General features: G+C 62.6%; 91 protein-coding genes and 1 tRNA gene. 41 read left to right on the top strand and 51 right to left on the bottom strand.

Annotated features, from left to right (window positions below):
- Positions 1-386: 386 nt before the first annotated feature.
- Positions 387-2,342, top strand: a complete 1,956-nt coding sequence (locus tag HT585_RS30285; RefSeq protein WP_176356485.1) for a M23 family metallopeptidase — start codon at positions 387-389, stop codon at positions 2,340-2,342.
- Between the two features lie 115 nt (positions 2,343-2,457).
- Here the strand turns inward: HT585_RS30285 and clpB are convergent, their stop codons facing one another.
- Both clpB and HT585_RS30275 read right to left on the bottom strand, forming a co-directional pair.
- Positions 2,458-5,064 (bottom strand): ATP-dependent chaperone ClpB, encoded by a 2,607-nt coding sequence (gene clpB / locus HT585_RS30280; RefSeq protein WP_176356484.1) that lies wholly within the window; start codon positions 5,062-5,064, stop codon positions 2,458-2,460.
- Positions 5,065-5,366: 302 nt separating this feature from the next.
- Positions 5,367-6,374, bottom strand: a complete 1,008-nt coding sequence (locus HT585_RS30275; protein WP_176356483.1) for an NAD(P)-dependent oxidoreductase — start codon at positions 6,372-6,374, stop codon at positions 5,367-5,369.
- A 249-nt stretch (positions 6,375-6,623) separates the two neighbouring features.
- Between HT585_RS30275 and HT585_RS30270 the strand changes: the two genes are divergently transcribed.
- Positions 6,624-7,208, top strand: a complete 585-nt coding sequence (locus HT585_RS30270; RefSeq protein WP_176356482.1) for a TetR/AcrR family transcriptional regulator — start codon at positions 6,624-6,626, stop codon at positions 7,206-7,208.
- A 212-nt stretch (positions 7,209-7,420) separates the two neighbouring features.
- Here the strand turns inward: HT585_RS30270 and HT585_RS30265 are convergent, their stop codons facing one another.
- The 5 genes from HT585_RS30265 to HT585_RS30245 form a co-directional block, all read right to left on the bottom strand.
- A complete protein-coding gene (locus tag HT585_RS30265) occupies positions 7,421-8,107 on the bottom strand; it encodes a DUF4167 domain-containing protein (protein ID WP_176356481.1) in 687 nt (228 codons plus the stop codon).
- Between the two features lie 332 nt (positions 8,108-8,439).
- Positions 8,440-9,309 (bottom strand): peptide chain release factor N(5)-glutamine methyltransferase, encoded by an 870-nt coding sequence (gene prmC, locus HT585_RS30260; RefSeq protein WP_176356480.1) that lies wholly within the window; start codon positions 9,307-9,309, stop codon positions 8,440-8,442.
- A gap of 5 nt (positions 9,310-9,314) precedes the next feature.
- Positions 9,315-10,397, bottom strand: coding sequence for a peptide chain release factor 1 (gene prfA / locus HT585_RS30255; protein ID WP_176356479.1), 1,083 nt, complete (start codon positions 10,395-10,397; stop codon positions 9,315-9,317).
- A gap of 71 nt (positions 10,398-10,468) precedes the next feature.
- Entirely contained in the window at positions 10,469-12,736 is a 2,268-nt protein-coding gene (gene ptsP / locus HT585_RS30250; protein ID WP_077500968.1) for a phosphoenolpyruvate--protein phosphotransferase, read from the bottom strand.
- 90 nt (positions 12,737-12,826) lie between these two features.
- A complete protein-coding gene (locus tag HT585_RS30245; protein WP_112811748.1) occupies positions 12,827-14,101 on the bottom strand; it encodes an aspartate kinase in 1,275 nt (424 codons plus the stop codon).
- Between the two features lie 371 nt (positions 14,102-14,472).
- On the opposite strand from HT585_RS30245, the gene HT585_RS30240 reads away from it, so the two are divergent.
- The 4 genes from HT585_RS30240 to HT585_RS30225 all read left to right on the top strand — a co-directional run bounded on the left by HT585_RS30240 (position 14,473) and on the right by HT585_RS30225 (position 18,589).
- Entirely contained in the window at positions 14,473-15,252 is a 780-nt protein-coding gene (locus HT585_RS30240; RefSeq protein ID WP_176356490.1) for a hypothetical protein, read from the top strand.
- 31 nt (positions 15,253-15,283) lie between these two features.
- Positions 15,284-16,360 carry a linear amide C-N hydrolase gene (locus HT585_RS30235; protein ID WP_176356478.1) on the top strand — a complete coding sequence of 359 codons (1,077 nt, stop codon included), beginning with the start codon at positions 15,284-15,286 and terminating at the stop codon, positions 16,358-16,360.
- Between the two features lie 421 nt (positions 16,361-16,781).
- Positions 16,782-18,314, top strand: coding sequence for an ABC-F family ATP-binding cassette domain-containing protein (locus HT585_RS30230; RefSeq protein WP_176356477.1), 1,533 nt, complete (start codon positions 16,782-16,784; stop codon positions 18,312-18,314).
- Positions 18,315-18,379: 65 nt separating this feature from the next.
- Positions 18,380-18,589 carry a TOBE domain-containing protein gene (locus tag HT585_RS30225; RefSeq protein ID WP_176356476.1) on the top strand — a complete coding sequence of 70 codons (210 nt, stop codon included), beginning with the start codon at positions 18,380-18,382 and terminating at the stop codon, positions 18,587-18,589.
- Between the two features lie 4 nt (positions 18,590-18,593).
- On the opposite strand, the gene tsaA is transcribed toward HT585_RS30225, so the two are convergent.
- Genes tsaA through HT585_RS30205 form a run of 4 tightly spaced genes read right to left on the bottom strand, consistent with a single transcriptional unit; the run spans position 18,594 to position 21,968 of the window.
- Entirely contained in the window at positions 18,594-19,118 is a 525-nt protein-coding gene (gene tsaA, locus HT585_RS30220; protein WP_176356475.1) for a tRNA (N6-threonylcarbamoyladenosine(37)-N6)-methyltransferase TrmO, read from the bottom strand.
- Positions 19,119-19,132: 14 nt separating this feature from the next.
- Positions 19,133-19,909, bottom strand: a complete 777-nt coding sequence (locus HT585_RS30215; protein WP_176356474.1) for an ABC transporter ATP-binding protein — start codon at positions 19,907-19,909, stop codon at positions 19,133-19,135.
- Positions 19,906-20,934, bottom strand: coding sequence for a FecCD family ABC transporter permease (locus HT585_RS30210; RefSeq protein ID WP_176356473.1), 1,029 nt, complete (start codon positions 20,932-20,934; stop codon positions 19,906-19,908). The genes HT585_RS30215 and HT585_RS30210 overlap by 4 nt, the downstream gene beginning before the upstream one ends.
- On the bottom strand, positions 20,931-21,968 hold the full coding sequence (locus tag HT585_RS30205; RefSeq protein WP_176356472.1) for an iron ABC transporter substrate-binding protein: 1,038 nt from the start codon (positions 21,966-21,968) through the stop codon (positions 20,931-20,933). Before HT585_RS30205 ends, HT585_RS30210 begins: the two co-directional genes overlap by 4 nt.
- Before the next feature lie 338 nt (positions 21,969-22,306).
- On the opposite strand from HT585_RS30205, the gene HT585_RS30200 reads away from it, so the two are divergent.
- On the top strand, positions 22,307-23,035 hold the full coding sequence (locus HT585_RS30200; protein ID WP_176356471.1) for a class I SAM-dependent methyltransferase: 729 nt from the start codon (positions 22,307-22,309) through the stop codon (positions 23,033-23,035).
- Between the two features lie 45 nt (positions 23,036-23,080).
- On the opposite strand, the gene HT585_RS30195 is transcribed toward HT585_RS30200, so the two are convergent.
- Together HT585_RS30195 and HT585_RS30190 are read right to left on the bottom strand one after the other, a co-directional pair.
- Positions 23,081-23,605, bottom strand: a complete 525-nt coding sequence (locus tag HT585_RS30195; protein WP_176356470.1) for a sigma-70 family RNA polymerase sigma factor — start codon at positions 23,603-23,605, stop codon at positions 23,081-23,083.
- Between the two features lies 1 nt (position 23,606).
- On the bottom strand, positions 23,607-23,816 hold the full coding sequence (locus HT585_RS30190) for a YgaP family membrane protein (RefSeq protein ID WP_176356469.1): 210 nt from the start codon (positions 23,814-23,816) through the stop codon (positions 23,607-23,609).
- A 269-nt stretch (positions 23,817-24,085) separates the two neighbouring features.
- Here HT585_RS30190 and HT585_RS30185 point away from each other — a divergent pair, with 269 nt between their 5' ends.
- Entirely contained in the window at positions 24,086-24,634 is a 549-nt protein-coding gene (locus HT585_RS30185) for a dihydrofolate reductase family protein (protein ID WP_176356468.1), read from the top strand.
- A 138-nt stretch (positions 24,635-24,772) separates the two neighbouring features.
- Positions 24,773-25,519 (top strand): bifunctional 2-polyprenyl-6-hydroxyphenol methylase/3-demethylubiquinol 3-O-methyltransferase UbiG, encoded by a 747-nt coding sequence (ubiG, locus tag HT585_RS30180; protein WP_176356467.1) that lies wholly within the window; start codon positions 24,773-24,775, stop codon positions 25,517-25,519.
- Between the two features lie 100 nt (positions 25,520-25,619).
- On the opposite strand, the gene HT585_RS30175 is transcribed toward ubiG, so the two are convergent.
- From HT585_RS30175 to HT585_RS30155, 5 genes are all read right to left on the bottom strand, one after another.
- Positions 25,620-26,186 (bottom strand): GNAT family N-acetyltransferase, encoded by a 567-nt coding sequence (locus tag HT585_RS30175; RefSeq protein ID WP_176356466.1) that lies wholly within the window; start codon positions 26,184-26,186, stop codon positions 25,620-25,622.
- A 131-nt stretch (positions 26,187-26,317) separates the two neighbouring features.
- Positions 26,318-26,746: a DUF1178 family protein gene (locus tag HT585_RS30170; RefSeq protein ID WP_176356465.1), complete on the bottom strand. Its 429-nt coding sequence runs from the start codon at positions 26,744-26,746 to the stop codon at positions 26,318-26,320.
- Positions 26,743-27,600, bottom strand: a complete 858-nt coding sequence (locus HT585_RS30165) for a carbon-nitrogen hydrolase family protein (protein WP_176356464.1) — start codon at positions 27,598-27,600, stop codon at positions 26,743-26,745. Before HT585_RS30165 ends, HT585_RS30170 begins: the two co-directional genes overlap by 4 nt.
- 114 nt (positions 27,601-27,714) lie before the next feature.
- A complete protein-coding gene (grxC, locus tag HT585_RS30160; RefSeq protein ID WP_176356463.1) occupies positions 27,715-27,972 on the bottom strand; it encodes a glutaredoxin 3 in 258 nt (85 codons plus the stop codon).
- A gap of 47 nt (positions 27,973-28,019) precedes the next feature.
- Positions 28,020-28,865 carry a ComF family protein gene (locus tag HT585_RS30155; RefSeq protein ID WP_425513798.1) on the bottom strand — a complete coding sequence of 282 codons (846 nt, stop codon included), beginning with the start codon at positions 28,863-28,865 and terminating at the stop codon, positions 28,020-28,022.
- Between the two features lie 105 nt (positions 28,866-28,970).
- Here HT585_RS30155 and HT585_RS30150 point away from each other — a divergent pair, with 105 nt between their 5' ends.
- Entirely contained in the window at positions 28,971-29,849 is an 879-nt protein-coding gene (locus HT585_RS30150) for a methyltransferase domain-containing protein (RefSeq protein WP_176356489.1), read from the top strand.
- A gap of 19 nt (positions 29,850-29,868) precedes the next feature.
- Here HT585_RS30150 and HT585_RS30145 read toward each other — a convergent pair whose 3' ends face one another.
- The 6 genes from HT585_RS30145 to HT585_RS30120 all read right to left on the bottom strand — a co-directional run bounded on the left by HT585_RS30145 (position 29,869) and on the right by HT585_RS30120 (position 34,177).
- Complete coding sequence (locus HT585_RS30145) at positions 29,869-30,042, bottom strand: Flp family type IVb pilin (protein WP_176356461.1); 174 nt, start codon at positions 30,040-30,042, stop codon at positions 29,869-29,871.
- A 74-nt stretch (positions 30,043-30,116) separates the two neighbouring features.
- Positions 30,117-30,437 (bottom strand): hypothetical protein, encoded by a 321-nt coding sequence (locus HT585_RS30140; protein ID WP_077500981.1) that lies wholly within the window; start codon positions 30,435-30,437, stop codon positions 30,117-30,119.
- 181 nt (positions 30,438-30,618) lie between these two features.
- Complete coding sequence (gene mutT, locus HT585_RS30135; protein ID WP_176356460.1) at positions 30,619-31,032, bottom strand: 8-oxo-dGTP diphosphatase MutT; 414 nt, start codon at positions 31,030-31,032, stop codon at positions 30,619-30,621.
- Between the two features lie 3 nt (positions 31,033-31,035).
- Complete coding sequence (locus HT585_RS30130) at positions 31,036-31,854, bottom strand: GNAT family N-acetyltransferase (RefSeq protein ID WP_176356459.1); 819 nt, start codon at positions 31,852-31,854, stop codon at positions 31,036-31,038.
- A gap of 89 nt (positions 31,855-31,943) precedes the next feature.
- On the bottom strand, positions 31,944-33,185 hold the full coding sequence (gene argJ, locus HT585_RS30125; RefSeq protein WP_176356458.1) for a bifunctional glutamate N-acetyltransferase/amino-acid acetyltransferase ArgJ: 1,242 nt from the start codon (positions 33,183-33,185) through the stop codon (positions 31,944-31,946).
- Between the two features lie 134 nt (positions 33,186-33,319).
- Positions 33,320-34,177 carry a peptidylprolyl isomerase gene (locus HT585_RS30120; protein ID WP_176356457.1) on the bottom strand — a complete coding sequence of 286 codons (858 nt, stop codon included), beginning with the start codon at positions 34,175-34,177 and terminating at the stop codon, positions 33,320-33,322.
- Between the two features lie 245 nt (positions 34,178-34,422).
- On the opposite strand from HT585_RS30120, the gene secA reads away from it, so the two are divergent.
- From secA to HT585_RS30105, 3 genes are all read left to right on the top strand, one after another.
- Positions 34,423-37,137 (top strand): preprotein translocase subunit SecA, encoded by a 2,715-nt coding sequence (gene secA / locus HT585_RS30115; RefSeq protein ID WP_176356456.1) that lies wholly within the window; start codon positions 34,423-34,425, stop codon positions 37,135-37,137.
- A 288-nt stretch (positions 37,138-37,425) separates the two neighbouring features.
- Positions 37,426-38,820 (top strand): lipopolysaccharide biosynthesis protein, encoded by a 1,395-nt coding sequence (locus tag HT585_RS30110; protein WP_176356455.1) that lies wholly within the window; start codon positions 37,426-37,428, stop codon positions 38,818-38,820.
- On the top strand, positions 38,817-40,091 hold the full coding sequence (locus HT585_RS30105; RefSeq protein ID WP_176356454.1) for a GNAT family N-acetyltransferase: 1,275 nt from the start codon (positions 38,817-38,819) through the stop codon (positions 40,089-40,091). The genes HT585_RS30110 and HT585_RS30105 overlap by 4 nt, the downstream gene beginning before the upstream one ends.
- Before the next feature lie 9 nt (positions 40,092-40,100).
- On the opposite strand, the gene HT585_RS30100 is transcribed toward HT585_RS30105, so the two are convergent.
- From HT585_RS30100 to HT585_RS30080, 5 genes are all read right to left on the bottom strand, one after another.
- Entirely contained in the window at positions 40,101-41,747 is a 1,647-nt protein-coding gene (locus tag HT585_RS30100; RefSeq protein WP_176356453.1) for an AMP-binding protein, read from the bottom strand.
- Positions 41,748-41,881: 134 nt separating this feature from the next.
- Complete coding sequence (locus tag HT585_RS30095; RefSeq protein ID WP_176356452.1) at positions 41,882-42,469, bottom strand: TetR/AcrR family transcriptional regulator; 588 nt, start codon at positions 42,467-42,469, stop codon at positions 41,882-41,884.
- A gap of 6 nt (positions 42,470-42,475) precedes the next feature.
- The gene (locus HT585_RS30090; protein ID WP_246708010.1) at positions 42,476-42,784 is read right to left on the bottom strand and encodes a DUF3817 domain-containing protein; all 309 of its coding nucleotides are present in this window, start codon (positions 42,782-42,784) and stop codon (positions 42,476-42,478) included.
- Between the two features lie 8 nt (positions 42,785-42,792).
- Positions 42,793-43,230, bottom strand: coding sequence for a CopD family protein (locus HT585_RS30085; RefSeq protein WP_176356451.1), 438 nt, complete (start codon positions 43,228-43,230; stop codon positions 42,793-42,795).
- 186 nt (positions 43,231-43,416) lie between these two features.
- Positions 43,417-43,501 (bottom strand) — tRNA-Leu (locus tag HT585_RS30080).
- Positions 43,502-43,822: 321 nt separating this feature from the next.
- On the opposite strand from HT585_RS30080, the gene HT585_RS30075 reads away from it, so the two are divergent.
- Positions 43,823-44,332, top strand: coding sequence for a disulfide bond formation protein B (locus HT585_RS30075; protein ID WP_176356450.1), 510 nt, complete (start codon positions 43,823-43,825; stop codon positions 44,330-44,332).
- Between the two features lie 114 nt (positions 44,333-44,446).
- Here the strand turns inward: HT585_RS30075 and HT585_RS30070 are convergent, their stop codons facing one another.
- Both HT585_RS30070 and HT585_RS30065 read right to left on the bottom strand, forming a co-directional pair.
- The gene (locus tag HT585_RS30070) at positions 44,447-45,004 is read right to left on the bottom strand and encodes an HNH endonuclease (protein ID WP_077500992.1); all 558 of its coding nucleotides are present in this window, start codon (positions 45,002-45,004) and stop codon (positions 44,447-44,449) included.
- Between the two features lie 107 nt (positions 45,005-45,111).
- The gene (locus HT585_RS30065; protein WP_176356449.1) at positions 45,112-45,759 is read right to left on the bottom strand and encodes a DNA-3-methyladenine glycosylase family protein; all 648 of its coding nucleotides are present in this window, start codon (positions 45,757-45,759) and stop codon (positions 45,112-45,114) included.
- A gap of 54 nt (positions 45,760-45,813) precedes the next feature.
- On the opposite strand from HT585_RS30065, the gene gluQRS reads away from it, so the two are divergent.
- Positions 45,814-46,704, top strand: a complete 891-nt coding sequence (gluQRS, locus tag HT585_RS30060) for a tRNA glutamyl-Q(34) synthetase GluQRS (RefSeq protein WP_246708009.1) — start codon at positions 45,814-45,816, stop codon at positions 46,702-46,704.
- A 6-nt stretch (positions 46,705-46,710) separates the two neighbouring features.
- Here the strand turns inward: gluQRS and HT585_RS30055 are convergent, their stop codons facing one another.
- Entirely contained in the window at positions 46,711-47,592 is an 882-nt protein-coding gene (locus HT585_RS30055) for a YihY/virulence factor BrkB family protein (RefSeq protein ID WP_176356447.1), read from the bottom strand.
- Positions 47,593-47,774: 182 nt separating this feature from the next.
- Here HT585_RS30055 and HT585_RS30050 point away from each other — a divergent pair, with 182 nt between their 5' ends.
- The 7 genes from HT585_RS30050 to HT585_RS30020 all read left to right on the top strand — a co-directional run bounded on the left by HT585_RS30050 (position 47,775) and on the right by HT585_RS30020 (position 53,278).
- The gene (locus HT585_RS30050) at positions 47,775-48,608 is read left to right on the top strand and encodes an SDR family oxidoreductase (protein ID WP_176356446.1); all 834 of its coding nucleotides are present in this window, start codon (positions 47,775-47,777) and stop codon (positions 48,606-48,608) included.
- Positions 48,609-48,632: 24 nt separating this feature from the next.
- Positions 48,633-48,836, top strand: a complete 204-nt coding sequence (locus HT585_RS30045) for a twin transmembrane helix small protein (protein ID WP_176356445.1) — start codon at positions 48,633-48,635, stop codon at positions 48,834-48,836.
- A gap of 16 nt (positions 48,837-48,852) precedes the next feature.
- On the top strand, positions 48,853-49,431 hold the full coding sequence (locus tag HT585_RS30040; protein ID WP_176356444.1) for a cob(I)yrinic acid a,c-diamide adenosyltransferase: 579 nt from the start codon (positions 48,853-48,855) through the stop codon (positions 49,429-49,431).
- Between the two features lie 29 nt (positions 49,432-49,460).
- A complete protein-coding gene (locus HT585_RS30035; RefSeq protein ID WP_176356443.1) occupies positions 49,461-50,255 on the top strand; it encodes a rhomboid family intramembrane serine protease in 795 nt (264 codons plus the stop codon).
- 288 nt (positions 50,256-50,543) lie between these two features.
- The gene (locus HT585_RS30030; RefSeq protein ID WP_176356442.1) at positions 50,544-51,293 is read left to right on the top strand and encodes an electron transfer flavoprotein subunit beta/FixA family protein; all 750 of its coding nucleotides are present in this window, start codon (positions 50,544-50,546) and stop codon (positions 51,291-51,293) included.
- Between the two features lie 25 nt (positions 51,294-51,318).
- The gene (locus HT585_RS30025) at positions 51,319-52,248 is read left to right on the top strand and encodes an electron transfer flavoprotein subunit alpha/FixB family protein (RefSeq protein ID WP_176356441.1); all 930 of its coding nucleotides are present in this window, start codon (positions 51,319-51,321) and stop codon (positions 52,246-52,248) included.
- A 157-nt stretch (positions 52,249-52,405) separates the two neighbouring features.
- On the top strand, positions 52,406-53,278 hold the full coding sequence (locus tag HT585_RS30020) for a 3-hydroxybutyryl-CoA dehydrogenase (protein WP_176356440.1): 873 nt from the start codon (positions 52,406-52,408) through the stop codon (positions 53,276-53,278).
- Between the two features lie 77 nt (positions 53,279-53,355).
- Here HT585_RS30020 and tlpA read toward each other — a convergent pair whose 3' ends face one another.
- Positions 53,356-54,027 carry a thiol:disulfide interchange protein TlpA gene (gene tlpA, locus HT585_RS30015; RefSeq protein WP_176356439.1) on the bottom strand — a complete coding sequence of 224 codons (672 nt, stop codon included), beginning with the start codon at positions 54,025-54,027 and terminating at the stop codon, positions 53,356-53,358.
- A 26-nt stretch (positions 54,028-54,053) separates the two neighbouring features.
- On the opposite strand from tlpA, the gene argH reads away from it, so the two are divergent.
- The 4 genes from argH to HT585_RS29995 all read left to right on the top strand — a co-directional run bounded on the left by argH (position 54,054) and on the right by HT585_RS29995 (position 59,960).
- The gene (gene argH, locus HT585_RS30010; protein ID WP_176356438.1) at positions 54,054-55,457 is read left to right on the top strand and encodes an argininosuccinate lyase; all 1,404 of its coding nucleotides are present in this window, start codon (positions 54,054-54,056) and stop codon (positions 55,455-55,457) included.
- A gap of 150 nt (positions 55,458-55,607) precedes the next feature.
- Positions 55,608-55,802, top strand: coding sequence for an LPS translocon maturation chaperone LptM (gene lptM, locus HT585_RS30005; RefSeq protein ID WP_077501004.1), 195 nt, complete (start codon positions 55,608-55,610; stop codon positions 55,800-55,802).
- Positions 55,803-55,918: 116 nt separating this feature from the next.
- Entirely contained in the window at positions 55,919-57,187 is a 1,269-nt protein-coding gene (gene lysA / locus HT585_RS30000) for a diaminopimelate decarboxylase (RefSeq protein ID WP_176356437.1), read from the top strand.
- Between the two features lie 151 nt (positions 57,188-57,338).
- Positions 57,339-59,960, top strand: a complete 2,622-nt coding sequence (locus tag HT585_RS29995) for a TIGR02302 family protein (protein WP_176356436.1) — start codon at positions 57,339-57,341, stop codon at positions 59,958-59,960.
- Between the two features lie 146 nt (positions 59,961-60,106).
- Here HT585_RS29995 and HT585_RS29990 read toward each other — a convergent pair whose 3' ends face one another.
- From HT585_RS29990 to HT585_RS29980, 3 genes are all read right to left on the bottom strand, one after another.
- Positions 60,107-60,466, bottom strand: a complete 360-nt coding sequence (locus HT585_RS29990; protein WP_025424638.1) for a response regulator — start codon at positions 60,464-60,466, stop codon at positions 60,107-60,109.
- A 289-nt stretch (positions 60,467-60,755) separates the two neighbouring features.
- Entirely contained in the window at positions 60,756-61,301 is a 546-nt protein-coding gene (hpt, locus tag HT585_RS29985; protein ID WP_025424639.1) for a hypoxanthine phosphoribosyltransferase, read from the bottom strand.
- A gap of 63 nt (positions 61,302-61,364) precedes the next feature.
- Entirely contained in the window at positions 61,365-62,030 is a 666-nt protein-coding gene (locus HT585_RS29980) for a hypothetical protein (RefSeq protein ID WP_176356435.1), read from the bottom strand.
- A 296-nt stretch (positions 62,031-62,326) separates the two neighbouring features.
- Between HT585_RS29980 and ftsE the strand changes: the two genes are divergently transcribed.
- The 4 genes from ftsE to HT585_RS29960 all read left to right on the top strand — a co-directional run bounded on the left by ftsE (position 62,327) and on the right by HT585_RS29960 (position 65,718).
- The gene (gene ftsE / locus HT585_RS29975) at positions 62,327-62,986 is read left to right on the top strand and encodes a cell division ATP-binding protein FtsE (RefSeq protein ID WP_063934108.1); all 660 of its coding nucleotides are present in this window, start codon (positions 62,327-62,329) and stop codon (positions 62,984-62,986) included.
- Between the two features lie 73 nt (positions 62,987-63,059).
- On the top strand, positions 63,060-64,007 hold the full coding sequence (locus HT585_RS29970; protein WP_425513799.1) for a cell division protein FtsX: 948 nt from the start codon (positions 63,060-63,062) through the stop codon (positions 64,005-64,007).
- 96 nt (positions 64,008-64,103) lie between these two features.
- Positions 64,104-64,802, top strand: coding sequence for a YdcF family protein (locus HT585_RS29965; protein WP_176356487.1), 699 nt, complete (start codon positions 64,104-64,106; stop codon positions 64,800-64,802).
- A 124-nt stretch (positions 64,803-64,926) separates the two neighbouring features.
- The gene (locus HT585_RS29960; protein WP_176356433.1) at positions 64,927-65,718 is read left to right on the top strand and encodes a lysophospholipid acyltransferase family protein; all 792 of its coding nucleotides are present in this window, start codon (positions 64,927-64,929) and stop codon (positions 65,716-65,718) included.
- 21 nt (positions 65,719-65,739) lie between these two features.
- Here HT585_RS29960 and HT585_RS29955 read toward each other — a convergent pair whose 3' ends face one another.
- Complete coding sequence (locus tag HT585_RS29955) at positions 65,740-66,270, bottom strand: gamma-glutamylcyclotransferase (protein WP_176356432.1); 531 nt, start codon at positions 66,268-66,270, stop codon at positions 65,740-65,742.
- A gap of 195 nt (positions 66,271-66,465) precedes the next feature.
- On the opposite strand from HT585_RS29955, the gene HT585_RS29950 reads away from it, so the two are divergent.
- The gene (locus HT585_RS29950; RefSeq protein WP_176356431.1) at positions 66,466-67,479 is read left to right on the top strand and encodes a DUF2125 domain-containing protein; all 1,014 of its coding nucleotides are present in this window, start codon (positions 66,466-66,468) and stop codon (positions 67,477-67,479) included.
- A gap of 100 nt (positions 67,480-67,579) precedes the next feature.
- Here HT585_RS29950 and HT585_RS29945 read toward each other — a convergent pair whose 3' ends face one another.
- The 3 genes from HT585_RS29945 to HT585_RS29935 form a co-directional block, all read right to left on the bottom strand.
- Positions 67,580-68,506, bottom strand: coding sequence for a prephenate/arogenate dehydrogenase family protein (locus HT585_RS29945; protein ID WP_173423519.1), 927 nt, complete (start codon positions 68,504-68,506; stop codon positions 67,580-67,582).
- On the bottom strand, positions 68,503-69,609 hold the full coding sequence (gene hisC, locus HT585_RS29940; RefSeq protein WP_176356430.1) for a histidinol-phosphate transaminase: 1,107 nt from the start codon (positions 69,607-69,609) through the stop codon (positions 68,503-68,505). Before hisC ends, HT585_RS29945 begins: the two co-directional genes overlap by 4 nt.
- 91 nt (positions 69,610-69,700) lie before the next feature.
- Positions 69,701-70,465: a class I SAM-dependent methyltransferase gene (locus HT585_RS29935; protein WP_176356429.1), complete on the bottom strand. Its 765-nt coding sequence runs from the start codon at positions 70,463-70,465 to the stop codon at positions 69,701-69,703.
- 171 nt (positions 70,466-70,636) lie between these two features.
- Between HT585_RS29935 and gloB the strand changes: the two genes are divergently transcribed.
- Both gloB and HT585_RS29925 read left to right on the top strand, forming a co-directional pair.
- On the top strand, positions 70,637-71,407 hold the full coding sequence (gene gloB, locus HT585_RS29930; RefSeq protein ID WP_176356428.1) for a hydroxyacylglutathione hydrolase: 771 nt from the start codon (positions 70,637-70,639) through the stop codon (positions 71,405-71,407).
- Between the two features lie 2 nt (positions 71,408-71,409).
- Positions 71,410-71,850 (top strand): cupin domain-containing protein, encoded by a 441-nt coding sequence (locus HT585_RS29925; RefSeq protein WP_176356486.1) that lies wholly within the window; start codon positions 71,410-71,412, stop codon positions 71,848-71,850.
- Between the two features lie 119 nt (positions 71,851-71,969).
- Here the strand turns inward: HT585_RS29925 and yddG are convergent, their stop codons facing one another.
- On the bottom strand, positions 71,970-72,860 hold the full coding sequence (gene yddG, locus HT585_RS29920; RefSeq protein ID WP_176356427.1) for an aromatic amino acid exporter YddG: 891 nt from the start codon (positions 72,858-72,860) through the stop codon (positions 71,970-71,972).
- A 97-nt stretch (positions 72,861-72,957) separates the two neighbouring features.
- Entirely contained in the window at positions 72,958-73,734 is a 777-nt protein-coding gene (locus tag HT585_RS29915; protein WP_176356426.1) for a DUF3108 domain-containing protein, read from the bottom strand.
- A 390-nt stretch (positions 73,735-74,124) separates the two neighbouring features.
- On the opposite strand from HT585_RS29915, the gene rpmB reads away from it, so the two are divergent.
- Both rpmB and HT585_RS29905 read left to right on the top strand, forming a co-directional pair.
- Positions 74,125-74,421: a 50S ribosomal protein L28 gene (gene rpmB / locus HT585_RS29910; protein ID WP_112812067.1), complete on the top strand. Its 297-nt coding sequence runs from the start codon at positions 74,125-74,127 to the stop codon at positions 74,419-74,421.
- A 150-nt stretch (positions 74,422-74,571) separates the two neighbouring features.
- Positions 74,572-75,207, top strand: coding sequence for a VUT family protein (locus HT585_RS29905; RefSeq protein WP_176356425.1), 636 nt, complete (start codon positions 74,572-74,574; stop codon positions 75,205-75,207).
- A gap of 47 nt (positions 75,208-75,254) precedes the next feature.
- On the opposite strand, the gene HT585_RS29900 is transcribed toward HT585_RS29905, so the two are convergent.
- The 4 genes from HT585_RS29900 to HT585_RS29885 form a co-directional block, all read right to left on the bottom strand.
- The gene (locus HT585_RS29900; protein WP_176356424.1) at positions 75,255-76,247 is read right to left on the bottom strand and encodes an esterase-like activity of phytase family protein; all 993 of its coding nucleotides are present in this window, start codon (positions 76,245-76,247) and stop codon (positions 75,255-75,257) included.
- A gap of 108 nt (positions 76,248-76,355) precedes the next feature.
- The gene (gene cobT / locus HT585_RS29895) at positions 76,356-78,251 is read right to left on the bottom strand and encodes a cobaltochelatase subunit CobT (RefSeq protein ID WP_176356423.1); all 1,896 of its coding nucleotides are present in this window, start codon (positions 78,249-78,251) and stop codon (positions 76,356-76,358) included.
- Between the two features lie 103 nt (positions 78,252-78,354).
- Complete coding sequence (cobS, locus tag HT585_RS29890; protein ID WP_077501023.1) at positions 78,355-79,350, bottom strand: cobaltochelatase subunit CobS; 996 nt, start codon at positions 79,348-79,350, stop codon at positions 78,355-78,357.
- Positions 79,351-79,423: 73 nt separating this feature from the next.
- A complete protein-coding gene (locus tag HT585_RS29885) occupies positions 79,424-80,059 on the bottom strand; it encodes a J domain-containing protein (protein WP_176356422.1) in 636 nt (211 codons plus the stop codon).
- A 143-nt stretch (positions 80,060-80,202) separates the two neighbouring features.
- On the opposite strand from HT585_RS29885, the gene HT585_RS29880 reads away from it, so the two are divergent.
- Positions 80,203-80,484, top strand: a complete 282-nt coding sequence (locus HT585_RS29880; protein WP_176356421.1) for a BolA family protein — start codon at positions 80,203-80,205, stop codon at positions 80,482-80,484.
- Between the two features lie 3 nt (positions 80,485-80,487).
- Here the strand turns inward: HT585_RS29880 and HT585_RS29875 are convergent, their stop codons facing one another.
- Genes HT585_RS29875 through HT585_RS29865 form a run of 3 tightly spaced genes read right to left on the bottom strand, consistent with a single transcriptional unit; the run spans position 80,488 to position 83,508 of the window.
- Positions 80,488-81,795 carry an HlyC/CorC family transporter gene (locus tag HT585_RS29875; RefSeq protein ID WP_176356420.1) on the bottom strand — a complete coding sequence of 436 codons (1,308 nt, stop codon included), beginning with the start codon at positions 81,793-81,795 and terminating at the stop codon, positions 80,488-80,490.
- Entirely contained in the window at positions 81,792-82,925 is a 1,134-nt protein-coding gene (gene aroB, locus HT585_RS29870) for a 3-dehydroquinate synthase (RefSeq protein ID WP_176356419.1), read from the bottom strand. Before aroB ends, HT585_RS29875 begins: the two co-directional genes overlap by 4 nt.
- A complete protein-coding gene (locus HT585_RS29865; RefSeq protein ID WP_173423530.1) occupies positions 82,918-83,508 on the bottom strand; it encodes a shikimate kinase in 591 nt (196 codons plus the stop codon). The genes aroB and HT585_RS29865 overlap by 8 nt, the downstream gene beginning before the upstream one ends.
- Positions 83,509-83,749: 241 nt before the next feature.
- On the opposite strand from HT585_RS29865, the gene HT585_RS29860 reads away from it, so the two are divergent.
- The 5 genes from HT585_RS29860 (at position 83,750) to HT585_RS29840 (ending at position 87,770) form a co-directional block, all read left to right on the top strand.
- The gene (locus tag HT585_RS29860; protein WP_139353876.1) at positions 83,750-83,899 is read left to right on the top strand and encodes a hypothetical protein; all 150 of its coding nucleotides are present in this window, start codon (positions 83,750-83,752) and stop codon (positions 83,897-83,899) included.
- Entirely contained in the window at positions 83,896-84,858 is a 963-nt protein-coding gene (locus tag HT585_RS29855; RefSeq protein WP_176356418.1) for a site-specific tyrosine recombinase XerD, read from the top strand. Before HT585_RS29860 ends, HT585_RS29855 begins: the two co-directional genes overlap by 4 nt.
- 64 nt (positions 84,859-84,922) lie before the next feature.
- Positions 84,923-85,876, top strand: a complete 954-nt coding sequence (locus tag HT585_RS29850; RefSeq protein WP_173423532.1) for an acetyl-CoA carboxylase carboxyltransferase subunit alpha — start codon at positions 84,923-84,925, stop codon at positions 85,874-85,876.
- 212 nt (positions 85,877-86,088) lie between these two features.
- Entirely contained in the window at positions 86,089-87,534 is a 1,446-nt protein-coding gene (locus tag HT585_RS29845) for a L,D-transpeptidase family protein (RefSeq protein ID WP_176356417.1), read from the top strand.
- Entirely contained in the window at positions 87,534-87,770 is a 237-nt protein-coding gene (locus HT585_RS29840) for a sulfurtransferase TusA family protein (RefSeq protein ID WP_176354139.1), read from the top strand. The genes HT585_RS29845 and HT585_RS29840 overlap by 1 nt, the downstream gene beginning before the upstream one ends.
- 110 nt (positions 87,771-87,880) lie before the next feature.
- Here the strand turns inward: HT585_RS29840 and HT585_RS29835 are convergent, their stop codons facing one another.
- A complete protein-coding gene (locus HT585_RS29835) occupies positions 87,881-89,206 on the bottom strand; it encodes an HlyD family type I secretion periplasmic adaptor subunit (RefSeq protein ID WP_176356416.1) in 1,326 nt (441 codons plus the stop codon).
- A gap of 46 nt (positions 89,207-89,252) precedes the next feature.
- Positions 89,253-91,309, bottom strand: a 2,057-nt coding sequence (locus tag HT585_RS29830; RefSeq protein WP_176356415.1) for a calcium-binding protein, incomplete at its 5' end; no start/stop codon positions are given.

Raw genomic sequence — 91,309 nt, 5'->3', positions numbered from 1 at the left:
GCAGCGCCGCCGCCCTCGTCAGTGATCGGGCTTATAGACCCCACACCTCGAACACGTCAACAGGCAATTTCAAAAAAGATGACAGTTTTCTGACAAACCCCGCAAATGCGGGCTTTTTATCCCGAAAAAACTTTGGACCGCGCCCGATCGGCCTGTGGAGACACATTTTGGCCCTCACTTCTTCACAATCCGTCGCTCTAAGCGAGATTATCGGCGCGTCACGCGGGGGGCGCACGGGGTACGCGGGGGGCACGCATATACGCGTGTGCACTCCCCTCCCCTATACTCCCCATGGATTTGACTCCCGTGTGCGAAAGATGCACATCTTCGCGCAACGTATCGTCTGCAAGAATACGGCAAGAGAAATCAGGGGCCCCCAGCTCGGAATGATCACCGACAAGAAAATGGTCCGGTCGCTCGGCGACCAACCGCCGATCCTTGCGGACGGCCGGCGCGCGCCGGACAGGCGCGAGATTTCGTTGCGCTGGCTCTCCGGCACATTTCTGACCGGCATCACCTCCAGCCTGCTCATGGGCGTCGCTCTCTTCGCAGCGCTCGACGGCCGCCAGCAGCTGGCAATCCCGGCTGAAGCCTACGCGGCGCTCGACGCGTCGAACGGCGGCAACGCCCCGGTCACGGCCAAACGCGGCGACCGGATCCTTTCGCCCAACATCGTTGCCAAGCCGGCCGACAAGACCGTTATGGAAGTCTCGACGATGATCCATGACGGCGAGAAGGAAGTGGTGCGCAAGCAGCCCTTCGTTCACGTCAAGATGGCGCTTGCCGCCAACCACCAGGTTTCCGACAGCTATCCGGACTTCGATCCACTGGCGATCTTCTCCACCGACGACGCCGATGCCGAACCGCAGGTCGCGCGCACCGGCACGCTCTACGGCTCGAACGTCGATTCCGAGGTGGCGCTGAAGACGGTCGATTTCCCGATCAATGGCTCAAGCCTCACCTTCGACAGTTCGATGTCGCTCGACGAGGTCGAGGAAAACGTGCGCACCAACGGTTCGGTCCTGACCGAAGGCAGCACCCAGGTCGCTTCCCTCTTCTACGTCGACCCGCAGCGCTTCGCCTCCGACAGCGACGGCCTCGACCTTTTGCAGGGTCTGACGGCACGCATCGTCGAACAGAACAAGAGTGATGCTGCCTACGAGAGCATCAACGAACAGAGTACCGAATACGCCGACGATATCATTCCGGTGCGCCGCAAGACCGGCATCGCGACCGCCATGGTCAATGCCGGCTACGCCAAGGCGCAGGCCGAAGACGCCGCCTCCTATATCGGCGACGCGCTCGGCGCCAAGGAATTGAACGACGGCGACGTGCTGCGCATCGGTATCATCCAGAAGGGCGAAGAAGCCCGCATCGTTCGCGCCACCATCTATTCGCGCAACCGCCATGTGCTGACGATGGCCGTCGACGATGGTGGCCGCTTCGTTCCCGGCGCCGAACCGCCGAAGCTCGATGCGGTTGCGACCGCCTTCGACGACAACGGCACGCCGACGATCACCAGCACCCACGATCTGCCGCGCGTCTATGACGGTATCTACCGCGCGGCTCTCTCCTACGGCATGAACGCCGACATGGTCGGGCTCGTAGTCAAGCTGCTCGCCAGCAATGTCGACTTCCAGGCGCAGCTGAAGCCGACGGATTCGCTCGAAGCCTTCTTCTCGGTCACCGACGATCGCGGCATGGCGACGGCGGAGTCCGAGCTGCTCTACGTCAAGGCGAAGTTCGGCGACGCCGAAACGACCTTCTACCGCTTCCAGGATCCGGACGACAATTCGATCGACTACTTCAACAGCGAAGGCAAGAGCATCCGGCAGTTCCTGCTGCGCAACCCCGTACCGAACGGCCACTTCCGCTCCGGCTTCGGCATGCGCCGCCACCCGATCCTCGGCTTCTCGCGCATGCACACCGGCGTCGATTGGGCAGCCCCCCGCGGCACGCCGATTATCGCGGCCGGCAACGGCACGGTGGAGAAGGCCGGCTGGGATTCCGGCGGATACGGCAACCAGACGCTGATCCGCCATGCCAACGGCTATGTCTCGTCCTACAATCACCAGAGCGCGATCGCCAAGGCCGTCAAGGCCGGCGCGAAAGTGGTCCAGGGCCAGGTGATTGGCTGGGTCGGCACGACAGGTCTTTCGACCGGTCCGCACCTGCATTACGAGCTGATCGTCAACGGCAACAAGGTCGACCCGTTGCGCATTCGCCTGCCGGGCGGCAAGTCGCTTGGCGGCGACGCCATGGCGAAGTTCGAGAAGGAACGCGACCGCATCGACGAGCTGCTGAACAAGGACGGCAACGGCAGCGAAGTCGCCAGCAAGTAACCTGCGCGATCGCGCGGGCACCCCCTCCCCCGCAGCCCCTCACATCATCTTCCGTGCATGACGCAAAAGGCCGCCCCGAAGGGCGGCCTTTGTCCGTTGCTTGCATTTTTACAGTTTACGCGGCTTCCTTTTCAGCGCCGGCACCACGCTTGAAGTTCAGCCGGTCGGAGCCGGCCAGAACCTTGATGGTGGATCCGTCTGGGAACTCGCCCTGCAGGATCTTCTCGGCGAGCGGATCCTGAAGATACTTCTGGATCGCCCGCTTCAACGGCCGTGCCCCATAGGCCGGATCGTAGCCCTTTTCGGCCAGGAACGCCCTTGCGTCGTCCTCCAGCTCCAGCGAGATCTTGCGCTCGGACAACAGCTTGAGCAGCCTTGCCAGTTGGATATCGACGATCGCGCCCATTTCCGAGCGACGCAGCCTGTGGAACAGGATGATCTCGTCGACGCGGTTGAGGAACTCCGGCCGGAAGGCCGACTTGACGACATCCATCACCTGGTCGCGAACCACATCGCTGTCTTCATTTTCGCCGAGCCCGACCAGATACTCCGCGCCGAGGTTCGAGGTCATGATGATCATCGTGTTGCGGAAGTCGACGGTGCGGCCCTGACCATCGGTCAGGCGGCCGTCGTCGAGCACCTGCAAGAGCACGTTGAAGACATCCGGATGCGCCTTCTCGATTTCGTCGAACAGCACGACCTGATAGGGCCGGCGGCGGACGGATTCGGTCAGCGCGCCACCTTCCTCGTAGCCGACATAGCCCGGAGGGGCGCCGATCAGCCGGGCGACCGAGTGCTTCTCCATGTATTCCGACATGTCGACACGCAGAAGCGCGGTCTCGTCATCGAACAGGAAGCGGGCGAGCGCCTTGGTCAGTTCGGTCTTGCCCACCCCGGTAGGTCCAAGGAAGATGAACGAGCCGATCGGCCGGTTTGGATCCTGAAGGCCGGCACGGGCGCGACGAACGGCACGCGACACCGCCTGGACGGCATCGCCCTGGCCGACGACCCATTTCGCCAGTTCGTCTTCCATCCGGAGCAGCTTGTCACGCTCGCCTTCCAGCATCTTGTCAACCGGAATGCCGGTCCAACGCGACACGATATGGGCGATGTTGTCGGGGGTCACGACCTCCTGCACCATCGGATTGGCGTTGGCGTTCTCCTGGCTTTCGGCGTCGGCAAGCTCCCTCTCAAGCTTCGGGATGACACCGTAAGTCAACTCACCGGCGCGCTGGAACTCACCCTTGCGCTGGACGATCGCCAGTTCATTGCGGGCTTCTTCGAGCTGCTTCTTGAGGTCGGCGGCGCGGCCAAGCTTCTGCTTTTCCGACTGCCAACGGGCCGTCAGCGCCGAGGCCTGCTCTTCGAGCGAGACCACGTCGAGTTCGAGCTTTTCCAGCCGATCCTTCGACGACGTGTCGGTTTCCTTCTTCAGCGCTTCCCGCTCGATCTTCAGCTGCATGATGCGCCGGTCGAGTTCGTCGAGCTCTTCCGGCTTGGAATCCACCTGCATGCGCAGCCGCGACGCAGCCTCGTCCATCAGGTCGATCGCCTTGTCCGGCAGGAACCGGTCGGTGATATAGCGGTTGGAAAGCGTCGCGGCGGCCACCAGCGCGGAATCGGAGATCCGCACCTTGTGATGCTGCTCGTATTTTTCCTTGAGGCCACGCAGGATCGAGATCGTGTCCTCGACCGTCGGCTCCTCGACCATGACGGGCTGGAAGCGGCGGGCAAGGGCAGCGTCCTTTTCGACGTGCTTGCGGTATTCGTCGAGCGTGGTCGCGCCAACACAATGCAGTTCGCCGCGTGCCAGCGCAGGCTTCAGGAGGTTGGAGGCGTCCATCGCCCCTTCGGCCTTGCCGGCACCGACCAGCGTGTGCATTTCGTCGATGAACAGGATGATCTCGCCGTTTTCCGCCTGCACTTCGTTGAGCACGGCCTTCAGCCGCTCTTCGAACTCGCCGCGGAATTTCGCGCCTGCAATCAGTGCGCCCATATCGAGCGCCATCAGTTGCTTGTCCTTGAGGCTTTCCGGCACGTCGCCATTGACGATGCGCAGCGCAAGACCCTCGGCGATCGCCGTCTTGCCGACGCCGGGCTCACCGATCAGGACAGGATTGTTCTTGGTCCGGCGCGACAGCACCTGGATCGTGCGACGGATTTCGTCGTCACGGCCGATCACCGGGTCGAGCTTGCCTTCGCGCGCATCGGCGGTCAGGTCACGGGCATACTTCTTCAGGCTGTCGAAGCCTTGCTCGGCATTGGCGCTGTCGGCCGTGCGGCCCTTGCGAATGTCGTTGATGACCTGGTTGAGCTTGGTCGGCGTCACGCCGGCTTTCTTCAGGATGTCGGCGGTGGCGGCCGTGCTTTCGATCGCCAATGCCAAGAGCAGGCGTTCGACGGTCACGAAGCTGTCGCCGGCCTTCTTGGCTGCCTCTTCCGCGCTCGAAAAAACGCGTGCGAGCGGCTGCGACAGATAGACCGACCCGTTGCCACCGGAAACCTTCGGCAATTTTGCGAGCGCTGCATCATTGCCGGCGCGCGCTTCGCGCACATCGCCACCCGCCCGCTCGATCAGCGAGGCGGCCATGCCCTGGTCGTCATCGAGCAGGACTTTGAGCACATGCTCGGGCGTGAACTGCTGGTGTCCCTGCGCCAGCGCATAGGTCTGCGCCGATTGCAGAAAACCGCGCACGCGTTCGGAATATTTCTCGATATTCATACTTTACCTCCATAGCCCACCAGGCCCGTCACGCGGCACCCGCTGGTGTTTCAGGATCAGGCTCCCGCATTCGGCGAACCTGTCATTGGGCGTCGATCCACGCCTTGCGCGGGATCAACATGTCCGAACGGAATATGGGGCAGCGGTTTAGGAAATTAAAGAGCTGATTGCATGTCGCAAATAGGAAATCTTGTCAGCGACGAAAACGACCACGCAACTTTGCGATGCGTGGTCGTTTGCAAGTAGATGTCACGCGTTACCATGATGCGTCGAACGAACGCGCCTCGGTAGTGGCAGACGGATCAGCGATCGACGAACGACGTGCCGAACTCCTTCATCCGCGAGACATAGTATGCCGGCTCGATCAGGACCTCCGGCAGGTAGAGACCCGCCTTAGGCGGCTCGCCGCCGGCAAGGCCGAGCATGCGTTCGACCGCCAGCGCGACGCCGAGCGCCGTCAGCGGCGCCTGTCCCTCAGGATGCACGATCGCATGCCTGCGCGCGAGGCGGGATCCGTCTTTCGACTTGCCGTCGATTTCAAGCGCGATCTCCGTCGAGAACGGCTCGCCGCGACGGCGGCTGGCGGAAACGCTGTAAGCCAGATCCAGACGGATCTCCTTTGCACCTGTCTTGGCGGCCAGCGCCATGACGTCGAAGGGCGAATAGGCGGCAGCATCAAGCTCGACGCCATCGACACTGGTGTAGCGTGCACTCGCCTCCTGCCCGCTCACCCAATGCAGCTTGCCGTCCTTGACCGTGAGCGAGGCCGGCGCCGTGCCGGTGATGCGATTGTAGTCGGCAAGGGCCGCTGGCCCGCCCATATCCTCCTCGTCAAGCAGCACGCCGATGCGGATCGCGTCGACGGTTTCATACGACGAGAGCGCATCGAGCACTGGGAAGATCGCGGCGCCCGCAAGCCAATGGCTGGCGAGCAGGATCGGCGCCTTGTCCGGCGCATGAATGTACTGTGCGACCTCGGGACCGATCTCGAACGTTCCGCTGGAAACGCTGACATATGGGATTTGCTTGTTCTGCGCGTAGCGCATCGACGTCAGTCTCTCGTCCTTGACGAAGATCACGACGGCGCTGAATTCGGTATCGCCGACCAAACCAAGATCGTCACGGTCGAGATCGATCCGCACCCCGGTGGCCGTGCCAACCTCGCTGGCAACAGTTTGCGCCCGTGCCAGATCCCGACCGCCGATGGCCAGCGGCAGATCGGGGTACAGCCTGCGGATCGCCTTGGCCGCCAGCGACCCGACGACACCCGAACCGCCGATGATCAGCACGGGTGAGAACTTGCTCGACATGTTCATATCTCCTAGACGGGAAGGAGGCCGGCATTTTTGCCAACCTACTATCAGTAAGTTACTATTGGTAGATAAGTAGCGAATGTGCCGCGTCAAGGGATGTGGATATTTTATCGCCGGCAGCGCCGCGCGTCTTATCAGACGCGCAAAGGCCGCTGTAGCACTCTGAATTGCTGCCGTTTCTATCCTTGAACCGAATACGATTTCAGGAAACATGCGGCGGCATGAATGACCCGAGGAGAGCAGCCGATGCCAAAGACGGCGATCAGGAAACTTGCCAAGCCCGAGCGGCGTGCCCAGCTCCTTGAAACGTCCAAGGAGATCTTGCGGGAGTGCGGCGGCGATGCTCTTACGCTCGGTCATCTTGCCGAGCGCGCAGGCGTCAGCAAACCAATCGCCTACGAGCACTTCGGTACCCGCGAGGGGCTGCTGATCGCGCTTTCACGCGAGATCGAGACCCGCCATGCCGACAAGTTGAAGCGCGCGCTCGGCAATGCGCCAAATGACCTGTCGTCAGTGGCCGGCACCATCAGCGCTGTCTACATCGGCTGCGCCGTCGAGAATGGTTTGGAATGGCAGGCAATGGCAGGCGCGCTGCGTGGCAATGCCGAGATGGACCGAGTTCAGCAGGAACTTGCCGACGACTATGTCGCGCTCATCGGCGGCGCCGTCGCCCCCTTTTCCAATCTTTCCAAGGATGATCTGCGCCTGCGCTGCGCCGGCCTTGCCGGTGCTGCGGAAACGATTGCCCGCGAATTTGTCCGTGGCCGAGCGACCGAGGAGAATGCGGCAGCCACTCTAGCAGCCTTGATCGTCAACGGCATTGGCGCCTGATGGGCGGCACCTTGAAGCGGTCTTGGCGCGATCGACCGAGTGGCTCATATCAAAGCATCTTACCCGCCTTCAGTGGTGCCACCTGAAAGCTGGATGCTCCAGCTGGCTGCAGCCACCGCTCGATAATCCAGGCAACAAAAAACCCGGCCGCAAGGCGGACCGGGCTTTTGATGTCTGCTTTTCCCGGGCCGCATGCGCGGCCCTGCGAAGACTTACTCGGACGCGGCCAGTGCCGGCGTTTCCGGAGGCGCTTCGCCAGAAGCTTCGCCTTCGCCGGCAGCTTCATCCGTTGCACTGCGGCGCGGACGGCGCGGGCGCGGTGCGCTGCGGCGGCGCGAAGCCGCACGGCCGGAAGCCGCTGGCGTCTCTTCTTCCATGGCCACTTCGGCCGGCGTGCCTTCGATGACGGGCTGCGGGCCCGAACCGTCGATCACCGGCTGCTGTTCGACGACCACCACTGGAGCCGGAGCGGCTGCAACCTGGGCCGGCGCTTCGTCGGCGTAGCCCTGATCCAGATCGTCCTGATCCTGATCCTGGTCCTGGTCGTTGCCATCCTGTCCGCGGAAATCCTGGCGCTCTTCGCGCTGGAAGCGGTCCTGCATCTGGGCCTGTGCGGCTGCGATGATGCGGTTGTAATGCTCAGCATGCTGAAGATAGTTTTCAGCAATGACACGGTCGCCAGAGCTCTGCGCGTCACGAGCCAGTGCCGAGTACTTCTCGGCGATATGCTGCGCGGTACCGCGAATCTTCACGTCCGGACCCGAACTATCATAGGTCCGTGTCAGGGGATTGGATCCCTTGCGGTTATGATTGTTGTTATTTCCGTTGTTGTTATTGTTATTGTTATTATTGTTGTTATTCCGCCCGCGGCCGCGCTTGTTTTGCTGTCCTGGCCTCATAGTACATTCACCCGAATTCTCTTGATAATGATGATCATGTGGTTTCGTCTTCCGGCCGGATAAGTCCGCGCCCGACAGAGCGCGCGCCGGTGAGCCCGCACATTGGCGGCTTCGGCGCCGACTGGCGTCAAATTAACAGGTACCTGCACAAGGCACTGTTGAACCCTAGCAACTCTTTCTTGAGAGCAATCCCCGTGGCCAGGTCATACCGGAACGAATCTTAGGTCCATGACCATCTGCCCAGTGCGCGGGCAAACTAGCCCGCTTCCTCTGGGATTCCAAGCCCTTTCTTTGCGTCTGCAAGAAAGAAGATGCGCAAGTGCAGCATTTTTTCAACGGTCGAAGCTACGCCCGAAGATCAGCACCCGGTCGTTGCCGCCCAGATCCTTGGCTTCTTCGCGCAAACGGAAGTTCTCGGCATTAAACAATGCCGTAACCGCCTCTTTCTGATCGAAACCGATTTCCAAGCCTATCACGCCGTTTGTCTCAAGATGATGACCGGCCTGAAGGGCGATGGCACGATAGGCATCAAGCCCGTCGTCTCCGCCATCGAGCGCTGCGGCTGGATCGTGCAATCGCACTTCCGGCTCAAGCTCTGCCACCACACTGGACCGTATATAAGGCGGATTTGAGACGATGGCGTCGAACCGGCCCTCCACACGCTCGAACCAGTTGCTGCGCAAGGCCTCGAAGCGATCCGATAGCCCAAGCGCCTCGGCATTTGCGCTCGCCGTCGCCAACGCGTCCTGCGATATATCGGTGGCCGTGCCTCGCGCTTCAAGAACGCTGGATAGCAAGGCCAGGCAGATCGCCCCGGTGCCCGTGCCGAGATCGAGGAGCCGGCAGCTCCCCTTCGCCGCAACGGTTTGGCGCAGATAGGGGATCATGCGATCGACGAGGGTTTCCGTATCCGGCCGCGGCTCCAGTGTTTCCCGCGACAGTTTGAGCGGCAGCCCGAAGAACTCCCGCTCACCCAGAATGCGGTAAACCGGCTCGCGGGCAACGCGTCGCTCGACGGCCGCCCGCACCCTGACGGCATCGGCCTCAGAAACCGTATCCCGGCCGCGGGTCACGACATCGGCCAGCGAAAGCCCGAGCAGGCCCGAGACCAGATGGCGCGCGTCGAGCGCAGCATGCTCGATGCCGGCCGCCGTCAGGCGATCCCGGCTTTCCGACACGAGACGCGCGAGCGTGGCCGTCATCTCGGTCAGCCCCGCTGCTCGCCGAGGAGCGCCAGCTGGCTCGCCTGGTAGTCGGCCAGCAACGCATCGACCACCTCGTCGATCTCGCCCATCATCATCCGGTCGAGCTTGTAGAGCGTCAGGTTGATGCGGTGATCGGTAATGCGCCCCTGCGGAAAGTTGTAGGTGCGAATACGCTCGGAGCGGTCGCCCGATCCAACCTGGCTCTTGCGATCGGCCGAACGTTCGCTGTCTGCGCGCTGACGCTCCATGTCGTAGAGCCGGGACCGCAACACCTGCATCGCCTTGGCGCGGTTCTGGTGCTGCGACTTTTCGGAACTGGTGACGACGAGGCCAGTCGGGAGATGGGTGATACGCACTGCCGAGTCCGTCGTGTTGACGTGCTGTCCGCCGGCACCCGACGAGCGCATGGTATCGATGCGGATGTCTTCGGGGCGAACCTCGATGTCGATCTCCTCGGCTTCCGGCAGCACGGCGACGGTTGCGGCCGAGGTGTGAATGCGGCCGCTCGCCTCGGTCTCGGGCACACGCTGGACGCGGTGCACGCCGGATTCGAATTTCAGTCGGGCGAACACGCCGCGGCCGGAAACAGTCGCGATGATTTCCTTGAAACCGCCGGCTTCGCCTTCGCTCGATGACAGCACTTCGACCTTCCAGCCCTTTCCGGCCGCATAACGCTCGTACATCCGGAACAGGTCGCCGGCAAAGAGCGCCGCCTCGGAACCACCGGTTCCCGCGCGGATTTCGAGGATCGCACTCTTTTCGTCGGCAGCATCCTTCGGCAAGAGCAGGATCTGGATTTCCTGCTCCAGTTGCTCGATCGCCTCGATGACGTCGGGCTTTTCCATCTCGGCGAGGTCGCGCATATCCTTGTCGGTCGTCCTATCGGCCAACATGGCATTGATATCGGCAAGCTCGGCCGTCGCCTTTTCGTAGGCGCGGATCTTGGTCACGACCGGCTGCAGTTCGGAATATTCCGACGCCAGCTTCACATAGACGTCGGCTGCCGGTCCCGCCGACATGCGGGCCTCGATCTCGCCGAACCGTCGTTCCAGTTCGCGCATTTTCTCAATGGGAAGCTTTGCCAAGTGTCACTCCAAATGCACTTCGCCTCGCCCGAATCATAACCCGGACGAGGACAAAACCGCTTCAAATCTATCTAAACCGGGATGCCGTTTGCTGCAGCGAAATCGATGAGGATCTGGCGAACCGGCGTCTGGTCGCGCGTATCGTCAAGCGCCGCGTTCAGCACCTCACCGAGCTTGGTAGCATCGAGAGCCAGGAGCATCGCCTTGATCGGGCCGACCGCCGTCGGTGACATCGACACCGAGCGGTAGCCGAGACCGAGCAGCGCCATGGCCGACAACGGCTTGCTCGCCATCTCGCCGCACAGGGTCACCGGCGTCTGATGGCGCTCACCGCCGCGCACGATATCGCGCAGGATGCGGAGGAAAGGGCGGCCAAGCACGTCGAAACGGTCTGAGACGCGGGCATTGCCACGATCGACCGCCATGGCGAACTGGAACAGATCGTTCGAACCGACCGAGACGAAATCCACTTCGCTCATCAACTCGTCGAGCTGCCACAACAGCGCCGGCACTTCCAGCATTGCGCCGAACTGCAGCTTGCGCGGCAGCTGTTCGCCGAGCTTCGACTGGCGCTCGATTTCCTTTTGCAGGAGCTCGCGGGCTTCCTTCAGCTCCGAGACCTCGGTCACCATCGGCAGCATCAGCTTGAGTTCAAGGCCGGCCGCCGCGCGCAGCATGGCGCGCAGCTGGGTGCGCAACAGCCCGGGCCGGTCGAGCGAAAGGCGGATCGCCCGCCATCCGAGCGCCGGATTCTCCTCTTCCGCTGCGCGGAAATAGGGAACCACCTTGTCGCCGCCGATATCGAGCGTGCGGAAGGTCACCGGCTTGCCGCCGGTCTGCTTGAGCACGCTGCGATAGAAGGCTTCCTGCTCTTCCGCCTTCGGCATGGTCGAGGCGATCATGAACTGAAGTTCTGTGCGGAAGAGGCCGATACCCTCCGCGCCCGCCTCGTTCAGATGCGGCAGGTCGACCAGAAGGCCGGCATTCATCTGCAGCGTGATGCGCTTGCCGTCCTTGGTCAGCGGTTCGACATCCCGAAGCGCACGAAACTGCGCCTGACGACGGGCGCGGAAACGCACCTTTTCCTCATAGGCGCGCTGCAGGTCGGCCAGAGGCCGCAGGTGTACCTTGGCGTCATCGCCATCGATGATCACGGCATCGCGGTTTTCCGCAAGCGCCACGGCACCCGCCGCCTGGCCGACCACGGGAATACCCATGGCGCGGGCAACGATGACCACGTGGCTGGTGACGGCACCCTCTTCAAGGACAAGGCCGCGAACGTTTTCGCGCGGATAATCGAGAAGCTCGGCAGCCCCCATCGCACGGGCGACGACCACGGCATCGGTCGGGAAATCGCTCGCCGAGAGCTTGGCGCCATAGCCGGACAGCTGGCGCAACAGCCGGTTGGCGAGGTCGTCGAAATCGTGCATGCGCTCGCGCAGATAGGGATCCGTCAGCCGGATCATCCGCGCCTTGGTCTCGCTCTGCACCCGCTCGACGGCGGCTTCGGCCGTCAGGCCGTTGCGGATCGCCTCTTCCAGCTTCCGCACCCAGCCGCGGTCATGGGCAAACATGCGATAGGTCTCGAGCACCGCGCGGTGCTCGCCCTCCATCGACACTTCGCGCCGCGACAGCATGTCGTCGATCGAGATCCGCAGCGATCCGAGCGCCTCTGCAAGCCGCTGCAATTCCTGGTCCGTATCCTCGTTCAGAAGATTGGTGACGACGATCCTCGGCTCGTGCAGCACGACATAACCAAGGCCGATGCCTTCGCCATAGCTGTTGCCATCGATCGACACCGGACGCGACAGGTCGAGTTCGAGGCCTGGCTTGGTGATCTTCTTCAACTCGCCGGTTGCGACCATTTCGGCCAGAACCATGGCGGTCGTTTCCAGCGCCTCGACTTCGTCTTCCCGGTAGTTGCGCATCGCCTTGTTCTGCACGACGAGAACGCCGAGCGCACGGCCGGTGCGCAGGATCGGCACGCCGAGGAACGAGTGATAGATCTCTTCACCGGTTTCCGGCAGGTAGGTGAAGGCTGGGTGCGCCTGGGCGTCGGACAGGTTGAGCGGCCGCGCGGATGCCGCAATGGTGCCGACGAGGCCCTGCCCCATCTTCAATTGCGCCAAGTGGACGGCGGTCTTGTTCAGACCTTCGGTCGCGTAGAGTTCGAGCACCCCGTCGGAACGCAGCACATAGACCGAACACACTTCCGCGACCATGTTCTGTGCGATCTGGCGCACGATCCGGTCAAGGCGCTCCTGTGGCTCGAGCGGTTCCGCCATCAGTTCGCGCAACCGCTTGAGGAGAACGCGCGGACCTGCGGATAGGTCTCTCATCGCGTGGGGTCCCCCAAAAAAGAGTAGACGACGGCGGCGGAAGAATTCGCAGCCAAAACCGCTGCGAATCCCAAATCAGTCACCTGTCGACTAACTCTTATCGAGACCGTAAGCGGAATGCAAAGTGCGAACTGCCAATTCGGCATAGGGGCCGTCGATCAGGATCGAGATCTTGATTTCCGACGTGGTGATCGCCTTGATGTTGATGCCCTTGTCGGCGAGCGCGCGGAATGCCGATGCGGCAACGCCGGCATGGCTGCGCATGCCGATGCCGATGACCGAGACCTTGACGAGGCCAGCTTCCGACTGGATCACGTCGTAGCCGATCTTGTCCTTGTTGTCGCCGAGCACGCGCAGGGCCTTGTCGACATCGCCCGATGGAACGGTGAAGGTCATGTCGGTCTTCGAACCATCTTCCGAGATGTTCTGGACGATCATGTCGACATTGATATGGGCTTCAGCCAGAGGCCCGAAGATCGCCGCGGAAACGCCCGGCCGGTCGGAAAGACGGCGCAGCGAAATCTGGGCTTCATCCTTGGCATAGGCAATGCCGGTTACGACTTCCTGTTCCACGATTTCTTCCTCATCACAAATCAGCGTGCCGGGCGGATTGAGAAGGTCACCCATGCCCGGCGCATCGGGATCCTCGAAAGACGAGCGCACGAAGGTACGGACCTTGTGCACCATGGCAAGCTCGACAGAGCGCACCTGCAGCACCTTGGCGCCGAGCGATGCCATTTCCAGCATTTCCTCGAACGCGATCTTTTTCAGACGCCGCGCCTTCGGCTCGATGCGCGGGTCGGTCGTGTAGACGCCGTCGACGTCGGTGTAGATGTCGCAACGGTCGGCCTTGACGGCTGCGGCAATCGCAACAGCCGACGTGTCTGAGCCACCGCGACCGAGCGTCGCCAGGCGGTTGTCCGGGCCAAGCCCCTGGAAACCGGCGACCACGGCAACCTGGCCCTCGCCCATTCGGCGGATGATTTCGGCGCCCTCGATGTCGAGGATGCGCGCGGCGCCATGGGCGTTGTCGGTGCGGATCGGGATCTGCCAGCCCTGCCAGGAGCGCGCATTGATGCCCATCGACTGCAGCGCGATCGCGAGAAGTCCGGACGTCACCTGTTCGCCCGAAGCGACGATGGCGTCGTATTCGCGCGCATCGTAGAACGGCGCGTTGCTGCCGGCGACCTTGGGCATGTTCTGCACCCAGCCGACCAGTTCGTTGGTCTTGCCGGACATGGCGGAAACGACGACCGCAACCTCGTGGCCGGCGTCGACTTCACGTTTCACATGGCGGGCAACGTTGTGAATGCGGTCCAAATCAGCGACGGAAGTTCCGCCGAATTTCATCACGATGCGTGCCATTTCGCCTCTACCGGTACCGAATGTTTGCGCGTGAGCGCGTGACAGGAAAGCGCCCCCGTCGGCGCCCGACGGTCAAAAAGCTTGGGAGACTTCTCGGACATCGGCCAATCACCGCTTCGGGGAGCGGAAAGTCGCGGCGTCTCTTAGCGGATCGGGGGGCGGGGCGCAATGGCAAGAAGGCAGGAATAAGGCCAACGGAGCACGCAAGATCGACAGCGCGGGACGGTCGGTGTCCGATCGGTCGGTGCGCAATTGCCACTTGAAATTGCAGCGTCTGCAGCTAGGCTGCTCTCATCGTCGGAGAGGGTCCGCTGATGCAGCCATCGCTTAGCCATGCCGCCGCGCGACACACGCGCCGCTTCGTTCTCGCAATGCCGGTTTTTCTTGGCGCATCTGTCGTCGCGTCGGCCGCCGATTTCGACACGCAGCGCATGGCGCCGGAGCGTGATTGGACGGTGATCATCAGCCCTTATGTCTGGGCGGCGAGCCTGAAGGGAAGCGGCTCGCTTGCCGGCTTCGACACCGATGTCGACGTCCCCTTCTCCGATACTTTGGAGCATCTCGACCTCGCCGCGATGGGCAATATCGAGGTGACCAACGGTCAATGGGGCGTCTATTTCGACGGCCAGTATGTGCGCACCAGCCAGGATGAGCAGGTGCAAGCCCACGAGATCGGCCTCGATATCCGTATGACCTGGCTTGCAGCAGGTCTCTTCTACAAGGTCTACGAAGACGAGCTTGGCGGTGACACGGTGTTCGGCAAGCCCCGCACGTTTTCGATCGAGCCGACCGTCGGCCTGCGCTGGACGAAGCTTGAGGCGGACGTCTCCGCCTTCGGCCTCAACGCGACCAAGAGTGCCAACTGGACGGATCCGTTCGTTGGGGTCCGCTTCAACGGCGACCTCGACGAGCGCTGGAACCTCGTCGGCGAGGTCGATGTCGGCGGCTTTGACGTCGGTTCCAAGTTGAGCGTCAACGCCCAGACCTATCTCGGCTATAGAACCGAAATGCTCGGGCACCCCACAATCCTGCGAGGAGGCTATCGCATGCTCTATCAGGACTACGAGAACGACGACTTCACCGGGGCCAACACGTTCCGCTGGGATGTCAACGAGCACGGACCCGTGCTCGGTTTCTCGATGGTGTTTTAGACCGATCGCTATACGCACAAGGAGTGAAGCCATGACCATCAAGGCAATTCGCACCGCACGAACGCTGAGCACCACCCTCCTTGCGTCCTTGCTCGTCCTTGCCCAGGTGCCAGCAGAGGCATGTACGCGCCTCGTCTATCTCGGCCCCGATGATACGATCATCACCGCGCGCTCAATGGACTGGAAGAGCGATGTCGCGACCAATCTCTGGGTGCTGCCCCGTGGCATCAAGCGCAACGGTCAGACCGGCCCCAACTCCTTCGAATGGACGGCGAAATTTGGCAGTGTGGTCGCAACCGGATACGACGTTTCGACAACCGACGGCGTCAACGAAGCGGGCCTCAACGCCAACCTTCTCTGGCTGGTGGAATCCGAATATCCGAAACTGGACGACAACAGGCCGGGTCTGACGATCGCCGCCTGGGCACAGTATGTGCTCGACAGCTTTGCGACGGTGGAAGAGGCCGTGGCTGCGCTCGAAAAAGAGCCCTTCACCATCGTCACCGAAAACGTGCCTGGCGAAAACCGGCTGACGACGTTGCACCTGTCGATCTCCGACCGCAGCGGCGACAGCGCGATCGTCGAGTACATCGGCGGCAAACAGATCATCCACCATGACCGCAAATACCAGGTCATGACCAACTCGCCGACCTTCGACCAGCAACTCGCGCTCAACAGCTACTGGAAGCAGATCGGCGGCACCGTCATGCTACCGGGAACCAACCGCGCCGCCGACCGCTTCGCGCGAGCGTCCTTCTACGTCAACGCCATCCCGAAGGAAGAGGATGCCAACCGGGCGCTTGCCAGCGTCTTCAGCGTCATCCGCAACGTCTCTGTGCCCTATGGCCTCAACACGCCGGAAGAACCGAACATCTCCTCCACCCGCTGGCGGACGGTGGTCGATCACAAGCGTAAGCTCTATTTCTTCGAGTCTGCGCTGACCCCCAATACGTTCTGGGTCGATCTGAACAAGATCGACTTCTCGGAAGCAACCGGGAAGGTCATGAAGCTCGATCTCGGAGAAAACCAGGACCATACCTACTCGGGCGACGCGACCGGCGACTTCAAGCAGGCCGAACCGTTCAAGTTCCTCGGCGTGGATATGTAGGGGAGTTGCCGGCTTTGCGATTGGCCCGCGCTCCGGGTCGGCAGGCCCGACGCGTCCCCTTGAAAGCTGCTCGCGGCGGTGGTAAACACGCGCTGCAACTCGATTGTGAAAGGAGGGCTACGTTGTGATGACATTTTTCCGGCACCACCGCCAGCGTGGCCCCGTCAACGCCCTGCAAATGCGTTTGCAGGGCTGACCGGTACAATCGCTTCGCGTCTTCGCGAACCTTATCCCTGGTCTGCCCCAGTGTGGTGCGGCTGAAAACCGTTTCGGTTTGAAGGCCCGCGCCGTTTTCCATACCGAGCCGACGCGGCCCGAACATGGCACGATATCGTGCATCGGGCCCGACATTCCACCCAAACCGGCAGACGTTTGCCGCCCGTGGATGTCAGTCGTCGCTCGCGCAGTCCAGAGAACGAACATGGCCTTGATCAATATCCGCAACCTCGCCGTCACCCTCAGCACGGCGCTGTTTTCCAACCTCAACCTTTCGATCGCCGCCGGTGATCGGCTCGGCATCGTCGCGGCCAACGGGCGCGGCAAATCCACCCTGCTCCGGTCGATCGGCGGCAGCTTCGAGCCGACGACCGGTGAGATCACTCGCTCGCGCGGGCTGACCATTGGCCATGTCGAGCAGAATGTGCCGGCAGCGCTTTTGCCCTTGTCGTTCCACGATGCGGTGCTCTCAGCGCTGTCGAGCGAGCAGGCCGACAGCGAGAGCTGGCGCGTCGACATCGTGCTCGACCAGTTCGACGTGCCCGAAGCGCTTCGTCAGCGCACTGTCGCGGAGTTGAGCGGCGGCTGGCAACGGCTGGCGCTGCTCGCACGCGTCTGGGTGACCGATCCCGACGCGCTGCTTTTGGACGAGCCGACCAACCACCTCGACCTCGCCAAGATCGCAAGGCTCGAATCCTGGCTGAACGCTCTGCCGCGCGACGTGCCGGTCATGATAGCGAGCCACGACCGCGCCTTCCTCGACGCCACCACCAATCGCACGCTGTTCCTGCGCCCGGAGCAATCGCCGATTTTTGCCCTGCCCTATTCGCAGGCGCGGGCAGCGATCGATGAACTCGACGCTTCAGAGGAGCGGCGCTACCAGCGCGACATGAAGGTGGCGCAGCAATTGCGGCGTCAGGCGGCCAAGCTGAACAATATCGGCATCAACTCCGGCAGCGATCTTCTGACGGTGAAGACCAAGCAGCTGCGCCAGCGCGCCGACCGGTTGGAGGATGCGGCCAAGCCCGCCCATCAGGAGCGTTCGGCAGGTGCAATCCGGCTTGCCAATCGCGGCACGCACGCGAAGATCCTGGTGACGCTCGATGACGTCCAGGTGGAAACACCCGATGGCACCCCGCTTTTCCGCACCGGAAGACGCTGGATCTGCCAGGGCGACCGGATCGTCCTGCTCGGTGAAAATGGCGCCGGCAAGACACGGCTGGTCAACCTCATCCGTACCGCGATCGAAGAGCCGGCGCGGGCGCCCGAAACACTGAAAGTCACGCCTTCCCTCGTGCTCGGCTACAGCGACCAGGCGCTCGCGGGGCTTTCGGACAAGGAGACGCCGCTTGCTGCCCTTTCGCGCCGATTCTCGCTGAGCGACCCGAAAGTGCGCTCGCTGCTCGCCGGCGCCGGTGTCGGCATCGACATGCAGGACAAGCCGGTCGGCAGGCTCTCCGGTGGACAGAAGGCGCGTCTCGCGATGTTGGTGCTTCGTCTGCGCGAGCCCAACTTCTACCTTCTCGACGAGCCGACCAACCACCTCGACATCGAGGGCCAGGAGGCGCTGGAAGACGAGCTGATGAAAAACGAGGTCAGTTGCCTGCTGGTTTCTCACGACCGCAGCTTTGTGCGCAACGTCGGCGATCGGTTCTGGTTGATCGAAAGGCGGCGTCTGGTCGAGGTGGAAGACCCCGAGGATTTCTTCGCAGCGGCCGCGCAAGGCGACGGGAGCTGATCGACAAGGGGCGCGCGACAGTTGTCGCGCGCCGCCATTTGACGGGCGCGCCTTCGCCGACCCGAGTGACAATCCGCGCACGCAATCGTTTCAAGGGCAAGGTCGTCGATCTCGTCAAAGCGGTAACGGCCGCGCATGTGCGCATCGATCTCGGCGGCGGGGCCATCGTCACGGCCTCGATCACCAACGAGGCGGTCGATGAACTCGGCCTCAAGGTCGGCGGCGACGCCCATGCCGTCATCAAGGCGTCCGACGTGATGGTCGCGATCGACTAAGCGTTCATACCTTCTTGCAGTAATGGGCGGTGCCATTGTCGCCGGTCTCGAAGTCGCCCGGCTGCGGCGGCGCGATCGGCTTGAACAGCGTGCGGTCGGGCTTGAGGTCGATGAGCGGCGTGCCGTCGAGGCAATCGAGCCCGCGCACCAAGAGCACACTGCCTTCGACCGCTTCCAGCTGGACGATCGAGGTACCGATCGGGTTCGGCCGCACCGGCGAACGCAGCGCAAATGTGCCGTGGGTTTCGCCATTGTTGGCCGGACTTTGCAAGACGAGATCGCGGCGGGACCGGTCGAGCCAATAGAGGATCTCCAGCCGCTCGAAGCGCTCGACGCCCTTCAGCGCCTCGACCCAGGGCGCAAAGATCTCGATCCGGCAGATCGGCCCATCATGGCGTCCTTGGCGGGGGCAGCCGAGCCTTGAAACCCATGGCGTCGAAATGCGACCGATGAAGGTCAGGCCGGCATCGGTTGCCTCGGGCGGCGTGATCGAGACTTCGTTTTCTCGGATTTCATTTTCCCGAACCATTCGCATTCCTTCCGTCAGGTCTTGTTTCGTGGTGCGCAGAGGCGGGCGTTGCTGCCCGCAAGCATGCCGATCACCACATCGATGTCATAGAGCTGCTTCAGCGCTTCTGCCGTCAGCACGGCTTCGGGTAGTCCGAGTGCCGCGAGCCTCGATTGGAACACCAGAGCCACCCGGTCGGCCACCTGAAAGGCGTGGTCGGGATTGTGCGTGGACAGAACGATCGAAACGCCCTCGCCGGCAAGCTCGCGCACCCGGTCGAGCACCCGCATCTGGTGGCCGTAGTCGAGGCTCGCCGTCGGTTCGTCCATCACCAGGATCGACGGTTCCTGCGCCAGCGCTCGGGCGATCAGCGCGATCTGGCGTTCCCCGCCACTGATCTCGGTATAGGCGCGGCCTGCCAGATGGCCGATGCCGAGCCGCTCCAGAGTGGCGGCGGTGATGTCGCGGTCACGCCGGCCGGGGGTTGCAAACATGCCGACATGCGGCGCCCGGCCCATCAACACCAGATCTTCCACCGTGAAAGGAAATAGCGCCGCATGCGCCTGCGGCACATAGGCGATGCGCGATGCCCGCTCGCGGCCGGACCAAGAGCCGATTGGCTGGCCATCCAGCCGGATCGAGCCCGCCCTCAGCGGAACGAGACCGAGAAGGCTCTTGAACAGTGTCGTCTTGCCCACGCCGTTCGGGCCGAACAGCACCAGCACTTCGTTTTCCTCGAGCGTGAAGCTGATGTCCTGCCCGACGAGGCGACTGCCATAGCCGAAGGCGATCCGATCGATCTCGAGCCTCATTGCCAGCCCTTTCGCCCTGACGCGAGCAGCCAGAGGAAGAACGGTGCGCCAACCGTCGCTGTGAGGATGCCGAGCGGCACTTCGATCAGCGCAATGCTGCGCGCCAGCATATCGGCAACAAGCAAATAGGCGGCACCGAGGGCCATCGACACCGGCAAGAGCCGGACGAAATCCGGGCCGACGAGCAGCCGCGCCACATGGGGGATGACGAGACCGATCCAGCCGATGATGCCGGTGATCGAGACGGAAGCAGCGGTGATCAGCGTTGCCGCAAGCACCAGCACCACGCGCAACCGGCCGGTATCGATGCCGAGCGATCTCGCCTCTTCTTCGCCAAGCGTCATGACATTCATTCGCCAGCGCAGGAGAAAGAGCGGGATGATGCCGATGACAAGCGCCGGCAGGATGGAAACGATATCGCCAGATGTCACCGAGGCGAGGCTGCCGAGCAGCCAATAGGTGATTGCCGGCAACTGATCATAGGGATCGGCGAGGATCTTGATCAGCGATATGCCGGCACCGACAAGCGCCCCGACCGCTATGCCCGCCAGCACGAGGACGAGTATCGGATCGCGGTTGCGGATCGCTGCCGCAACCGCATAGACCGAGAGCACGGCAATCAGCCCGCCGGCAAAACTCATGAACTGGATGACGCCGACCGGCAGCGACAGGAAGATGCCGACCACTGCGCCAAAACTGGCGCCCGCGGAGACCCCGAGAATATCCGGCGAGACCAGCGGGTTGCGAAACAGGCCCTGATAGATGGCACCGGCCGCTGCAAGGGCCGCGCCGACGGCAAGCCCAGCGAGCACGCGCGGCAGGCGGATGTTCCAGAACACCGTTGCCACCGTCTCATCCGCCGGCGCACCGCTGAGCAATGCCCGGATCTGGCCAAGCAGATCCGACAGCCCGGCGTCGAACTTGCCGACGGTCATCGAGAGAGCAGCAAGCGACACCAAGCCGACGATCGCAAGCAGCCATCCCGGCCCGACCCATCCCCGCCTCAGAACCATTCGCTTTGTCATTGCGCTTCCGGCAGGGCACCCTTGAGCAGGGTCGCGAGTTCCGCATCATCAAGATCCACCTGGTAGAAGAGCTTGTAGAATTCGCGCGCCTCGGCTTTCAGGTCACCCTTGTAGATGTCACCGTAAAGCAGTGCCTCCAGCCAGCGGATACCGATCAGCCGGTTGATGCCGGGTGGCGAATCGAACCAGCCGAACGGCAGCGACGGTGGTATAAACACCTGCCCCTTTTCGACAGCCTGCACCTTGCTCCACACGGGATCTGCTGCAACCGCCGAGGCGAACTTGCGGCTCGCGGCAATGATCACTTCCGGGTTCCAAGCGAGCACCTGTTCTGGCGAAACCTGGGTGAGACTGCCTTTTCCGGAAGAGGCGGCCACATTGACGGCGCCGGCGGCCTCAAGAATTTCAAGATTGATCGATCCGGCAAGGCCGGTCTCCAGGCCATCCGGACCCCGTCCATAATAGACTCGCGGACGCTTGTCGGCTGGCACCGCCGCCATGGTCGCGCCAAGCTCACTCAGCGTCTCGTCGGCATAGTCTGCGAGCTTGCCAGCCCGCTCTTCAGCGCCGAGCATCACGCCGAGGCTGCGCAGGGTCTCCGCACTTTTGCCGAAGGAACCGTCGATCAGCACATAGGGAATTCCGGTCTGGCTCTGCACCTTGTCGGCAAGCGAGGCATAGGTCGCATCCACCGTGCCGACGTCGATGATGACATCCGGCTTGGCCGCAAGCACCGCCTCGATGTTCGCCGTCCCGCCCTTGCCGGTCAGTCGGCCATAGGTCGGCAGACCGCGCACCGCCTCCATCAGGTAGGGCTTTTCGTCCTCCTTCGGCTCGCGTACCCAACCGGCCAGTTTTTCCGGCGCGATGGCGTAGATCAGCACCGATGCCGGCGGACCGGCCGCCAGCACCTTGCCGATATGATCGGGAAGCTCGACCGTGCGCCCGGCCGCATCGGTGAAGGGTTTTGCCTCGATCGCAAGCGGCATGAGGGCGAGAAGGGCGCCGACGGCGCAGCCAAGATATCTGATCATGGTGAAGCCTCTGGATGGAGGTGCGGACGATGGTTCGGCGCGACTATGGCACAGCGTTATATCCGATGGAACATCTCGATTGACAACCCTCTCCGACGCCAAGCTCTTTGCACCGATGTGACCCTTGACTGGGAGATGCGATCGGGCGATATCCGACCCATGTGCGAACATGACGTCCATATCGTTGCGCGTTCGGCCGGCATCCCAACAGGCGGGATGCGGGGGCGATAGAGCACGCTGACGAAAGAGCGTTCGCGCACCTGCAGCCTCGCCGGAAACGGACGGGGTTCTTCTTTTGACGGGTGCGCCGTCCATCGGCATTTTTGATGGAGAATGAAATGGCACAGAATATCTACGACAAACCGGAATTTTTCGAAGGCTACAGCCAGCTCGGCCGATCCGTGCACGGCCTCGACGGCGCGGCAGAGTGGCCGGCGATCCGCGCCGCCCTGCCAGACCTGAAGGGCAAGCGCGTGGTCGATCTCGGCTGTGGCTTCGGCTGGTTTTCACGCTATGCCGGCGAGCAGGGGGCGGCCCGCGTCCTCGGGCTCGACCTGTCGGAAAACATGATCGCCCGCGCACGGCGCGATACGGTCGATCCAGCAATCGAATACGGCATCGCCGATCTCGACCAACTGACACTTGAAAACGGCGCCTTCGACGTCGCCTACAGCTCGCTCGCGTTTCACTATGTCGAGGATTTCGACCGGCTGGTCCGGGCGATCCACGATGCGCTCAAGCCCGGGTCGCACCTGGTCTTCACCATCGAGCACCCGATCTACATGGCATCGCTGAACCCTGGCTGGCAGGTTGGAGAAGACGGTCAGAAACGCTGGCCGGTGGACCACTATTCCGTCGAAGGCCGCCGCACCACGGATTGGCTGGCCAAGGGGGTGGTCAAATATCATCGCACCATCGGCACCACGCTCAACGCCTTGATGCGTGGCGGCTTTGCCATCCGACACGTCGAGGAATGGCACCCGACGGCGGCACAGATCGATTCCAATCCTGATCTTGCCGAAGAGATGGAGCGGCCGATGATCCTTCTCGTGGCCGCTCAACGATAGGTTGCTAGATCTGTCGCGCAGCGACGAGCACGTCGGCGACAAGCATCAGCCTGACAGCTGTTTGCGCATGAGCGCACGTGCCCGGTGAAGCCGCGCCTTGACCGCCTGCTGGGTCACCCCAAGACGGAGCGCGACCTCGCCAACGGTCAGCTCCTGCATATCGCTGAGCAGCACGACATCGCGGTAATGACCAGGTAGCGCCTCGATCGCCGCCGCCAGATCGAGACGCAAGTCCAACTCGGGTCGCGCGACAAGCGCGGCCTGGGCCTCCTTGTCCTCGACAGGGACTGAAATCGACGAGCGGCCCTTGCGCGCGAGCCGCAGGCATTCGCGCATGACGACCGTGAAGAGCCAGCTGGGCAAGGCGGCCAGTGAGCGGATCGCACTGACACGGCGAAAGAGTTGCCAAAGCACCTCCTGCGTTGCATCGTCCTCGTCGCTGGCACGGCAGCGCGATCGGGCATACCGACGAACATCCGGTTGTGTCACTTCGATCAGCCGAATGATCGCTTGACGGTTGCCGAGCCGCGCCTCTTCGAAAACCGTCTGCGATAGTCGTTTGCCTGTCACTTTATCCGCCGCGTTTCTTGCCAATGCCTGCCATTGCGCACATTGGGCAATAGCCAACAATGCCAGTGAGCGCAAAACTCACGCCCAACGCCGCTCCCGCTATTGCTAACTCCGTATCCAGCAATTGAATCGAGGCGGCTGCCGCCAAGATCCCAAGGGTAAGTCTGCCGATGCCCTGGGCTGTACCGATATTCTTGCGATAGAATGCCATTCCGTTGTCCTTTCAAGTTTCTCGATTTGCCTGCGTCGATAAGAGGCGGCGATACAGCGAAAGGATTCGCGACGGCGATCATTTTTTTCCTGACCCTATTGTTGGCCGCATCCCTGGCGGACCGGCACAGGCCAAGCGCAGCTAGTAGACCGGCATCACATTCGCCATCGAGATAAAACTACTTGCGTTTTGCAATCAGTTTCGAGATCATCTTTTCGTCAGTGCGGAAGGTCGCGACCGGCCGGCCAGCAAAAATGGGAGAGACGAGCATGCGCAAGGTCATCATGTGGGACATGGTCAGTGTCGACGGCTTCTTCGAGGCGCCCGGCCATGACATCAGCTGGTTCGTCTTCGAGGACGAACTTGCGGGCTATATCGACGAGACCCAGCGCGAAGGCGATACGCTGCTCTTCGGCCGGGTGACCTATGAGATGATGGCGTCCTATTGGCCAGAAGCGGAGGGCGATATCGCCACCTACATGAACGGCGCCGAGAAATACGTCTTCTCCCGGTCGCTGACGCGTGCTGACTGGCACAACACCACCCTCGTTGCCGGCGATGCGGTTGCCGAAGTCGAGCGACTGAAAGCGCTCGACGGCGGTAGCATCTTCATCTTCGGCAGCGCGGATTTTGCGGCGGTACTGGTGGAAAAGGGCCTCGTCGATGAATATCGCCTCGGCATCAACCCGGTGTTGCTTGGCAGCGGCGTTCCGCTCTTCAAACCCGTGCCGAAGCGCACCACTCTGAAACTCACCCATACGCGGGCGCTCAAGTCCGGTGTCGTCATCCTGCACTACCAGCCGCAGCCGGATGTTTGACCGAACGTCGCTCGGCTGGCGTGCCATTAGCCGAACCTGCGGCAGCCGCCTTGGATGCGCTGTTGTGGTCATGGCCCGCCTCTTGACATCCCTGCCCGATCGTCCGACTTCATCAGGCAGAATGAAGGAGACGGCAGCATGAGCGAGACAGCGCGCACGACGATCGACCAGAGCGAGGTAGACCGCTTTTCGGCCATGGCCGCCGAATGGTGGGATCCGACGGGAAAGTTCCGGCCGCTGCACAAGTTCAATCCGGTGCGCCTCACCTACATCCGCGACCGGGTTGCCGAGCATTTCGGTCGCGATCCGAAGAGCCCGCAGCCGCTAAAAGGCTTGCGCCTGCTCGATATCGGCTGCGGCGGCGGGCTGCTGTCGGAGCCGATGGCCCGCATGGGCGCCGATGTCGTCGGCGCCGACGCTTCCGAAAAGAACATCGGCATTGCCAAGACCCATGCGGCCGGCAGCGGCGTTGCGGTCGATTACCGTGCCGTAACGGCCGAAGCGCTTGCCGAAGCGGGCGAAAGCTTCGACATCGTGCTCAACATGGAAGTGGTCGAACATGTTGCCGACGTCGACTTCTTCATGACCACCTGCGCCCATATGGTTCGCCCCGGTGGCCTGATGTTCGTCGCCACAATCAACCGCACGATGAAGGCGGCGGCACTTGCGATCTTCGCTGCCGAAAACGTCCTGCGCTGGCTGCCGCGCGGGACCCATCAATACGAAAAGCTGGTGCGCCCCGAGGAACTGGAAAAGCCGCTTGTGGCAAGCGGCCTCGAAGTCACCGAGCGCACCGGCGTGTTCTTCAATCCACTGTCCAACCAATGGAATCTGTCGAAAGACATGGACGTCAACTACATGATCGTCGCCAAGCGGCCTCTTTGACCGCCAGGTCGTCGAACTCCAGAGGTCTGGGCTGAACATAAAAAAAGCCCTGCGGCGATGTCTTTCGCCGGAGGGCTTTGCAATTTGAACCGTAGTTGCCTCAGGAGGCCTTCGGCAGCGCCTGCCATTCGTGCCGCAGCAGGGCGTAGATGTATTCATCACCCCATTGACCGTTGAACAGGTCGTTCTGGATCAGATGCGCCTCGCGGCGCATGCCGAGACGCTCGACGACGCCAACAGAGCCGGCATTGAGCGGATCGAGGCGAGCAAAGATCCGATGGAAATTCAGTTTCGAGAAGCCGAGTTCGAGCGCAGCCCGCATCGCTTCTGTCGCATAGCCCTTGCCGGCAAATGCCGGGTTGAAGATATAGCCGGTTTCCGCCTGCCGCGCCGCCTTGCTGGCGAGTTTCAACAGGACCTCGCCGATCAGCGCACCATCCTCTTGCCGTTCGACGGCAAAGACCGCGACATCCCCATCCTCATCGAGACGCGGGTCGCTCGCCTTCGCAAACTTGGTGCGTGCGCCATCCTCATCCAGCGGATCGGCATAAAGATAGCGATAAACCTCCGGCAACCGATGATAGGCATGAAACCCGTCGAAATCGTCGGGCGCAAAATGCCGGATCGTCAGGCGGTCGGTGGAAAGCCGAAGGGTGGAAAGCTGCATTGCTGTCAAAATCCCTCATTGCAAAGACTGCAAATGGGAACCAAGAACCTGTTTTTAAAGAGCGTTTCCGAATTTGTGTAACGACCAGAGAGACGGCTGACGTGAGGAGGCACCCCGCCCCGCCCCGCCCTTTAGTTGACGTCGTCGGGCAACACGGGGAGTGGCGCGATCGCGATGCCCTCTTCGAGAAGCGCGACGGCCTCTTCGACAGTCGCCTTGCCGATAAGACCGCGTTCGTCCGTCTCGCCATAGTGGATCTTGCGGGCCTCTTCGGGAAAACGGTCGCCGACATCCTCGGCATTTTCGCGCACCGTTTTGACGAGTTCGCGGATCTTGGCGACGGTTTCCTTCTGCGCCTGATCCATGACCAGCGCCCGCGTCGCTTCCTTCTTTCGGGCGGTCGCCACCGAAGGGGCCATCAGTTGCTTGGCAACGGACGTGGAATTGCACATGGGGCAGGAAACGAGCTTGCGCTCCATCTGGCCGTCGAAGTCGTCGCTCGACGAGAACCAGCCTTCGAAAGCGTGGCCCTGATCGCAGGAAAGCGTATAGCGGATCAAGCGGCAACGCCTCCCTTGCCGGTCGGCAGGACGTGATCCAGCGCAAAGCTGCGGGCATTCCGGAGGTTCGGGATCTTGGCGCGGGCCGCATGCACGGCTGCAACGTCGATATCCGCGAGCACGATCCCTTCGCCGGCAGCACCGGCAGCGGCAAGCACCTTGCCCCAGGGGTCGACGATCATCGAATGGCCGAAGGTCTCACGCCCGTCCTCATGCACGCCGCCCTGTGCAGCCGCGATAACGAAGAAACCGTTCTCGATGGCGCGGGCGCGCAGCAGGATCTCCCAGTGCGCTTCGCCGGTCTGGCGGGTGAAGGCCGCCGGCACGGACATGACTTCGGCGCCAGCAACTGCCTGCTGGCGGAACAGCTCGGGAAAGCGGACGTCGTAGCAGATGGCAAAACCGAGCTTGCCGAAATCGAGATCGGCCAGGCGCGCCGTCGCGCCCGGCGTGTAGGCGGCGCTCTCGCGCCAGCTCTCGCCATTGTCGAGATCGACGTCGAACATGTGGATCTTGTCGTAGTCGCAGATCTTGTCGCCATCCGGGCCGAACAGGAAGCCGCGATTGGCGATCTTGCCGTCGGCAAGGGCGATGGCGGTCGAGCCGACATGCAGATGAATTCCAAGCTCGCCCGCAAGCTTTGCCGCTTCGCGCACGATGATATCGCTCGCCTCGTCCTTGAGCACGGCCCGCAGGCCGGCGCGGTCGCGCTGCAGAGCCCCGGTCATTTCCGGCGTCTGGACATAGGTCGCGCCATGACCTGCCGCCTCGCGCACCAACCGCGCCATCGTCTCGACATTTCTTGCCGGATCGACACCGGAACACATCTGGATGGCGGCAGCCTTGAAGGTCATTACAATCGGGCTCCTGCGAGCATTCCCGGGAAAGTCCGTACCGGCTTTCCATCAGGGAATTCTTGAAGTACGGCAATGGAGCGTTTCTGTCGCTCCATCCAAAGCGGGAAAGGTCTAGGCGGCCAGCATCTCGTCGAGTTTTCCGGCCCGCTCCAGCGCGTGCAGATCGTCGCAACCGCCGACATGGATGTCGTTGATGAAGATCTGCGGGAATGTGGTCCCGCCGTGCGATTTCTCGATCATCTTCTGGCGCACCTGCGGATCGTAAGTCGCATCGTGTTCGAGGAACGAGACGCCCTTGGTCTCCAGAAGCTTTTTGGCAGCCGAGCAATAGCCGCAGAACTGACGCGTATAAATAACGACCGAAACCATGTTTTCTAACCGCTCCTTCACCGGCAACGACGCCGGACTTTCATTCGTCATATAAGATCGGACATGGCTCTTGCAAAGGTTAAAACCGTGACGTGTCCGGCCCCTGCCCGCTTCAGCGCGCGGGCCGCGGCCGAGACGGTGGCGCCAGTCGTATATACGTCGTCCACGAGCACGATGCGTTTTCCGATGAGACCTCGCTTGCCGCTTTCGGCAACGGCAAAGGCGCCGCGAACATTGTCCACGCGTGCTTTGGCGCCAAGCCCGACCTGCTTGGTCGTGCGCCTGATGCGGCGAAGCGTGGACGGCAGATAGAGGCGTCCTGACAGCGCTGCCACGGCGCGGGCAAGCTCTGCTGCCTGGTTGTATTTGCGCCCCCAAAGCCGGAAGGCATGCAGTGGCACCGGGATGATGGCATCGGCGGAGGCGACCGCGCCGTCGCTCGCCCGGACCATCCATTCCGCCATCATGGGCGCGAGATCGGTCCGGTCACGATACTTCAATCCGTGCACGAGATCGCGTGCGATGCCGTCGTGGATGGCAACGGAGCGCAGACGGTCGAAGACCGGCGGATCGGCGATCGCCTCGGGTGATACCGTCCCCTCCCCATGATCATGGGCAAACGGCAGGCCGAGGATCTCGCAATAGGGCCGCTCGATAAGCTGAAGCGTCGACCAGCAGGGTGCACAGACGGCCCGATGGCGCCCCATCAGCCGGCCACAACCGCAACAGACGGGAGGATAGACGAGGTCGACGACATCGTTGCCGACCTGTCGCAGAAAGGCGAGGCCACCCGCCACTCCAAATTGCCGCTCTTCCCGGTTCATATGGTTGACTTTACCGTCGTGTGGGTTTCTTTGCAGGTCGCTGGAACACGCTGCAGCGCTGCGCGCCATTTCGGATGCGCTGATGTCGCCGCAGCACTTTGAATTTCGGCATGATTTCTCTTTGTGAATCGGTTCCGATCCGGGGAGGCCATCATGCTGCCGGAGCACAGTACCGTGGAAATCATCTTTGACCAGAGCCTCGTCGAGGCGCACCGCCGCCGGGCACTCAACAATGCCGACCCAAAGGCAGCCTTCCTCCTCGATATCGTCGCACAGGAACTGGCCGACCGTGTCAGCGTGGTCGAGCGCCAGTTCGACAAGGCGATGGAATTGCACGGCTACACCGGCGCAACCGCACTGCGCCTGCTGGAAACCGGCAAGGTCGGAACGGTCGAGCGGGTGGAAACGGACCCCGGTTTCGGCACGGCTGCCATGCCGGTTGCGATTTCGCCGCTCGAGCGCGTGCCCGCAGAGCCCGAGACGCTCAATCTTCTCGTCTCTCCCCTTTCTCTCCACCTGACCAACGACACGCCCGGCGCCTTCATCCAGGCGCGCCGGGCACTGAAGCCCGACGGATTGTTCCTGGCGGCGATCCCCGGCAATGGAACGCTGAACGAATTGCGCGAGGCGCTGCTTGCGGCAGAAGCCGAGCTGACCGGTGGCGCAAGTCCACGCGTCATTCCCTTTGCCGACGTTCGCGACATGGGCGCATTGCTGCAGCGGGCGGGCTTTGCCCTGCCGGTGGCAGACGCGGAAACCTATACGGTGCGTTACGATTCTCTCTTCGCGCTCATAAGAGACCTGCGAGCGATGGGCATGACCAGCCCGCTGGCAGCCCGCAGCCGGACACCCGTTTCCCGACGCTTCTTCCTGCGGGCCGCGGAAATCTACGCCGAGCGCTTTTCCGACCCGGACGGTCGCATCCGTGCGACCTTCTCGGTCGTCTATCTCTCAGGCTGGGCGCCGCACGAAAGCCAGCAGAAACCGCTGAAACCGGGCTCGGCCAAGCAGCGACTGTCGGAGGCGCTCGGGACGAAGGAACGACCGGTCTAAAGCGTCCGGCCGACCATCGTCAGCTCATGGCGTTCTGGAATGTCGTCGTCAGCAGTTCGAGGATGGCCGTAAGAGCTGTCTGTATCTGCTCCATCCCGAGAAGCAGGCTGACGGAAACGATCGCTGCGAGCAGACCGTACTCGATCGCGGTGGCCGCGCTTCTATCGCGAATAAGGCGCTTCAACGTGTTCATAGGTACCCAGCCCGGTTGGAACTCGCCTCCCGACCGGCAGACACGCAAGGAACCAGTCCGACGCGCCGCCCAGATCAGCAGCCACTTTTGCTGCCGTCGGCATCGATGATGCAGACAGCGCCCGGCATTTCCTGCAGCACACTGCGGCGCACAGTGTAGCGCTTGGTGGTGCCGTTAGAGGGAATAGAGCCGGTCGAAATATTGTCGTAGTCCATCGGCGTGTTCGCGAGCATTCGCTTGTCCGCCTTCGAAGACAGCATCGGTGTCAGGATAAGGGTCAGCGCAATCACGGCTGTTCCAAACAGCAGCGACAGATTGAGCACACCTGTCCGGCGGGACTGGCTCGTCACCATGTCCTTCTCCTGAACCGTCCTCCAGAAATCGTCGTCAACCATCCCAGCCTCACAAACGCATAAGATGCGGCGAACGGGAGCATCCTTCCCAAGCTTCGTCCTGCCACATTGCCCGAAACCGATACGCCGTTCGCTGAACGCCACGTATCGAAACTGAATTGCAGCTATCTTTGCGGGAGGGAGATAAACGATCGATTAATAATCGGCCGGTTTTTGGGTAGGTTCAGAGCAAATCCATCAGAAATGGGATGAGCGGCTCGTCGGCAGGAGGCATCGGATAGTCGCGCAGGGCCTTGGAACGCACCCATTTGATCGCCTGGCCTTCCCGCCCGATCGCCACACCTTCATAGCGACGGCAGACATAGAGCGGCATCAGCAGGTGGAAATCGTCATAGGTGTGGCTGGCGAAGGTCAGCGGCGCAAGGCAGGCGACCTTGGTCTGGATGCCGAGCTCTTCATCCAGTTCCCGGATCAGCGTTTCCTCCGGCGTCTCGCCGGGCTCGACCTTGCCACCGGGAAACTCCCAGAGGCCGGCCAGAGACTTGCCTTCAGGGCGCTGCGCCAGCAGGATGCGACCGTCGGAATCGACCAATGCGCAGGCGGCGACGAGAACGATCTTCTTTCCGGTGGCACCCATGCGTCAGGCCTTCGGCGTACGGTAGAGATAGTTGTAGACGTCCGAAAAGCCCGCACTGCGATAAAGCGCCAGCGCTGCCTCGTTGTCTGCCTCGACCTGCAGCCAGGCCTTCTTGGCGCCGCGCAGGCGGGCCCAGCGCAGCGACACGTCGAGCATGGCCTTGCCCAGCCCCTGCCGGCGGAAGTGCTCGTCGACGGCAAACAGCATGATGCCGGCAAGGTCGTTGTCCTGGACGACCAGCGATACCGCCGTGGGGCCGCTCTCCACATCCTCAAACAGGAACAGACCGCTTTCCGGCTTGATGGCGTTGATGATCTCGGCAAGTGCGGCCTTGGTTTTCGGGTCGTCCTTGCCGATGCGGATGCGCGCATCGACGAAGCGGCCGACATCCTTGATCGGCAGATGGTCGATACCTTCGCCGAAGTCACGCTCGGCGATGTCAGCCATCATCACGGTGCTGTGGGAAAAGGCAGTCCAGCCTTCGCCGTCCATGTGGGCGATCAGTTGCGGCGGCGTCAACGGCGTCTGGCGCACGGTCAGCGGCCGCCCGTAATCGGCAAAGCGCCTGGCGGCCTTTTCCAGCCGGACCGGGATGTCGCGGTAATCCGAGGGATCGAGCGGGTTGACAGAATTGAGACGCTTGGAATCGTGGCCGGCATTCAGCCGGATCAGCCAGCTGCCGTCATAGTGGACCGATGCTGCCGGCCAGGCGCGAAAACCGACTGCCTCAAGCCGCCGCACGCTCGGAAGATCAACCATCCGCTTGTCCTTGCCTCCAGCCGCGGCATCGCCTGCGCCGGGCTGAGTCTCGTTCGATGTCATCTGCTTACCCCCAACAGGCCAAACCCGGATACCGCCAATGCGAGCCGCTTTCGGCGCCGCGGGCCCCGACAAAACCGCTCACAATGGCGTCAACTCCTGTAGTCGCCGTTGATCTCCACATATTCCTTGGTGAGGTCGCAGGTAAAGACCGTCGCACGCCCCGAACCAAGCCCGATTTCGACGCGGATCGGGATATCCTGCGCCTTCATGACAGCCGTTGCGGCCGCTTCCGAATAGGTCGGATCCCGCTCGCCGTCGACGGCCACCCGCACGTCGCCGAACCAGATCGCCAGCCGGTCGCGCTCGGCCATTTCTCCGGCCTTGCCGACGGCCATGACCACGCGTCCCCAATTGGCGTCCTCGCCGGCAACCGCCGTCTTGACCAGCGGCGAATTGGCGATCGAAAGCGCAATGCGCTTGGCAGCCGCATCGTTTTCGGCACCTTCCACCGTAACGGCAACCATCTTGCGCGCACCCTCGCCGTCGCGAACGACCTGGAGTGCAAGATCGCGCAGCAGGTCGTTGAGCGCCGTGCGGAAGGCGTCGAGCTTCGCGTCGGACGCGTCCGTCACCCTCTGCTGGCCGTCGGCAGCGGCAGCACCGGTCGCAAACAGCATCAGCGTATCAGACGTCGAGGTGTCGCTGTCGACCGTGACCGAATTGAACGTCGGGCCGACGCCGGCCGAAAGCAGCGCCTGCAATGCCGCAGGCGCGATGTCGGCATCGGTAACGACGAACGAGAGCATGGTCGCCATGTCAGGCGCGATCATGCCGGCACCCTTGGCGATACCGTTGATCGTGACCTTGACGCCACCGATCTCGGCGCTGCGCGTGGCGACCTTCGGATAGGTGTCCGTCGTCATGATCGCCTTGGCGGCCTCAAACCAGAAAGCTTCCGTGCCGGCGGTGGCGAGATCGTCGAGCACGCCCGCAAACTTCGTCGCGTCCAGCGGTTCGCCGATGACGCCGGTCGAGGCAAGAAACACCTCGCTCTCGGCGCAACCGACGGCTTTCGCTGCCGATTTTGCAGTCAGTTCCGTCGCTTCGCGGCCCTTCTTGCCCGTGAAGGCATTGGCATTGCCGGAATTGACGACCACCGCACGCGCAACACCGCCGCCCAAGTTCTGGCGGCAGAAATCGACCGGCGCCGACGGGCACTTGGAGCGCGTGAACACGCCGGCAACGGCGGCAGGCTCGTCGAAAACCATCATCAGCACGTCGGTACGGTTCTTGTACTTGATGCCGGCCGCGGCCGTTGCCATGCGAACGCCGCGCAGGGCGGGCATGTCGACAAACGTTTTTGGAGCGAGCGGAGAGACGGAACCGGACATGGGAAACCTGCCTGAAGAACGTGGGATCAAGGTGAAGTTGCGACAAATGCCCGAACGGCTTTCAGCCGTCGGGCATCGACAAGAAACGTTGATCGACGAGCCCTGCCCTTGGACGGGGCCCGTCTGTCGAAAAATTACTTGGCTTCCTGCGCCTTGTTGGCCTCGTCATAGGCCTTCTTCAGAGCCGGATCGGAAATCTCGACACCGGCATCCTTCTTGGCAGCAGCAAGCAGCTCAACGTATTTGTCGCGCATGACAAGCTGACGAACCTGCGGCTCGACCTGCTCCAGTGCCGGCGGGGCCTGCGGGCGCTTGTCTTCGACCAGGATGACGTGGAAACCGAACTGCGTCTTCACCGGCGTCTTGGTGTAGGCGCCCTTGTCGAGCGTGAACACGACCGCTTCGAATTCCGGAACCATGCGGCCCTTGGTGAAGTAGCCGAGGTCGCCACCGTCGTCCTTGTTCGGGTCGGAGGACTTGGCCTTGGCCAGCTCGACGAAGCTCTTGCCGGCGTCGAGTTCCTTGATGATTTCCTTGGCTTCTTCCTCGGTCTTGACGAGGATATGGCGTGCCTTGACCTCTTCCTGCACCGGAACGGCGGCAATTTCCTTGTCGTAGCGCGCCTTCACCTCTTCCTTGGTGATAGCGTCGACGACGTGCTTCTTGAAGAAGGCGTTGTGCAGTTCGCGCTCGGTCAGGTAGGCGAGACGCTGCTTGAAGGCCGCGTCGTCCTGAAGGCCTTCCTTCTCGGCTGTCTTCGACAGAAGCTTGACGTCGATGACGGCCGAAAGTGCTGCTGCGCGCTTCTGCTCTTCCGGCATCTGCTGGAGCTGCGGATCGAGACCGCCAAGGGCGAGATTGAGCTCGGACTGGCGCACTTCCTCGCCACCGACCGTGGCGATGACCGGGTCCGCATCTTCGGCGCGCGCGACACCATGAACGGCGATCGCCGCAACCAGGGCCGCAGCGGCCAGGGTCTTCAACTTCGACATGCTCGTAACCTTTCACCTTTGGCCATCAACGCGATTGCGTCGGCCTCGTGGCGGCTGAACACCACCAGAATGTGGCGGTTCTGTAGCCGTCCGGCCACGCAAGTGCGTTGACATAATTCGACCCCCCTCTTATCTGTCACGCAACCTCGCGTCCAGAACAGTTTCCGGGCGTTTCACGGCATTGCGCGGTTTTGGACGGTGCGGCCAGTGGAACCCAAGGCAACAAAAAAGAAAGGACCATTCGTATGGTCAGTCTCGGCGGCCTAGCCCGCAAGTTGTTTGGCTCCTCCAACGATCGCCGTGTGCGTGGCTACAAGGCCAGGGTGGATGCCATCAACGCTCTTGAAGCCGATATGAAGGCTTTGTCGGATGAGGCACTCGCCGCCAAGACCGTGGAATTCCGCAAGGAGTTCGCAGACGGCAAGACGCTCGACGACCTGCTGGTGCCGGCCTTTGCCGTGGCTCGCGAGGCAGCCCGCCGCGTGCTTGGCCTGCGCCCCTTCGACGTCCAGCTGATCGGCGGCATGATCCTGCATGAGCGCGCCATCGCCGAAATGAAGACCGGTGAAGGCAAGACGCTCGTCGCGACCCTGCCGGTCTACCTCAATGCGCTTGCGAGCAAGGGCGTGCACGTCGTCACCGTCAACGACTACCTGGCACAGCGCGACGCCGCCACCATGAACCGCATCTACAGCTTCCTCGGGCTGACGACCGGCGTCATCGTTCATGGCCTGACGGACGACCAGCGCAAGGCCGCCTATGGCTGCGACATCACCTACGCGACCAACAACGAACTCGGCTTCGACTATCTGCGCGACAACATGAAGTATGAACGCGCGCAGATGGTTCAGCGCGGCCACTTCTTCGCCATCGTCGACGAAGTCGACTCGATCCTCGTCGACGAAGCGCGCACGCCGCTGATCATCTCCGGCCCGCTCGACGATCGCTCGGACCTCTACAACACGATCAACGAGTTCATTCCGATGCTTTCGCCGGAAGACTACGAGATCGACGAAAAGCAACGCTCGGCCAACTTCTCCGAAGAAGGCACCGAGAAGCTCGAAAACCTTCTGAGACAGGCAGACCTGCTCAAGGGTGAATCGCTCTACGACATCGAGAACGTCGCGATCGTCCACCATGTCAACAACGCGCTCAAGGCCCACAAGCTGTTCCAGCGCGACAAGGACTATATCGTGCGCAACGGCGAGATCGTCATTATCGACGAATTCACCGGCCGCATGATGCCGGGCCGCCGCTATTCCGAAGGCCAGCACCAGGCGCTCGAAGCCAAGGAAAAGGTGCAGATCCAGCCCGAGAACCAGACGCTCGCCTCGATCACCTTCCAGAACTATTTCCGCATGTATTCCAAGCTCGGCGGCATGACCGGCACGGCCTCCACCGAAGCGGAAGAATTCGGCAACATCTACGGCCTGGAAGTCATCGAGGTTCCGACCAACCTGCCGATCAAGCGTATCGACGAGGATGACGAGGTCTATCGTACGCAGGGCGAAAAGCTCAAAGCCATCATCGACGAGATCAAGTCGGCGCACGAGCGCGGCCAGCCGATGCTGGTGGGCACGACGTCGATCGAAAAGTCCGAGCAGCTGGCCGACCTCCTGAAGAAGTCGGGCTTCGACAACTTCCAGGTGCTGAACGCGCGTTACCACGAGCAGGAAGCCTTCATCGTTGCGCAGGCCGGCGTGCCGGGTGCCGTAACGATCGCCACCAACATGGCCGGTCGCGGCACCGACATCCAGCTCGGCGGCAACGTCGACATGCGCATCCAGCAGGAACTCTCGGAAGTCGAGCCCGGCCCTGAGCGCGACCAACGCGAACAGGCGATCCGCGCCGAAGTGCAACGGCTGAAGGAAAAGGCGCTGGCCGCCGGCGGACTTTACGTCCTCGCCACCGAACGCCACGAAAGCCGCCGTATCGACAACCAGCTGCGCGGCCGTTCCGGCCGTCAGGGCGACCCGGGCCGGTCCAAGTTCTACCTGTCGCTTCAGGACGACCTGATGCGCATCTTCGGCTCCGACCGCATGGACGGCATGCTGCAGAAGCTCGGCCTGAAGGAAGGCGAGTCGATCATCCACCCCTGGATCAACAAGGCACTCGAGCGTGCGCAGAAGAAGGTCGAAGCCCGCAACTTCGATATCCGCAAGAACCTTCTGAAGTACGACGACGTGCTCAACGACCAGCGCAAGGTGATCTTCGAGCAGCGCATCGAGCTCATGGATGCCGTCAGCGTCACCGAAACCGTGACCGACATGCGCACCGAAGTCATCGAGGACATCGTTTCCAAGCGTATCCCTGAGCGCGCCTATGCCGAGCAGTGGGACGTCGAGGGCCTAAAGGCCGACGTGCAGCAATACCTCAATCTCGACCTGCCGATCGTCGAATGGGCAGCCGAGGAAGGCATCGACGAGGCCGATATTCTCGAGCGCGTGACGGCTGCCACCGAAAGGGCCGTTGCCGATCGTGCCGAGCGTTTCGGACCGGAGATCATGCAGTATGTCGAGCGCTCGGTGATCCTGCAGACGCTCGACCATCTCTGGCGCGAACACATCGTCAACCTCGACCATCTGCGTTCGGTCATCGGTTTCCGTGGCTATGCGCAGCGCGATCCGTTGCAGGAATACAAGTCCGAAGCCTTCGAGCTGTTTCAGGCACTGCTCGGCAACCTGCGCCAGGCCGTGACGGCCCAGCTGATGCGCGTCGAACTGGTGCGCGAGGCAGCCGAGGCGCCGCAGCCGGTTCCGCCGATGATGGAAGGGCACCATATCGACCCGTTGACCGGCGAAGACGATTTTGGCGGCAGCTCCGGTTCGCTGCTGGCTGTCGCTCCGGAAAACCGCAACCCGGCCGATCCGTCGACCTGGGGCAAGGTCTCGCGCAACGAGGCCTGCCCATGCGGCTCCGGCAAGAAGTACAAACACTGCCACGGCATCTACGAAGCCTGATCTGAAAATGCCGCCTCCGGGCGGCATTTTTGTTTGCGGGGCGGGAAAGGCTAATGGCGCCTCGTCTCCCGAAGTAAACTAGGGCTGGCCGAATGACCTGGCGTCGGCCGCTCGCGATCCGGCGAGCCTCTTTTCGGCGCCGGACGGGGTCCATCCGCTCGGCTCCCTCCCCAAGGCAAACCCGCCGACTGAACCGTTTGTTAACGCTGATCTGGCACAAGCAAACCCTGTATTGCGTAATCTCAGGGTGTTCTCGTGTTCATGGCGGTGTGTCAAACAGCCGGACGAATGCTGCCGTCAGCGCTTCGTCACCGCTTGTCTCCGCTAGGGGGCATGCTGGTCGCCGCCCTGACCGAACCCGACCCCAAAAACACGGCACGGCGCATGGCGCTGGTCGCCTTCGCCATCCGCATCCTCAGCGCCGCAATCGCCTTCCTGTCCCAGATCATTCTCGCGCGCCTGATGGGCGAGTTCGAGTACGGCATCTTCGTCTTCGTCTGGGTGCTGGTGATCCTGTTCGGCAACCTGTCCTGCGTCGGCTTCCATTCGGCCGTGATCCGGTTCCTGCCGGAATACCAGGCAACAGCGGCGCTGGACGAAATTCGCGGCCTGACGACCACCGCGCGCATCTTTGCCCTCGTGTCGGCAAGCACGCTCGCTCTCGTCGGGTTTCTGAGCCTGTGGCTGTTTGCGGAACGGATCGAGGGTTACTACCTCGTGCCGCTTTATCTCGGCCTGTTCATTCTGCCGATGATCGCGCTCGGCGACGTGATGGACGGCACCGCCCGGGCCCATGGTTGGCCGCTTTCGGCCATGAGCCCGACCTTCATCATCCGCCCTCTGCTGGTGCTCGCCTTCATGGTGCTGGCAACGACGATGGGCGCGCCGCACACGGCGCGCACTGCCATGGCCGCTGCCATGGCCGCCGTCTATGCGACGACCATCAGCCAGTTCCTCGTACTCACCTGGCGGTTGCGTTCGCGCTACGTCCGAGGACCGCTGCGCATCGAAATGGGACGCTGGCTCACGGTCGCGGTGCCGATCTTCCTGATCGATGGCTTCGGATTCCTGCTGACCAATTCCGACGTCGTCATCGTCGGCTTCTACCTGAAGCCGGACGATGTCGCCGTCTACTTCGCTGCCGCCAAGACGATGGCGCTGGTGCACTTCGTCATGTTCTCCGTCAAGGCGGCGGCAGGTCCACGGATTGCCGGAGCCATGGCCGCAAACGACCGCAGGCAATTGGCCGAGATCGCCATCGAAAGCGCCCGCTGGGCGTTCTGGCCGTCGCTGATGCTCGGGGCAGTCGTCTTGGCGGCCGGCCCGATCCTGCTCTCGCTGTTCGGCCCTGCCTTCGTCGGCGGTTGGCCTTTGATGGCCATCCTGTTCGCCGGCATTATGGCCAAGGCCTTCATCGGGCCCGCCGAAATCCTGTTGACGATGGCGGGCCAGCAGACGCTCTGCGTCATCCTCTACGCTTGTGCTCTGGTGGCAAACCTCGCGCTTAACTTGAGCCTCATTCCTCTTTTCGGATTGATCGGTGCTGCATTTGCAACCGCCGGCGCTATGTTCGTCGAGGCAATGCTGCTTCATTTCGCCGTAAGGCGCACCTTCGGCTTCGCGCTGTTCGCTTTTGCAAGCGGGCGTTCGGACCATGACAACAACGGGGCGATCCATCCATGATCGGCAATACCACTCTTCCCGGTGACGCAGACGACCGAGCTGCCCGCATCCTTGGCGGGCTGGCGCCGATGGGCCATTCCCATCCCCAGGCCGAGCATATGCTTGCGGTCGGACGCCCGGGACGGCATCTCTCGATCTACCCGGCCAAGGCTGGCTATGAATTGCAGGGCGAACTCGACTTCCTGTCGAACCGTGCGCTGGAGCCGAATGTTTTCTTCACCGGCCGTTTCCTGGCACCGGCGATGCCCAGGCTCGAGGAACGCGTGATACGGCTCGCCATCATCAGGGACAACAACGAGCGCCGCAGCCGCATGCGCTTCCTGATGCCATTTTCGATCGAGAAGCCCGGCTTTTCGATCGGCGCACCGATTATCCGCGCCTGGTCCAATCCCTTCGGCCCGCTTGGCGTGCCGCTGCTCGATGCCGAGGATGCGGCCGAAACCATCGACAACCTGTTTGAAGCCCTGACCAATCCGTCGGCAAGCCTTCCCCCCGTTCTGGTGCTGCCGGATGTGCGTCTCAAGGGCAAGTTCGCGCAGCTGGCGCGTGCCGTCGCCATCGGCCGAAACCTGCCGCTGACAGTGACGGACACGTTCAGCCGGCCCATGCTCGAAAGCCTGCTCGATGGCCCGACCTATCTGAAGAAGGCGATCAGCCCGGCGCATTTCCGCGAATTGCGGCGGCAATGGAACCAGCTGGAAAAGCTCGGGAAACTCGCCTACTCCGTCGCGCGCCAGCCGAGCGAGATCCGCATTCGCATGGAAGAGTTCCTGGCGCTGGAAGCGTCCGGCTGGAAGGGCCGCGAGCGCAGCGCCATGGTGCTCGACCGCTTCCGCGCGGCCTTCGCGCGCGAGGCGATAACAAACCTCTCCGAAGCTGACAGCGTTCGTATCCACACACTCGACCTCGACGGCAAGGCGATCGCCTCCATGGTCGTGTTCCTGATGTCGGGCGAGGCGTATACGTGGAAGACGGCCTATAACGAGCACTATGCAAAGTACTCGCCTGGCAAGCTGCTTTTGGCCGAATTGACGGAATGGCATCTCGACGATGCCAACATCGCCCGCTCGGATTCCTGCGCCGTTCCCGATCACCCGATCATGAGCCGGTTCTGGCAGCAGCGGGAAGAAATGGGCACGCTGGTCATCGGCCTGCAGCAGACCCGCGACCGCGACGTTCGCCAGGTCGCAGCGCAATTGCACCTCTACCGCAACACCCGCAACATGGCGCGGATGCTGCGGGAAAAGATCAAGGCGCTCGCCGGGCGTTGACCATCCTCCTCAGGCGACCTTGTGCGGCGGTTCCGCTGCCGCCTGCTCACGCAGGAACCGGCGAATGACCTTGCCAGACGTCGTCAGAGGCAGACTGTCGACGAACGCGATTTCGCGGGGATATTCGTGCATCGACAGCCGCGTCTTCACCCAGTCGCGGATCGATTGTGCGGTTTCTTCGTCGCCAGCCACGCCGGGCCTCAGGACGACATAGGCCTTGACGATTTCCGTGCGCAGCGCGTCCGGCTTTCCGACGGCCGCGGCAAGCTGCACGTCCGGATGCCCGGCAAGGCAGTCCTCGATCTCTCCGGGTCCGATGCGATAGCCTGATGACGTGATCACGTCGTCATCGCGCCCGAAGAAGGTGAAGTAGCCTTCGCCATCCATCACCCCCTGGTCACCGGTCGTCATCCAGTCGCCGATAAACTTTGCGTCCGTCGCCTTCTGGTTTTTCCAGTAACCGAGAAACATCACGGGATCCGGTCTGCGGATCGCCACCTGGCCGACAGTTCCGGCCGGCAACTCCCGGCCATCACCATCGATGATCGCCACCCGGTGCCCCGGCGCCGCCTTGCCCATCGAGCCCGGCTTGACCACGCCGAGATCGGCGGCCGATGAAATGACGATGTTGCACTCCGTCTGGCCATAGAACTCGCTGACCTCGAGGCCAAGGGCTCCCCTGGCCCATTCGAAGGTTTCGCGCCCGAGCGCCTCGCCGGCCGAACCGATGGTTCTGAGATTGAGACGGTACCGCTCGCGCGGCCTGTCGACCGCCTTCATCAGCCGCAGCGCCGTCGGCGGAATGAAGGCGTTGCGCACGTTCATCTCTTCCAAAATCCGAAAGGCGGTGTGCGGGTCGAACTTCTGCGCCGGCGACGAAACCACGGGAACGCCAAGCAGCAGCGAGGGCAGCAGCGCGTTCAGCAAGCCGCCGGCCCAGGCCCAGTCGGCGGGCGTCCACATCCGGTCATCAGGCTGCGGCAGGAAATGGTGGTGAAACTGGAATCCCGGGAGATGGCCGAGCAGCACCCGATGGCCATGCAGCGCCCCCTTGGGCGGCCCTGTCGTTCCCGAAGTGTAGATCATCAATGCCGCATCGTCGGGCGTGGTGTCGGCGGCAACAAAGCCAACGGCATCGCCTGCCGCAAGGTCGGCGAAATCGAGCGTTCCTGGCGTGGGCTCAGCGCCGCTCAGCACGACCAGCGGCAGCCCCGGCAGCCGGTCGCGAATGGCCGCGACACGCTCGTGACCGAACGCATTGGTGACGATCGCCGCCGCACCGGCGTCGAGCAGGCGATACTCCAGCGCCTCGACCCCGAACAGCAGCGCAAGCGGCAGGGCGATCGCGCCCAGCTTGTAGATGGCGGCGTGTGCAATGGCAGTCTCGAACCCCTGCGGCAGCAGGATCGCCACCCGGTCTCCGGGCTTGATCCCCTGGCGTTCGAGCCCGCGCGCGAAAGCCGACGATTGCTGAGAGAAAGCGCCATATGTCAGCGCCTGATGGGCGCCATCCAGGCTGAAATGCTGAAGACAGATGCGCTCCGGCTCACGCGCGGCCCAGGCATCGCTGACGGCCACGCCGATGTTGAACCTCTTGGGGATCTGCCACTCAAACGCGCGGTAGAGTTCGTCGTAATTTTCGATTGTCGGTAACATGGCCCCGCCGCGACAGAATTCTGCTGCACTGCACCTAACATCTTCGTCGGCTTCAGTTCAATCGCCAGCGCGACACGGGCTGTCCACCGACAGGCTCGCGCTTCCTCGTTCGTCGCCTCCACGCATTGCTGCCATCAGCGCGGTGGCTCTTCGGCAAGCAGCGTTCTGACGTGACCCAGAATGCGCCTGAAACCACCGAACCCGCCGCCACCCCGGGCGATCAGCACCGCACCTTGCCATGCGGCCGTTACGATCGCTGCGCGCGCCGACGCTTGCGCCGGCGACCAGCCCATCTCCTCGAGATTGCGCGTCAGCAGCCGTTCGATGTCCGCAAGCAGTGCCGTCGCCAGGTCGCGCATGGGCAAGGTCGTCGCCAGCGGATCGGCCATCGTCTGCCCCACCGGGCAACCGATGATTTCACCTTGCGCTGCGTAGAACATCTCGATGCGGAAAAACACCTGCTCGATCCGCTGCAACGGCGTCAGTTCGGACGCCTCGAAGATCGGCAGCGTCTCCCTGCGGAATTGCGCCACAGCCTGCTCGAACAGCGCCTCGAACAGTGCAGCCTTGCTGGGGAAATGATGGGTGATCTTGCCGAGCGAAATCCCGAGCGCAGCAGTAATCTCCGAGAACGAGGAGGCCCCGTAACCGCGAACGAAAATCAGCCGCCCGGCGGCATCGAGGATTTCCTCGCGCGTACGAAGCCCCTTGTCATAGCCCATGATGACCTACCTCACAGAAGCGATCGATCGACGGAAGAACCAGAAGGTGCCGCCCGGAACAAAGCTGAACAGCATCGCCTTGAACGCCCAGCCGCGCGGCTGATCGCCCAAGGACAGCTCGTTGATGACGGCCCAGATGTAAGTGAGGAAGGCAAGACCGTGCACGGGGCCGAGCACGCGGGTCACTTCGCCGTAGCCCAGGCCATGCTTCAGCGGCACGCCGACGAAGACGAGGAGCAGCAAGGTCGTACCCTCTGCGATCGCCGCGATACGCAGCAGGCGCGAGATCTGTCGGTTGGTTTGGTGTTCGGACATGGCCATTCCTATTTGATGACGGCAATGGAAACGAGGGTGGCGGTGAGTATGAGGCCTGCGATTTGCAGCACACGGATGCGGATTGCGGAGACGGTTTCTCGGCGCAGAGAAGCGACCGTTGCGGCTATGGCGCCGTGAAGCGCCATCATCGCCACGACAAAGGCAAGCTTGGCCTGAAACCAACCCTCGCCAAGCAACTCGGGTCCGCGCAGGAAGAACAGCGTCGCGCCCAGCAGAAGCGTCGCCAACATCGCCGGATTGACCGCCAGACGCAGGCAGCGTTGCTCCACCTCGCTCAACACATCGGCGTCGCCTCCCCGCGCCAGCACCTGCCGATGGCTGGCAAGCTGAACGACCAGCAGACACTGGCCGCCAAGCCAGACAATCACTGAGACGACATGCGCCGCCTTGACCCAGAGATAATAGGGAACAATCAGATCGAGCATCGTCAAATCCAAAACAGAAAGATCATTCTGTTTGTTGCCGAAATCGAATCAGAAGTCACTGCGACAAATCGGCAGTGACTTGGGCGACGTGAGCGATGAGATGACACTGTGCACGAAACGCATGATCGGGGTTCCGTCGATGACGGGAAGCCATGCTGAGGCGTCGTGCGGGGAAAGCTTAAGTGGTGGTGCCCCATGCCGGGGTCGAACCAGCACTCCTTTCGGAACTCGATTTTGAGTCGAGCGCGTCTACCAATTCCGCCAATGGGGCTCAGGGATGTAAGATATCAGCGGCTGGGATTTACACGAAGGTTTTTGCCGCGGTCAACCATCATTTTCAACGAATGCACGCTGGGCAAAAATGTGCACCGGTTTTACGAATGTATCGAACAGGAGAGCAGGAACGCGCAGCACGGCAGGCGATCCCGGGACATCTCGGCGCGGTTTGGCCGCGACAATCACGAAAGCGTGCAAACGTGACGCATGGCAGGCGATTTACAGCGTGTGTCGTCGCACCTAAGAAGGCCTTATTCAGTTGCAATGCAGCATATGTGGCCACTGACCCCTATGCTTTTTTCCGCGTGAGGTACGCATGATCGACGCTTCCACCGCTTCCCGCCATCACCTCGTCATCGCCGTTCTCCTGACGCTCGGCATGGCGGTGACCGTTGGCGGAGCGCTCGGTTTCGAGCATATCGGCGGCTACATCCCCTGCGCGCTCTGCCTCTTGCAACGCGACCCCTATTACTACGGCATTCCGCTCGGCATTCTGGCCGTCATCACCAGCGCCTTGAAGCTGCCCGCCTGGACGACACGCACCCTGCTTCTGGCGATCGGCATCCTGATGCTCGTCGGCGCCGGGATGGGTGTCTATCACTCGGGCGCCGAATGGGGCTTCTGGGAAGGACCGTCGACCTGCGCCACCACGGCGCAAGGTGTGTCGTCCAATGTCGGCGATCTGCTGGGCGACCTTGATTCCAAGCACGGCCCGTCCTGCACGGAGGCAGCGCTACGCGTGCTCGGCCTCTCTTTTGCCGGTTGGAACGTGATCGCCAGCCTGATCTTCGCAGCGATCGCGCTCCGCGGCGCTGCCAAGGCCTGATCCGCGAGGCTGACACGAAGCGGCCGGAAGCGGGCGCGCGTGACCACAGGTCACGCGGCTAGACTCAGCCCCTCATGATGACCTGACGATCCGGAAAGCGATGACCCGCAAACCTCAGGGCTGCAGTTCGACATCCCAGTAGAGATAGTCCATCCAGCTTTCATGCAGGTGGTTCGGCGGGAAAAGCCGGCCGTTGTTGTGCAGGTCCTGCACCGTCGGCTGGTAAGGCTTCTGGTGTGGGAACATGCCGGCCTGCTTCGGCAGCTTGCTGCCCTTGCGCAGATTGCAAGGCGAGCAGGCCGCAACGACGTTGTCCCAGGTCGTCTGGCCGCCATGCGCGCGGGGCACCACGTGATCGAAGGTCAGATCGTCGGGCGTGCCGCAATACTGGCATTCGAACTTGTCGCGCAGGAAGACGTTGAACCGGGTGAACGCCGGGTGACGCGACGGCTGCACGTAGCTTTTCAGGCAAACCACGCTCGGCAACCGCATCGAGAAGCTGGGCGAAGAGACCGAGTGCTCGTATTCCGCAAGGATAATCACACGGTCAAGGAAGACCGCCTTGATCGCGTCCTGCCAGGACCAGAGCGACAAGGGGTAATAACTCAGCGGCCGATAGTCAGCGTTCAAGACGAGCGCCGGTAAGGCCTGCGGTGAGACTGCAATCGTCAAGCGTATTCTCCTGATCGATTCGGCATCTGCACCTTCTATATTAGGCCCGTTGCAACAGGATTGTGAAGCAGGAAAGAAAAAAGCGAACCTTGGATTCGCTTTTTCCTTCAAGGTGTCACAGGAACAGCATCCCGGCGCATTTCCTGCGCGTAGTAGGCCCAGAACAGACGCGCCGCGACGCTGCGCCAAGGGGCCCAGGATGCTGCCAGCGAATCGATCTCGCGGGCGGTCGGGCGCAGCTCCAGGCCGAGCCCGTGGCCGATGGCGTTCTGCAGCGCGACGTCGCCGGATGGAAAGACGTCCGGATGCCCGGCGCAGAACAGAAGATAGACCTCCGCCGTCCACCGACCGACGCCCTTGATCGTCGTCAGCTCGCGGATCGCGTCGAGCGCGTCGACATTGCAGATCGCGTCGAGGTCGATGTCGCCGGCAACGACCGCCTGCGCCACCCGCCGCAGCGCATCGGCCTTGGCTCGGGAAAGCCCGATTGCGCGGCAATCCTCGTCGCTGAGCGAGAGCGCGGCGGGCGCGGTGATCTCGCCGAGCGAGGCTTCCATGCGATTCCAGATCGCCGCGGCGCTCGCCTTCGACACCATCTGCGATACGATGATGCTGGCGAGACCACGGTAGCCGGGGTCGGTTCGCCTGAGCGGTACTGGCCCGGCCCTGGCCACGACATGTTCGAGACGGGCGTCGAGCATCACCAGGCCGGCAAGCCCCGCCTCGATATCCTCATGTGTCCGGATGATCCGCATGGCGCCTCCAAAAAGCGGATGATTTTTATACCGCTTCCATGTCAAAGGGAAACGATGGCAGACACGTCATCCGCACAACCCGTTTTCCGTTTTGCACCGAGCCCGAACGGACTTTTGCATCTTGGCCACGCGCTGTCGGCGATGCTCAACCACGATATGGCGCAAGCGGCGAGCGGACGGTTCCTGTTGCGCATCGAGGATATCGACCGGACACGCTGCCGCCCCGAATTCGAAACGGCAATCTTCGACGATCTCGCCTGGCTTGGGCTTGAGTGGGAACAGCCGGCGCGTCGGCAATCGGACCACCTCGATCTCTACGCATCCGCGCTGAAGCGGCTTGATGACATGGGCCTCGTCTACCCCTCGGTGATGTCGCGCGGCGAGATCAAGGCCGCGGTTGCCGAGGCCGAAACCAAAGGCCGCACTTGGCCGCGCGATCCGGATGGCGCGCCGCTCTACCCAGGTAGCGAGCGCGATCTGGGGCACGACGCGCGCAACGCCATTCTTGCCGCCGACAAACCCCATGCCTGGCGGCTGGACATGCAAAGGGCAGCGCTTGCGGCCGCCGCAACGCCCCTGACCTGGCAGGAGACGGGCCATGGGCCGGAGGGAGAGACGGGCCTCATCGCAGCCGATCCGGCGGCCTGGGGCGACGTCATCCTGTCGCGCTCCGATGCGCCGTCGAGCTATCATCTGTCCGTCGTCGTCGACGATGCGCTGCAGGGCATTACCCATGTGGTCCGCGGCCGCGACCTCTATCACGCGACCTCGGTGCACCGCCTGTTACAGCGGCTGCTCGATCTGCCGGAACCGGTCTACCACCATCATCGCCTGTTGCTCGGCGCGGACGGCCGGAAACTCTCCAAGAGCAATCGCGACACCGGCATCCAGGCCTTCCGCCAGGCTGGCAGGACGCCTGCCGACATCCGCGCATTGATCCTCTGAAGGCGCTCAGTCCCCGGTCACACGCTGTCCCTGGAAGCTGCGCCGCACCATGCGCTTCACCCGATATTTGAGGATGGCGGCGTTGATCTCGGCACCGATGATGAAGATCGCCGCGACCATATAGAGGAACACCAGCACGATCATGATCGAGGCAAGGCCGGCATAGGTCGAGACGTAGGTCGCAAAGGTCGAGAGATAGTAGGCGAAGGTGTAGCCACCGATCGTCCAGCAGAGCAGCGTCAGGAAGATCCCTGGCAACACGTCGATCACCTTGCGATGCCCGTCCGGCAACCACAGATGCGACATGAACAACCCACCCGTCACCACGACCAGCGCCAGCGGCAGGCTCCAGTTGTCGACGGTCGCCAGCACCCCGTCGAGCCAGGGCAGCCATTCGCCGGCATAGCGAAGTGCCAGGGGAACGGCGACGAGAAGGATGCTGAGCGCCGCCAGGATCAGCACCCCGGCAATCACGAAGCCGAGGCTGGCGAGGCGCGTTACATACCAGTAGCGGCTTTCCGTCACCCTATAGGCACGGTTGAGCGACACCCGCAGCGCCTCGACACCATTCGAGGCGAAATAGGCGGCGGCAAGCACGGAGACGGTCAACAGCCCGCCGCGAGGGATGGTCAGCACCTGGACGATCTCGTTGGCGATCGGGGTCGCGATCGATTCCGGCCAGGCGTCGAAGATGAGATGGACGGCGGTCTCGGCAAACTGATCGGCCCCGAGGAAGCTGCCGAGCGCCGTGCCGAAAATCAGGAACGGGAAGACGGCGAGCAGAGAGGAAAGCGCCACATGGCTCGCCATGGCCCAGCCGTCGTCCAGACTGAAGTGCCATAACGCATCGAAAACGACTTTCCAGGTGATGCGTATAAACGATGGCATTTCCACTCCGGCCGAGTGGCACCAGGGTCACCTGCATTCGATGCGGGGCCTCCGATGCCGTTCCATGGCTTTGGCGCTAATCCGACCACGACAACGTACACGGGTTCGGGCTCGCGCAATTCAATTGTATCCCGCCGATGAATATGGGAAACGGGGGCAGGATTTCTACAGGAATCGACAGGATGTCCGATCGCCCCACAATCATTGTCACCGGATGTTCATCCGGGATCGGCGCCCATTGCGCCCGAGCGCTGCAGGCCGACGGCTGGCGGGTGTTCGCTACCGTGCGCCGTGAAGACGACCGTAGCGCCCTTGAAGATGAGGGCATCGAAACCTTCCTGATGGACTATACCCAGCCGGAAACGATCGCCGCCCTGGTCGAGGCGGTGATGGCGCGTTCGGGCGGCCGCATCGATGCGCTGTTCAACAACGGCGCCTATGGCCAGGCGGGTGCGGTCGAGGACCTGCCGACCGAGGCCTTGCGGCTGCAGCTCGAAACCAACGTCATCGGCTGGCACGACCTGACGCGCCGGGTGATCCCCGCCATGCGGGCACGTGGGTACGGCCGCATCGTGCAATGTTCCTCCATTCTCGGCATCGTACCCTATCGCTGGCGCGGCGCCTACAACGCCTCGAAGTTTGCGATCGAGGGGCTGTCTCTGACCCTGAAAATGGAGCTCGCCGGCAGCGGCATCGAGGTCAGCCTGATCGAACCCGGGCCGATCGCCTCCAGGTTCACCGCCAATGCGGTGACCTATATCGAGCGCTTCATCGACCTGAAGAATTCCGTTCACCGGGTCGAGTACGAACGGCAGTTGCGACGATTGAAAGGCGAAAGCAAGCCGGCGGCCGGCAAGCTCGGCCCGGAGGCGGTCTACGCCGTGCTCAAGCATGCGCTGACGGCAAAAAGACCGAAGCCGCACTATATTGTAACAAGGCCCGCCAGGCAGGGAGCGCTCCTGAAGAAGCTTCTGCCGGCAGCCCTGTTCTACCGCATAATCGGCCGCCTAGGCTGACTGTAAACGCAAGGAAGCATTTCGATGTCCAGTTTCTTCACCGGCCTGACCCTGCTCGTCATGGGCCTGGTCGTCATCGTTCTGATCCGCGGCCTCGTGAACATGGCCAAGGGCGGCAGCGGCAACACGTCAAACAAGCTGATGCAGGCCCGCGTCCTGTTGCAGGCGATCGCAATCGCCCTGATCATGCTGACGCTGTGGCTGACCGGCGGCGGCCGCCCGTCTTAAGGAACCTGACGACACCATGGTCAAGCTCAACAAGATCTACACCCGCACGGGCGACAACGGCACCACCGGGCTCGTCTCCGGTCCGCGCCGCCTGAAGAGCGACCTCAGGGTCGATGCCTATGGCGCCATCGACGAGACCAATGCCTTTGTCGGCCTGGCCCGGCAGCACACTGCCGATGTCGTCGATCTCGATGCCACCTTGATGCGGATCCAGAACGACCTCTTCGATCTCGGCGCCGATCTCGCCACCCCCGATACCGGCGAGACGCCGCAGTATGAGCCGCTTCGTATCGTCGCAAGCCAGGTCACGTGGCTCGAAACCGAGATCGACCGGCTGAACGCTGATCTTGAACCCTTGCGCTCCTTCGTGCTGCCGGCGGGCAGCGCCGCATCCGCAGCACTCCACGTCGCACGCACCGTTGCCCGCCGCGCCGAGCGGCAGATGGTGGCACTTGCCCAGATCGAAGCCGAAATCGTCAGCCGCGAGGCGGTCGCCTACATCAATCGGCTCTCGGATTTCCTGTTCGTGGCGGCCCGCTGGGCCAACGAAAAAGGTCACGCCGACGTCCTTTGGATTCCCGGGAAAAACAGATAACGTCCGGGAAACACGCTTCGGGAGACCGCATGTTCATACCGCTTCACGATAAGAACACCCTGAAGTACATCAAGGTTCAGTATGTGACGATAAGCCTGATCGTCATCAACATCGCTGTCTGGCTGATAACCGGACCGATCGCCACCGAAGAGTTCGCCAATGCGACGCTTCTGGGTTTGGGATACATCCCGGCACTCGTCTTCGACTATGCCCAGCTCGATCCGTCGCTGATCATCGTGCCCGATGGCTTCACCTTCATCACCTACTCCTTTCTGCATGGCGACTTCATGCATCTGGCGATGAATATGCTGTTTCTCTGGGTGTTCGGCGACAATGTCGAAGATGCGCTCGGGCATTTTCGCTTTCTGGTGTTCTATTTCGCCTGTGCCGCTGCCGGAGCCCTGGCGCACGGCCTGCTCGACCCGGCATCGGAAGCGCCGCTGATCGGCGCCTCGGGCGCGATCTCCGGCGTGGTTGCCGCCTATTTCCTGTTGCATCCGAAGGTGCGCGTCTGGGTTCTGGTGTTTTTCCGCATCCCCCTGCCCCTGCCGGCGGCCATTCCGCTCGCCTTCTGGATCGGCCAGCAATTCTTCATGCTGGTGGTCGATCCGGGCAGTGGCGTATCGTGGAGTGCCCATGTCGGCGGCATCGTCGCCGGGCTCGTGCTGGTGGTCGTTTTGCGACGCCGCGGCGTCCCGCTTTTTGACCGGACGATCGTCACGCCACGCGCCGTCGAACACAAGGTCACATCCGTCGCCGTCACGCCGCAACCGGTGCCGGAAAGCCGCAAACCGCCGACACCCTGGGGTCGCCCAACGGTGTAAACTGGCGTACCTTGCGGTTACGGACACCACGTTTCCTCATTATTTCAATGGCTTGATATCGGAGTGACGGAAGGGAGTTGCCCGTGATGCCGCACCTGCGAACAGGTCTTGCAACGACACTTTCTTACGTGTACGTAAACGTTATTCCAATTCTCGGGATTATATCGATTTAGCGCCATGCACAGTGATTGTAATTGGAGAAAAAACGCGTATCGATGTCGCCAACCGACAATCAGGCGGCTCCGTTAAGGCGCATTTTCCTGCGAAAGCTCTTGGAGGGAAGAATCCATGAAAATACTTGTGACGGTTAAGCGGGTGGTTGACTACAACGTCAAGATCCGGGTGAAGGCGGATGGTTCCGGTGTGGAGCTGGCGAATGTGAAGATGTCGATGAACCCGTTCGACGAGATCTCGGTGGAAGAGGCGCTGCGGCTGAAGGAAGCCGGCAAGGCCGACGAGGTCGTGGTCGTATCGGTCGGTCCGGCCAAGGCCGAAGAGACGTTGCGCACCGCACTCGCCATGGGCGCCGACCGGGCGATCCTGGTCGAGACCGAAGACCAGGTCGAGCCGCTCGCCGTTGCCAAGATCGTCAAGGGTGTGGCCGAGGCCGAACAGCCCGGCCTGATCATCGTCGGCAAGCAGGCGATCGACGACGATAGCAACCAGACCGGCCAGATGCTGTCGGCCTTGCTCGGCTGGGCACAGGGCACCTTTGCCTCCAAGGTCGAGATCGGCGACGGCAAGGCAACCGTGACCCGCGAAGTCGACGGCGGCCTGCAGACGATCGACATCAAGCTGCCGGCAGTCGTCACCACCGACCTGCGCCTGAACGAGCCGCGTTATGCCTCGCTTCCCAACATCATGAAGGCGAAGAAGAAGCCGCTCGACAAGAAGACACCTGCCGATTTCGGCGTCGACACGACGGCCCGGCTGAAGGTGCTGAAGACCGAGGAGCCGGAAGGCCGCAAGGCCGGCATCAAGGTCAAGTCGGTGGCCGAACTGGTCGAGAAGCTCAAGACCGAAGCCGGCGTGCTTTAAGTTTCAGGAAAGGGAGAACAAAACCATGGCTATTCTGCTTCTGGCTGATCACGACGGCAGCCACCTTTCCGACCAGACCGCCAAGGCGCTGACGGCAGCCGCCAAGATCGGCGGCGACGTGCATGTGCTGGTCGCCGGCACCAGTGCCAAGACGGCAGCCGACCAGGCCGCCAAACTTTCCGGCGTCGCCAAGGTGCTGGTGGCCGAGGACGCAAGCCTTGCCAACAATCTGGCCGAGCCGCTCGCAGCCCTCATCGTCTCGCTTGCCGGCTCCTACGACACCATCCTTGCCGCGGCCACTTCGGCCGGCAAGAACGTGCTGCCGCGGGTTGCAGCCCTTCTCGACGTTGTCCAGGTCTCGGAAATCACCGAAGTTGTCTCTTCCGACACCTTCAAGCGCCCGATCTATGCCGGCAACGCCATCCAGACGGTGCAGACGAGCGAAGCCAAGCGCGTGATCACCGTACGCACCGCCTCGTTCGCCTCCGCCCCCGAGGGCGGCTCTGCTTCGGTCGAGACGGTTTCGGCTGCCGCCAATCCGGGTCTTTCGAGCTTCGTTGCCGATGCGCTGTCGTCGTCGGATCGCCCGGAGCTGACCTCTGCCAAGATCATCATCTCGGGTGGCCGGGCGCTCGGTTCGGCGGAGAAGTTCCAGGAAGTCATCCTGCCGGTTGCCGACAAGCTCGGTGCAGCCGTCGGCGCCAGCCGCGCTGCGGTCGACGCCGGCTACGCCCCGAACGACTGGCAGGTCGGCCAGACCGGCAAGGTGGTCGCCCCCGATCTCTACATCGCCTGCGGCATCTCCGGCGCGATCCAGCATCTCGCCGGCATGAAGGATTCGAAGGTCATCGTCGCCATCAACAAGGACGAGGAGGCACCGATCTTCCAGGTCGCCGACTACGGCCTCGTCGCTGACCTGTTCGAAGCCCTGCCGGAGCTTGCAAAGGCGCTGTGACCTTTCGCCAACCGCGCCGCTGGAGCCTCAAGGAAAAGGACTGGCAAAAGCGCGGACTTGGCATTAACAATCTACCGGGCCGGCCAGACCGGCCCGGTATTTTCGTATATGACGGCGGCACGGCCGCCAAAATTCTTGAAGATGGATGTTCGCCGCGATGATCAAGACGGTCGGAATTATTGGTGCCGGGCAGATGGGCTGCGGCATTGCGCATGTTTCGGCCATGGCTGGATACAAGGTCCAGATCTACGATCTTGCCGCTGATCGCATCGAGGCCGGACTTGCCACCGTCAACGGCAACCTTGCCCGGCAGGTGTCATCCGGCAAGATGACCGATGAGGCCCGCAAAAGCGCGCTGGCCTTGATCAAGGGCTCGTCCGATATCAACGACCTGTCCCAGGTGGACCTCGTCATCGAGGCCGTCACCGAAGACGAAACCATCAAGCGCAAGATTTACGGCCAGGTATGTCCCATCCTGAAGCCGGAAGCACTGCTTGCGACCAATACGTCGTCGCTGTCGATCACCCGACTGGCGTCTGCGACCGATCGCCCGGAAAAATTCATGGGCATCCACTTCATGAACCCGGTTCCGGTCATGAAGCTGGTCGAGCTCGTGCGCGGCATCGCGACGGACGAAGGCACGTTCAAGGCGGCCAAGGAATTCGTCAGCACGCTCGACAAGACCGTCACGGTCGCCGAAGACTTCCCGGCCTTCATCGTCAACCGCATCCTGCTGCCGATGATCAACGAAGCGATCTACACGCTCTATGAAGGCGTCGGCACGGTCGAGGCGATCGATACCGCCATGAAGCTCGGCGCCAACCACCCGATGGGTCCGTTGCAGCTTGCCGACTTCATCGGCCTCGACACCTGCCTGTCGATCATGCAGGTGCTGCACGATGGCCTGGCGGACTCCAAGTACCGCCCCTGCCCGTTGTTGGTCAAATACGTCGAAGCCGGCTGGCTCGGCCGCAAATCCGGGCGCGGCTTCTACGACTACCGCGGTGACGTGCCGGTTCCGACCCGATAAGTCTCTGCCTGTTCCAGAAATTCAAAGCCCGGCGAAACGCCGGGCTTTTCAGTTTTCAGATGATGACGTCCGCCCGCTCAGCTGCCGGCAGCAGGCGCGATTGCCGCTCCGATCAGCGCCTTGGCGTCATCGCTGTCCCACGCGGCCGGGCCATTCATCGAGCCGATCAGGCATCCCTTGTCATCGATGAGCAAGGTTGCCGGCAGGCCGAAGGCTAGGCCTTCCTTTTTCAGATTGTTGAAGACGCCCATCGACGCATCGCGATAGTAGCGAAGATCATGCACCGCGGTCTCGTTAAGGAAGGCCTTCGGCTTTTCGTCGTCGCCGACGTCGATGTTGATGGCGACCACCTCGAACTTGTCGCTGCCGAGCGACTTCTGCAACGCGTTGAGCGCCGGCATCTCCTCGCGGCAGGGCCCGCACCAGGTGGCCCAGAGATTGACGAGCATCGTCTTGCCGGCAAAGGCTGCAACCGTCGTCGGCTTGCCTTCCGGGTCGTTGAAATCGAGCGCGATCGGGCGTGGCGATGCGGCCGGCGACATCGCCGCCACTTGCCCCTTCATGAACGGCGTCAGCGAGGCGACCTTTTCGCCGGTGAACGGGCAGCTGGCAGCAGCCGTTTCGGTCGGCTCGGCATTGCCAGACCCCGTCTCCTTCACGTATACCGCTGCCGCACCGACGATCACGCCGAACACGGCGGCGAGCGCGAACAATTTCACGGCCGGGGGGGATTTCTTCTGGTCGGGCATTTCATTCTCCAAGGCGGGCATTCTTCATGGCTGACGGCAATTCCGAAACGAAATCCTCCAATCAGATGTGGGGCGGTCGCTTCGCTTCGGGTCCGGACGCGATCATGGAGGAGATAAATGCCTCGATCGGCTTCGACAAGAAGCTCTATGGCCAAGACATCCGCGGCTCAATAGCGCATGCGACCATGCTTTCGCATCAAGGCATCATTTCGGCCGAGGACAAAGACAAGATCGTTCACGGCCTCAACACGATCCTGTCAGAGATCGAGAGCGGCCAGTTCGAGTTCTCGCGCCGCCTCGAAGACATCCACATGAACATCGAGGCGCGGCTTGCGACCCTGATCGGGCCTGCCGCCGGCCGGCTGCACACCGCCCGCTCGCGCAACGACCAGGTGGCGCTCGACTTCCGCCTCTGGGTCAAGGAAGAGCTGCAGCGCACCGAAAAGGCGCTGACCGGCCTGATCGCCGCCTTCCTCGACCGCGCCGAGGAGCATGCCGAGACCGTCATGCCCGGCTTCACCCACCTGCAGACGGCCCAGCCCGTCACCTTCGGCCATCATTGCATGGCCTATGTCGAAATGTTCGGCCGCGACCGGTCGCGCGTGCGCCACGCCATCGAGCACATGGACGAAAGCCCGATCGGTGCCGCCGCCCTTGCCGGCACCGGTTTCCCGATCGACCGTCACATGACTGCGAGCGCGCTCGGCTTTGCCGGGCCGACCCGCAATTCGATCGACACGGTCTCCGACCGCGACTTCGCGCTCGAGTTCCTGTCGATGGCATCCATCACGGCCACGCACCTGTCGCGCCTTGCCGAGGAGATCGTCATCTGGTCGACGCCGCAGTTCGGTTTCATCCGCCTGTCCGACGCGTTTTCGACCGGCTCCTCGATCATGCCGCAGAAGAAGAACCCGGATGCCGCCGAACTGGTGCGCGCCAAGACCGGCCGTATCAACGGTTCGCTGATCGCCCTTCTGACCGTGATGAAGGGCCTGCCGCTCGCCTATTCCAAGGATATGCAGGAAGACAAGGAACAGGTTTTCGACGCCGCCGAGAGCCTCGAACTCGCTGTTGCCGCCATGACCGGCATGGTGCGCGACATGACCATCCGCACCGACCGGATGAGGGCGGCCGCCGGCTCCGGTTATTCGACCGCAACCGACCTTGCCGATTGGCTGGTGCGCGAAGCGGGCCTGCCCTTCCGCGATGCCCATCACGTCACCGGCCGCGCCGTGGCGCTCGCCGAACAGAAGACCTGCGACCTCGCCGATCTGTCGCTCGAAGACTTGCAATCGATCCACCCCCAGATCACCGCCAAGGTCTTTGATGTGCTGACCGTCGAGGCCTCGGTCGCCAGCCGTACCTCCTTCGGCGGTACGGCTCCAAACGAGGTTCGCAAGCAGATCGCCTGGTGGCGCACCCGCAACTGATGCTTGTTTCCCGAAACCGCCCGGCGGTTTCGGGGCAATGGCCTGTCTCGGCACAAGGGTCTGAAACACGTCGCAGAATCAGGGTGCACAAGCGCCGGAAAAATCGATAAGACATCGCACCAGCATCAGTCTCCGCGAAGGAAAATCACGATGACATTCACGAAGGCGGCCCGGTTTGCGCTTCTTCTGGCGATCCCCGGGCTGGTTCTTGCCGGTTGTGGACGCAAGGGCGACCTCGACCGACCCGGCTCGACGGCACCGATCAACACCCTGACCCCTGCCGGAACCGTCGAAAAGAAAGAACAGGCTGACGACCGCCGTTTCCTGCTCGATCCCCTCCTCTAGAGCCTTCCGGTTCAGACGGAGTGTAGAAACGCTCTATCTCTTTGTTTCAACGCATTTCCGGACGGAAAAACCGCTTCGCACTTTTCCTGGAAATGCACTAAGCCGAGCCACGCCCCGTGAATCATTTCGAATACCGCGACGGAATTCTCTACGCCGAAGACGTGCCGGTGACCGACATCGCTCGTGCCGTCGGAACACCCTTCTATTGTTATTCGACCGCAACGCTCGAGCGGCACTACAAGGTCTTCTCGAAGGCCTTTGCCGACGTCGATGCGATGGTCTGCTACGCCATGAAGGCCAATTCCAACCAGGCGGTGCTGAAGACGCTCGCGCGCCTCGGCGCCGGCGTCGACGTCGTGTCCGGCGGTGAGTTGCGCCGCGCGCTGGCCGCCGGCATTCCGGCAAGCCGGATCATGTTTTCGGGCGTCGGCAAGACGCCGCAGGAAATGGATCTGGCGCTCGAAGTCGGCATCTACTGCTTCAACGTCGAGTCCGAGCCGGAGCTCGAGGTCCTGAACCAGCGCGCCGTACGCGCCGGCAAGCGTGCGCACGTTTCCTTCCGCATCAATCCGGATGTCGACGCGCGCACCCATTCGAAGATCTCGACCGGCAAGAAGGAAAACAAGTTCGGCATTTCGTGGGAGCGCGCCCGCGCAGTCTACGCCCATGCCGCAACGCTGCCCGGCATCCAGGTCACCGGTATCGACATGCATATCGGCAGCCAGATCACCGAGCTGCAGCCCTTCGACGACGCCTTCAAGCTCTTGCGCGAACTGGTCGACACGCTGCGCAGCGATGGCCATGCGATCGATCATGTCGATATCGGCGGTGGTCTCGGCATTCCCTACAAGGAAGACAACAATCCGCCGCCGCTGCCCGACGCCTATGCCGACATCGTCAAGAACCAGCTGCAATCGCTCGGCTGCAAGATCGTCACCGAGCCGGGCCGGCTGATCGTCGGCAATGCCGGCATCCTTGTGACCGAGGTCATCTACGTCAAGGACGGCGGCGACAAGACCTTCGTCATCGTCGACGGCGCCATGAACGATCTGATCCGCCCGACGCTCTATGAGGCCTATCACGAGATCAGGCCTGTGCGCATTTCAGCGGCCAACGCCCCCCGCATCAAGGCCGACGTCGTCGGGCCTGTCTGCGAGACCGGCGATTATCTGGCCCTTGACCGCGAAATGGCCATGCCGAAGCCGGGCGATCTCTTCGCCATCAGCTCGGCCGGAGCCTATGGCGCCGTACAGGCCAGCACCTACAACAGCCGGCTGTTGATCCCGGAAGTCCTGGTCAAGGGCGATCGCTTCCACGTGATCCGGCCGCGCCAGAGCTACGATGACCTGATCGGGCTCGATTCCGTCCCGGACTGGCTCGACTGACCACCCATGATCGGACGATGATCTGTGGATCGCCCGCGCGGGCGATCACGATTTTGTTGTCGCCCTCGTCTTCGCCACAAACGATGTTATCCTGAGCCTTCAATAGGTCGGTCACGAGCGGTCATGAGCGGCCGAAAGGGAACTTGGGCGGATGACGCAATTCCGGCAGGATGAAACGCCACAACCGAAGTCTTTTGCCAGAACGCTGGCACTGAAGAGATTTGTCGCACGGGCGGTGTTGATCGCCGAGCAGGTTTTGCCGCGCGCCCTCGTTCCCGCTTCGATCGTCCTCCTGTTTCTGTCGGCTGCCTGGCTCGGCCTCTTCCGCATCGCTCCGCTTTGGCTGCATGCGGTCCTGCTCTTGGGCTTTCTCGTCGCCTTCGTCGCTTCTCTCGTTCCACTGACCCGGTTGAGATTGCCTGGCAATGTCGATGCCGACCGCATGCTGGAGGAACGCAACGACCTGCCGCACCAGGCGATCCGCGTCCAGGACGACATGCCGGCAACCGGCGGCGCCTTCGGCCAGGCCCTGTGGCGTGAACACCAGACGCGCATGGCGGGCATGATCCGCGCGCTCGACACAGGGCTGCCGCGTCCCGACATTGCCCGCCACGACCCCTTCGCGCTGCGCGCCCTGCCGGTGCTGATCGCCTGCGTCGCCTTCGCCTATTCCTACTCCAACCGGGCAGGATTGCTATCGGACGCCTTCCACCTGCCGCAGCCTGCAAGCGAAGTCGCCGACATAAGGGTCGACGCCTGGGTGACGCCGCCCGCCTATACCGGGCGCGCACCCGTCTTCCTCACCGGCCGCCAGGGCGTCGCCTCCCCGGCCGACGAAACGGCGGCAATCACCATTCCGCAGTTCAGCGACCTGACCGTGCGCGTCACGGGAGCCGGCACCGACGAAGCCGTCCGCTATTCGGAAAACGGATCGGCGGAACCGATCATCATACCGACGGCCGGCGAAAAACCCGACGAAAAGGCTGCAGCAACGCAGCCGGCCGCACAGAAGGCGCCCGACGCCAATGCGGTGCGCAATCACCTCTACAAGATCGTCAAGGACGGGGAGCTCTCGGTCGGCGGGCAGAAGTGGACGTTCAAGATCACGCCCGACAGCGTGCCGCAGATCGCCTTCGACGGCCTGCCGAAGCCGACGCCAAACGCGTCGCTCGACATCACGTTCCTCGCATCCGATGACTACGGGATCGCCCAGGCCTGGGCCGAGATCAAGCCGCTGGACGAGCCGGTGAAGGACGCACGGCCGCTCTATCCGCTTCCCGAATACCGGCTCGACCTGCCGCGTCGCAATGCCCGCGAGGCCAAGGGAACGACCAGCCGCAATCTCAGTGAACATCCGCTCGCCGGAAAGCGCGTCCGCATCACGCTCGTTGCTCGCGATGCCGCCGGTCAGGAAGGTCGCAGCGTGCCACAGGACATGATCCTGCCGGCACGGCAATTCTTCAATCCTCTGGCAGGTTCAGTCGCCGAACAGCGCCAGGTCTTCGCGCTCAACGCCAACGATCTGCCGCGGGCGATCGACCTCAATGACGCGATCGCCAGTTTCGCCGAGGAAACGATCCCCAATCTCACCCATTTCCTGCTGTTGAAATCGGCGCGCTCGCGCATGGCGCTGGCGCGCAACGACGACATGCTGCGCGATGCCGCCAAACATCTCTGGGAAATCGCGCTTGGCATCGAAGACGGCGATCTGTCGCTTGCCGACCGCCGCCTGCGCGATGCGCAGCAGGCGCTCTCGGATGCGCTCGAACGCAACGCGCCCGACGAGGAAATCGCCAAGCTGATGAAGGAGTTGCGCGAAGCCATGCAGGAGTACATGCAGGCGCTTGCCAAGGAGGCCGCGAAGAACCCGCGCATGGCCGCCAATCCGGATCAGAACAATGTTCTGCGCCAGCAGGATCTGGAAAAGATGATGAACCAGATCGAAAACCTGGCGCGCTCGGGCGCCCGCGATCAAGCCCGTCAGATGTTGTCCGAACTTCAGCGGATGATGAACAACCTGCAGGCCAATCGCGGTCAGCAGCAGATGGGCGAACAGAACAACGCCATGCGCCAGCAGATGGACAAGCTCGGCCAGCTGATGCAGGAGCAGCAACGGCTGATGGACGAGACGTTCAAGCTCGACCAGGCGCAGCGCGACCGCATGCAGCGCGGCGACCCGCTGCAAGGCGAGGACAACGAGCTCTACGGCCAGGAGATGCCACAGGATCCCGGCCAGCGCGGTGACGAGAACGGCGAGCAAAACCCGCTTGACGACATGACGGCCGAGCAGCTGAAGGAGGCGCTGAAGCAGCTGAAGCAGCAGCAGGATGCACTGGGCAAGCAGCTCGGCGAACTGCAGAAGGGGCTCGAAAGCCTCGGCATCAAGCCCGGCAAGGGTTTCGGCGACGCCAAGCGGGAAATGGACGGCGCCTCCGGGTCACTTGGCAAGGGCCAGGGCGAACCGGCCGTCGGCAGCCAGGGCCGCGCACTGCAGGCGTTGCGCGAAGGCGCCCAGGACATGATGAACCAGATGCAGGCCCAGGGACAGGGTCCCGGTCAGGGCGTACCGCAATATGGCCAGAATGGCCGCGATCCGCTCGGTCGGCGCCAGCAGAATGCCGGTCCAGATTTCGGCGACCAGGTCAAGGTGCCGGACGAAATCGATACCCAGCGGGCACGCGAGATCCTCGACGAAATCCGCCGGCGGCTCGGCAACACACTGTCGCCGGAAGCCGAACGCCAGTATCTTGAGCGCCTGCTCGACATGCGCTGACACAGCATCGACAACGGCAGCCGAAAACGACGACGCCCTTGGAGCCAAACCGCGCCAAGGGCGTCTTTGATTGTCAGGTGGGCAGGCCCCTCAGGGTTGCCGCCCCCGCCGTGCCTCCGATCGAGGCGTGTTCATCGCCGGCCGTGTCAGGCAGCAAGCGCCAGTGCCACGGCCTTGCGAATATCGGGCAGGGAAAAGGGTTTGGAGATGACGTCGACGATCTTGTCGGCGAGATCGTCGGCGCGCTCACGTTGCTCGGCGTACCCGGTCATCAGCAGGATCTTCATCGCCGGAAAGGCGGCGGACGCTTGGTGGGTCAACTCGATACCGTCCATCACGGGCATGCGGATGTCCGACAGAAGCAGATCGAAATTCTCGGTCTGCAGGCAGGCAAGTCCGTCTGCGCCGTCTCCAGCCTCCACGGTCTCATGTCCATCGAGCCTCAGGGCCCGCGCGACGAACGAGCGCAATGCATCCTCGTCCTCGGTAATCAGGATCTTCGCCATCATGGCCTCCCGCGTTCGCTGCGACGGCACGGCTCTCGCGAAGAAACCGGCCCATTCCAATGGATACGGCAACGCTCACGAGAAATGTGATGGCAGGCCGCAGCGGCGCGCAAAACCTTTGAGGGGCGAAGCGCGACACGCCCCCAAACAATCAGCTTTTTCTTTGTGTTCGGTAAACGCCGGGCGGCTGGATTTCGGAATGTCGGATCGGCAGGACCGGTTCCGGGCGATCCCCGAGGTCGCTTCAGCGCTGCGATCTCACATGCCGCAGCGCTGCCTATTCTCGCTTTTACTCGGCGTCGCCGGTGACAACGCCGACGAACGGCAATTCGCGGAATGCGTATGCCACGTCCATGCCGTAGCCAACGACGAAATGGTCGGGGCATTCGAAGCCGACATAATCAGCCTCAAGCTCGACCTTGCGCTTGACGCGCTTGTCGAGCAGTACCGCGATGGTGACGTTGCGCGCGCCGCGCTCGTACATCAGTTCCTTGGCAAAGCGCAGGGTCCGGCCAGATTCCAGGATATCGTCGATCAGGAGCACGTCGCGGCCATGCACGTCGCTGTCGATGTCCTTGATGATCTTCACGCCCTGGGAGACCGTGCCAAGCCCGTAGCTCGACAGCGTGATGAACTCGACCTCAGGCGCAAGCCCCGTGTTGTGCATGGCGCGGATCAGGTCTGCGGCAAAGATGAACGAGCCCTTCAACACGGCGATCACCAGCAGATCCTTATGGGGACCTTCGACGATCATGTCGGCAAGCTCGGTGTTGCGTGCGGCGATCGTTTCTGCCGTGTAAAGGGGCTCGATATTCTTTCCGCGAACGACGGGCATGCGGCTTCTCCAGCGTTTCATTCGGAAGACTGACGCCTTCCCTTTCGCGCCCGCTTAGCACAATCAGCGCACGGAGACACCGTTTTCGGCGAAGGAAACCTTCACTTCCGGCATTTTTCCACCTGCATATGGGAGCCTGGTCACGAAGCGACGGCTCTCGCCCGGTGCGATTGCAGCACCCTCCGGCATCAATCGCGTCGCCGTAACCTTGCGGCCGTTGCTCACCACATCCACTACGACCAAAGGCAGGCGCTGCAGGTCGGAAGAGGAATTGTCGATGGAGCCGTAGACGGAAAGCACCCGCATGCCGCCTGAATAATCGAGCGAGGCGGTGACGTCGCTGATGGCCAACGGATCGCGCGCAACCCCGTCGCCGGTCGAAAGCGCGATAATGCCGGCAAAAGCCGCAAGCGCGAAGCCGGCGACGAGCCCGGCAAACTGGCGGGCCGGCATGGCGCGCAACCGCGCCTCGGCGAAGGACAACAGGCGCCTTGCCACGGTCTGCTCGTCGCGAACGACCGTCAGGATCGGGACATGGCGTCGGGTCTGCTTGGTGTCGTTGAAAACCGGATAGGGATTGCGACGGGCCGTCGTTGTAACGGTCTCGAACTCGGCCTCGACGTAGTCGACGCGGCGCGCGGCGGTTGCAGGCCCTTGCCGAGCGCGGTCCGGCGGCAGCAGATCGGCATAGGCCGTGACGCCAGCCATTTTCGTGCGGAATGCCTGCATCGCTTTTCCTCCTGGATCGCGGGACGCGACGTACCGTCCAGACGAAACCATCGGGCAATGCGCCAATCCCGTGCGGTGCAAGAATCTGGGCATTGCATCAAATCTTTCCGACACGTAAACCAAAATGGTTAATGCTTCGCAAAGAGGTCGCGAAACCGGCGTCTTTTCATGAAAAATTAACCGCTGCTTAACCATGGTTCCGCTGGCGGTTTTGCCTTTCGTTGCTTGTCGTCCTATGCGCAGATGACCGGCCTTCAGCAAAACTGCATGGGTCGTGAGAGAGACTGGGCTACCCTTTGATTCATTTTGAGAACGTCGGATTGCGTTATGGTATGGGGCCGGAAATTCTTCGGGACCTGACCTTCGACATTCCGCGTCGGTCGTTCCAGTTCCTGACCGGCCCGTCCGGGGCCGGCAAGACGACGCTACTGCGCCTGCTCTTCCTCTCGTTGCAGCCGACCCGCGGCCTGATCCGCATGTTCGACCGCAATATTTCGTCGATCCCGCGCGAAGAGTTTCCGATGCTGCGACGGCGCGTCGGCATCGTTTTCCAGGATTTTCGCCTGCTCGACCATCTGACCACCTATGAAAACGTCGCCCTCCCCTTGCGCGTGCGTGGCAAGGACGAATCGAGCTACCGCGCCGACGTGCTCGAACTGCTGAAATGGGTCGGGCTCGGTGAGCGCATCAATGTGCTGCCGCCGGTGCTGTCAGGCGGTGAGAAGCAGCGCGCAGCGATCGCCCGCGCCCTGATCGACCGACCGGAAATCCTGCTCGCGGACGAGCCGACCGGCAACGTCGACCCGCCGATGGCCCGCCGCCTGCTGAACCTTTTTCTCGAACTCAACCGGCTCGGCACCGCCGTCGTCATCGCCACCCACGATCTGTCCTTGATGGATCAGGTGGAGGCACGGCGCATGATCCTTTCGCAGGGGCGGCTCGATATCTATGAGTGAGAGCCGCACAAAACGCACCCACGAGGTGCCGCAAGAGCCGGCGGAACCGCAGCAGCAGCCGCGCCGCACCGAGATGCGCGTGCGCCCCATGGGGCCGATCGTACCGTCCACCAACGTCTCGGGACACGCGCTGATGTGCGTCATCGCCATCATGTCGTTCCTCGCCTGCCTGACGCTCGGTGGCGTCAGCATGGTGCGGGCGACCGCGCAAAGCTGGCAGAGCCAGATTTCCCGCGAGATCACCATCCAGATCAAGCCCGATGACAATCTCGATATGGAAAAGGCGCTCGCCGACGCGCGCGACCTGGCCCTGACCTTCAGCGGCGCGACCGGCGGTAACATCGTCGACCGGGCAGCCACCGCACGCCTGCTCGAACCCTGGCTTGGCGAGGGCCTCGACCTCGACGAATTGCCGGTTCCACGCCTCGTCATTATCACCATCGATGAAAACAACCCGCCCGATTTCGCCGCCATGCGCAAGGCGCTGACGGAGATCATCCCTCAGGCCTTCCTCGACGATCACCGAACCTGGGTCGATCGTCTGGTGGCAATGGCCAACACCACGGCGATGATCGGCACGGGCGTGCTCGTCCTCGTGTTCTCGACCATGGTGCTGACCGTCATCTTCGCAACGCGCGGGGCTCTATCCGGAAACCGCCATATCGTCGAAGTGCTGCACTTCGTCGGCGCCGAGGCCGGTTTCGTGGCATCGGAGTTCCAGAAGCATTTCCTGAGGATAAGCCTCAAGGGGGCCGGCGCCGGCGGGCTGCTGGCGGCACTGTTCTTCGCGCTTGCCGGCTACTGGCAATCCCGCACCTTGGCGACGCCGGAAACCGACCAGGCGACGGCACTCTTCGGCACGTTCACCATCGGTTACGGTGGCTATCTGGGCATTCTTGCCATCATGATCGTGATTGCGGTGTTGACGACGCTGACGGCGCGGCTCACGGTAACTCGCACGATCTATGAGATCGACCTGATCCGCTCCGACCCCGGACGCACGGATAGCTACCAAAGCTGACGCACAGATGTTTCGCCTTTATTCGATCCATTCCTTGCCGCAATCTGGCGCTATCTGAAGAGAATCATGATGGCGCAAGGACTTCGCGGGAGCGGGATGGCCGGAGGAGGTAAATGGCAAGGCGGGGCCGAGCAGGAACGCGCACGCCGCGGTCCCTTGCGCAAAATCCTCCGCCGAACGTTCTTCGTTCTGCTTGTGCCGTTTGCGATCATCGTCGCGGCCTTCCTCAATTTCGCCGATACCGTCGCCTCGCTGCAGCCACCCGACAATCCGAAGGCAGAGGCGATCGTCGTCCTGACCGGCGGCTTCCAGCGCATCGACCAGGCGGTCGATCTGCTGAAATCCGGAGCCGGCAAAAGGTTGTTGATTTCGGGCGTCCATCCTGCAACCACCGGCAGTCAGATCCGGCGCAACACTCAAAGCTCGGCCGATCTCTTCAAATGCTGTGTCGACATCGGTCATGAGGCGATCGACACGATCGGCAATGCCACCGAGGCCAGCCAGTGGATCAGCGACCGCGGCTACAAGCGTGTGCTCGTCGTGACCAACAATTACCATATGCCGCGCAGCCTGCTTGAGCTTCGTCGCGCCCGACCGGAGACCGAATTCATCGCCTATCCCGTCGTCAATTCCGATCTCAAAACGACGAACTGGCTGCGCAATCCGATGGTCTTGAAATCCATCCTGCTGGAGTTCGGAAAATATACCGTCGCCTCCGTGCGCGACATCGCCGGCGCCCGCCCGGCGAGCGGTTTGCGCACCGTTCCCTCTCGGGCGACACCGGCCGAAGAGTAGGCGCCCGCTGCTTCCATCAGCAAAGTGAGAACGAGCGGTTTTCCTTCGGCCTTTATTCGTGTACGCAGCGATCCACCGGCCCACGGGCCGGATGTAACTGAACTCGCCTTTCGAGAGCCTGCTGATGATCGTCCTGCGTTCGGTCCTTTTCAATCTGGTCTTCTACGTCAATCTGATCCTGCAGATGGTCGTCTTCACACCGGCCTATTTTCTGGTGTCTCGAAAGACGGCCTGGTTCGTTCCGAAGAACTGGGCGCGCAGCAATCACTGGCTGCTTGAAAAGATGGTCGGCACGACCTTCGAGATCGAGGGTTTGGAAAACATTCCCGAGAGCGGCTACATCTTCGCGCCCAAGCACCAGTCGTTCTGGGATGTTTATGCGCTTCTGCCGTGGCTCAACGATCCCTTCTTCATTCTCAAGCGCGAACTGACCTGGATCCCGCTCTTTGGCTGGTACATCCGCAAGCAGCGCATGGTGCCGGTGAACCGCGCCGCCCGCGGCCGCGCCATGACCGAGGTCATGGATCGTGCCAAGCAGGAAATGGCCTCCGGCCGCGAGCTGATCATCTATCCCGAAGGCACCCGCCGACCGCCGGGTGCGCCGCCGCACTACAAGTATGGCATCGCCCGGCTCTACCGCGACCTGAATGTGCCGGTCGTGCCGGTCGCCATGCACCCCGGCCTGTTCTGGCCGCGCCGCAAGTTCCTGCGCTTCCCCGGTCATTTCAAGGTACGCGTGCTGCCGCCGATCGAAGCCGGCCTCGATCCGGACGAATTCCTCGCCCGGCTGATCGAGGTGACCGAGACGGCAAGCGACGAGCTTCTGATCGAGACCGCCAGGAACAATCCGCATCTGCCGCTGCCGCCGACGGCAAAGCAGCGCCTTGCCGAGTTGAAGGCGATGGGCCGCGGCTAATCCAGCCGCGGTGCTGACAAGCTATGCCGTCAGCATCGCCACGACTTCTTCGAGCCAATGATCGCGAATGCCCATCTCCTTGAGGTGGGCAAGCGTGTTGAACACATATTCGCTGTTCGGGCCCGACTTTCCCGACGAGACGGCCACGATCGCCGCCGCTTCCGGGGCGCTGAGCGCGCCGGCATATTGCACATGGGCGCGATCGATCACGTAGGTCAGCGCCGGGACGCGCCGCCCGTCGGCAAGCTGCACCGGCATCGTCTTTTCCTTGTAGACATGCGTGACCAGCTCGCGCTCGCGCAGATAGTCGATCACCGCGGTCTTCTCGCTGCCGTCGACCCGAAAGGCCGTGCCGATGCAGGAGCCGCCATAGTCCAGCCCGAGCACCAGGCCCGGCCGCTGCTGCGTGCCGCGGTGGACCCACGAGCGCACGCAGAGCGACCGGCGATAGCCAAACGCCCGCGCCGTCGATCGTTCCTCGAACCGGAAGCCCGGGTTCCACATCAGCGACCCGTAGCCAAAGACCCAAAATTCGTCCATATCCACTGTCATTCAATCCGCGCTGTCTGCTCGTCGCCGAATCGTCGGCTCATCGGTGGTCAGCCATGTCGGTTTTTTCTACGGCACAGCATCCCGGCACGGAAGAGACAAGTCGTCCCCGTGCATAGAATGAAAGATAATAGGCAGGACCGGCGGCGCCACCCGAAAGGCGGCCGCGGTCTTAAGTTTTGTGGAGTACGCGCTACCATGACCGCAACCGCAGTCGCCAATCCCTCACCGGTCGCCCGCAAGTTCCGCTGGCTGATCGCCGGCATCGTAATCGTCTGTGCCGCCTATTCAGCCGGCTGGTTCGTCGTGGCCGACCAGGTCGAAAAGCGCCTGACGGCGCACCTGGCAGACGGCCGGGCAAACGGGCTTGGCGGCGAATGCACCAACATGGAAGTGCGCGGCTTCCCCTTCCGCATCGGCCTCTTCTGCGACAAGGTCAATCTCGACGACACTCGCCGCGGTGCCTCCGCCTCCTTCGGGGCGCTTCGCACCGCAGCCCAGGTCTACCAGCCTGGACACGCGATCATCGAACTCGACGGCCCGGCTGAACTGCGCGTGTCGCCCGACCTCAAAGTGTCGGCTGACTGGACGCTACTGCATGCCAGCGTCCGCGCGACACTCTCCGGGCTCGACCGCAGCTCGCTCACCTATGACAACCTGACCGGCACCGTGCGCCTTCCCGTGACCGGCGAAAGCTTCGGTTTCGGCGCAAGCCATGGCGAAGTGCATTTGCGCCGCAACGGCAACGATCTCGATGCGGCCCTGAGCGTCGACAAGCTCGACCTTCGCCCGGAAAGCGGCGCAAGCTTCGCGCCGCCCGCCAACGTCGCCGCCGATCTCACCTTCGTCGACAAGGCAAGCTGGCTGGGCTCGGGCATCCCGACACCGGCCATGCTGCGCGGCAGCAAGGGGGAACTGCGCCAGATGACACTCGACCTCGGCTCCGGCATGAACGCCAAGCTGTCGGGCCCCTTCTCGGTCAACGACCAGGGGCTGATCTCCGGTGAGCTTTCGCTGACGATGACCAACATCGATGCCTGGCGGCAGAACCTCGTGACGCTCATCCCTGACGACGCCAACCTCGTCAACAACACCGCCAACATGCTGAAGGCGCTTGCCAACGGCAAGAACGAGGCGACGGTGAAGCTCAACGTGCGCGACGGCACCGCCTTCCTCGCCTTCATCCCGATCGGCGTGCTGCCGACGCTCTGATCGAAGATGCTCTGTCTGCGGCATGCGCAGGAGAAGCCGGAATAGAAAAAGCCCGGGTCGTGGATCAGTCCACCACCCGGGCTTTCTTGTGACGTAATGACTACTTCTGATCCATCGCGTGGCGGCCGAAGTCGGGCATGGCCGTGTCCTGACCGGCCTGAATGATCGAGCGGCGGATCGCGCGGGTGCGGGTGAAGAGATCGAACAGCTTGTCGCCGTCGCCCCAGCGGATCGCCCGCTGCAGATAGGCGAGGTCCTCGGAAAAGCGCGACAGCATTTCCAGGATCGCGTCCTTGTTGTGCAGGCAAACGTCGCGCCACATGGTCGGGTCGGATGCGGCAAGACGAGTAAAGTCGCGGAAACCGGACGCCGAATATTTGATGACTTCGGATTCGGTGACCGCTTCCAGATCATCCGCCGTACCGACGATGTTGTAGGCGATGATGTGTGGCAGGTGCGATACGATCGCCAGCACCTTGTCGTGATGCTCGGCATCCATCTCCTCGACCATCGACCCGAGCGTTTCCCAGAACCGCCGCAGCCGGGCGATCGCTTCCTCGTCCTGGCCGGCGGGCGGCGTCAGGATGCACCAGCGGCCACGGAAGAGGCCGACGAAGCCGGCATCCGGGCCGGAATGCTCGGTACCGGCAATCGGATGGCCGGGCACGAAATGTACCGTGTCGGGCAGATGCGGCGCCATCTGCGCGATGACCGAGCCCTTGGTCGAGCCGACATCGGTGACGATGGCGCCCGGCTTCAGATGGGCGGCAATTTCCTGAGCGACCGCACCCGACGCGCCGACCGGCACCGAGACGATGACGAGATCGGCACCGCGCACCGCATCGGCAGCCGACAGCGTATAGCGGTCGCCGAGGCCAAGCTCTTCGGCGCGCGCAAGCGTCGCTTCGCTGCGGGTCGAGATCACCAGGGTGCCGGCGAGCTGTTTCTCGCGGATTTCCCGGGCAATCGACGAGCCGATAAGGCCGATGCCGATAAGCGCGATCGTTTCAAACTGCTGTGTCATCATTTCCGTCCCATGAAGTCTGTCAGTGCCGCGATCACGCCCTCATTGGCCTCCTGCGAGCCGATGGTCATGCGCAAGGCGTTGGGGAAGCCGTAGGCTGCCACTGCGCGAAGAATGTAGCCGCGCGCGGTGAGGAACGTGTCAGCGTCGACCGCGCGCTTGCCGTCCTCGTCCGGGAAGTGGATGAGCACGAAGTTGGTCACCGATGGCGTCACGGTGAGACCGAGCGCCTCCAGCGCGCGGCTGACGTGTTCCAGCCAGGTCAGATTATGATCCACGGCCTCAGCGACGAAGGCCTGATCGCGCACGGCGGCGGCCCCGGCTGCAATCGATGCCGCACTGAGATTGAACGGCCCGCGCACCCGGTCGACCGCATCGATCACTTCCGGCGGCGCATACATCCAGCCGATGCGCAGGCCGGCAAGACCATAAATCTTGGAGAAAGTGCGCGTCATGACGACGTTGCGATTGGCCGACACCAGCTCGAGCCCGGCCGCATAATCGTTGCGGCGAACATATTCGGCGTAAGCCGCGTCAAGCACGAGAAGTACGCCCTCGGGCAGACCTGCATGCAGGCGGCGGACTTCGTCGACCGGGATATAGGTGCCGGTCGGGTTCGCGGGATTGGCGAGGAAGACGAGCTTCGTGCGCTCGGTCACGGCAGCGAGGATCGCATCGACGTCGACGGTCGCGTTCCGCTCCTTGACCGTCACAGGTCTGCCGCCGGCCGCGGTAATCTGGATCTTGTAGACCAGGAACCCGTGCTCGGTGACGATGCCCTCGTCGCCGGGCGAAAGATAGGTGTGGCAGATCAGGCCGAGCAGTTCGTCCGAACCGTTGCCGCACAGGATGTTTGCCGGATTGAGGCCGTGCACCGCGCCGATCGCGTCGCGCAGCGCCCGTGCCTGGCCGTCCGGATAGCGCTCCAGATTGAAGGCGGCCGCCTGGAAGGCCTCGATCGCCCTGGGGCTGGCGCCGAGCGGCGTCTCGTTGGAGGAGAGCTTGTGAACCTTGGCGACACCCGGGGCATGCTCCTTGCCGGGCACATAGGCGGCGATATCCAGAATGCCGGGACGCGGCTGCGGGCTCTTGGAGGCAAGGCTCATGGGGTCAGCTTTCAAGGCAGGAAAGAAGGCCAAGCCAATACCGGCGCAATCGGCATTTGTCGAGGGTGGGAAGGCTCCGCCGCAGCGGCGATCACGAGGGCGAGCGCGGCCGCTCCCGTGTGCTCGGAATACCCTGCGGCGCCAGCACCGGCACGAACACGCGGCGCGACGCCCGTGCGGCGACGGGTAGCCCCTGATAGAGCCGTTTCTGCGCCTCCACCACGATCACCCCTGAGAAGACAGGCCAGAGCGACCGGCCGAGCCGCTCGAAGCCGCGCCGCAGGCGCAGGATCATCTTCAGCTTCGACGGCGGGAAGAATAGCGCCTCTGCCGAGGCGCCGGGAGTAAAGTTCGTCTCGCGCAGAAGCGCCGTCAGCTGGCTGCGCGAATAGGGTCGGCCCGAGCCGAACGGCGTATGCTCCATGCGTGCCCAGACGCCACGGCGGTTGGGCACGACGATGACGAGCCGACCGCCCGGCGCAAGCACACGCCAGATCTCCTTCATCGTCTCGCGCGGGCTTTCGGCAAACTCCAGCGAATGCACCATCAGCACCCGGTCGATCGATGAATCGGGCAGCGGCAATTCCTCGTCGAACACCAGCGCCGTCGACGACAGCTCGGCAACCGGCCAGTTCACCGCCCCCTGCCCCGCCGGCATGAAGGCGAAGGTCCGCTCCGTGTCCTTGCGGAAGCGCTCGAGATACGGAACCGCATAGCCAAGCCCGACGAGCCGCTCCTCCGGCAGGCGCGCCCAGACGGAAGACAGCGCCATGGTCACCGACTGTTCCGCCATGCGGCCCAGTTCGGAGTGGTAGAATTCGCGGAGGTCGACGATATCGGTGTGCATGCGCAACATGTTAGCCTTCAAGCGGTAGACTTCAAGGCAAGCCTCGCTACATTCGACGGCAGCCCCAGCTGCGCCGCGCTCCAAGGAGCGTCAAAGCACGCGGCAGCGTTAAACGCGCCGCATGATTTTCGTCGATCCGATCGAATATCATGCAGCCGAAGCCCGATCGGAAGATTTGCCATGGCCGCCCTCGAACTCGACCTTTTTCTTTGCCGTACCGACAATTTCGGCGTGCTGCTGCACGATCCGGCAAGCGGCGCCACCGCGTCGATCGACGCGCCGGAGGAGCAGCCTATCCTGGAGGCGCTGGAGCGACGGGGCTGGAGGCTCACCCACATCCTCACCACCCATCATCATGGCGACCATGTGGCGGCCAACGTGGCGCTGAAGGAGCGTTTCGGCGCCACCATCATCGGCCCGGCGGCAGAAGCGGCCAGTATCCCCGGCATCGATAAGAACGTACGCCACGGCGAGCGCTTCGACTTTGCCGGCCACCCGGTCGACGTCATCGAGACACCCGGCCACACTGCCGGCCATATCTGTTTTTACCTTCCCGAAGACAAGCTGCTCTTTGCCGCTGACACGCTGTTCGCGCTCGGCTGCGGCCGCCTGTTCGAGGGCACCCCGGAGACGATGTGGCATTCGCTCAGCCGCCTTCTCGCCCTGCCCGACGACACCACCGTCTATTTCGGCCACGAATACACGCTGTCGAACGCCCGCTTTGCCGTGACCATCGATCCCGACAATGCCGAGCTGAGGGCCCGTGCCGCCGAGATCGAGGAAACGCGCTGTGATGGCGGCTTTACCGCACCAACGACCATAGGCCTCGAAAAGCGCACCAACCCGTTCCTGCGCGCCGCCGATCCCAAGATCCGCGCCCATCTCCGCATGGACGCGGCTGCCGATGCAGCCGTCTTTGCCGAAATCCGCAAGCGCAAGGACAATTTCTAATGATGGCCGACCGCGAACTGACACCCGCCGCCATTATCGAGATCCTCGGGCTGACGCGCCATCCCGAGGGTGGCTGGTACGTGCAGACTTTCCGCGATGGCAATGGTGGCCCCCGCGGCCATTCCACCGCGATCTACTATCTCTTGGAGCGCGGCGAGCGTTCGCATTGGCACCGGGTGCGTGATGCCGCCGAGATCTGGCATCACTATGCCGGTGCGCCGCTGGAGCTCAGCATCGCCGCCGACGGCGCGCCGGCAACGGTGCTGCGCCTCGGTCCCGGCATTCTGGACGGCGAGCGCCCGCAAGGGCTGGTGCCGCCCAACTGGTGGCAATCCGCCGTCTCGCTCGGCGACTGGACACTGGTCGGCTGCACGGTGGCGCCCGGCTTTGATTTCTCTGTCTTCGAGATGGCGGCTCCCGGCTGGGCGCCGCCTGAGGCTTAAAGCGCGTCGCGATCTTTCAGATTCGCTTGGCGCGCTTTAAGTTCTTGTTTTTGCGCATGTCGTTATCTCAAAACCGCGGCACACTTTTGCGCGACATGCTTTGATCCAACGATCCCGTTTTACTCCGCCGGCTGCGCCGCCGCTCGCCTTTTGCGAAAGATCATGTCCTTGGCGGCAAGCACCGCCCCGCCGGTGACGAAGAGGCATGCCGCCGCGATGCGCCACGATGGTTCGGCAAAACCGAACAGGATGAGGATCAGCGTCGACAGAACCGGCGCTGCGTAGCTGGCAACGCCGAGCAGCTGAATATTGCCGTTCTTGACACCGAAGTCCCAGGCATAGAAGGCAGCGCCCACCGGCAGCAGGCCGAGACCCGCGACCGCCAGCCACTCGAATGTCGTTGCCGGCCACACCGTCGTCTCCAGGCCGAGATGGCACAGGAACGAGAGCAGCGACGTCGCCAAGCAGAAGCCGGTGACGACGTCGGTCGAGACCGCCTCGAAGCGGCGCGTCAAAAGCGAATAGCCGGACCAGGTGAAGGCGCAGAGCAACGCGGCGCCGTAGCCCATGAGATAGGCATCGTCAAAGGCGATGCCGTTGCGGGCGATGATCATGATCGTCCCCATCAGGCCCGAACACGCGCCAGCAACATGGTACCAACGCAGCCGTTCGCCCGGCAGGAGAGCCGAGCCGACAACAATCAGCAGCGGCCAGAGATAGGCAATCAGGCCCGCCTCGACAGCCGGCGCGTTGCGCAGCGCGGTAAAGTAGAGAAAGTGATAGCCGAAAAGACCGGCGATGCCGGTGATCCACACCTTGGCCGGTTGCTTCAGCAGCGCAAGACGCTCTGGCTTCAGCGCGAGAACGATCAAACCCGGAATGCTGCCGATAAGGAAACAGATCGCCGACAACTGGAACGGCGGCATTTTGCCGGACGCTGCGGTAAACAGCGCCAGAAGCGACCACATCAAAATCGCGGTCGCACCGATCAACGTTGCCTTGAACTTCATGTCTTATCCCCTGTGCGGCTCCTTGGCGAAAGCCGGCGCGGATAAAATCACGACTCGCCGCTAAATGTTAGTGCCCGATCGTCACCGACGGGTGGTTTCAACCGCCGAATCGAGTCGCCGAAACCGTCACCGGACCAAGCTTGGTCGGGATGCGGACATAGACCGGCGCATAGACATCGACGGCATCCGACTTGGCAAACCAGATTTCCATGGTCTGCAGACGCCTGAGATACTCGACGTCCTCGCGCCCCTTCTTGTAGCCCGCCCGCGGAACGAAGCGGATGCCACAGACGATCGCCTCTCCCTCGAACCCCTTGGTCTTGAAGGGCCTGGTTCCCTTCGCCGACAGCTTGATGTCCAGACGCGATTCGCCGTCGAAGATCGGCAGGGTGTTGGGGCAGACGCGGGCCTTGCCCGGAATGATCAGGCCGGACAACGGGTCGAGTACGTTGCGCATGTCGCGGGAGGTCACCGGCACCCAGTTCTTTGGCAGCGGCGTGCGCTTGGGCGTCATGCTGGCATGTACGACGTTGCCGTTGGCGTAGGTGACATTGATCGCCCGGCCCTTTTTGCCGCTGCGATAGGACATCGAATACTCGTTTGCGCGCAGATGGTCGCGACCGATGACGCCGGAAACACGGGTCTGGCCCGATGTCCGACTGAAGATGTCGACGAGACCGGCCGAGTGCAGTGTTCCTGAAATCGTGTAGCGATTCTTTTCAAGGGCCGTATGGAATGACGCTCTCGCAAGCGGCAATCCGGCAAGCGAAATGCTGTAATCCGTCTGATGCTCGATATCCGCCGCAAGCGACGCTGTGGAAAACAATGCCGCTGACAAAAGCGCTACCGCGCGAGAACCGATGCGCAACTTCATGCCCTAAGAGATCCATCACTCGAATGTCGTCGCAATGTCTTGGAATGCAGGTCGTTTGCGGCTTTTCTACGCCTTTTCCGGGAGATCCGGCCACCGGCTCCAACGCCGCGCCAACGACCTCTGCTGCATCCACAGGACAACAGATAGCGCATCACGAAGAGGCTTGGAATGGCCGTTGCGAAGCATTATTGTGGCCGCAATCAAGCCTGCCCGATGCAGAAAGGGCCGCAAGAAACGGCGGTTTTCCGAGAATGCAAGAGGTTTGGCTTGACGGGCGGGCTGTCTCTGACTATAGAACCGCAACTTTCCAATAATGGCCAACAGGAACGCGGCCTGGGCTCTGGGCCCGCTACCGCATCGTCCGGCGGCGATAAAGAGAATAGGTGTACCATGTCCCGTAGTTGCGAATTGACCGGCAAGGGCGTCCAGTCGGGCAACAATGTCAGCCACGCCAACAACAAGACCAAGCGCAAGTTCCTTCCGAACCTGTGCAACGTCACGCTGATTTCCGATGCTCTCGGCCAGCGCTTCCGTCTGCGCGTTTCCGCAGCCGCTCTCCGCTCGGTTGAACACCGGGGCGGCCTCGACGCTTTCCTCGTGAAGGCTGACGAGAACGAGCTGAGCATGCGCGCTCGCCTGCTGCGCCGTCAGATCGTCAAGAAGAACGCTGAAGTCGCCGCCGCCTGATCGGCGCCAGCGTCTGTCTTCGACACAACTTTAAAAAGGCTTGCGGGTTTATCCGGCAAGCCTTTTTCTCGTGTGTAATTTGCAGATTTCATCGGCCCGGCATCCAAGCCTGGCTTCCGCGCAACTGGTGGCATCTCCCAGGATAAAAAAATGCTTATCAACCGCACGTTCTTTGTCTACGTCGCACTCATGACCCTGGTGGTCGTTGCTTCGAACTTCCTCGTTCAGTACCCGCTGCCAGGCTCGATCGCCGGCATGCAGCTCGGCGATCTCCTCACCTGGGGCGCCTTCAGCTACCCCTTCGCCTTCCTTGTCACCGACCTGACCAACCGCCATTTCGGCCCGCGCATTGCGCGTCGTGTCGTCGTCGTCGGCTTCCTCGTGGCGATCGTTCTCTCCTTCTTCGCGGCCACGCCGCGCATCGCGATCGCCTCCGGCTCCGCTTTCCTGTTCGGCCAGCTTCTGGATATCTCCGTGTTCAACCGGCTCCGCCGCCAAAGCTGGTGGCAGGCGCCGCTGGCAGGCTCGCTGATCGGCTCGGCGCTCGACACGGCGATGTTCTTCTCCTTCGCTTTTGCGCCGTTCTTCGTGTTCTTCGGAGCCAATGACAGCTTCGCGCTGGAGACCGCACCGCTGCTCGGCATTCTTGCCACAGAGGCCCCGCGCTGGATCTCCTGGGCGCTCGGCGACCTCTCGGTGAAAATCCTCTGCGGCATCGTGATGTTGCTGCCCTATGGCGCGCTGATGAGCGTGATCAAGCCGATGCCGGGCAAGGCTGCGGCCTGATACCATCTGAGATATGAGATTGACGACGGGGCCGAACGGCCCCGTTCTCATTTGATCAGCCTGAATTCCAGCATCAGATTGCGCTCGAGGATCGAATGATTGTCGTCCGAGACGACGATGATGCTGATATCGCCATTCGGGCCAGCGACCACATCGAGGCCTTCCATGTTATCGATCTGATAGCCCATATCGGCGTCGAGAATGACGTCGCCGTCGACAACGGCGCCCGGCCGGATGCTGGCACCGGGGATGCGGCGGATGCGCATGCCGAGCCCGGAGGCGAAGTTGAATCGCCGCTCCAGGAGCAGGAGATCTCCATCGGGCAGAAAAGCGCCGTCAGTGACGGCGTAGGGCTCGGTGCGGACAACTGCGAACGTGCCCTTCATCGGCCCGTCGAGAATGCCTGCAAGAAGATTGTCCGCCTTGTCGACGCTGCGCTCCGACACCGTGACGGCAGCCCCGCCGAGCGGGCCGTCCTTCGGTGAAACAGCCACGGTTTCGAGCCCGCCATTGCTGCGCAGTTCGGTTGCCGGAAACGGCAACGGTATTTTCCCGACCGGCCCCGAAGCCGAGAACCCGGGATCCGGGTAGATATCGATGCGATGGGCCTGCTCGTAGCTGACGATCACCTCGCCTTCGCGTAGCGCAAGCCCTTCCGAATCCACCTTCCACTTCTCCAGCCCGACTGCGCCGCTCCTGTCGGCCATCGGCGTTGCCGTCAGGTCGGCCAGGCCGGAAAGCTTGCCATTGGCATCGCGGGTCACTGCCCCCTCGAGCCAATGGCCGGTATCCATGACCGCAACGAAGGAGGCTCCATCCGGCCGAAAGCGGATCGCCGAGACGGCGCCGAACAGCGCGTTGGACGACGTCATCTCCAAACCACCGATGAATTCGAGCTGGCCGAACCGCGTCTGGTCTGAGCCGACCTTGAAGGCATCGATCTGCCGGCTGCGAATGGGTAGCTTTTCGCTGTCACTGGCGGCCAGTGCCGAGACAGGCGAGGCCAGCAGCGAAAGAACGAGGAGACCGCGGCAAAGCATCTGGGAGAATTCCTTCGGCGGGCCAGGACAGGCAGGAGAAAACGGCGGGCGTGACGCCGCTCTGAGGATGAACAGGGCGACGAAAGGCCGCCCCGGTTTCGCGAAAGCTTATCCTGCGCGGCGCGTGCGTCCGGGACGGCGGCGCATGCTTTCGTCTTCGAACAAATCGGCAAGCTGCTCGGTCATCGCACCGGCCAGTTCGTCCGCATCGACGATCGTCACGGCGCGCCGATAGTAGCGCGTCACGTCGTGACCGATGCCGATTGCCAGAAGCTCGACAGGCGAGCGCGTCTCGATCTGCTCGATCACGGCACGCAGGTGCCGTTCGAGATAGTTGCCCGGGTTGACCGACAGGGTCGAGTCGTCGACCGGCGCACCATCCGAAATCATCATCAGGATGCGGCGCTGTTCGCGCCGCGCCATCAGACGCTCATGCGCCCAGATCAGCGCCTCGCCGTCGATGTTCTCCTTGAGAAGGCCCTCGCGCATCATCAGCCCGAGATTGCGGCGCGCCCGCCGCCACGGCGCATCGGCCGACTTGTAGATGATGTGGCGCAGGTCGTTGAGGCGGCCCGGCGACTGCGGCTTGCCGCCAGCCAGCCACTTCTCGCGCGATTGCCCACCCTTCCACGCCTTGGTGGTAAAGCCGAGGATCTCGACCTTGACGCCGCAACGCTCAAGCGTGCGCGCGAGGATGTCGGCACAGGTCGCAGCGACCGTGATCGGCCGGCCGCGCATTGAGCCGGAATTGTCGATCAGGAGGGTCACGACCGTATCGCGGAAATTGGTATCCTTCTCGCGCTTGAACGACAGCGGCTGCATCGGGTCGATGACGATGCGCTGCAGGCGCGCGCTGTCGAGATAGCCCTCTTCCAGGTCGAACTCCCACGAGCGGTTCTGCTGTGCCATCAGGCGGCGCTGCAGCCGGTTCGCCAGCCGCCCGACCGCTCCCTGAAGGTGCGAGAGTTGCTTGTCGAGGAAAGCGCGCAGGCGGTCGAGTTCCGCCTCGTCGCACAGCTCTTCGGAAGCGATCGTCTCGTCGAACTCGCGGGTGAAGACGGTGTAGTCGACCTTTTCGTTGAAGTCGGCAAAGGGTTGGTTCGGACGCTTGACCTCGCCGGGCGTCTCGCTGTCCTCGTCGCCCTCGTCCTGCAGGTCGTCGTCGGAAATCTCCGCGCCGTCCATCTCGCCTTCTTCCATCTGCTCTTCGGCAGCCTGGTTTTCGTCAGCAGGCGCCGCATCGTCGCCGGCTTCCTCGTCGCTGGCGTTTTCGTCCTGCTCCTGGCTACGCGGCTGATCTTCGTCGGTCTCGCTCTCCTGCTCGTCCGGCTCGATGTCGTCGTCGCCGTATTTCTCGGCAACATCCATCGACGTCAGCATGTCACGCACGACGCGGGCGAAGGCCTGCTGGTCGTTGACCGTCGACGACAGGTTCTTGATGTCGCCGGCAGCCTTTTCCTCGATGAAGTCGCGCCAGAGATCGAGCACCTTGCCGGCGGATGCCGGAGGCCTCTCGCCGGTCAGCTTTTCGCGCACCAGAAGTGCTACCGCCTCGCCGAGCGGCGCGTCGGCCTGCTTGCTGATCGCGCCGAAATTGGCCTTGGAATATTTTTCTTCGAGCATCGAGCTCAGGTTCTTGGCAACGCCTTCCATGCGCAGCGAGCCGATCGCCTCGACACGCGCCTGCTCGACGGCGTCGAAGATCACCCGCGCGTCGGCACCCTGCGGCGACATCGTCGCGTGGATGCGCGCATCATGACAGGCCTTGCGCAGCGCCATGCTGTCGCCAAGCCCACGCGTCACAGCGAGTTCCTGTCGCGTCGGCCGCTTTGAGATTTCCGGCAGGCGGATGCGCTCGCCGGTGATGCCCGGCCGCTCGTTGGCGAAGGCCACCTCCACCTCGGCATCGCCAGCAATCGATCGGATGCAGCCGGAAAGCGCCCGCTTGAACGGTTCGGCGGCATTTTCACGCGTGGTCGGCTTTGCCTTGGAGTTCGAGCTCACGACAGTTCCTTCTTCAGCCAGAGGCGATGATACCCCGGCGGGATATCATCGAATTTGCCACAAAGTCACAGGTCGCCTTCCCTGGGGAGAGGCGACCCATGGATCAGGCGGTGGCTTCAAGCACGATGTTGGCGGCACTCTCCTTGAGCTCGACGCCGAAAGCGCGCTGGTAGTGCTCGGCGACCAGCGCCCGCTCCAGCTCGTCGCACTTGTTGAGGAAGGTTACGCGGAAGGCAAAGGCGATGTCACCGAAGATATAGGCGTTCTCGGCCCAGGTGATGACCGTACGCGGGCTCATCACCGTCGACAGGTCGCCGTTGATGAAGGCGGCACGGGTAAGATCCGCTACGCGCACCATCTTGGAGACGGTTTCGCGGCCCTTGTCGGCGGTAAAGCCCTTGACCTTGGCAGCGACGATGTCGACTTCCTTGTCATGCGGCAGGTAGTTGAGCGTCGTGACGATCGACCAGCGGTCCATCTGCGCCTGGTTGATCTGCTGCGTGCCGTGGTAGAGGCCGGTGGTGTCGCCGAGGCCGACCGTGTTGGCGGTCGCAAACAGGCGGAAGGCCGGGTGCGGGCGAATGACGCGGCTCTGGTCGAGCAGCGTCAGGCGGCCGGAGGATTCCAGCACGCGCTGGATGACGAACATCACGTCTGGACGGCCTGCGTCGTACTCGTCGAAGACGAGCGCGACGTTGTGCTGGTAGGCCCAGGGCAGAATGCCGTCCTTGAACTCGGTGACCTGCATGCCGTCCTTGACGACGATCGCATCCTTGCCGACAAGGTCGATACGGCTGACATGGCTGTCGAGGTTGACGCGCACGCACGGCCAGTTGAGGCGCGCTGCGACCTGCTCGATGTGGGTGGATTTACCGGTACCGTGATAGCCCGAGACCATCACGCGTCGGTTGTGGGCAAAGCCTGCGAGAATGGCGAGCGTGGTTTCGCGGTCGAAGAGGTAGTCAGGGTCAAGGTCCGGCACGTAGGCGTCGGCCTTGGAATAGGCGGGAACGCGCAAATCCGTATCAATGCCAAAAACCTCCCGAACCGAGACGGTCGTGTCGGGGAGGTTGGAAATGTCGAGGTCAATCTTGCTCATCATGTCTCCAGAGCGGCCACCGGCGGCACCCGCGCATTCGCCTGCAAAAGTGCTTCTGTAATAATCCGCGTTGTTAGCAGAAACCAGCCTGTTTTAACAATTGGTAGGCCTGAATTACTGCACGAAAACGCTCCTCCGATCCCCTGTCTCCGCCATTGGCATCAGGGTGATGCTTCTTGACCAGTTCCTTGTACGCCGCCTTGATATCGCTGGCGGTAGCCGAAGCGCTGAGGCCGAGCGTCTCGTAGGCCTTGGCCTCGAGAGTCTTCAGCTTGCGCTGGCGCGGCTCGGGTCGGCCGGCGCGCGCCTTTGCCTCGCTGACGAAGCCGAAGGGATCGCGCATGCGTGCCTGCGCCCCGGCGGAGCCCGAACGGGTCTGCGATTGCGTAGGACCATTCTTGGCGTTCTTGTTGACGCCGACGGTCCAGGTCGGGCGATGTCCCGTTATCGCTTCCTTCTGGTAGCGGGCGACTTCGCTGTCGGAGAGGCCGGAGAAAAAGTTGTAGCCCTTGTTGTATTCCTTCACATGCTCGAAGCAGAACATGAAGTACTGCCCCTCGGCGTTGCGGCCGACGGGTGCGCGATGAACGCCCTTCTTGTCGCAGCCGTCCCACTGACAGGTGGGGGCGGACGGTTCAGCGCGCGGCTCGACTTTGCGCCGTGTCCGAATGCGATCGAAGTATTTTGAATCGAGTCTCATGGCGCTCATTATGGGGGTTGGCCGAGGCCACAACAAGAATTGACAAAGCGGAATGTTACTGGCTTTGTGCGGGCCTTTTGCGCCGCCAAGGCAGCATCGCCGGACCCGACCAGCACAAGGGCATCCAGCAACCAAGGAAATGGGACGGAAGAATGTCGCTCAGGGATACGATCGAACGGAAACTGACCGAAGCGTTCCAGCCCGAACGACTTGATGTCATCAACGAAAGCCACCTGCATGCGGGCCATCAACCGGATTTTGACGGCGGCGGCGAAACCCACATGCGTGTGCGCATCGTGGCCGACGCCTTTGCCGGCATGAGCCGGGTGGCGCGCCACCGCGCCATCAACGACATCCTGAAACCCGAACTCGATGCCGGCCTGCACGCACTGGCAGTGGAGCCTGCAGCACCCGGCGAGCCGACGCGCTGGTAACCATCAGCCGACAGGCGTCTGGTCTTCTGCCGGGCGGATCCTCAGTTTCGTGATCCGGTTCTTAACCCGCTTCATCACGATGAAGCGCTTGCCGTGGAAGGTGAAGGCCTGGCGTTCTTCCGGAATGCTTTTCGATTCGTGGATCACCAGACCCGCAACCGTCGTCGCCTCTTCGTCCGGCAGCGACCAGTCTAGAGCGCGGTTGAGATCGCGGATCGGCACGGAGCCGTCGACCACGATCGACCCGTCCGCCTCCTGGCGAACACCCTGGATATCGAGGTCGTGCTCGTCTGCGATATCGCCGACGATCTCTTCCAGAATGTCCTCGAGCGTCACCAGCCCCTGCACCTGACCGTATTCGTCGACGACGATGGCAAGGTGCAGCTTGCGCCGCAGGAAAGCGTTGAGCTGATCCTTGAGATTGGTCGTATCGGGAACGAACCAGGGTTTCTGGGCGATCTTGACGATATCCAGGTTTTCCGGCTCGACATCCGGCTCGGCAAGCGCGCGCAGAAGATCCTTGGAATGCACCACCCCGATGATGTTGTCGGCGGCACCGCGCCACAGCGGCAGGCGGGTGAACGGGCTTTGCAGGATCTCGCGCACGCAGATCTCGGGCGGGTCATCGGCGTTGATCGCCCGCATGTTGGTGCGGTGGATCATGATGTCGGAGATTTCGAGTTCGCCGAGATCGAGCACGCCGCCAAGACGATCCCTATCGGCCTTGATCACCGACCCCTCGCGGTGCAGCAGGTCGACCGCGCCGCGCAACTCGTCATGCGCCGAAAGCATCGACATGTCGGAGGCAAAACTGACGCCGAAGAGCGAAAGGATGCGGCGCACGATACCGTTGACAAGGCTCGACAGCGGTCCGGCCACGGCAACGAACAACCGCACAGGCGCAGCCACGGCGAGCGCGAACCGGTCCGGCGACGCGATCGCCCAGCTCTTGGGCAGTACTTCGGAAAAGATCACCAACAGGATCGTCATGACGACCGTAGCAATCGCCACGCCCGAATTGCCGAACAGCCCGATCAACAGGCTCGTCGTCAGGGACGAAGCCAGAATGTTGACGAGGTTGTTGCCGATCAAGAGCGCGCCGATCAGCCTGTCGCGGCGTTCGATCAGGCGGTTGACGATGCCGGCCCGTTCGTCGCCGTTGTTCTCCAGCGAATGCATGCGCGAGCGCGATGCCGCGGTCAGCGCCGTTTCGGAACCCGAGAAAAACGCTGAAAACAATAGCAGGCAGAAGACCGCGGCAATCGACAGCCAGTATTCGCCAAGAAAAGCCAGGAATGCTTCACCGGTCATTGCGGGTGCTTTTCCCTCAGGAAGTTCAGGACCTCGGAGGCCGGCACGTCGTCGGCGACGAAGGACTGGCCGATGCCGCGGGTCAGGATGAATGTCAGCTTTCCGCCCTTGACCTTCTTGTCCTGGGCAATCGCATCCATCAGCTTTTCAGCCGGCGGCAGGCTGCCCGGGATTTCGTCCATGCGCGTCGGCAAGCCGACGGCGCGCAAGTGCGCTTCCACACGGGTCGCATCGTCGGCGCTCGCAAGGTTCATGCGCGTCGAAAACTGATGCGCCAGCACCATGCCGATCGCCACGCCCTCGCCATGCACCAGGCGGGCGCTGTCGTATTCGGTGGCCGCTTCCAGTGCGTGGCCGAAGGTGTGACCGAGATTGAGCAGCGCACGCAGGCCGTTTTCGCGCTCGTCCGCCGCCACGACATCGGCCTTGGCCTGGCAGCTGACGGCAATCGCCTCGATGCGAGCCGCACCACCGGAAAACACCGCCTGCCAGTTTTTTTCCAGCCAGGCGAAGAAGTCCGGCTTGTCGATCAACCCGTATTTCGCGACTTCGGCATAACCGGCGCGGAACTCGCGCTCACTCAGCGTGTCGAGCACATCCGTGTCGGCGAGCACCAGATCCGGCTGATGGAAGACACCGATCAGGTTCTTCCCGTGCGGCGAATTGATGCCCGTCTTGCCGCCGACCGAGGAATCTACCTGTGCCAGAAGCGAAGTCGGGATCTGGATGAAGCGCGAACCGCGACGCACGATGCCGGCCGCAAAGCCGGTCAGGTCGCCGATGACGCCGCCACCAAGCGCGATCACCGCGTCGTTGCGCTCGATCCGCGCGCCGAGGATCGCTTCGCACGCGGGAATGAGATGCTCGAAACTCTTGGTCTTTTCACCGGCCGGCAGCACCAGCGACACGGCCTCGATATCTCTCTGCTTGAGGCTTGCCATCAGCGGTTCGAGATAGCGCGGACCGACATTTTCGTCGGTGATGACGGCGACCTTGCGCCCCTTGAGGCGCGACGCGATCTCGTTGCCGGCAGCGGCGATCAGCCCCGGGCCGATCAGGATGTCATAGGAACGATCGCCGAGATCGACACGCACCTTGCGCTCGGCGGCAGGCATCACATGGTTATTCATCGTTGGGGACTTTCCGGAAATCTATGACGGCGGTGAGAACGTCCTCCACCATCGTCTCCTTGTTCACATCGCGCGACATCACCGTCAGATCGGCTTCGGCATAGATCGGGTAGCGGGCGCGCATCAGGTTTTCGAGCGTCTGCTTGGGGTTTTCGGTCTTCAAGAGCGGACGCGTGTCGCGCTTGTTGACCCGTTCCCACAGCACGTCCAGCTCCGCATTGAGCCAGATCGTCAGGCCGCCGCGCTTGATCTGGCGCCGCGATCGCTCGTTGATATAGGCGCCACCGCCGGTCGAAACGACGCGGGGACCGGTGCGCAGCAGGCGTTTCAGAACGCGCGTTTCCAGCGCCCTGAACTCGTCCTCGCCATAACGGGCAAAGAGATCGCTGATCGTCATGCGTGAGACGCGCTCGATCTCGTGGTCGGAATCGACGAAGGGTATGCCGAGTGCCTGCGCCGTAAGCCGACCGATCGCCGATTTTCCGGCGCCCATCAGGCCGATGAAAACGAGATTGCGTTTACCGAGCGCAAGCTTCGCCCGTTCGGCAAGCGTCGCGGAAACCGGTTCGATCACGTCGTTCATTGGACTTCTTGTTCCCCATTCCCTTCCGGTATCGACAAATCGGGGTGGAGCGTCAAGCCGTCGCGGCCCTCCGTGCAAGCTTCTTGAACTTGGCGAAAGGGGCGTTCATATAGATTGGGCATCCGCCAACGGGCCACGCGTCCATCCAGACGCGCAAAAGGCTGCCTTAGCACATTCAACGGCTGCATGATTTTATACCTGGATTCGCTCCGGCTTAAGGACCCATACAGAGGAGACTGAAATGCCCACCCTCTTCCGGTTCCTGTTCTTCTGCGGCGTCATCGCCGGGCTGGTCTACGGCACGATGATCGCTCTCGTCACCTTCGTCGAGCCGGTCGAGCGGAATGTGACCGTGAAGATCCCCTCAGAGCGGGTGAACAAGACACAATGAGCGATCTTTCCGCGGCACATGTCGAGGCCTTCCTCGAAATGATGAGCGCCGAACGCGGCGCCGCCGTCAACACGCTGCAATCCTACGAGCGCGACCTGGAAGACGCGTTGTCCCACATGCGCGGCCGAGGAATGGGCCTGACGGGTGCGCTGACCGACGATCTCCGGCACTATCTCGCCCATCTCGCCGGCCAGGGTTTCAAGCCCTCTTCACAGGCCCGCCGGCTGTCAGCGCTCCGACAATTCTACAAATTCCTCTATGCCGAAGGCCTGCGAGGCGACGACCCGACAGGCATTCTCGATGCACCCAAGAAAGGCAGAAGCCTGCCGAAGACGCTGAGCATCGACGACGTGTCGCGCCTGATCGGTCAGGCAGAGAGCGAGGCCGAGGCGGCGCCCGGCGGACCGGAGCGGCTTTCCAGGCTGCGCATGCATGCCTTGATGGAACTTCTCTACGCCACCGGCATGCGCGTCAGCGAATTGGTGTCGCTGCCTGCAAGCGTGCTTGCCCAGGACGGACGCTTTCTCGTCATCCGCGGCAAGGGCAACAAGGAGCGGCTGGTGCCCCTGTCGCAGGCAGCGATCCGCGCAATGCGTGTTTACGGTTCGGCTCTGGCAGAAGAGTTTGCGAAAGCGGACAAGGGTGAGCGCGAAAGCCCCTGGTTGTTCCCCTCATCGGCCAAAGCGGGCTTCCTGCCCCGCCAGGTCTTTGCCCGCGACCTGAAATCGCTGGCCGCACGCGCCGGCATCCGGGTCGCGACGATCTCGCCGCACGTGCTGCGTCATGCCTTCGCCAGCCACCTCCTTGCCAACGGCGCCGACCTTCGCGCCGTGCAGGAACTGTTGGGTCACTCGGACATTTCCACGACACAAATCTATACACATGTTCTGGAAGAACGGCTGCACGACCTCGTGCAAAACCATCACCCTCTTGCCAAACAGGCGAAAAAACAGGATTAGGACCGCCGGGCAGGCTGGTTTCGGCCGGCAGATCCTTGTCGCAAAACGATCGGAAACGCATCTCATGCACAACTATCTCGATTTCGAAAAACCAATCTCCGACCTCGAAGGCAAGATTCTCGAACTGAAGAAGCTCGCCGGCGAAGACGAGAGTGTGAACACTTCGGATGAGGTCGAACGGCTCGAGACACGGGTCCGCGATGCGATGGCCGAGATATATTCGAAGCTGACGCCGTGGCAGAAAACCCAGGTCGCCCGCCACCCCTCGCGCCCGCATTTCCTGGATTATTCGGCTGAACTCTTCACCGAGTTCACACCGCTTGCCGGCGACCGCAACTATGGCAACGACGAGGCCATCCAGGCCGGTCTTGCGCGCTTTCGCGGCATGCCGGTCGCCGTCCTCGGCCAGGAAAAGGGCAGCGACACCAAGTCGCGCATCAAGCACAATTTCGGCAGCCCGCGTCCTGAAGGCTACCGCAAGGCGATCCGCATCATGGAAATGGCCGACCGCTTCGGCCTGCCGCTGATCACTCTGATCGATACCGCCGGTGCCTATCCCGGCGTCGGCGCGGAAGAACGCGGCCAGGCGGAAGCCATCGCCCGCTCGACGGAAATGTGCCTGAACGTGCGCGTACCGATCGTCACCGTCGTCATCGGCGAAGGCGGCTCGGGCGGCGCGATTGCGATCGCCACCGGCAACCGCGTCTACATGCTGGAGCATGCCATTTACAGCGTCATCTCGCCGGAAGGTGCCGCCTCGATCCTCTGGCGCGATTCGACCCGCGCCAAGGAAGCCGCCAGCAACATGAAGATCACCTCTGAAGATCTGAAGGCACTGGGCGTGATCGACGGCATCATTCCCGAGCCTGTCGGCGGCGCGCACCGCGATCCGCAATCGGTCATCGCCCGCACCGGAACGGTGATTGCCGATGCACTGAAGGAACTGTCCGGACGCAATGGCGACGAATTGCGCACCGATCGCCGACAAAAGTACCTCAATATCGGCCGGAACCTCTGATTCCGGGCGATTGTTCGCTAGAGAATTCGCAACCACAAAGCGGGCTATGGCCAAATCTTGGCCATATTCGTGGCGTCATGAACAACGGTGTGTGCAGGGCGCCCTGCAAGGTTAAGAATTCGTGAAGTATAATGGCTTACTGATTCCCTAAGAGCCCTCCCCGTCGGACGCGGCTCGCACTGACGAGTTTTGGTTTGAACGGGCTTTCGCTGATGCGCTTGAGAAACCTTGTAGCCACCGCCGCTGTTGCCGCTGCGCTTGCCGGCTGCACCAATGATGCCCTGGATACGGCGACGGTCGATCTTTCGACCGTCAAGAACAAGACCGAATACCAGCTTTCCAGCAAGATGGCCGCCAAGATGAGCGAGCTCGGGATGCAAAAGACATCCCCGATCGCGCTGCGCATCTTTAAGGAAGAAGGCACGCTCGAGGTCTGGAAGGCCAATACGTCCAACCGCTTCCAGCTCCTGAAGAGCTACAAGATCTGTGCCTGGTCGGGCAAGCTCGGCCCGAAGGTGAAGGAAGGCGATCGTCAGGCCCCGGAAGGCTTCTATCCGCTGTTCCCGCAACAGCTGAACCCCAATTCGAAATACTATCTGGCGATCAACACCGGTTACCCCAACACCTATGACCGTGCCAATGGCCGTCAGGGTACGCATCTGATGATCCACGGTGCCTGTTCGTCGTCCGGCTGCTACTCGATGACCGACGAGCAGATGATCGAGATCTTCGCGATGGCGCGCGACGCCTTCAAGGGCGGGCAGCAGAGCGTCCAGCTCCAGGCATTCCCCTTCCGAATGACCGCCGAGAACATGGCGCGTCACCGCAACAATCCCAACATCGAATTCTGGAACATGCTGAAGGTCGGCTACGATCAGTTCGAAGTCACCAAGCGTCCGCCGGAGATCAATGTCTGCGAGAAGAAATACGTCTTCAACCAGCAGGGCAGCGGCGCGTTCAATCCAGGCGGCACGTGCCCGGCGATGTCCACCCCGCCCGCGCTGCAGATGGCAATGTCGACGTTCGAGAAGGGCTACAAGCTCGACTACGACAAGGCCATGAAGAAGTATGACGGCATGGTCTGGTATGAGCCGAGCGAGGCCGAGCGCAAGGCGATCGTCGCCAAGCAGCGCGCCGGCCGCGAGCTTGCCTACGCACCGACCGGCAACTCGATCGACGCCGGCAAGCTGATGAAGGCAAGCGACCTCGAAAAGAAGCTGGCCGAACAGAAGGAAGCCGAAGAAACCAAGGTGGCTGTCGAGATCCAGAAAAAGGAGCTCGAAAAAGCAACCAAGGGCGGCACACACGTGCCGGTTCCCGCCGCCAACCCGATCCCCCAGCCGGTATTGCAGGCAGCCGTCGAGCAGCCGGCAAAGAAATCCTTCTGGAGCCTGTTCTCTAAGGGCGAACCGGCAGAACAGGCGCAGCTCACACAGCCGCCCCCCGAACTGCAGGCAGCCGTCCAGCCGCAGGTGCAGCCGGCCGGTGCAGCGGCAAAACAGACCCACTCAGTCGAAGCCCCGCAAGAGGCACAGCCTGAAGTGACCGCCGTGGCCGCGGCAAATGCCGAAGCCACCGTCGCGCCAACGACCGAAGCACCCATTGCGGTGGAACAACCGCCGAAAAAGCGGCCGTTCTGGAAGATCTGGGGCAATTGATGCCTGACGAAGGAAAGACGGTCTACGACCTCAGGGGGCTTAAGTGCCCCCTTCCCGTTTTGAAGGCCCGCAAGCGCATCGCCTCCATGGCCGCAGGTGCACTGCTCGAGATCGAGACGACCGATCCGATGGCCGTGATCGATATCCCGCATTTCTGCCGGGAGGATGGCCATAGCCTCGAGGCGGCTTGCGCCGCTGAGGGCGGTCACCGCTTCCTGATCCGCAAGGGCGCCTGAAGCACAAGGCGCCGTCGGCTCTCCTCCAGACCAACGACGTCCTCACGTCAAGGCACAGGGATGAAGCCGGCTTATCAACTTCATCCCTGCTTCCGATCGACGCCCTTCCTTCACTCCTCGCGGAATGCCCTGAGCATCTGGTCTGTGAATGGTTTGGTGAGGTACGAGATCGCGGTTCTCTCGTCGGTCTGGACGAAGACTTCGACGGGCATACCGGGCATGAGCTTGCGGCCACCGAGCTTGTCGAGCGGTTCGGTGATCTCGACGGTTGCGAGATAGAACGGCTGTCCGGTGTTGCGGTCGAGCGTGGTGGCGGCAGCGATGACGTCGATGCGGCCGTCGAGTTCGGGGGTCGTTCGCTGGTTGAAGACGGTAAAGCGCATGCGGCTCTTCTGGCCGGGCGCGATGCGGTCGATGTCGACAGGCGGAATGCGGATCTCCACCGTCAGGTCCTCGCCCTCGGGCACGATCGACATGGCGGTGGCTCCGGGCGCGATGATGCCGCCGATGGTGTGGACCTGCAGGTCGTAGACGAGCCCGTCGACGGGGGCGCGCACTTCCATGCGCGACAGCCGGTCCTTTGCGGCCACCGCCCGTTCGGTCAGTTCGGCGATCTTGGCCTCAAGCCCGACGATCTGGCCTTGCGTTTCCTTGCGGTTGTTCTGGTCGATCGACATCAGCTTGATGCGCAGCTCGCTGATCTGGCCGAGCGCCTCGGCGATGCGGGCAAGCAGTTCCCCCTTGGAGCCGTCGATGCGGGCCATCTGGCGCAACAGGTCGCGATGCTCGGAGACCGGCACCAGGCCGCTCTTCAGAAGCGTATCGAGCTTGGTGATCTCCTTCTCGACGATCTCCTTCTCCTTGTCGCTGGAACCGGTCTGGGCCTTGAGGCCACGGATCTGCTCCTCGAACTGGCCGATCTGCAGCCGCATCTGCTCTTCCTGGCTGGTGATCATCCGGCGATTGGCCTCGAACAGCTTCACTTCGCTGGCTTTGAGCACCTCTGGAATATCGAGCTCGCCGAAGGAGACGGTGGCGTCGCCGTCGCGTTCGGCCGTCAGCCGGGCGCGCATGGCGTAGAACTGCTGCAGCTGGCCGCGCACGATCGACAGCTCGACCCGGGTCTGGGTCTCGTCGAGCTGCAGCAGCACGTCGCCCTTCCTGACATGGGTGCCGTTCTTGACGGGGATGGCCGAGACGATGCCGCCGTCGCGGTGCTGGATCAGCTTGACCTGCTGGGAGACGGCGACCTGGCCCTGGGTGATGACGGCGCCCGACAGCTTCGCCTGGGCGGCCCAGCCGCCGACGCCGAACACCAGCGTTGCGGCAAAGATCGCCGACACTGCGATGCGCGAGGTGATGCCGAACTGCGGTTTCTCAGCCGGCAGAGCGATCGTGTCGGCCGCCTCTGTCGTGCTCTTGTCCGTGGTCTTCATGGTCTTCTTCTCCCGATAACGCGTGACGACTGGGTTCTGTGGTTGTTCAGACGGTGTCTCTCGACTGGTCCGCCGGGTTTTCGGTTGCGGCCAGGATAAAGTCCTGTTCGGTGAGCTCGTGGCGGCCGGCGATCAGGAACTGCAGATCCTCATCGCGTTCGAGGTCGACGACGGCGCGAACGACCGTGCGCTCGCCGTCGCCGAAGGTCTCGTGATAGAAGGTGATCTGGTGCACCTCGCGTGCTTGCCCATCCTCCAGCAGTCCGCCGAAGACGAGCCCGCCGATGGCTTCGGCGATCTTCGACAGGTCGACGCGGTCGCCGACCTCAAAGTCGCGGATCTCGTCGCGGCCGCTGCCGTCATTGGCCAGCGACGCGGTCGTGCGGAAGACGAAGATGTCGGCGCCATCGCCGCCGGCGAGGAAGTTGACGGCATTGCCGGCGACGAGCACGTCGTCACCCTTGCCGCCGACAGCGCCTTCGATCGAGGTCAACAGGTCCGAGCCGATCTCCACACCCTCAGCCGTACCACGGTCGAGGTCGATCACCACGGCCTGCATCGCTGCCGAGGCGTCGTAGGTATCGTCCGCCTCGTTGCCGTCGATCAGGTCGTTGCCGTCGTCGCCGCTTGCATCCGGCGCGATCACCACGAGGAAGGTGTCGTTGCCGGTGTTACCCTCCAACTTATCACTGCCGCCACCCCCGACGAGAACATCGTCGCCGCCGCGGCCGCGCAGCACGTCGTTGCCCTCGCCGCCCGACAGGATATTGTTGCCGGCCCCACCCGACAGGCGGTCGCCACCGTCGCCACCGACAATGACGTCGAAGCCTTCGATCAGGTCCGAACCGATCTCCTCGCCTTCGGCGATGCCGGCCTCGATATCGGCAAGCACGGCCTGCACCAGCGCCGACATGTCGAGCGTATCGATGCCGTCCCCACCCGAATAGCTGTCATTGCCGTCATTGCCGGCACCTTCGGCCACGACGACGATAACCGTGTCGTTGCCCTGGTCGCCAGAGACGGTATCGTTCCCTTGGCCACCGGCCAGCGTGTCGTTGCCGGCGCGGCCATCGATGACATCGTTGCCATCATTGCCAAAGAGGGTGTTTCCTTCGGCATCGCCCGAAAGCTGATCGTCGCCGGAGCCGCCGATAACGGCTTCGATCCGTTGAAGCGTGTCCGAACCGATCTCCTCACCCGTGGCCGTTCCCTGCTCGAGATCGACGACGATGCTCTCGGTGGTAGCGCTGGCATCGAGCGTGTCGAAGCCGGTGCCGCCATTGTAGGTATCGTTGCCGTCGCTCGTCTCACCAGGCGCGCAGACCGGAGCCTCGACGACGATGGTGTCATCGCCGCCTCCACCGGAGACGACATCGTCGCCCTGGCCGCCGGCCAGCGTATCGTCGCCGTCGCGGCCAGCGATGGCATCGTTGCCGTCATTGCCAACAAGTGTGTTGTTCGCCGCGTCACCCGAAAGCTCGTCGTCGCCGGAACCGGCGATCACGGTCTCGATGCTGTCGAGCGTGTCGGAGCCGATCTCCTCGCCCGTGGCCGTTCCCTCTTCGAGGTCGACGACGATGCTCTCGGTCGTCGCACTGGCATCGAGCGCGTCGTTTCCTGAGTCACCGCGATAGGTATCGTTGCCATCAGTCGTCTCACCCGGCGCGCAGACAGGAGCCTCGACGACGATGGTGTCATCGCCAGCTCCACCGGAGACGACATCGTCGCCCTGGCCACCTGTGAGCGTGTCGTCACCGGCGCGGCCATCGATGACATCGTCGCCGTCATTGCCGATCAATGTGTTGCAGGCGGCGTCGCCCGCAAGCTGGTCGTCACCGGAGCCGGCGATCACCGTCTCGATACTGTCGACGGTGTCGGAGCCGATCTCCTCGCCTGTCGCCGTTCCTTGTTCGAGGTCGACGACGATGGTCTCGGTGGTGGCACTGGCATCCAGCGTATCGGTTCCCGCGCCGCCTTCGTATGTGTCGTCGCCGTCGTCGGTGACGCTGTTGTCGTCATCGCTGTGGTCGTCGGCGCGGGCCTGAACGAGGACGGTGTCGTTTCCGTTTCCGCCTTTGACGGTATCGTTTCCGTTTCCGCCGG

It is taken from the genome of Ensifer oleiphilus (assembly GCF_013371465.1).
Classification (GTDB): domain Bacteria; phylum Pseudomonadota; class Alphaproteobacteria; order Rhizobiales; family Rhizobiaceae; genus Ensifer; species Ensifer oleiphilus.
The sequence above is the reverse complement of the archived record's forward strand: the minus strand, read 5'-3'. Positions and strand labels throughout refer to the sequence as shown.

What these genes read in the sequence shown, in the direction of transcription:
- HT585_RS30285 (WP_176356485.1), top strand. Translation starts at nt 387, where the DNA reads ATGATCACCGACAAGAAAATGGTCCGGTCGCTCGGCGACCAACCGCCG.
- clpB (WP_176356484.1), bottom strand. Translation starts at nt 5,064, where the DNA reads ATGAATATCGAGAAATATTCCGAACGCGTGCGCGGTTTTCTGCAATCG.
- HT585_RS30275 (WP_176356483.1), bottom strand. Translation starts at nt 6,374, where the DNA reads ATGTCGAGCAAGTTCTCACCCGTGCTGATCATCGGCGGTTCGGGTGTC.
- HT585_RS30270 (WP_176356482.1), top strand. Translation starts at nt 6,624, where the DNA reads ATGCCAAAGACGGCGATCAGGAAACTTGCCAAGCCCGAGCGGCGTGCC.
- HT585_RS30265 (WP_176356481.1), bottom strand. Translation starts at nt 8,107, where the DNA reads ATGAGGCCAGGACAGCAAAACAAGCGCGGCCGCGGGCGGAATAACAAC.
- prmC (WP_176356480.1), bottom strand. Translation starts at nt 9,309, where the DNA reads ATGACGGCCACGCTCGCGCGTCTCGTGTCGGAAAGCCGGGATCGCCTG.
- ptsP (WP_077500968.1), bottom strand. Translation starts at nt 12,736, where the DNA reads ATGAGAGACCTATCCGCAGGTCCGCGCGTTCTCCTCAAGCGGTTGCGC.
- HT585_RS30245 (WP_112811748.1), bottom strand. Translation starts at nt 14,101, where the DNA reads ATGGCACGCATCGTGATGAAATTCGGCGGAACTTCCGTCGCTGATTTG.
- HT585_RS30240 (WP_176356490.1), top strand. Translation starts at nt 14,473, where the DNA reads ATGCCGGTTTTTCTTGGCGCATCTGTCGTCGCGTCGGCCGCCGATTTC.
- HT585_RS30235 (WP_176356478.1), top strand. Translation starts at nt 15,284, where the DNA reads ATGACCATCAAGGCAATTCGCACCGCACGAACGCTGAGCACCACCCTC.
- HT585_RS30230 (WP_176356477.1), top strand. Translation starts at nt 16,782, where the DNA reads ATGGCCTTGATCAATATCCGCAACCTCGCCGTCACCCTCAGCACGGCG.
- tsaA (WP_176356475.1), bottom strand. Translation starts at nt 19,118, where the DNA reads ATGGTTCGGGAAAATGAAATCCGAGAAAACGAAGTCTCGATCACGCCG.
- HT585_RS30215 (WP_176356474.1), bottom strand. Translation starts at nt 19,909, where the DNA reads ATGAGGCTCGAGATCGATCGGATCGCCTTCGGCTATGGCAGTCGCCTC.
- HT585_RS30210 (WP_176356473.1), bottom strand. Translation starts at nt 20,934, where the DNA reads ATGACAAAGCGAATGGTTCTGAGGCGGGGATGGGTCGGGCCGGGATGG.
- HT585_RS30205 (WP_176356472.1), bottom strand. Translation starts at nt 21,968, where the DNA reads ATGATCAGATATCTTGGCTGCGCCGTCGGCGCCCTTCTCGCCCTCATG.
- HT585_RS30200 (WP_176356471.1), top strand. Translation starts at nt 22,307, where the DNA reads ATGGCACAGAATATCTACGACAAACCGGAATTTTTCGAAGGCTACAGC.
- HT585_RS30190 (WP_176356469.1), bottom strand. Translation starts at nt 23,816, where the DNA reads ATGGCATTCTATCGCAAGAATATCGGTACAGCCCAGGGCATCGGCAGA.
- HT585_RS30185 (WP_176356468.1), top strand. Translation starts at nt 24,086, where the DNA reads ATGCGCAAGGTCATCATGTGGGACATGGTCAGTGTCGACGGCTTCTTC.
- ubiG (WP_176356467.1), top strand. Translation starts at nt 24,773, where the DNA reads ATGAGCGAGACAGCGCGCACGACGATCGACCAGAGCGAGGTAGACCGC.
- HT585_RS30175 (WP_176356466.1), bottom strand. Translation starts at nt 26,186, where the DNA reads ATGCAGCTTTCCACCCTTCGGCTTTCCACCGACCGCCTGACGATCCGG.
- HT585_RS30165 (WP_176356464.1), bottom strand. Translation starts at nt 27,600, where the DNA reads ATGACCTTCAAGGCTGCCGCCATCCAGATGTGTTCCGGTGTCGATCCG.
- grxC (WP_176356463.1), bottom strand. Translation starts at nt 27,972, where the DNA reads ATGGTTTCGGTCGTTATTTATACGCGTCAGTTCTGCGGCTATTGCTCG.
- HT585_RS30155 (WP_425513798.1), bottom strand. Translation starts at nt 28,865, where the DNA reads ATGGCGCGCAGCGCTGCAGCGTGTTCCAGCGACCTGCAAAGAAACCCA.
- HT585_RS30145 (WP_176356461.1), bottom strand. Translation starts at nt 30,042, where the DNA reads ATGAACACGTTGAAGCGCCTTATTCGCGATAGAAGCGCGGCCACCGCG.
- HT585_RS30140 (WP_077500981.1), bottom strand. Translation starts at nt 30,437, where the DNA reads ATGGTTGACGACGATTTCTGGAGGACGGTTCAGGAGAAGGACATGGTG.
- mutT (WP_176356460.1), bottom strand. Translation starts at nt 31,032, where the DNA reads ATGGGTGCCACCGGAAAGAAGATCGTTCTCGTCGCCGCCTGCGCATTG.
- HT585_RS30130 (WP_176356459.1), bottom strand. Translation starts at nt 31,854, where the DNA reads ATGACATCGAACGAGACTCAGCCCGGCGCAGGCGATGCCGCGGCTGGA.
- argJ (WP_176356458.1), bottom strand. Translation starts at nt 33,185, where the DNA reads ATGTCCGGTTCCGTCTCTCCGCTCGCTCCAAAAACGTTTGTCGACATG.
- HT585_RS30120 (WP_176356457.1), bottom strand. Translation starts at nt 34,177, where the DNA reads ATGTCGAAGTTGAAGACCCTGGCCGCTGCGGCCCTGGTTGCGGCGATC.
- secA (WP_176356456.1), top strand. Translation starts at nt 34,423, where the DNA reads ATGGTCAGTCTCGGCGGCCTAGCCCGCAAGTTGTTTGGCTCCTCCAAC.
- HT585_RS30110 (WP_176356455.1), top strand. Translation starts at nt 37,426, where the DNA reads ATGCTGCCGTCAGCGCTTCGTCACCGCTTGTCTCCGCTAGGGGGCATG.
- HT585_RS30105 (WP_176356454.1), top strand. Translation starts at nt 38,817, where the DNA reads ATGATCGGCAATACCACTCTTCCCGGTGACGCAGACGACCGAGCTGCC.
- HT585_RS30100 (WP_176356453.1), bottom strand. Translation starts at nt 41,747, where the DNA reads ATGTTACCGACAATCGAAAATTACGACGAACTCTACCGCGCGTTTGAG.
- HT585_RS30095 (WP_176356452.1), bottom strand. Translation starts at nt 42,469, where the DNA reads ATGGGCTATGACAAGGGGCTTCGTACGCGCGAGGAAATCCTCGATGCC.
- HT585_RS30090 (WP_246708010.1), bottom strand. Translation starts at nt 42,784, where the DNA reads ATGTCCGAACACCAAACCAACCGACAGATCTCGCGCCTGCTGCGTATC.
- HT585_RS30085 (WP_176356451.1), bottom strand. Translation starts at nt 43,230, where the DNA reads ATGCTCGATCTGATTGTTCCCTATTATCTCTGGGTCAAGGCGGCGCAT.
- HT585_RS30075 (WP_176356450.1), top strand. Translation starts at nt 43,823, where the DNA reads ATGATCGACGCTTCCACCGCTTCCCGCCATCACCTCGTCATCGCCGTT.
- HT585_RS30065 (WP_176356449.1), bottom strand. Translation starts at nt 45,759, where the DNA reads ATGCGGATCATCCGGACACATGAGGATATCGAGGCGGGGCTTGCCGGC.
- gluQRS (WP_246708009.1), top strand. Translation starts at nt 45,814, where the DNA reads ATGGCAGACACGTCATCCGCACAACCCGTTTTCCGTTTTGCACCGAGC.
- HT585_RS30055 (WP_176356447.1), bottom strand. Translation starts at nt 47,592, where the DNA reads ATGCCATCGTTTATACGCATCACCTGGAAAGTCGTTTTCGATGCGTTA.
- HT585_RS30050 (WP_176356446.1), top strand. Translation starts at nt 47,775, where the DNA reads ATGTCCGATCGCCCCACAATCATTGTCACCGGATGTTCATCCGGGATC.
- HT585_RS30045 (WP_176356445.1), top strand. Translation starts at nt 48,633, where the DNA reads ATGTCCAGTTTCTTCACCGGCCTGACCCTGCTCGTCATGGGCCTGGTC.
- HT585_RS30040 (WP_176356444.1), top strand. Translation starts at nt 48,853, where the DNA reads ATGGTCAAGCTCAACAAGATCTACACCCGCACGGGCGACAACGGCACC.
- HT585_RS30035 (WP_176356443.1), top strand. Translation starts at nt 49,461, where the DNA reads ATGTTCATACCGCTTCACGATAAGAACACCCTGAAGTACATCAAGGTT.
- HT585_RS30030 (WP_176356442.1), top strand. Translation starts at nt 50,544, where the DNA reads ATGAAAATACTTGTGACGGTTAAGCGGGTGGTTGACTACAACGTCAAG.
- HT585_RS30025 (WP_176356441.1), top strand. Translation starts at nt 51,319, where the DNA reads ATGGCTATTCTGCTTCTGGCTGATCACGACGGCAGCCACCTTTCCGAC.
- HT585_RS30020 (WP_176356440.1), top strand. Translation starts at nt 52,406, where the DNA reads ATGATCAAGACGGTCGGAATTATTGGTGCCGGGCAGATGGGCTGCGGC.
- tlpA (WP_176356439.1), bottom strand. Translation starts at nt 54,027, where the DNA reads ATGCCCGACCAGAAGAAATCCCCCCCGGCCGTGAAATTGTTCGCGCTC.
- argH (WP_176356438.1), top strand. Translation starts at nt 54,054, where the DNA reads ATGGCTGACGGCAATTCCGAAACGAAATCCTCCAATCAGATGTGGGGC.
- lptM (WP_077501004.1), top strand. Translation starts at nt 55,608, where the DNA reads ATGACATTCACGAAGGCGGCCCGGTTTGCGCTTCTTCTGGCGATCCCC.
- HT585_RS29995 (WP_176356436.1), top strand. Translation starts at nt 57,339, where the DNA reads ATGACGCAATTCCGGCAGGATGAAACGCCACAACCGAAGTCTTTTGCC.
- HT585_RS29990 (WP_025424638.1), bottom strand. Translation starts at nt 60,466, where the DNA reads ATGGCGAAGATCCTGATTACCGAGGACGAGGATGCATTGCGCTCGTTC.
- hpt (WP_025424639.1), bottom strand. Translation starts at nt 61,301, where the DNA reads ATGCCCGTCGTTCGCGGAAAGAATATCGAGCCCCTTTACACGGCAGAA.
- HT585_RS29980 (WP_176356435.1), bottom strand. Translation starts at nt 62,030, where the DNA reads ATGCAGGCATTCCGCACGAAAATGGCTGGCGTCACGGCCTATGCCGAT.
- HT585_RS29970 (WP_425513799.1), top strand. Translation starts at nt 63,060, where the DNA reads ATGCGCGTGCGCCCCATGGGGCCGATCGTACCGTCCACCAACGTCTCG.
- HT585_RS29965 (WP_176356487.1), top strand. Translation starts at nt 64,104, where the DNA reads ATGGCCGGAGGAGGTAAATGGCAAGGCGGGGCCGAGCAGGAACGCGCA.
- HT585_RS29960 (WP_176356433.1), top strand. Translation starts at nt 64,927, where the DNA reads ATGATCGTCCTGCGTTCGGTCCTTTTCAATCTGGTCTTCTACGTCAAT.
- HT585_RS29955 (WP_176356432.1), bottom strand. Translation starts at nt 66,270, where the DNA reads ATGACAGTGGATATGGACGAATTTTGGGTCTTTGGCTACGGGTCGCTG.
- HT585_RS29950 (WP_176356431.1), top strand. Translation starts at nt 66,466, where the DNA reads ATGACCGCAACCGCAGTCGCCAATCCCTCACCGGTCGCCCGCAAGTTC.
- HT585_RS29945 (WP_173423519.1), bottom strand. Translation starts at nt 68,506, where the DNA reads ATGATGACACAGCAGTTTGAAACGATCGCGCTTATCGGCATCGGCCTT.
- hisC (WP_176356430.1), bottom strand. Translation starts at nt 69,609, where the DNA reads ATGAGCCTTGCCTCCAAGAGCCCGCAGCCGCGTCCCGGCATTCTGGAT.
- HT585_RS29935 (WP_176356429.1), bottom strand. Translation starts at nt 70,465, where the DNA reads ATGTTGCGCATGCACACCGATATCGTCGACCTCCGCGAATTCTACCAC.
- gloB (WP_176356428.1), top strand. Translation starts at nt 70,637, where the DNA reads ATGGCCGCCCTCGAACTCGACCTTTTTCTTTGCCGTACCGACAATTTC.
- HT585_RS29925 (WP_176356486.1), top strand. Translation starts at nt 71,410, where the DNA reads ATGGCCGACCGCGAACTGACACCCGCCGCCATTATCGAGATCCTCGGG.
- yddG (WP_176356427.1), bottom strand. Translation starts at nt 72,860, where the DNA reads ATGAAGTTCAAGGCAACGTTGATCGGTGCGACCGCGATTTTGATGTGG.
- HT585_RS29915 (WP_176356426.1), bottom strand. Translation starts at nt 73,734, where the DNA reads ATGAAGTTGCGCATCGGTTCTCGCGCGGTAGCGCTTTTGTCAGCGGCA.
- rpmB (WP_112812067.1), top strand. Translation starts at nt 74,125, where the DNA reads ATGTCCCGTAGTTGCGAATTGACCGGCAAGGGCGTCCAGTCGGGCAAC.
- HT585_RS29905 (WP_176356425.1), top strand. Translation starts at nt 74,572, where the DNA reads ATGCTTATCAACCGCACGTTCTTTGTCTACGTCGCACTCATGACCCTG.
- HT585_RS29900 (WP_176356424.1), bottom strand. Translation starts at nt 76,247, where the DNA reads ATGCTTTGCCGCGGTCTCCTCGTTCTTTCGCTGCTGGCCTCGCCTGTC.
- cobS (WP_077501023.1), bottom strand. Translation starts at nt 79,350, where the DNA reads ATGAGCAAGATTGACCTCGACATTTCCAACCTCCCCGACACGACCGTC.
- HT585_RS29885 (WP_176356422.1), bottom strand. Translation starts at nt 80,059, where the DNA reads ATGAGCGCCATGAGACTCGATTCAAAATACTTCGATCGCATTCGGACA.
- HT585_RS29880 (WP_176356421.1), top strand. Translation starts at nt 80,203, where the DNA reads ATGTCGCTCAGGGATACGATCGAACGGAAACTGACCGAAGCGTTCCAG.
- HT585_RS29875 (WP_176356420.1), bottom strand. Translation starts at nt 81,795, where the DNA reads ATGACCGGTGAAGCATTCCTGGCTTTTCTTGGCGAATACTGGCTGTCG.
- aroB (WP_176356419.1), bottom strand. Translation starts at nt 82,925, where the DNA reads ATGAATAACCATGTGATGCCTGCCGCCGAGCGCAAGGTGCGTGTCGAT.
- HT585_RS29865 (WP_173423530.1), bottom strand. Translation starts at nt 83,508, where the DNA reads ATGAACGACGTGATCGAACCGGTTTCCGCGACGCTTGCCGAACGGGCG.
- HT585_RS29860 (WP_139353876.1), top strand. Translation starts at nt 83,750, where the DNA reads ATGCCCACCCTCTTCCGGTTCCTGTTCTTCTGCGGCGTCATCGCCGGG.
- HT585_RS29855 (WP_176356418.1), top strand. Translation starts at nt 83,896, where the DNA reads ATGAGCGATCTTTCCGCGGCACATGTCGAGGCCTTCCTCGAAATGATG.
- HT585_RS29850 (WP_173423532.1), top strand. Translation starts at nt 84,923, where the DNA reads ATGCACAACTATCTCGATTTCGAAAAACCAATCTCCGACCTCGAAGGC.
- HT585_RS29845 (WP_176356417.1), top strand. Translation starts at nt 86,089, where the DNA reads ATGCGCTTGAGAAACCTTGTAGCCACCGCCGCTGTTGCCGCTGCGCTT.
- HT585_RS29840 (WP_176354139.1), top strand. Translation starts at nt 87,534, where the DNA reads ATGCCTGACGAAGGAAAGACGGTCTACGACCTCAGGGGGCTTAAGTGC.
- HT585_RS29835 (WP_176356416.1), bottom strand. Translation starts at nt 89,206, where the DNA reads ATGAAGACCACGGACAAGAGCACGACAGAGGCGGCCGACACGATCGCT.